The organism is Devosia sp. BK, assembly GCF_032907385.1.
In the GTDB taxonomy this organism is placed as follows: Bacteria; Pseudomonadota; Alphaproteobacteria; order Rhizobiales; family Devosiaceae; genus Devosia.
This window is the reverse complement of the sequence record NZ_JAIMBX010000004.1, coordinates 1-106,022: the sequence shown is the minus strand read 5'-3', so window position 1 is coordinate 106,022 and position 106,022 is coordinate 1. Positions and strand designations below refer to the sequence as shown.

Annotated in this window: 93 protein-coding genes and 1 pseudogene; 66 read left to right on the top strand and 28 right to left on the bottom strand. The window is 61.0% G+C overall.

The window, feature by feature from the left end:
- Nucleotides 1-73 precede the first annotated feature (73 nt).
- On the bottom strand, nt 74-313 hold the full coding sequence (locus tag DevBK_RS19240) for a hypothetical protein (RefSeq protein ID WP_317186633.1): 240 nt from the start codon (nt 311-313) through the stop codon (nt 74-76).
- Between the two features lie 371 nt (nt 314-684).
- Between DevBK_RS19240 and DevBK_RS19235 the strand changes: the two genes are divergently transcribed.
- The 7 genes from DevBK_RS19235 to DevBK_RS19205 all read left to right on the top strand — a co-directional run bounded on the left by DevBK_RS19235 (nt 685) and on the right by DevBK_RS19205 (nt 9,164).
- Nucleotides 685-1,839 carry a Gfo/Idh/MocA family oxidoreductase gene (locus DevBK_RS19235; RefSeq protein WP_317186631.1) on the top strand — a complete coding sequence of 385 codons (1,155 nt, stop codon included), beginning with the start codon at nt 685-687 and terminating at the stop codon, nt 1,837-1,839.
- 13 nt (nt 1,840-1,852) lie between these two features.
- Complete coding sequence (locus DevBK_RS19230) at nt 1,853-2,740, top strand: carbohydrate ABC transporter permease (protein ID WP_061911704.1); 888 nt, start codon at nt 1,853-1,855, stop codon at nt 2,738-2,740.
- A gap of 86 nt (nt 2,741-2,826) precedes the next feature.
- Nucleotides 2,827-3,669 (top strand): carbohydrate ABC transporter permease, encoded by an 843-nt coding sequence (locus tag DevBK_RS19225; RefSeq protein WP_061911791.1) that lies wholly within the window; start codon nt 2,827-2,829, stop codon nt 3,667-3,669.
- A 71-nt stretch (nt 3,670-3,740) separates the two neighbouring features.
- A complete protein-coding gene (locus DevBK_RS19220; protein ID WP_061911705.1) occupies nt 3,741-4,964 on the top strand; it encodes an ABC transporter substrate-binding protein in 1,224 nt (407 codons plus the stop codon).
- A 75-nt stretch (nt 4,965-5,039) separates the two neighbouring features.
- Entirely contained in the window at nt 5,040-6,116 is a 1,077-nt protein-coding gene (locus DevBK_RS19215) for a sn-glycerol-3-phosphate ABC transporter ATP-binding protein UgpC (RefSeq protein ID WP_317186630.1), read from the top strand.
- Nucleotides 6,117-6,144: 28 nt separating this feature from the next.
- Nucleotides 6,145-7,011 (top strand): MurR/RpiR family transcriptional regulator, encoded by an 867-nt coding sequence (locus DevBK_RS19210; protein WP_061911707.1) that lies wholly within the window; start codon nt 6,145-6,147, stop codon nt 7,009-7,011.
- 140 nt (nt 7,012-7,151) lie between these two features.
- On the top strand, nt 7,152-9,164 hold the full coding sequence (locus tag DevBK_RS19205; protein WP_317186629.1) for a beta-N-acetylhexosaminidase: 2,013 nt from the start codon (nt 7,152-7,154) through the stop codon (nt 9,162-9,164).
- Between the two features lie 203 nt (nt 9,165-9,367).
- On the opposite strand, the gene DevBK_RS19200 is transcribed toward DevBK_RS19205, so the two are convergent.
- Nucleotides 9,368-10,825: a M81 family metallopeptidase gene (locus DevBK_RS19200; protein WP_317186628.1), complete on the bottom strand. Its 1,458-nt coding sequence runs from the start codon at nt 10,823-10,825 to the stop codon at nt 9,368-9,370.
- Nucleotides 10,826-11,015: 190 nt separating this feature from the next.
- On the opposite strand from DevBK_RS19200, the gene DevBK_RS19195 reads away from it, so the two are divergent.
- From DevBK_RS19195 to DevBK_RS19140, 12 genes are all read left to right on the top strand, one after another.
- The gene (locus tag DevBK_RS19195) at nt 11,016-11,399 is read left to right on the top strand and encodes a RidA family protein (protein ID WP_317186627.1); all 384 of its coding nucleotides are present in this window, start codon (nt 11,016-11,018) and stop codon (nt 11,397-11,399) included.
- A gap of 186 nt (nt 11,400-11,585) precedes the next feature.
- Nucleotides 11,586-12,362, top strand: a complete 777-nt coding sequence (locus tag DevBK_RS19190; protein WP_317186626.1) for an SDR family oxidoreductase — start codon at nt 11,586-11,588, stop codon at nt 12,360-12,362.
- Nucleotides 12,359-13,420, top strand: a complete 1,062-nt coding sequence (locus DevBK_RS19185; protein ID WP_317186625.1) for a D-TA family PLP-dependent enzyme — start codon at nt 12,359-12,361, stop codon at nt 13,418-13,420. Before DevBK_RS19190 ends, DevBK_RS19185 begins: the two co-directional genes overlap by 4 nt.
- Before the next feature lie 117 nt (nt 13,421-13,537).
- Complete coding sequence (locus DevBK_RS19180; protein ID WP_156351743.1) at nt 13,538-13,744, top strand: hypothetical protein; 207 nt, start codon at nt 13,538-13,540, stop codon at nt 13,742-13,744.
- Nucleotides 13,745-13,864: 120 nt separating this feature from the next.
- Complete coding sequence (locus DevBK_RS19175) at nt 13,865-14,419, top strand: DNA-3-methyladenine glycosylase (RefSeq protein WP_317186624.1); 555 nt, start codon at nt 13,865-13,867, stop codon at nt 14,417-14,419.
- 229 nt (nt 14,420-14,648) lie between these two features.
- On the top strand, nt 14,649-14,963 hold the full coding sequence (locus tag DevBK_RS19170) for a plasmid stabilization protein (protein ID WP_317186623.1): 315 nt from the start codon (nt 14,649-14,651) through the stop codon (nt 14,961-14,963).
- A gap of 43 nt (nt 14,964-15,006) precedes the next feature.
- On the top strand, nt 15,007-15,858 hold the full coding sequence (locus DevBK_RS19165) for an SDR family oxidoreductase (protein WP_317186622.1): 852 nt from the start codon (nt 15,007-15,009) through the stop codon (nt 15,856-15,858).
- A 57-nt stretch (nt 15,859-15,915) separates the two neighbouring features.
- Entirely contained in the window at nt 15,916-16,245 is a 330-nt protein-coding gene (locus DevBK_RS19160; RefSeq protein WP_317186621.1) for a hypothetical protein, read from the top strand.
- A gap of 58 nt (nt 16,246-16,303) precedes the next feature.
- Nucleotides 16,304-18,154: a DNA helicase RecQ gene (recQ, locus tag DevBK_RS19155; protein WP_317186620.1), complete on the top strand. Its 1,851-nt coding sequence runs from the start codon at nt 16,304-16,306 to the stop codon at nt 18,152-18,154.
- A 148-nt stretch (nt 18,155-18,302) separates the two neighbouring features.
- Nucleotides 18,303-19,322, top strand: a complete 1,020-nt coding sequence (locus DevBK_RS19150; RefSeq protein ID WP_317186619.1) for a heparan-alpha-glucosaminide N-acetyltransferase — start codon at nt 18,303-18,305, stop codon at nt 19,320-19,322.
- 241 nt (nt 19,323-19,563) lie between these two features.
- Nucleotides 19,564-20,304 (top strand): sulfite exporter TauE/SafE family protein, encoded by a 741-nt coding sequence (locus tag DevBK_RS19145; RefSeq protein ID WP_062628908.1) that lies wholly within the window; start codon nt 19,564-19,566, stop codon nt 20,302-20,304.
- 84 nt (nt 20,305-20,388) lie between these two features.
- Nucleotides 20,389-21,300: a LysR family transcriptional regulator gene (locus tag DevBK_RS19140; RefSeq protein WP_317186618.1), complete on the top strand. Its 912-nt coding sequence runs from the start codon at nt 20,389-20,391 to the stop codon at nt 21,298-21,300.
- Nucleotides 21,301-21,319: 19 nt separating this feature from the next.
- Here the strand turns inward: DevBK_RS19140 and DevBK_RS19135 are convergent, their stop codons facing one another.
- The 3 genes from DevBK_RS19135 to DevBK_RS19125 all read right to left on the bottom strand — a co-directional run bounded on the left by DevBK_RS19135 (nt 21,320) and on the right by DevBK_RS19125 (nt 24,853).
- A complete protein-coding gene (locus tag DevBK_RS19135; RefSeq protein ID WP_317186617.1) occupies nt 21,320-23,053 on the bottom strand; it encodes a PAS domain S-box protein in 1,734 nt (577 codons plus the stop codon).
- A 10-nt stretch (nt 23,054-23,063) separates the two neighbouring features.
- Nucleotides 23,064-23,900, bottom strand: a complete 837-nt coding sequence (locus DevBK_RS19130; RefSeq protein WP_317186616.1) for a sugar phosphate isomerase/epimerase family protein — start codon at nt 23,898-23,900, stop codon at nt 23,064-23,066.
- Between the two features lie 122 nt (nt 23,901-24,022).
- Nucleotides 24,023-24,853 carry an amidohydrolase gene (locus DevBK_RS19125; RefSeq protein WP_317186615.1) on the bottom strand — a complete coding sequence of 277 codons (831 nt, stop codon included), beginning with the start codon at nt 24,851-24,853 and terminating at the stop codon, nt 24,023-24,025.
- Nucleotides 24,854-24,983: 130 nt separating this feature from the next.
- Between DevBK_RS19125 and DevBK_RS19120 the strand changes: the two genes are divergently transcribed.
- Nucleotides 24,984-25,745, top strand: a complete 762-nt coding sequence (locus DevBK_RS19120; protein ID WP_317186614.1) for an N-formylglutamate amidohydrolase — start codon at nt 24,984-24,986, stop codon at nt 25,743-25,745.
- Between the two features lie 7 nt (nt 25,746-25,752).
- Here DevBK_RS19120 and DevBK_RS19115 read toward each other — a convergent pair whose 3' ends face one another.
- Entirely contained in the window at nt 25,753-27,225 is a 1,473-nt protein-coding gene (locus DevBK_RS19115; protein WP_317186613.1) for a mannitol dehydrogenase family protein, read from the bottom strand.
- 120 nt (nt 27,226-27,345) lie between these two features.
- Between DevBK_RS19115 and DevBK_RS19110 the strand changes: the two genes are divergently transcribed.
- The gene (locus DevBK_RS19110; RefSeq protein ID WP_317186612.1) at nt 27,346-28,257 is read left to right on the top strand and encodes a sugar kinase; all 912 of its coding nucleotides are present in this window, start codon (nt 27,346-27,348) and stop codon (nt 28,255-28,257) included.
- 189 nt (nt 28,258-28,446) lie between these two features.
- On the opposite strand, the gene ppk2 is transcribed toward DevBK_RS19110, so the two are convergent.
- The gene (gene ppk2 / locus DevBK_RS19105) at nt 28,447-29,301 is read right to left on the bottom strand and encodes a polyphosphate kinase 2 (protein WP_317186611.1); all 855 of its coding nucleotides are present in this window, start codon (nt 29,299-29,301) and stop codon (nt 28,447-28,449) included.
- Between the two features lie 87 nt (nt 29,302-29,388).
- On the opposite strand from ppk2, the gene DevBK_RS19100 reads away from it, so the two are divergent.
- Entirely contained in the window at nt 29,389-30,681 is a 1,293-nt protein-coding gene (locus tag DevBK_RS19100; protein ID WP_317186610.1) for a sensor histidine kinase, read from the top strand.
- A gap of 15 nt (nt 30,682-30,696) precedes the next feature.
- Here DevBK_RS19100 and DevBK_RS19095 read toward each other — a convergent pair whose 3' ends face one another.
- Together DevBK_RS19095 and DevBK_RS19090 are read right to left on the bottom strand one after the other, a co-directional pair.
- On the bottom strand, nt 30,697-31,248 hold the full coding sequence (locus DevBK_RS19095) for a gamma carbonic anhydrase family protein (RefSeq protein ID WP_317186609.1): 552 nt from the start codon (nt 31,246-31,248) through the stop codon (nt 30,697-30,699).
- 44 nt (nt 31,249-31,292) lie between these two features.
- The gene (locus DevBK_RS19090) at nt 31,293-32,702 is read right to left on the bottom strand and encodes a protein adenylyltransferase SelO (RefSeq protein ID WP_317186608.1); all 1,410 of its coding nucleotides are present in this window, start codon (nt 32,700-32,702) and stop codon (nt 31,293-31,295) included.
- Between the two features lie 88 nt (nt 32,703-32,790).
- Between DevBK_RS19090 and DevBK_RS19085 the strand changes: the two genes are divergently transcribed.
- A complete protein-coding gene (locus DevBK_RS19085; RefSeq protein WP_061911732.1) occupies nt 32,791-33,459 on the top strand; it encodes an HAD family hydrolase in 669 nt (222 codons plus the stop codon).
- Nucleotides 33,460-33,885: 426 nt separating this feature from the next.
- Nucleotides 33,886-34,728 carry a cell wall hydrolase gene (locus tag DevBK_RS19080; RefSeq protein ID WP_317186607.1) on the top strand — a complete coding sequence of 281 codons (843 nt, stop codon included), beginning with the start codon at nt 33,886-33,888 and terminating at the stop codon, nt 34,726-34,728.
- Between the two features lie 307 nt (nt 34,729-35,035).
- Here the strand turns inward: DevBK_RS19080 and pckA are convergent, their stop codons facing one another.
- The gene (pckA, locus tag DevBK_RS19075) at nt 35,036-36,628 is read right to left on the bottom strand and encodes a phosphoenolpyruvate carboxykinase (ATP) (protein WP_317186606.1); all 1,593 of its coding nucleotides are present in this window, start codon (nt 36,626-36,628) and stop codon (nt 35,036-35,038) included.
- A 237-nt stretch (nt 36,629-36,865) separates the two neighbouring features.
- Here pckA and DevBK_RS19070 point away from each other — a divergent pair, with 237 nt between their 5' ends.
- From DevBK_RS19070 to DevBK_RS19040, 7 genes are all read left to right on the top strand, one after another.
- A complete protein-coding gene (locus DevBK_RS19070; RefSeq protein WP_061911734.1) occupies nt 36,866-37,582 on the top strand; it encodes a response regulator transcription factor in 717 nt (238 codons plus the stop codon).
- Nucleotides 37,583-37,590: 8 nt separating this feature from the next.
- On the top strand, nt 37,591-39,375 hold the full coding sequence (locus DevBK_RS19065) for a stimulus-sensing domain-containing protein (RefSeq protein ID WP_317186605.1): 1,785 nt from the start codon (nt 37,591-37,593) through the stop codon (nt 39,373-39,375).
- Between the two features lie 201 nt (nt 39,376-39,576).
- Nucleotides 39,577-40,044, top strand: coding sequence for an HPr kinase/phosphorylase (locus DevBK_RS19060; RefSeq protein WP_062628920.1), 468 nt, complete (start codon nt 39,577-39,579; stop codon nt 40,042-40,044).
- 139 nt (nt 40,045-40,183) lie between these two features.
- Nucleotides 40,184-40,585, top strand: coding sequence for a PTS sugar transporter subunit IIA (locus tag DevBK_RS19055; protein WP_061911736.1), 402 nt, complete (start codon nt 40,184-40,186; stop codon nt 40,583-40,585).
- Nucleotides 40,586-40,589: 4 nt separating this feature from the next.
- Nucleotides 40,590-40,883: an HPr family phosphocarrier protein gene (locus DevBK_RS19050; RefSeq protein ID WP_061911737.1), complete on the top strand. Its 294-nt coding sequence runs from the start codon at nt 40,590-40,592 to the stop codon at nt 40,881-40,883.
- A 107-nt stretch (nt 40,884-40,990) separates the two neighbouring features.
- Nucleotides 40,991-41,914 carry a VOC family protein gene (locus DevBK_RS19045; RefSeq protein WP_317186604.1) on the top strand — a complete coding sequence of 308 codons (924 nt, stop codon included), beginning with the start codon at nt 40,991-40,993 and terminating at the stop codon, nt 41,912-41,914.
- A 48-nt stretch (nt 41,915-41,962) separates the two neighbouring features.
- Nucleotides 41,963-42,508, top strand: a complete 546-nt coding sequence (locus tag DevBK_RS19040) for a DUF924 family protein (RefSeq protein ID WP_317186603.1) — start codon at nt 41,963-41,965, stop codon at nt 42,506-42,508.
- A 146-nt stretch (nt 42,509-42,654) separates the two neighbouring features.
- On the opposite strand, the gene DevBK_RS19035 is transcribed toward DevBK_RS19040, so the two are convergent.
- The gene (locus tag DevBK_RS19035) at nt 42,655-43,896 is read right to left on the bottom strand and encodes an aminopeptidase (RefSeq protein ID WP_317186602.1); all 1,242 of its coding nucleotides are present in this window, start codon (nt 43,894-43,896) and stop codon (nt 42,655-42,657) included.
- Between the two features lie 743 nt (nt 43,897-44,639).
- Here DevBK_RS19035 and DevBK_RS19030 point away from each other — a divergent pair.
- The gene (locus DevBK_RS19030; protein WP_317186601.1) at nt 44,640-46,436 is read left to right on the top strand and encodes an ABC transporter ATP-binding protein; all 1,797 of its coding nucleotides are present in this window, start codon (nt 44,640-44,642) and stop codon (nt 46,434-46,436) included.
- Between the two features lie 39 nt (nt 46,437-46,475).
- Here DevBK_RS19030 and DevBK_RS19025 read toward each other — a convergent pair whose 3' ends face one another.
- Both DevBK_RS19025 and DevBK_RS19020 read right to left on the bottom strand, forming a co-directional pair.
- A complete protein-coding gene (locus tag DevBK_RS19025) occupies nt 46,476-47,033 on the bottom strand; it encodes a hypothetical protein (RefSeq protein WP_317186600.1) in 558 nt (185 codons plus the stop codon).
- A gap of 72 nt (nt 47,034-47,105) precedes the next feature.
- The gene (locus DevBK_RS19020; RefSeq protein WP_317186599.1) at nt 47,106-47,606 is read right to left on the bottom strand and encodes a cytochrome b; all 501 of its coding nucleotides are present in this window, start codon (nt 47,604-47,606) and stop codon (nt 47,106-47,108) included.
- Nucleotides 47,607-48,232: 626 nt separating this feature from the next.
- Here DevBK_RS19020 and DevBK_RS19015 point away from each other — a divergent pair.
- The 3 genes from DevBK_RS19015 to DevBK_RS19005 all read left to right on the top strand — a co-directional run bounded on the left by DevBK_RS19015 (nt 48,233) and on the right by DevBK_RS19005 (nt 50,264).
- A complete protein-coding gene (locus tag DevBK_RS19015) occupies nt 48,233-48,520 on the top strand; it encodes a hypothetical protein (protein ID WP_317186598.1) in 288 nt (95 codons plus the stop codon).
- A gap of 187 nt (nt 48,521-48,707) precedes the next feature.
- Nucleotides 48,708-49,034 (top strand): GIY-YIG nuclease family protein, encoded by a 327-nt coding sequence (locus DevBK_RS19010; protein ID WP_317186597.1) that lies wholly within the window; start codon nt 48,708-48,710, stop codon nt 49,032-49,034.
- Between the two features lie 189 nt (nt 49,035-49,223).
- Complete coding sequence (locus DevBK_RS19005; protein ID WP_317186596.1) at nt 49,224-50,264, top strand: type I restriction enzyme HsdR N-terminal domain-containing protein; 1,041 nt, start codon at nt 49,224-49,226, stop codon at nt 50,262-50,264.
- Nucleotides 50,265-50,429: 165 nt separating this feature from the next.
- Here DevBK_RS19005 and polA read toward each other — a convergent pair whose 3' ends face one another.
- Nucleotides 50,430-53,345, bottom strand: coding sequence for a DNA polymerase I (polA, locus tag DevBK_RS19000; protein WP_317186595.1), 2,916 nt, complete (start codon nt 53,343-53,345; stop codon nt 50,430-50,432).
- A 155-nt stretch (nt 53,346-53,500) separates the two neighbouring features.
- On the opposite strand from polA, the gene DevBK_RS18995 reads away from it, so the two are divergent.
- Entirely contained in the window at nt 53,501-53,773 is a 273-nt protein-coding gene (locus DevBK_RS18995; RefSeq protein ID WP_062628930.1) for a hypothetical protein, read from the top strand.
- 59 nt (nt 53,774-53,832) lie between these two features.
- Here the strand turns inward: DevBK_RS18995 and DevBK_RS18990 are convergent, their stop codons facing one another.
- Nucleotides 53,833-54,402 (bottom strand): GcrA family cell cycle regulator, encoded by a 570-nt coding sequence (locus DevBK_RS18990; RefSeq protein WP_061911750.1) that lies wholly within the window; start codon nt 54,400-54,402, stop codon nt 53,833-53,835.
- A gap of 362 nt (nt 54,403-54,764) precedes the next feature.
- Between DevBK_RS18990 and DevBK_RS18985 the strand changes: the two genes are divergently transcribed.
- From DevBK_RS18985 to DevBK_RS18920, 14 genes are all read left to right on the top strand, one after another.
- Nucleotides 54,765-55,964, top strand: a complete 1,200-nt coding sequence (locus DevBK_RS18985; RefSeq protein ID WP_317186594.1) for an aspartate aminotransferase family protein — start codon at nt 54,765-54,767, stop codon at nt 55,962-55,964.
- Between the two features lie 179 nt (nt 55,965-56,143).
- On the top strand, nt 56,144-57,076 hold the full coding sequence (gene argF, locus DevBK_RS18980; protein WP_061911752.1) for an ornithine carbamoyltransferase: 933 nt from the start codon (nt 56,144-56,146) through the stop codon (nt 57,074-57,076).
- A gap of 198 nt (nt 57,077-57,274) precedes the next feature.
- Nucleotides 57,275-58,276, top strand: a complete 1,002-nt coding sequence (locus DevBK_RS18975; RefSeq protein ID WP_317186593.1) for an Hsp33 family molecular chaperone — start codon at nt 57,275-57,277, stop codon at nt 58,274-58,276.
- Nucleotides 58,277-58,385: 109 nt separating this feature from the next.
- The gene (locus DevBK_RS18970; RefSeq protein ID WP_317186592.1) at nt 58,386-59,102 is read left to right on the top strand and encodes a LuxR family transcriptional regulator; all 717 of its coding nucleotides are present in this window, start codon (nt 58,386-58,388) and stop codon (nt 59,100-59,102) included.
- Between the two features lie 51 nt (nt 59,103-59,153).
- Entirely contained in the window at nt 59,154-59,840 is a 687-nt protein-coding gene (locus tag DevBK_RS18965) for an acyl-homoserine-lactone synthase (RefSeq protein WP_317186591.1), read from the top strand.
- A gap of 7 nt (nt 59,841-59,847) precedes the next feature.
- Nucleotides 59,848-61,668, top strand: a complete 1,821-nt coding sequence (locus DevBK_RS18960) for a glycosyltransferase family 2 protein (RefSeq protein WP_317186590.1) — start codon at nt 59,848-59,850, stop codon at nt 61,666-61,668.
- Between the two features lie 53 nt (nt 61,669-61,721).
- Complete coding sequence (locus DevBK_RS18955) at nt 61,722-62,228, top strand: DUF2937 family protein (protein WP_317186589.1); 507 nt, start codon at nt 61,722-61,724, stop codon at nt 62,226-62,228.
- Between the two features lie 91 nt (nt 62,229-62,319).
- Entirely contained in the window at nt 62,320-63,720 is a 1,401-nt protein-coding gene (ahcY, locus tag DevBK_RS18950; RefSeq protein WP_061911756.1) for an adenosylhomocysteinase, read from the top strand.
- A gap of 199 nt (nt 63,721-63,919) precedes the next feature.
- Nucleotides 63,920-65,986, top strand: coding sequence for a methyl-accepting chemotaxis protein (locus tag DevBK_RS18945; protein ID WP_317186588.1), 2,067 nt, complete (start codon nt 63,920-63,922; stop codon nt 65,984-65,986).
- 247 nt (nt 65,987-66,233) lie between these two features.
- Entirely contained in the window at nt 66,234-68,261 is a 2,028-nt protein-coding gene (locus DevBK_RS18940) for a methyl-accepting chemotaxis protein (RefSeq protein WP_317186587.1), read from the top strand.
- Between the two features lie 428 nt (nt 68,262-68,689).
- Entirely contained in the window at nt 68,690-71,050 is a 2,361-nt protein-coding gene (locus tag DevBK_RS18935; RefSeq protein ID WP_317186632.1) for a sensor histidine kinase, read from the top strand.
- Complete coding sequence (tsaE, locus tag DevBK_RS18930; protein ID WP_317186586.1) at nt 71,051-71,470, top strand: tRNA (adenosine(37)-N6)-threonylcarbamoyltransferase complex ATPase subunit type 1 TsaE; 420 nt, start codon at nt 71,051-71,053, stop codon at nt 71,468-71,470.
- A 222-nt stretch (nt 71,471-71,692) separates the two neighbouring features.
- Complete coding sequence (locus DevBK_RS18925; RefSeq protein ID WP_317186585.1) at nt 71,693-74,290, top strand: EAL domain-containing protein; 2,598 nt, start codon at nt 71,693-71,695, stop codon at nt 74,288-74,290.
- Nucleotides 74,291-74,388: 98 nt separating this feature from the next.
- Nucleotides 74,389-75,420 carry a Gfo/Idh/MocA family oxidoreductase gene (locus DevBK_RS18920; protein ID WP_317186584.1) on the top strand — a complete coding sequence of 344 codons (1,032 nt, stop codon included), beginning with the start codon at nt 74,389-74,391 and terminating at the stop codon, nt 75,418-75,420.
- A gap of 6 nt (nt 75,421-75,426) precedes the next feature.
- On the opposite strand, the gene DevBK_RS18915 is transcribed toward DevBK_RS18920, so the two are convergent.
- The 6 genes from DevBK_RS18915 to DevBK_RS18890 all read right to left on the bottom strand — a co-directional run bounded on the left by DevBK_RS18915 (nt 75,427) and on the right by DevBK_RS18890 (nt 81,868).
- Nucleotides 75,427-76,440 (bottom strand): YihY/virulence factor BrkB family protein, encoded by a 1,014-nt coding sequence (locus DevBK_RS18915; protein WP_317186583.1) that lies wholly within the window; start codon nt 76,438-76,440, stop codon nt 75,427-75,429.
- 55 nt (nt 76,441-76,495) lie between these two features.
- Nucleotides 76,496-77,326, bottom strand: a complete 831-nt coding sequence (locus DevBK_RS18910) for a dipeptide ABC transporter ATP-binding protein (RefSeq protein ID WP_061911763.1) — start codon at nt 77,324-77,326, stop codon at nt 76,496-76,498.
- Nucleotides 77,326-78,171: an ABC transporter ATP-binding protein gene (locus tag DevBK_RS18905; protein ID WP_061911764.1), complete on the bottom strand. Its 846-nt coding sequence runs from the start codon at nt 78,169-78,171 to the stop codon at nt 77,326-77,328. The genes DevBK_RS18910 and DevBK_RS18905 overlap by 1 nt, the downstream gene beginning before the upstream one ends.
- A 4-nt stretch (nt 78,172-78,175) precedes the next feature.
- On the bottom strand, nt 78,176-79,075 hold the full coding sequence (locus DevBK_RS18900) for an ABC transporter permease subunit (RefSeq protein WP_061911765.1): 900 nt from the start codon (nt 79,073-79,075) through the stop codon (nt 78,176-78,178).
- Between the two features lies 1 nt (nt 79,076).
- Nucleotides 79,077-80,084 (bottom strand): ABC transporter permease subunit, encoded by a 1,008-nt coding sequence (locus tag DevBK_RS18895; protein ID WP_061911795.1) that lies wholly within the window; start codon nt 80,082-80,084, stop codon nt 79,077-79,079.
- A gap of 188 nt (nt 80,085-80,272) precedes the next feature.
- On the bottom strand, nt 80,273-81,868 hold the full coding sequence (locus tag DevBK_RS18890; protein ID WP_317186582.1) for an ABC transporter substrate-binding protein: 1,596 nt from the start codon (nt 81,866-81,868) through the stop codon (nt 80,273-80,275).
- 220 nt (nt 81,869-82,088) lie between these two features.
- Between DevBK_RS18890 and DevBK_RS18885 the strand changes: the two genes are divergently transcribed.
- From DevBK_RS18885 to DevBK_RS18870, 4 genes are all read left to right on the top strand, one after another.
- Nucleotides 82,089-82,481 carry a VOC family protein gene (locus tag DevBK_RS18885; protein ID WP_317186581.1) on the top strand — a complete coding sequence of 131 codons (393 nt, stop codon included), beginning with the start codon at nt 82,089-82,091 and terminating at the stop codon, nt 82,479-82,481.
- The gene (locus DevBK_RS18880; protein ID WP_317186580.1) at nt 82,454-83,014 is read left to right on the top strand and encodes a hypothetical protein; all 561 of its coding nucleotides are present in this window, start codon (nt 82,454-82,456) and stop codon (nt 83,012-83,014) included. The genes DevBK_RS18885 and DevBK_RS18880 overlap by 28 nt, the downstream gene beginning before the upstream one ends.
- The gene (locus DevBK_RS18875) at nt 82,986-83,924 is read left to right on the top strand and encodes an aldo/keto reductase (RefSeq protein ID WP_317186579.1); all 939 of its coding nucleotides are present in this window, start codon (nt 82,986-82,988) and stop codon (nt 83,922-83,924) included. Before DevBK_RS18880 ends, DevBK_RS18875 begins: the two co-directional genes overlap by 29 nt.
- Before the next feature lie 169 nt (nt 83,925-84,093).
- Nucleotides 84,094-85,365: an ROK family transcriptional regulator gene (locus tag DevBK_RS18870; RefSeq protein WP_317186578.1), complete on the top strand. Its 1,272-nt coding sequence runs from the start codon at nt 84,094-84,096 to the stop codon at nt 85,363-85,365.
- Nucleotides 85,366-85,375: 10 nt separating this feature from the next.
- On the opposite strand, the gene DevBK_RS18865 is transcribed toward DevBK_RS18870, so the two are convergent.
- Nucleotides 85,376-85,693, bottom strand: coding sequence for an HU family DNA-binding protein (locus DevBK_RS18865; protein ID WP_082460748.1), 318 nt, complete (start codon nt 85,691-85,693; stop codon nt 85,376-85,378).
- A gap of 191 nt (nt 85,694-85,884) precedes the next feature.
- On the opposite strand from DevBK_RS18865, the gene rirA reads away from it, so the two are divergent.
- Together rirA and DevBK_RS18855 are read left to right on the top strand one after the other, a co-directional pair.
- Nucleotides 85,885-86,376 carry an iron-responsive transcriptional regulator RirA gene (gene rirA, locus DevBK_RS18860; RefSeq protein ID WP_082460750.1) on the top strand — a complete coding sequence of 164 codons (492 nt, stop codon included), beginning with the start codon at nt 85,885-85,887 and terminating at the stop codon, nt 86,374-86,376.
- Nucleotides 86,377-86,657: 281 nt separating this feature from the next.
- Nucleotides 86,658-88,469: an ABC-F family ATP-binding cassette domain-containing protein gene (locus DevBK_RS18855; RefSeq protein ID WP_317186577.1), complete on the top strand. Its 1,812-nt coding sequence runs from the start codon at nt 86,658-86,660 to the stop codon at nt 88,467-88,469.
- Nucleotides 88,470-88,682: 213 nt separating this feature from the next.
- Here DevBK_RS18855 and DevBK_RS18850 read toward each other — a convergent pair whose 3' ends face one another.
- Entirely contained in the window at nt 88,683-89,672 is a 990-nt protein-coding gene (locus DevBK_RS18850) for an aldo/keto reductase (protein ID WP_317186576.1), read from the bottom strand.
- A 120-nt stretch (nt 89,673-89,792) separates the two neighbouring features.
- Between DevBK_RS18850 and DevBK_RS18845 the strand changes: the two genes are divergently transcribed.
- Nucleotides 89,793-90,800 carry a zinc-binding alcohol dehydrogenase family protein gene (locus DevBK_RS18845; protein ID WP_317186575.1) on the top strand — a complete coding sequence of 336 codons (1,008 nt, stop codon included), beginning with the start codon at nt 89,793-89,795 and terminating at the stop codon, nt 90,798-90,800.
- A gap of 130 nt (nt 90,801-90,930) precedes the next feature.
- Here the strand turns inward: DevBK_RS18845 and DevBK_RS18840 are convergent, their stop codons facing one another.
- The gene (locus DevBK_RS18840; protein WP_317186574.1) at nt 90,931-91,623 is read right to left on the bottom strand and encodes a FadR/GntR family transcriptional regulator; all 693 of its coding nucleotides are present in this window, start codon (nt 91,621-91,623) and stop codon (nt 90,931-90,933) included.
- A 174-nt stretch (nt 91,624-91,797) separates the two neighbouring features.
- Between DevBK_RS18840 and DevBK_RS18835 the strand changes: the two genes are divergently transcribed.
- The 6 genes from DevBK_RS18835 (at nt 91,798) to DevBK_RS18810 (ending at nt 98,709) form a co-directional block, all read left to right on the top strand.
- Nucleotides 91,798-93,363 (top strand): sugar ABC transporter ATP-binding protein, encoded by a 1,566-nt coding sequence (locus DevBK_RS18835; RefSeq protein ID WP_317186573.1) that lies wholly within the window; start codon nt 91,798-91,800, stop codon nt 93,361-93,363.
- Nucleotides 93,360-94,355: an ABC transporter permease gene (locus DevBK_RS18830; protein ID WP_061911774.1), complete on the top strand. Its 996-nt coding sequence runs from the start codon at nt 93,360-93,362 to the stop codon at nt 94,353-94,355. Before DevBK_RS18835 ends, DevBK_RS18830 begins: the two co-directional genes overlap by 4 nt.
- Before the next feature lie 49 nt (nt 94,356-94,404).
- Nucleotides 94,405-95,352, top strand: coding sequence for an ABC transporter substrate-binding protein (locus tag DevBK_RS18825; protein ID WP_062628949.1), 948 nt, complete (start codon nt 94,405-94,407; stop codon nt 95,350-95,352).
- A gap of 56 nt (nt 95,353-95,408) precedes the next feature.
- Entirely contained in the window at nt 95,409-96,140 is a 732-nt protein-coding gene (locus tag DevBK_RS18820; protein ID WP_317186572.1) for an SDR family oxidoreductase, read from the top strand.
- A 138-nt stretch (nt 96,141-96,278) separates the two neighbouring features.
- Complete coding sequence (locus DevBK_RS18815) at nt 96,279-97,565, top strand: L-fuconate dehydratase (protein ID WP_317186571.1); 1,287 nt, start codon at nt 96,279-96,281, stop codon at nt 97,563-97,565.
- Nucleotides 97,566-97,662: 97 nt separating this feature from the next.
- Entirely contained in the window at nt 97,663-98,709 is a 1,047-nt protein-coding gene (locus tag DevBK_RS18810) for an HD domain-containing phosphohydrolase (protein WP_317186570.1), read from the top strand.
- Here the strand turns inward: DevBK_RS18810 and DevBK_RS18805 are convergent.
- From DevBK_RS18805 to DevBK_RS18795, 3 genes are read right to left on the bottom strand one after another with little or no spacing between them, the layout of a single operon-like run.
- Nucleotides 98,706-99,530, bottom strand: a complete 825-nt coding sequence (locus DevBK_RS18805; protein WP_317186569.1) for an ABC transporter ATP-binding protein — start codon at nt 99,528-99,530, stop codon at nt 98,706-98,708. The genes DevBK_RS18810 and DevBK_RS18805 overlap by 4 nt on opposite strands.
- Nucleotides 99,523-100,566, bottom strand: coding sequence for an iron ABC transporter permease (locus tag DevBK_RS18800; RefSeq protein ID WP_317186568.1), 1,044 nt, complete (start codon nt 100,564-100,566; stop codon nt 99,523-99,525). Before DevBK_RS18800 ends, DevBK_RS18805 begins: the two co-directional genes overlap by 8 nt.
- Entirely contained in the window at nt 100,563-101,510 is a 948-nt protein-coding gene (locus DevBK_RS18795) for an iron ABC transporter permease (RefSeq protein ID WP_317186567.1), read from the bottom strand. Before DevBK_RS18795 ends, DevBK_RS18800 begins: the two co-directional genes overlap by 4 nt.
- Nucleotides 101,511-101,683: 173 nt before the next feature.
- Here DevBK_RS18795 and DevBK_RS18790 point away from each other — a divergent pair, with 173 nt between their 5' ends.
- Nucleotides 101,684-102,598: an iron-siderophore ABC transporter substrate-binding protein gene (locus DevBK_RS18790; RefSeq protein ID WP_317186566.1), complete on the top strand. Its 915-nt coding sequence runs from the start codon at nt 101,684-101,686 to the stop codon at nt 102,596-102,598.
- 79 nt (nt 102,599-102,677) lie between these two features.
- Here the strand turns inward: DevBK_RS18790 and DevBK_RS18785 are convergent.
- Nucleotides 102,678-102,992: pseudogene (locus DevBK_RS18785) on the bottom strand (transglycosylase SLT domain-containing protein); the annotation flags it as partial.
- A 568-nt stretch (nt 102,993-103,560) separates the two neighbouring features.
- Between DevBK_RS18785 and DevBK_RS18780 the strand changes: the two are divergent.
- Together DevBK_RS18780 and DevBK_RS18775 are read left to right on the top strand one after the other, a co-directional pair.
- Nucleotides 103,561-103,995, top strand: a complete 435-nt coding sequence (locus tag DevBK_RS18780) for a peptidylprolyl isomerase (RefSeq protein ID WP_317186565.1) — start codon at nt 103,561-103,563, stop codon at nt 103,993-103,995.
- 128 nt (nt 103,996-104,123) lie between these two features.
- Complete coding sequence (locus DevBK_RS18775; protein WP_317186564.1) at nt 104,124-105,578, top strand: aldehyde dehydrogenase; 1,455 nt, start codon at nt 104,124-104,126, stop codon at nt 105,576-105,578.
- Nucleotides 105,579-106,022 lie beyond the last annotated feature (444 nt).

Here is a 106,022-nt window from a genome sequence, read left to right as displayed (position 1 = left end):
CGAACTCCCATACGGGCCCGCAGCCTCTGGTGCTGCATCAGAGGCCGGACAGATGGCAGCATCCGACTACGAACTAACCTTCAAAAAACCGCTTGCGTCTTAAGGGGCGTCCACAGATGGGAAAGCTGATGGTCCAGCCGTCGGGATTGTCGTTCCTGTTGCCATTGATGCCCATAAAATCGTCGGCGACGAAATCGTCTTCGACCATGGACCAATCGGCCGCGACATAAGCGGCAATATCGCGTGGGACCAGCATGGTCCAGATGGCCGAGCGGTCGGCGTCGTTGGGAAAAGGGTTATCGGACAGGCTCACTCGGCTTCCCCTGCGCCAGTCACGCCACTATTTAGCGAACGGTTTCCGGCGACTGTATCAGATTTTCAGACATGTCATTCCAAGGGCTAATCCTGAAAGAGGCCACATGGATACCAATTGCATCATGCTGCGATGAAAGCCCGATCTTGTCCACACCCAAAATGCCCGTCTAGCCCCACTAACAGCTTATAAATAAAGCAAAGTGGCGCCAGAAGCGGCAGTGATTTCGGGTGGTTTAAATTGGTATTGTCAGGCGTCCGAATCTATGTTGACATTGTGTCATAGAGCCGCCTAGGCTTGAAAATCGTTTACACAAAATGACAGCGGCCCGAAAAGAGGCTCGCGGTTTATAGGCAGGGAACATCGTCGTCATGCGGGTAGGCATTATCGGCCTCGGCTATCGTCTTGCATATCTGGCGCGCGTCTTTTCCGCGGCGCGCGACGATTTCGAGATCGTTGGCTATGTCGACCCCGCTCCTGCCGGTCTGCCCTATACGCAGGAACATGGCGTTTCCGTCGGCAAGGCCTATGGCTCGCTCGAAGCGCTGATCGACGAAGGCAATCTCGACCTCCTCATGGTGGGTTCGCCCAATCACCTGCATCTCGAGCATATCCGCATCGGGCTCGAGCGCGGCATGAAGATCTTTGCCGAAAAGCCGGTCGTGACCTCGGTCGAAGAAACCATGGCCCTGGCCGAACTTATTGCCCAATATGGTTCGGACAATGTCATGGTCGGCCTCGTGCTGCGCTATGCTCCGCTCTATGTCGATCTGCGCAAGGCGCAGGCCGAAGGCAAGATCGGCGATATCGCCGCCATCGAGGCGTCCGAGACCATTCCGCCCTACCACGGCGCCTTTTTCATGCGCGATTGGCGCCGCTACGCCAAATATGCCGGCGGCTTCATGCTCGAAAAGTGCTGCCACGACCTCGACCTCTACAATGGGGTGATGGGCTGCCGCCCGCATTATGTCTCGAGCTTTGGCGGTCGCCGCAGCTTCGTGCCAAAGAATGCGCCCCAGGGCGCTGGCGCCAATGACCTTGAAGTCTATCACCGCAAGCCATCCGGCTGGGAAAGCACCGAAAACGTCTTTGATAGCGATGGCGATATCATCGATTTTCAGACCGCGATGGTGCAGTACGAAAACGGCGCGGCGCTGACCTTTCACACCAATCTCAACGTGCCCGACGATTTCCGCCGCTTTGCGGTGATCGGCGCCAAGGGCATGGCGGAGGGCGATTTCGTCCGCAATTATTTCAAGGTCACCGATAGCCGCACGTCAGAGCGGCTCGAAGACAAGACCTATCAGGCGAGCGATCTCTCGGCCCATTATGGCGCTGACGAGCAGATGGCCGAAGATATCTTGAAGCACATGATCGAAGGCGCGCCGCTGCCGGTTTCGGTGGTCGATGCACTTGAGGCGGGGCTTCTGGCGCTATCGATGGATGAGGCGATGAAAACGAGGTCCGTCGTCGACATGGCCCCGATCTGGCAGCGCTTCGATGCGGCCTTGGGCCGAGCGAGCTGAGGGAGAAAAGCCGATGACCAGCACCCGTAGCGCAACACTCTTCGCCTTCGCCCTGCTGGCTCCGGCACTCATCTATATCACGGTGATCGTCGCTTATCCGCTTGTGGATACGATCATCCTCTCCTTCACCAATGCCGCGCTGCGTCCGACTTATGATTTCGTCGGCTGGGCCAATTACCAGCGCATCTTTACCGCCGGCAACTTCACCGAGGTCATCATTCGCACCCTGATCTGGACCTTCTTCTCGGTCTCGATCAAGATGATCATCGGCATGTTCGGCGCCGTGCTGCTCAATGCCGCCGTGCCTGGCCAGACTGTGTTCCGCATCCTCACCATGCCGCCCTGGATCGTGCCCATGGCCATCGGCATCTATATGTGGGCCTGGATGTATAACGGCCAGTTCGGCATGATTTCGGGCCTCTTGCAGAATTTTGGGCTGACCAATGGCCCGGTCGCCTTCCTTGCCTATGGCAATACGGCCTTCTGGGCGACGATCATCACCGACGTCTGGATCGGCGTGCCGATGGTCACGATCTATTTCCTTGCTTCCATGCAGTCGATCCCCAAGGATCTGCACGAGGCGGCCTGGACCGATGGCGCAGGCCGCTTTTATCGCTGGCGCCGGATCACCCTGCCGCTGATGCTGCCGGCGATCATCACCATGAGCCTTCTTTCGCTCATCGCCACGTTCAATTCCTTCGACATCATCTACATCCTGACCAATGGCGGTCCGTCTGGCCAGACGACGACGATGATCATCGACACCTACAAGACCGCCATGGGTAGCCGCAAATATGGCGAAGGCGCTGCGCGCGCCGTGGTGATCTGTATCTTCGTGTCGATCTTCTGCCTTGTCTATTTCCGCGCCGTAAGGAAGCTCTCGCAGGGAGAAGCCAAATGAGCGACGTCGCCCGCACCACCGAAATCGCCGCCGTCGATAGTCCCGCTATCGTCAAGCCCAAGGCCCGCCGCCGCACCGCCCGCGCCATGATAGACCGCTATCAGTGGTATGAGGTCGCAGCGATCTATCTCGGTATCGCGGTCTTTTTGTTCTTCGTGCTGGCGCCCTTCATCGAAGGGTTTCTGGTCTCGCTTAAGCCGCTCGCGCAGCTGTTTTCGACGCCCTATAGCTTCATCCCGAAGAATGGCTCGTTCGACGCCTACTTTAACATGTGGACCTCGGTTCCCATGCTGGGCATGCACATCTTCAATTCGTTCTTCATCTCGAGCGTCGTGACGCTGATCGTCGTCGTCATCGTCGTGCCCGCAGCTTACGCCTTTGCCCGGTTCAACTTTGCCGGTGCGGGCATGCTCCTGGGGCTGTTCCTTGCGGTCAACATGTTCTCGGGCGCGGTGCTGCTCATTCCGCTCTTCCGCCTGATGCGTGCCATGGGGCTGCTCAACACCTATTTTGCCATGATCGTACCGGGGGCCGCTTTCCTGATCCCGTCTTCGATCTGGCTTCTGCGCACCTATATGCTGCGCATTCCGCGCGAGCTTGACGAAGCCGCCTGGGTCGATGGTGCAAGCCGGCTCTATACGCTGCGCCGCGTCATCCTGCCGCTTGCCATGCCGGGGATCGTCGTCGTCGCCATCATGACCTTTATCGGGGCCTATGCGCAGCAGTTCATCTTTGCGCTGACCTTCAATTCCAAGACCGAGTTCATGCCGCTGCCGGTCGGCCTTTTTGCCTTCTTCGGCAAGCAGGAAGTGCAGTGGAACGAGCTCATGGCCGCCAGTTTCGTGGGGATTCTGCCGGTCATGATCGTGATCATTTTCCTGCAACGCTATCTCGTGGCAGGCCTGACCGCAGGGGCGGTCAAACAGTAGAATTTCGGGCGGCTCGCAGGGGCCGGACGAGAGGGAAGGCGCCTTCGGGCGTGCAACAAGGGAGACTACAAATGAACAAGACCAAAGGCTTCGTGCTGGCGTCTTTGATTGCCCTGTCGGGCACGACGGGCCTGGCCGGTGTGGCTGTGGCCGAAGATATCAACATCATCCTCTGCGGCGACGTGGTGACCCCGGTCTACACCAAGCTGTTCGAAGAGTGGAACACCAACAATCCCGACTATAAGGTCGTGCCCGAGCTCGTCGGCTGGGGCCAGTGCCAGGACAAGGTGACGACTCTGGCCGTTGCCGGCACCCCGGTCGATATCGCCTATGTTGGTTCGCGCACGCTCAAGCAGTTTGCCCAGAACGACCTTATCGTTCCCGTGCCGATGACGGACGAAGAAAAGGCCGGCTACTACAACTACGTACCCGACACCGTGACCTTCGACGGCACCCAGTGGGGCATCCCGGTCGCCTTCTCGACCAAGGCCTTCTTCTGGAACAAGGACCTCTTCAAGGAAGCCGGTCTTGATCCGGAAACCCCGCCCAAGACCTGGGAAGAAGAGATCGCTTTTGCCAAGCAGATCACCGAAAAGACCGACGCAGCCGGCTTCGGCATGGTCGCAAAAACCTTTGACGGCACCATGCACTGGTTCCTTCATTGGGTTTACACCAACAATGGCCAGGTCATCGATGCCGATGGCAACATCGTCCTCGACTCGCCACAGAACCTGGCTGCCCTGACCGCCTTCAAGGACATCGTTCCTTATTCCGAAGAAGGTCCGACCGCTTACGAACAGAACGAAGTCCGCGCCATCTGGCTCGACGGCGGCCTTGCCATGCTGCACTGCTCGGTGAGCTGCGCCGGCCGTGGCACGGAAGCCGGGATCAACTGGGGCGTTGCCCCGCTCCCGACCGGTCCTGACGCACAGGGTCCAGGCACGCTCCTGATCACCGACTCGCTCGCCGTGTTCAAGGGCACCGGCCAGGAAGACAAGGTCATCGAATTCGGCAAGTTCCTGACCTCGCCGGAAAACCAGCTCGCCTACGAACTGTCCGAAGGTGGCCTGACCCCGCTCCGTCCGTCTGCTGAAGTCGACAAGCTCGTCGCCGACAATCCGTACTGGAAGCCGTTCATCGACGGCATCGAGTTCGGTGGCCCAGAGCCGCTGCTGACCGACTATATCGGCTTCCAGAACGTCATGATCGAAATGGTCCAGTCCGTCGTCACCGGTGCTGCTGAACCCGCCGCTGCCCTGACCAAGGCCGCCGGCGAAATCGAACAGTACAAGTAAGCCAAACCAAGTGCCGCCGCCCGGTTCGGGCGGCGGTTCCCTGACCCAGAACTCGTGCCGGAGCCGCGCAAAAAAATGTCGCAACTGAGCCTCAAGCGCCTCGAAAAGAGCTTCAATGATTCCCGCATCATCAAGGGGATCGACCTTGAGGTGGCCGAAGGCGAATTCGTCGTTTTCGTCGGCCCATCGGGCTGCGGCAAGTCAACTTTGCTGCGCATGATCGCGGGCCTCGAAGACGTGACCGAAGGCCAGATCGAGATCAGCGGCAAGGTCGTCAACGATCTGCCGCCTGTTCAGCGCGGCATCGCCATGGTCTTCCAGTCCTATGCGCTTTATCCGCATATGACCGTTTATGAAAACATCGCCTTTCCCCTGCGCGTCGAAAAACTGCCGCAGGACGAAGTCGATCTCCGCGTCAGCGCTGCCGCCAAGGTGTTGCAGCTTGAGCCGCGCCTAAAGCATCGCCCCGGCCAATTGTCCGGCGGCCAGCGCCAACGCGTCGCCATCGGCCGCGCCATCGTGCGCCAGCCCAAGATTTTCCTTTTCGACGAACCGCTGTCCAACCTCGATGCCGCGCTTCGCTCGGAAATGCGCATCGAACTGATGGAGCTGCACAAGCGGCTCGGTTCGACCATGATCTATGTGACCCACGACCAGATCGAAGCCATGACCATGGCCGACAAGATCGTGGTGCTTAATGCCGGCGAAATCAGCCAGGTCGGCTCACCGCTCGACCTCTACCACAAGCCGGACAATCTCTTCGTCGCTGGCTTTATCGGCTCGCCCAAGATGAACTTCATCAATGGCAAGGTGCGCAGCGCCGATGGCTCGACTGTCACCGTCGATCTCGGCAAGCTCGGCGTTTTGAGCCTGCCGCGCACGAGTACTGCGGTTGCGGGCCAGGACGTCACCGTTGGCATCCGTCCCGAGCACATGCAGCTTGGTTCGGGCGAGTTTACGATCCAGACGACACCCAATATCGTCGAGCACCTCGGCATTCACACGATCAGCTATTCGACGCTGCCGGGCGGGGAAAACTTCATCGGGCTCTTTGAGGGCAATCCGACCATCGAGGACGGCAAGGCGCTCGACATGAGCTTTGCCATTGCCGATGCCCATCTCTTCGATAGCCGGGGGCTCGCCGTCTATTAGCCGCGTCATGCTGTCCGGGGGAGGGGCCATGCTTGATATCGTTGGCCTTTTGCAGACCGAGAAAAATGGGTTCACCCGGTCCGAGCGCGCCCTGACCGACATCGTGCTCGCCGATGTCGACAGTGTTCTCAAGATGAGCATTGTCGACCTTGCGGCGCAGGCCGAGGTGTCGCCGCCGACGGTGACCCGTTTCTGTCGCCGGCTTGGCTGCGGCAGTTATGCCGATTTCAAGGTGCGGCTGGCCCAATCGCGCTTTGTCGGCCAGCGCTATTTCGCACCGGCAGCCGGACCGACCAATGTGCATGAGATCGCGCAGGGCGTCGTCAACGGCATCCAGTCGATCATCTACGAAACCTTCGAGCAGCTTGATTTCAATGCCGTGGAGCGGGCGGCAGAGAGCATCGCCAAGTCGAGCTTTGTGCTGTCCTTCGGCTCGGGCGGCGCCTCCTCGATGATGGCGGGCGAGATCGAGACGCGGCTTTTCCGGCTCGGGCTAAAAGTCGCCTCGACCGATGATCACCAATTGCAATTGATGCGGGTGGCGGCAGCGCCGGCCGGGACCGTCATCATTGCCTTTTCGCTCTCGGGCAATAATGCGCAACTCGCCAAGACGCTGACAGTGGCAGGCGAATATGGGCTGACGCGCGTAGTTGCTACGCGATCGGGATCGCTGGTTTCGGCGCAGTCCGACATTCTCCTGCCGGTCAATTGGCACGAGAACGCCGATATCCTGCGGCCAACGCCGGGCCGCTATGCCTTCCTCGCGACGGTCGATGTGCTGGCCCAGACCATTGCGACCCGCCTCGGCCCTTCGGCCATCGCCAGCATGCGCCGCATAAAGCACCAGCTCGTCGTCAATCGCGACGGCGACGACGGGCAGCCGCTGGGGGATTAGGGCGGCATCGAGGGGCCAGATGCTCCCCGGCGTCATTCCCGCGAAAGCGGGAATCCGCTCTCGCTTCAGCAGGGATTCCCGCTTCCGCGGGAATGACGTTGCTGGAGCCAAGATATTGAAAGATACTAGGAAATAAAAATATGACCACACAATTTTCGCTCGTCACCACCTGGACCCCTGCCTCCGACAGCGAGGCGTTGGGCTATGGCATCGAGTTGACCAATATCGGCGATGAGCCGGTCGGCAATTTTCAGCTGGGGTTTTCGGGACCGGCGCGGGTCGATCCGCATGCGACGCTGGAAAATGGCAAGCTTTTGAAGCGTCTGTCCAACCACACGCTGATCGCGCCGCCCGATGGTTTCGTGCTCGAACCCGGCGCGACCTGGACGGCGACGGCGCAGGGCCTTTCCTATGGCCTAAGGCATTGGAGCGATGGCGCAAATTCGGCCTATGTGGTGCTGGAGAACGGTCAGGTCGTGACCATTCCGACCCAGCCGACCAAGGGCAAGGGACACAATGCGCCACTCTTGAAGGGCGCGGCCAAATTCCCGGTGCCGGCCAAGGCGCCGGTGGCTCATTCGATCATCCCCTGGCCCAAATCGGTCGCAACGACTGGCTCGCGCATCGCGCCGGTCGGCTTTGATCTGAAGCCACAGGGCGAGGCGGCGAACCGCGCGGCGGCGGCCTTTACCGGGCTCGTGCATGATCTCTTCCCGGTGGAAGCGCTGGTGCGGCCGGCCTCGGAAGCCGGCATGCCGGTGACGATCGCCGAAAAGCCGGGCATGGGTTCGGAGGCCTATGAACTCGCATTTAGCGAGAACAGTGTCAGCCTCACAGCGACGACGCGGCAGGGGCTGTTTTATGGCCTCGTAACGCTTGGGCATATGCTGCGCGGCGCAAGGCTCTATCCGCACACGTTCAGCTTCCCGACGGGCGGCACGATCAGCGACGAGCCGGGCTTTGCCTTCCGCGGCAGCCATCTCGACGTGGCGCGGCAGTTCTATACTGGAGCTGAGGTCAGCCAGCTCATCAAGATCATGGCGTGGAACAAGATGAACAAGTTCCACTGGCACCTGACCGAGGACGAGGCCTGGCGCATCGAGATCGACGCCTATCCCGCACTGACCGAAGTTGCCGCCTGGCGTGGTCACGGCAAGGCCTTGCCGCCGTTGCTCGGGTCTGGTCCGCAGCCGACCGGTGGCTTCTATTCCAAGGCCGTCATCCGGCAGGTCGTGGCGCTGGCCGATAGTCTTGGCATCGCCGTGATCCCCGAAGTCGATATGCCCGGCCACTTTTATGCGGCGCTGCAGGCCCTCCCTGAATTGCGCGACCCGGACGAGACCGGCGAATACCAATCGGTCCAGGGCTTTCCGAACAACAGTCTAAATCCGGCGCATGAGCCCGTGTATAAGTTCGTCGAAACGGTGATCGACGAGGTGTTGGACCTGTTCCCGGCGGGCATTTTCCACCTCGGCGCCGACGAAGTACCGCTCGCGGCCTGGTCGGGTTCGCCGCTGGCGCTCGACATGCTCGAGAAGATGGCTGGCCCCGCCATGCGCGAAAAACATGCCAAGCAATTCAACCAGTTGGGCAACCATCACGGCGCCGACGAGATCGAAGGCTCGCCGACGGCGATCCTCCAGGCCGAGTTCATCAAGCGGGTGCATGCCTATATTTCGTCCAAGGGCGCTGTGACCGGCGGCTGGGAAGAAGCGGCGCATGGCGATGCGGTGGACAAGGCAAAATCCTATGTCATCGGCTGGCGCAATTTGGAGATCAACGCGGCGCTGGCCGAGCGCGGTTTTGACATCGTCGTGTCGCCCGGCCAGCGCTACTACCTTGATATGGCCAACGGAATTTCCTGGGCCGAGCCGGGTGCCGGTTGGGCCGGGTGGTCGGGCCCGCAAGAGACTTACGAATTCGAGGCGCGCGAAGGGTTTTCGGAGGAGGGCTTGAAGCATCTCCTTGGGATCCAGAGCTGCATCTGGAGCGAGTCGATGACGGATCGCGCGATCTTCGATCGCCTTGTATTTCCAAGGCTTTCGGCGGTGGCCGAGGCGGGATGGACGCTGCCCGAGCGCAAGAGCTGGGAGCGGTTCAAGGCACTCGTGGGGCTGATGCCGATCATGTATGGGCATTGGTCCGCGGAGTGAAAATAGCCTGAAATGACAAGGGCCGCCGTTGGGAAACGGCGGCCTTTTTGTTAGCATTCCGTTAGCGTTGAGGGGCAGGGAAGACGGAGTTGGTTAGACTTCCGTCATCCGCCGGCTGTCATCCCCGCGCAGGCGGGGAGCCCACTTGAGATTTCAGGATGGGCCCCGGCCTTCGCCGGGGTGACAATCGAGATTGGGACACATCACCCCCACGGATTCTCCACCATAGGCCAGATGGTTTTGGGGGCTTTGCGATAGTCGGTTTCGGCGGGGCGGTTGGGGTAGGGTTTGCCGGCGGAGCAGTAGATGATCTCGGAGGCGATTTTCGAGAACGAGTCGTAGAAGTGGTTCGTCGACTTGATGAGAAGGATCTTTCGCGACGTGGGGTCGATGCCGAGGGCTGAGTAGAGGCTGGGATCAAAACTCTGGGCGCGGGTCGAGTTGAGGATGACATCGATGCCGTCGAAGTGGATCCAGGCGGCGTCGCCGAAGGGGGCGAAACTTTCGCCGAACCGCATCTGGGCGTCGCGGACGAGTTTTCTTACTGTGACGCGCTTGTCGATGGGCTGGCCGGTATGGGGCGCTGATTTGGCGCCGAAGCGGAGCTGGATTTCGGCGCCTTCACCGGCGGCAAAACAGATCTGGACGGCGATCGGGTCCCAGATGGTGCCGACCGCGGCGTCGGTTGCGTTCTGACGGATGAGTTCGGCGAGGAGGACGGTGGCATCGCCCGCCGTGCCGCCGCCGGGATTGTCCCAGACATCGGCGATGACGACCGGGCCCTTGGGCGCGGCGAGGGCGGCGGTGACGGCGGTTTGCTCATCGACCTGGGCGACCATGAAGGTGCCGCGCATGGCAAAGAGTTCGCGGCCGAGGGTTTCGGCGAGTGCTGCACCTTTGGCGGGGGCATTGTTGGTGACGGCCAAAAGTTTGGTGCCCATTTCGGGCACGTCGCCGGCCATGAAGCCGTGGACGACCGAAAGAGACAATAGATCGGGCTCGGATTTTTCGAGTGTAAGCAGCTTGTCGACAAAGCCGCGCATGGGCTGCTTGGAGGTCGGGAAGACGTCGATCATCCGGCAATCGAAGATCGACATCACCGGCTTGATTTCGCCCTTGAGGGTGCGGACGGCGATGTCCCAGAGGTCGCGGGCGCGATCGACGAAGTCGGTATGCGGGAATTCCTTGAAGTAGACGAAAAAGTCTGCGGCCGCCGCGCGCTTGGCGGTGAGATGGCTATGGGGGTCGAGCTCGGCGCAGACCAGCACATCGGGACAGACAATGGCGCGGACGCGGGAGAGAAGATCGCCTTCGCAATCATCATAGCCCTGGGCGACCATGGCGCCGTGAAGGCCGAGGACGACGGCGTCCACGGGTATGGCGGCCTGGAGTTGGCCAAGGATGGCGTCGCGCATGTCTTCATAGGTCTGGCGCGCGACGAGGCCGGCGGGGTCGGCCCAGGAGGCGCTGCCTTCGATGAGGGTCCAGCCTTCGCGAGCACATACCTCGCGGCCGACGGTGATCGGAGCGGTGCAAAGGGTCGGGGTCGCCGGATGTTCGCCGGGGCCGGCATGAAGCGAGGCTTCGAAGGCCCTGATGTCGACGGCGATGGGGGAGAACGTATTGGTCTCGGTGGCGAGGGCCGCGGTGAAGACGCGCACGACAGATTTCCGAAGGCTGGGGACGTGAGGGCGCGAGTGTTCGCGCTGACCGAGCCTAGCACGGTGTTTTCAGTGCTTCACGTAAGAAATTTACATTTTTGCTGCCGAAGTCAGGCGTTTTCAGCTTCAAAGGACCAAAAAATTGGACGAAAAGAGAAACTGAGTTTCATTTTCCTGGAAGGATGCCGCCATGCCGATCAAGCGTTATGGGACTGAAAAGTCCGGTGCCGGTGGCCAGAACCTCCCCTTTGCCCGCGCCGTGGAAGCCGGCGGCTGGCTCTATGTTTCGGGGCAGGTGGCAATGAAGGACGGCGAGATCGTTCGGGGTGGGATCGTCGACGAGACGCACCTGACTATCCAGAACGTGCTCGCGATTTTGAAAGAGGCCGATTACGGGCTCGAGCATGTGGTGCGCGTCGGGGTGTGGCTCGATGATCCCCGGGATTTCTGGAGCTTTAATGGCGTTTATAAGAGCTATTTTGGCGAGCATCCGCCGGCCCGAGCCTGCGTGCAGAGCCGGATGATGGTGGATTGCAAGGTTGAGATAGATTTGGTGGCGTATAAGGGGCCGTGAGGGCTCGCATTCGCTCTCACGTGTGGCCCCCTCACCCGTCTCGCGCTGTGCGCGATCCACCCTCTCCCCGAGAGGGAGAGGAATAAGAGGTGGCCGCCACTCTGTTCTTCTCCCACTCGGGGAGAAGGTGGCGCGTAGCGCCGGATGAGGGGGCGTCATGCCGGCCCCAAATGTATGAGGAATAAGATGACCCAATCCCCCTTCCGCTTCGACGGGAAGACCGTGCTCATTACCGGCGCTGGTGGCGGTATTGGGCGGTCGCTGGTGGCGGTGTTTCGTGAGGCGGGGGCCGAAGTCGTCGGGGCCGATCGTGAGGCTGGCCTGCTTGATGGCTTGCCAATCGTGCGACAAGTGCTTTTCGACCAAGCCGATATGGCGGCGACGCGTGCGGCGATCTCTGCCGATATCGCGGCGCATGGGGTCTATGATGCCGTGGTCGCCAATGTCGGTTTTACCCGCGCTGAGCATCTGGGGATGGTCGATGATGCGGTGTGGGCCGCAGAGCTCAATATCAATCTCAATGGCGCCTATGCGCTGACCGATCCGATCATTGCCGCCATGGCGGAGCGGGGGCTAGGGGCGCTGGTCTTTATCTCTTCGGTCAATGCCATCGCCCATTTTGGCAATCCGGCCTATTCGGCGGCCAAGGCGGGGCTGGTGGCCTATGCCAAGGCGATTGCGGTGGAGCGCGGGGACGAGGGGGTACGGGCCAATGTGGTGGCGCCGGGTTCGGTGCGAACGCCGGCCTGGGATCATCGATTGGCGGCTGATCCGAGCCTGCTCGATAATGTGTTGCCGCATTATCCGCTGGGGCGGATGGTCTGCCCTGTGGAAGTGGCGCATGCGGCGCTGTTTTTGTGTTCCGATGCGGCGTCGGGCATAACCGGCACGGTATTGCCGGTCGATGCCGGGCTGACGGCGGGCAATCTGAGATTTGTGGACGAGGTCTTGAGGGGCAAATGAGCACTATTTCTGAACTAGAAACCCCGGTGGTGCTGGTCGATCTCGACAAGGCCGAAGCCAACCTCAGGAAGGCGCAGGATGCGGCGGATAGAGCGGGGATAAAACTCCGGCCGCATATCAAGACCCACAAGCTGCCGCGCTTTGCCAAGCGCCAGGTGGAATTGGGCGCGGTGGGGATCACGGTGCAGAAGCTGGGCGAAGCCGAGGTTATGGCAGATGCCGGGCTCGACGATCTGCTGCTGACCTTCAATATTGTCGGGGCGAAGAAGCGCGACAGGCTGAAATCGCTGCATGAGCGGGTGACCATTCGCGTCGTGGCCGACAGCACCGAGACGGTGATGGGGCTGGCCGAGACTTTTGGCGATCAAAACCGTCCGCTTGGGGTTTTCGTCGAATGCGATACCGGTATGGGCCGATGCGGCGTGCAATCGCCAGAGGCGGCGCTGTCGCTGGCGCGGCAGATCGCGGTTTTGCCGGGGCTCCAATTTGCGGGGTTGATGACCTATCCGGCGGCGAAGAAATATCGCGAGGCGGCGGATTGGCTGGCCGAGGCCAAGGCGCTGTTCGACAGCGCGGGCATGCCGCTGCCCGAGATCACGACCGGCGGGACGCCCGATATCTGGCACATGGAAGAGGCCGGGGTGGCGACCGAATATCGGCCGGGCACCTATATCTATATGGATCGCAGCCAGGTGGCGGCGGGGGCGGCCAGCTATGACGAGTGCGCGCTGACGGTGCTGGCGACTGTGGTGTCGCGGCCGGCCGAGGGGCGGGCGATTATCGATGCTGGCTCGAAGACGCTGACCAGCGATCTCTTGGGGTTGGAGGGGCATGGATATGTGCTCGATTTCCCCGAGGCGACGATTGTTGGCCTCAGCGAAGAGCATGGCACGGTCGATGTTTCCGCTTGCGCGGTGAAGCCGAAAATCGGCGACACGATCCGCATCGTGCCCAATCATTGCTGCCCGGTGAGCAATCTGTTCGACACGGTGACGCTCGTGCGCGGCGAGGAAGTCGTTGAAACCGTGCATGTTGCAGCGCGCGGTCGCGTCGATTGAGAGGATTTCACGCAAACTTCTGACGTCAAAAGAAAAAATTCTATGTGTAGGAATTATGACGTTGACGCTTAAGGTCTTTTTAACCATGCTGGTCCGATCCAATCCGGGGGGATTGCAATGTCTTGGATCAGGCTGCCATTGGGTCGCGGGACCCTGCGCATCAAGCCTAAGCGGCAGATGCGATCATTCGAAGTCGAGGGCGTCGTGCCCACACTCAATCTTGGCTTCTGCGTCATCTCCTGGTGGAGCAACGCGGCCCAGGAACGCTATATCGGCGGCAAGCCGCTGGTTATCCGGCAGCACGGGCAGCCAAAGGCGTTCTAAACCGGGCGGGTGCGGTTCGGACGGGCTGACCCTTTTACGCGAGCGCGCGTGCGCGGGCGTGCTCGTGGCTGGTCGCAGGCTGAATGGGCGTGGCGCTAGGCCTGCCCACGCGGTGCGCGCTTGAGCGTTTCGAGGGACTTTTTCGATCGGCCAGTGCTTGAGGTCGCGCCGGAACTGATTGGCATGGTGCTGCTGGTCGATGGCGTCGGCGGGCGGATCGTCGAGGTGGAAGCCTATGATGAAGCCGATCCGGCGTCGCATAGTTTCCGCGGGCCGACGCCGCGCAACGCAGCGATGTTCGGGCCGCCGGGCCATGCCTATGTCTACAAAATCTATGGCATCCACTACTGTCTCAACTTCGTTTGCCGGCCGGGCAGTGCCATCCTCATTCGGGCGTTAGAGCCGAATGTCGGGCTCGATATGATGCACGAGCGGCGGGGCGGGGTGGTTGAGAAACAGCTTTGCTCTGGGCCGGGGAAATTGGCGGCGGCTTTGGCGGTGGATCTCAAGCAAAATGGCTTACCGCTCGATGAAGCGCCGTTTGCGCTTTTGCCGGCGGAGGCGGTGAGCGAAGTGGTCACGGGGCCGCGGATCGGCATCACCAAGGGTGTCGAGACGCCGTGGCGGTTTGTCGAGCGCAACTCGCGCTATCTCAGCAAGCCGATGAAGCCTTGAGCTTTTTGCAGGCCGAAAAATCCAGCTGATTAACCTCTGACGCTCTCGGCAACTGCACCGGGGGCATGCCGTTGCCTTCTCGAAGGGAAAGCGCGCGTCAACCGGACGCGGTGGCATGAGGAACGGGCTTGGTTTTTCCGGTTTCCCTGCCCGGCCAACGAATAGGCAGCCGAGCCTCTATCCCACCCGCGCGATCCCTTCATCCCCATTTCCGTCGCAGGAGGCGACCATGCCGCAGGGCGATAAATCCGCCTATACCGATAAGCAGAAGCGCAAGGCCGAGCATATCGAAGAGGGTTATGAGAAAAAGGGCGTGAGCCACGAGGAAGTCGAGCGCCGCGCCTGGGCCAGCGTCAACAAGGACGATGGCGGCGGCAAGAAATCCGGCTCCGGCCGCGGCAAGGACACTGGCCATCCCGCTGCGCATAAAGGCGGCGAAAAGGGTGGCAAGGCATCGGCGAACCGCTCGGCGGCCGATCGGTCAGCTTCGGCGAAGAAGGCTGCCGCGACGCGCAAGCGGAATGCCGAGCAGCACGCCCACTAGTCTTATCGCATCGCGTTTGCCGACCTGCACCCAAGGAACAAAAATGTACGAAGCCATCAACCCGCCGCAGACGCAGGATCATCAGCCTGGGCGCGAGACGGAGATGCATCCACGGCCGCAATATATGCCGAAATTTCCCGGCAATGGGCGGCTCAAGGATAAGGTCGCCATCATCACCGGCGGCGATAGCGGCATCGGGCGGGCTTGCGCGGTGCTGTTTGCGCGCGAGGGGGCGCAGGTGGCGCTGGTCTATCTCGAGGAAACCGAGGACGCCAAGATTACGGCCGACGCCGTCACGGCCGAGGGCAAGGAAGCGCTGCTGCTGCGCGGCGATGTCGGCGACAAGAGTTTTTGCGAAACGGTCGTTGGCAAGGTTATCGAGGAATTCGGCCAGATCGATGTGGTGATCAACAATGCGGCCGAGCAGCATCCGCAGGAGGAGATCACCGATATCTCCGAAGAGCAGTTGCAAAAGACCTTTCGCACCAATCTCTATGGCTATTTTTACATGACGCAGGCGGCGATGCCTTACCTCAAGAACGGCGCGTCGATCGTTAACACGACATCGGTCACGGCCTATCGTGGGTCGCCCGAACTGCTCGACTATTCCTCGACCAAGGGCGCCATCGTCGCCTTTACGCGCTCGCTGTCGGGAAGCCTTGCGGATAAGAATATCCGCGTCAATGCAGTGGCGCCCGGGCCAATCTGGACGCCGCTGATCCCCGCGACATTTACGGCGGAAAAGGTCGCTGAATTTGGCGCGAGCCAGCCGCTCAAACGCCCAGGCCAGCCCAATGAGGTGGCGACGTGCCATCTGTTTTTGGCGTGTGACGAAAGCTCCTACCTGACGGGGCAGGTGCTGCACCCCAATGGCGGCGAGATCGTCGGCGGCTAAAGCTTGCTTGTTTTCCCGCGCGCGTGTCAATTTCCGCGGCAAAGCGGGAGGGGCCATATGGCGCGGGAGATTTTGGTGCGGCTGGGCGGGCTGGCGATCGTCTTGATCGGCTTTGCCTGTCTCTATTTCTTTCTGCTCGTGCCGCTGCAGCAGGTGCAGGCGGGTGTGCCGGAAGTGCATTACGAGCTCAAAGTCTTTGCGCTGGTGCCGCTCTGCTTTGTGTTCGGCGCCATTTTTCTCGTTTTTGGCGATGGCTTTGACTATCGCACGCCTGACCACCAGAACCTGACAGCCAAGGGCTGGATTGCCTTTGCCGTCGTCGCGGTTTTGACCGGGCTGGGCTGGTGGTGGTTCGACAGCCAGTTTGCCGCTCTCGGCTATGTGTAGGGGATAGCGGAGCGCGATGCTCTTGCGGCTCACCCCGCGCTCATGATTCAAGGAACCTGTGCAAGCGCTCGATTCCTATGATCTGTTTTCGCCCCACCGAACCGAGCGGCTGACCCCGCTCGATGTTCTGCGCGAAATATTCGGACACAAGCAGTTTCGCGGCCAGCAGGCCAAGGTGATCGACCAGATCGTCGGCGGTGGCGATGCGGTCGTGCTGTTCCCGACCGGCGCGGGCAAGAGCATGTGTTTCCAGATCCCCGCCATTTGCCGTCCGGGGGTCGGGATTGTCGTTTCCCCGCTGATTGCCCTGATGCGCGATCAGGTCGAGGCGCTCAAGCAGGCGGGCGTCGCGGCGGCGGCGCTCAATTCTTCGCTGTCGCCTGAGGAAGCGAGTACGGTGCGGCGTCAATTGCGCGCGGGGGAACTCGATCTTCTCTATGTGGCGCCGGAGCGCGTGGCGACGCCGGGCTTTGCCAATATGCTGTCTGGCGTCGAGATCGCGCTCTTTGCCATCGACGAAGCCCATTGCGTGAGCCAGTGGGGGCATGATTTCAGGCCAGAATATCGCGAGCTGATCCATCTCGTTGAGCTCTTTCCCGGCGTGCCGCGCATTGCGCTGACGGCGACGGCAGATCCGACGACGCGCGAAGACATTATCGAGCGCCTGGGCCTCGAACAGGCCGAGGTTTTCACGACCTCCTTCGACCGGCCTAACATTTCCTATTCCATCGTCGAGCGGGACAAGGCGCGCGAGCAATTGCTCGATTTTCTGGCCGGCCATAAGGGCGAGAGCGGCATCGTTTATTGCCTCAGCCGCGCCAAGGTCGAGGACATTGCCGATTATCTCAGCGGCAAGGGCATTCGAGCACTGCCCTATCATGCGGGCATGCCGGCCGAGATGCGGAGCGCCAATCAGGACGCTTTCCTCAAGGAGGAGGGGCTGTGTCTTGTCGCAACGGTCGCCTTCGGCATGGGGATCGACAAGCCGGATGTGCGCTATGTCGCGCATATGGATCTGCCGTCTTCCATTGAAGCCTATTATCAGGAAACCGGCCGCGCCGGGCGCGACGGGCAGCCGTCCGATGCCTGGATGAGCTATGGCATGGCCGATGTGGTGCAGCGGCGGCGCATGATCGAGGAGGGCAATGCGCCCGACGAGATCAAGCGGGTCGAGCATGGCAAGCTCAATGCGCTGCTTGGGGTTTGCGAAACCGCGGAATGCCGGCGCAAGGCCATCCTCAACCATTTTGGCGAGGCGCATGACGGCAATTGCGGCAATTGCGATACCTGTCGCTCGCCGGTCGAAAGCTGGGACGGCACGGAGGCAGCCATCAAGGCGCTGGCGGCGATCTATCGCACCGGGCAGCGGTTTGGCGCGGCACATTTGATCGATGTTCTGGTCGGCAAGGAAACCGAGAAGGTCCAGCGCTTTGGTCATCAGAACCAACCCGTCTTCGGGCAGGGGCGTGAGCTCGATGCGAAAGCCTGGCAATCGGTGCTCAGGCAATTGACGGCCATGGGTCTGATTGTCGTCGACCACGCCAATCATGGCGCGCTGACGCTGGGCGAAGGCGCGCGGGCGGTGTTCAAGCACGAGCGCAGCGTTACGCTGCGCAAGGACCGGCCGAAAAAGGCCGTCGAAGTGCGGCGCCAGCTCAGCAAATCGGTGGAAGTGCCCGATTATGCCAAGGGGCTGTTCGAGGCGCTGCGGGCCGAGCGGCTTAAGATTGCCAAGAGTCAGGGCGTGCCGCCCTATGTGATCTTTCATGATGCGACGCTCAAAGCCATGGCGATGGCGAGGCCGACGCACCCGCATGGTATGCTGAACCTGCCTGGGGTTGGGCAGGGGAAGCTCGATCGCTATGGCGATGCGTTTTTGGCGGTTGTGGTGGGGTATTCTGGGGATTGAGGGCAAGTTTGAAGGCCCCCTCACCCGAACTGCCTTGCAGTTCGACCTCTCCCCCAGAGGGAGAGGTGTCGCTCCGCGACTTTGGCAAGAACCACCTCTCCCTCTGGGGGAGAGGTCGGCCCAAAGGGCCGGGTGAGGGGGCCTTACTATGTCTGCTGAACTGAAGGTCAAAAAACCACGCCTCCCCGTCATCGACATCGCGCGGGGCGTGGCCATTTTGTTCATGGCTTTTTACCACCTCTGCTGGGACCTTTGGTATTTCGGGTTTATCGGCGCCGATGTGGGGTTCGATCCTCGTTGGGTGTTTTTTGCCCGCTCGATCCTCGCGAGTTTTCTGTTTCTCGTCGGTGTCGGCCTCGTGCTTGGGCATGGGAATGGCATTCGCTGGAAGAGTTTTTGGCGGCGCTGGCTGTTCGTGGCGCTCGGGGCGCTGGCGATTACGCTTGGGACCTATTTCACCTTCCCAGATGCCTTCGTTTATTTCGGCGTGCTGCATGCCATTGCGCTTTTCATGCTGATGGGGCTGCCCTTCCTCTTCGTGCCGATCTGGGCGGTGGGGGGTGTGGCGCTCTTGTTCATCGTGCCGCATTTTGTCTTTGCCGATCCGCTTTTTAACGAGAAGATTTTTTCCTGGCTTGGCTTCTGGGTGACGCCGCCGGTGACGAACGATCTCGTGCCGGTGTTTCCCTGGTTCGGGGCGGTGCTGGTCGGGATTTTGGCAACGCGGCTCGCCAAGGCGCGGGTTTTGCCCAAACTGTCTGAGGTGCAGCCGCAGGGGAAAGTGGCGCGGGCCTTGGGCTGGTTGGGACGCTGGAGCTTGCCGTTTTACCTGATCCATCAGCCGGTGCTGCTCGCAGCGATCGTGCCGCTTTCCATGCTGCTTGGCACGCAGGATGCGCTGCGCGAGGCGGATTTTCTAAAAACCTGCCAGGCGACGTGCGAGACGGGCGGGACGAGTGCCAAGATGTGCACGACCTATTGCCAGTGCGGCATGGAGGGTCTCACGCGTGATAATCTGTGGGACCCGGTCTATTCCGGCGTGCTGACGGCCGATGAGCAGGCCAAGCTCGACGAGAATAATCGCCAGTGTTCGGCGGTGATTTATCCGGAATTGCTGGATTCTGCGCCTGGACACGGTGCAACTGTCGATGCGCCTCCCGCGCCTTGAGGAAGCCGGACAGCCTATTCCACAATCTCGGCGTCATTCCCGCGAAAGCGGGAATCTCATTGATCCGAAGAAGAGATCCCCGCTTTCGCGGGGATGACGCGGTGTATGGGACGGTCTTCTCAGCCGAGCAATCGAGGTTCCTAGGGACGCTAGCGGCCGTTCCCTCAAATCCAAAAAAGCAGCATGACCCCATGCCCAAAGCCGGCTGGATTGCCGGGGGCGGCTCAGTCATCTTGTTGTCATGTCGCCCCTGATCCTTTTTGCCCTCGCTCTCGCTACTTTTTGTACCTCGGTGCTATCGGGGATTTTTGGCATGGCGGGGGGAATGATCCTTCTGGCGGCATTGATGACACTGCTGCCGGTGGCCACGGCGATTGCCGTGCAGGGTGTTATCCAATTGATCGCCAATGGCTCGCGAGCGATCTTTTCGCGCGAATTTATCGAGTGGCGGATTTTGGGGACGATCCTGCTCGGGCTGCTGACAGCGGCGGCCCTGTTGTTCATCGTCCGCTACACGCCCGATTTCGTCACCGTCTGTATCGTCGTGGGATTGATGCCGATCCTGGTCTGGATCCCGAAAGGGTGGCTGGCGCTCGACGCCAGTAAGCCGCTTCATGGTTTTCTCTGCGGCTTTTTCGGCTCGGGGCTCAATCTTGCGGTGGGTGTTGCCGGGCCGACGATCGATATCTTTTTTATTCGCACCGAAATGGATCGGCGTACTGTCATTGCTACCAAGGCGGCGGCGCAGGTGCTCTCGCATGGGGCCAAGATCGTCTTTTATGGCGCCATGGCTTCGGCAATGGCGCCGGGGGACTGGATCATCGCCCTGGTCGCAGCGCCCTTTGCCATTCTGGGTACCAATGTGGGCTATCGCGTGTTGCAGCGGCTTTCGGACGAGAATTTCCGCAAGTGGACGCGCTGGATCGTCACGGGGATCGGGCTGTTTTACCTCGTGCGCGGGCTGATGGCGCTGGCGGGATAGCTTACGCACAGCAATTGGTCCAATGTTCTGCGATGGGTTTTGACCTCGGCCGATCCGCCTTTATGGTGGCGGCGAGGAAACGACATGGCACCATTCGACAGCGTCACCGCGCGGCTTATTCTGCTTTTGGCTGAAACCGGCTCGATTGGCCGGGCGGCCGAGCGCGAAGGTATCGCTTCGTCCGCTGTCAGCCGACGCGTGTCCGATCTTGAAGCGCGGCTCGGGGTCGTATTGTTCGATCGCTCTGCGCAGGGGGTCAAGCTGACCGCGGCGGGTGAAGCCTATGCCGAAGGGTGCCGGACGGTTCTCCGTTCCATTGCCGATCTCGATGCCGTCATGGCCGAATTTGGGTCTGGGCAGCGCGGGAGCCTGAGGCTTGCCTGCACCGGATCGGCGCTGACGGGGCGCCTGCCGGAACTGCTGGCCCGGTTTGCGAAGAAATTTCCGGGGATCGAGCTCTCCATCGCCGAGATGGGCGCAGCGAAGGCGCTGCTGGCGCTCGACGAGGGGCGGGCGGATGTCGCCATCGTCTCGGACAATTATGATTTTGCGCGTTTCGATATCCGGCCCTTCGAGGACGAGCGCATCTGGGTTCTGGCGCCGCCCGATCATCCGCTGGCGAGCAAGATCGAGCCGCGCAAATCGATCTCGTTCGACACGGTACGGGATCACACCATTGTCGGGGTGCATCATTCCGGCTCGCTCGATCGGCTCTTGGCCGAGGCCGCGCAGGCCAAGGGGCAGGCGCTCAACGAGACGCTGCGGGTCGAAAGTTTTCCCGCGCTCGTGCGCATGGTCGAGGCCGGGTTCGGCATCGGGTTCCTCCGCTCGACGAGCCTTCATCTGCTGGCGGGAACGGACCTCGTTTGCGCGCCGCTGGCTGAAAGCTGGGCCATGCGGCAATTGCTGGTGGCGCGGCGCAAGTCGAGCCCGCAATCGGCGGGGATGAAGAGTTTCGTGGCGCTGTGTGCGGAAACCTATTCGCCCTCGGCTTAAGCGAAAGCGAGTCGCGCTTTCAGGCGCCCCCAGCGATATCGGGATAGGCAACGACGCAGCCGCGCCCCTGGGCCTTGGCGGCATAGCAGGCGGCATCGGCCTCGCTGAGGCAATCGGCAGGGGATTTGGCATCAGGCGTAATGGCGGCGACGCCGACACTGGCGCCAATGCGATAATCGCGCCCATTCCAGGAAAAGATCAGCGAGCCGATGGCGCGGACGATCTTCTGGCCGACGAGCTTGCCATTGGGCATCGGGCAGTCTTCGAGCAGCACCGCGAACTCGTCGCCACCGAGGCGGGCCGCAAGATCGTGGCCCCGGCAGGCGCCGCGGATGGTTTCGGCCACCTGTTTGAGGAGAGCGTCGCCGGCGGCGTGTCCGGCCGTGTCGTTGACAGGCTTGAAGCGATCGAGGTCGATATAAAGGAGACAATGCCGTCGATTGCTGCCCTCGGCGGAGGCGAGCGCGAGATTGAGCGCGCGATCGAAGGCGACGCGATTGGGGAGGCCCGTTAGCGGATCGTGATTGGCGGAGTGAGCCAGTTCGCGCTGCAGCGCGCGGCTCTGGCTGATGTCCTGGAACACGAGGACCGCGCCGGTGACCTTGCCATCGGGCATGACGACGGGCGAGGCGGAACAGCGGATATCGCGCGCCTGACCATCGCGCGAGACGAGGATGACCTCGTCTGAAACTTCGAACGGGCTGCCATGGGTGAGGCAGGTGATGGCGGGGCAGTGGGCTGCTTCGTGGCTATGGGCGAGGCGAAGCGGGAAGACGTTTTCGGCGAATTTGCCGATCGCTTCGCTCTGGGAAAAGCCGGTGAATCGCTCGGCCGCCGGGTTCATGAAGGTAACGCGGCCCTGGCTATCGGTGCCGATCATGCCATCGGCGACAGCTTCGAGCGTCACGCGGAGACGCTCTTTTTCGGCGGCCAGTTCCTGTTCGATGGTCTTGAGATAGGTAATGTCGGTGTCGGTGCCGATGGTGCGAAGGGCATTGCCGTTTTCGTCCCATTCGACCGGGCGGCCACGGCTCATGATCCAGATATAATTGCCATCGCGCGTTCGCTCGCGATATTCAAGCGCGTCGAAATTGTCGTCGCCGCTATCTTGCTTGTGGATGTCGTTCATCACCCGGCCCACATCGTCCGGATGAAGGCGCGAGGCCCACTGCTCCTGATGATCCTTGCCGATGACTTCATCATCGGGGATACCGCGCATCCGCCGCCACATGCGCGAATAGAACATGGCATCGGTGCGGATATCATGGTCCCAGACGCCCTGGCGGGCGCCTTCAAGCGCAAAATTCCAGCGGTTTTCCGAATGGGCGAGGGCTTCTTCGGCGCGCTTTTGCAGCTCGATGCTGGTGACCTGGAGCATGATGCAATCGGGCTGGCCTTCGGCATCGCGCGCGAGGGCGGCGGCGAGCATGACCCAGACAGGCTGGCCATCGGCATGGCGCATACGATGCTCGCCGCGATAAAGTTCGGCCTCGCCGCGCGCCAGCCGGGCGATATGTTGTCGCCCGGCATTGGCATCGGTTTCGTGCAGCAGATCGAAGCCGAAAAACGGCTGCTCGGTATCGAGCTGATAGCCGAGGAGCCGCGTGAAAGCCGGGTTGAGATAACGCGCTGCACCGTCGAGCCCGGTGACGAGCATGCCGACGGGCGCAACTTCAGCCAAACGCGACAGGACGGGCACTGCGCGCTGGCTACTTCTCGATCGGACTACACGCCGCTGGACGGCACGCGCCATGCTCATCCTGTCAGCCCTGATCGAGGCGCGAGAGGATGAAGTCGCGCTCTTCGGCAAGGCCCGTCCATTCGTGGGGATGGTCGGCATCGAAGATCAACGTATAGGGACCCTTATAGCCGGCGCCTTCGGCGGCCGAGAGGCAGGCGGCATAATCGGCCTCGTCGAGCTGGCCATCGGCGAAGGTTGCCTTGGCGTGGCAGAGTTCGGCGCGCGGGAAGATCGAGGCGAGGTCCTGGTATTTGGTCGGGCCCGACCAATTGCCGAAATCGCCCAAGAGGCCAATGCGGCCTTCGAGCCGGTCAAGCACTTCATGGACGACAGAAGGCGAGGACAGCAGATCGAACCAGTTTTCGGTGACGAGGCGGAGGGGCGAACCGGCATTGGCGTCGGCCAATTGGCGGAGGGTGGCGATGGAGCGCTCGATGTTTTCGGGCGTCGGCTGCTGCTTGCCGGCAATGATGCGGGCGTTTTCAGCACCGAGCTCATTGGCGACCTCAACCCAACCGGCGATCCAGGCGGTGTCGCGAGCGCCATTGACCGGGTCGGTGATGTCACCGGCATCGATGAGGAGGGTCTGTAGCGTGACGCCAGCGATGCGCAACTGCTCGCGCAGTTCGGCGAGATAGATGGAATCGCGGCTGCGCATGTGGAAGGAGACGATTTCGAGGCGCTTGTAGCCATGATTGGCGAGCACCGAAGGCAGGCCGAGCAGGGACTCGCTGCCCTCGCCATAGGTGTCTTCACCAGGGCCGATGGCCGTTGTCGTCAGGTCATGTGCATAGGTCGTGCCCAAAAGGCGATGCAACGACCAGGTGGAGACCGCGATGCGGTCAGCACTCTGCGCCATAAGTATTCTCCCCATTCCTCGGAATCAGAATCTCACGCGTAAAGGCGTCGTGCAATTCAATTTGATTGCCCATCAGAACTTAACGCGTGCCCGCGCGTCTGCGCAGGCTTGCGTATAATGCCCTAGGTGAGGCGATAGATCCGCTCGGCATTGATCGCAAAGAGTCTTTGCTGGTTCGCTGCGGTCTCGTCCGAGACGATCTCGGAAAGAGCCTCGACCCAGCGCGTCAGGGTGCCGGTTTTGGTGACGACGGGATAATCGGAGCCGAAAACGACGCGGTCCCAGCCAAAGCTTTCGATGACATGCTCGACATAGGGGCGGAGGGTTTCGGTGGTCCAATCGGGGTCGCAGTGATTGACGATGCCCGAGACCTTGCCATGGACATTGGAGAGAGCAGCAATCGACTTAAGGTCGCGACGCCAGGGGTCGAGGCCAATGCCGTTGATATCCGGATTGCCGCAGTGATCGAGGATGAACGTCACCTCGGGCAGCTTTTGCGCTAGCGCCACGCCGAGATGAAGCTGATCGGCCCGGAGGCATAGATCGAAGGTCAGGTTGTGTTCGGCAAGGAGCCGGAGATTGTCAGCGAAAAGCTGGGGCTGGCTGACGCTATCGTCGATCTCGTGGAGGATGCGGCGCAGGCCCTTGATGCGGGTGCCGCCGATGGCGAGCAGCCGATCGAGCTGGGCCGGAAAATCGGCGTGCTCGGGGCGGCAGGCGGCGATCGCGCCGACAATGCCGGAAAGCCCGAGGACGAAACCGGTCTCTTTTTCGATGTCGCTTTCCGTGACATCGACTTCCATGTGCAGGGCCTGCTCGACGCCGAGGGGCTTGGCTTCGGCCCAATAGGTTTCGGCCGACCAGGGCTTGTTGATCGCTGGTGCGCCTGAGAGCCACGGGTAGGTGAGCCGATCGGGGTAAATAAGATGCAGATGGGTATCGATGATGCGCATGGGTCCTCCGGTCGAGAGACTAGCAGAAGACAGCGCGGATTGAACGCGCTAGAGCCTGCCATTCGATTGATAGGGACGGGCTCCTTTTTGCCGCCCGGACGTTATTGAGGGCGGAAAACGTCGAGGCGATATGGATAGAGAGGCGCGAAATCCGGTTCTGGTGACGCATGCGCGGGGCAATTCGCCCTTCGTGATCGTGTGCGATCATGCCTCGAACCGCATCCCCGAACGCTATGGCGATCTTGGTCTTTCGCCGAGCGAAAGGCTGAGCCACATTGCTTGGGACCCCGGTGCGCTGGCGGTAAGCCGCTATCTCTCGGAAAGCCTTAATGCGCCATTGATCGAATCGACCGTGTCGCGGCTGATCATCGACTGCAATCGCGCGCTCACGGCGCCCGATCTGATCTGGACGCTTTCGGAGCGGACGCCGATCGTCGCCAATGAAAATCTCAGTGACGAAGAGCGTCAATTCCGGATCAACAATTATCATCGGCCCTTTCATGGGGCGATCGAGATGCTGCTCGAAGCGCGGCGCAATGCAGGCAGGGAGACCATCCTTGTCTGCATGCATTCGTTCACCCCGGTCTATCTCGGCGTGGCGCGACCCTGGCCCATCGGGGTGCTGCATGGACGCGACAGCCGCTTTACTCAAAGGCTGCGCGACGCCATGGCCGAAGAACAACCGGACCTCAATATCGGTTGGAACGAACCCTATGCGGCGCTGACGGGGGTTACCCTGACGCTTGAAAAGCATGGGGACGGGCGCGGCATCGAATCGACGATGATCGAATTGCGCAATGACGAGATCCTGTCGCCCGAAGGCGCTCGGCGATGGGCGGGTCTTTTGGCGCGCAGCCTTGAAGTTGCGCGCCTCAAGGGCGGACGAGGATAGACTGTTCTCAGCCGGCGACGGTTTTAGCGGTCGCCTTTGCGCCTTCGTCGAACAGGCTTTCGAGATGGCCGACCACGGTCTCGCGGAAGATCGCATTGCCGGCGAGATCGGTACCAAAGATTTCGGTGAGCGCGGAGAGGCCGTCGTAAAGCGCTTCGGCGTCATCCCCGGCATCGGCTGAGATGGCCATCATCTTGAGGGCATGGGGGTCGCGCACGTCGATTTCACTGCCGTCTTCGGCGACGCCGGTGACATAGCGCATCCAGGCGGCAACGCCGAGCGCGAGCCGGGTGATCGGCTGATCGGCCTTGAGGCGATCGCGAATGGTGCCGAGGAGCCGCTGGGGGAGCTTTTGTGATCCGTCCATGGCGATCTGCCAGGTGCGGTGCTTTAGGGCCGGATTGCGGAAGCGCTCGAGCAGTCGATCGCGGTAAGCGCCGAGATCGGTGCCGGGCATATCGAGCGTCGGCATGGCCTCTTCGGTCATCAGGCCATGGATGAGTTTGACATAGGCCGGATCGCCCATGACTTCGGCGATATATTGGTAGCCGCCGAGATAGCCGAGATAGGCCATGGTCGAATGCGAACCGTTGAGCATGCGGAGCTTCATCAGCTCGAACGGCTCGACATCTTTCACCAGTTGCGCGCCGACCTTTTCGAAGGCGGGGCGGCCGGCGGGGAAATGATCCTCGATCACCCATTGGGTAAAGGGCTCGGTCATGATCGGCCAGGCATCTTCCGCGCCGATGAGGTCGGCGACCTCGGTGCGATCAGCGTCCGTGGTGGACGGCACGATGCGATCGATCATGGTGGAGGGGAAAGCGACGGCTTCGACCCATGTGCCGAGATCGGCATCGCGGAGGGCGGCAAAGCGGGTGACGATGCGCTTGGCGGTTTCACCATTGGAGGGGAGATTGTCGCAGCTCATCACCGTGAAGGGCGCAACACCGGCAGCCTTGCGGCGGGCGAGCGCTTCGACCAGCATGCCGGGCGCCGATTTCGGCGCGGCGGGATTGGCAAGATCGTGGACGATGTCCGGATGCTTCTGGTCGAGTTCGCCGGTTGCCGGATCGTGGCAATAGCCCTTTTCGGTGACGGTCAGGGAGATGATGCGGATGTCGGCGGAGGCCATCAGCGCAAGGAGTTCTTCGCGCTGCGTGTTCGCATCCATCACCGAGAGGATCGAGCCGATGACGCGCGGATGCGTGCCCGCCGCATCGCGCACAGCGATGGTATAGAGCCCGCCTTGGGGTTCAAGCGCGTCTTTGGTATCGGGGCGGCGGAGGCTGGCGCCGACAATGCCCCAGCTCGGGTCTTGGGCAAGGAGATCATCGACATAGACGGCCATATGGGCGCGGTGGAAGGCGCCGATGCCGAGATGCACGATGCCCGGGGTGACCTTGGCCCGATCATAGTTCGGCACGCCGATGCCCGCTTTGAGAGAGCCGAGGGTTTTGGGGCTGAGGCGTGGGTTGGTCATGTCGGCTCCGGAATGAAATCGGGCGCAGCATAGTGGCTTCCAATCTTGTATGGAAGGGTGGGCTTGCGGCAAGATTTTGCGCCCGGCATAAGCGTTAGTAGAACTGAGGAGGAAAGCGTCATGGCCGGCAAGCGGATCGTCAGCATCGGGGAATGCATGATCGAAATGAGCGGCGGCGAGGACCGGAATTATCGCCTCGGCTATGCCGGCGACACCCTCAACACCGCCTGGTATCTGCGCGCCCTGCTCGGCAAGGATTGGGGCGTCGATTATGTGACGGCGCTCGGTAAGGACCGCTACTCCGACGACATAAGGGCTTTTCTCAAGACCAACGATATCGGCACCGACCATATCGGCACAGTGCCGGAGCGGCGGCCGGGGCTCTATATGATCCATCAGGATAAGGGTGACCGGCACTTTACCTATTGGCGCGATCAGTCGGCGGCGAAGCTCTTGGCGGACGACAAGGCGGCGCTCGACAAGGCTGTTGCGGGCGCGAGCTTGGTTTACTTTTCGGGCATCACGCTCGCAATCCTCGCGCCTCGGGCGCGCGGACGGTTGCTCGGGGCGATCGTCAAGGCACGGGATAATGGCGCAAAAATCGCCTTCGATACCAATCTGCGGCCGGCGCTGTGGTCGAGCCAAAGGGTGATGGCTTCGGTGCTGACGGCAGCGGCGAGCCTTTGCGATATCGTCTTGCCCACGCACTCGGACGAAGCACCGCTCTTTGGCGACAAGACGGTGGAAGACACCGCCGAGCGCTATCTCGAACTGGGGGTGGAAGAGGTGGTGGTCAAGGACGGGGCGAAGGAAGCGTTTATCGCGACGGCAACGGAGCGGGTCAGCATTTCGCCCAAGCCGGTGGAGAAGGTTGTCGATGCGACGGGGGCCGGGGATAGTTTTAACGGCGGCTATCTGTCAGCGCGGCTTGAAGGCAAATCGATCCGCGAGGCGGCGGAAGAGGCGCACCGAGTGGCCGGGGTGGTGATCGGGCACAAGGGGGCTTTGGTGGAGAAGGAATTTTTGAAGTAATTGCCGGCTTTTAATCACTTGGGAATCGAGGCTCCCGCACCCCCGCCCAACCTCCCCCGTCAAGGGGGAGGTGCCGCATCCCGTTTGGGGCAATAGTTGTTCGCAGCCACCAGTCTAGCACCCTCCCCCTTGCGGGGAGGGTTGGGGAGGGGGAGGTGAGCCCGAATAAAAGCTTCTAGTGAAAATTCCTCACTCCCCATCCATCTTCAAAAATTCCTCGCCCGACAGAATGATCTTGTCGTCAATCTTGCCGATCGCCTTGGGGTTCTTGCCATCGAATTCGAAGCCATCGAGCAGGGTGCGGATGACGTTGAGCCGCAACCGGCGTTTGTCGTTGGCGCGGACGACGGTCCAGGGGGCGTGCTTGCTGTCGGTACGCTCGAGCATGCGGTCGCGCGCCTTGGAATAATCGTCCCATTTGCTGAGCGCTTCGAGATCGATCGGGGAGAGCTTCCAGGTTTTTAGAGGGTCATGGCGGCGATCGTGGAAGCGCTTCAATTGCATTTCGCGGCCGATCGAGAGCCAGAATTTGAAGAGTTTTATACCGTCGCGCGTCAGGCGCTTTTCAAATTCGGGGGCTTCTTCGAGGAAGAGTTCGGTTTCTTGCGGGGTGCAAAAGCCCATGACAGGTTCGACGCCGGCGCGATTGTACCAGGAGCGATCGAACAGCACCATTTCGCCCGCGGCCGGGAGCCAATCGATATAGCGCTGAAAATACCACTGTGTGCGCTCGCGATCATTGGGCTTGGGCAGCGCTGCAATGACATTGTAGCGCGGATTGAGGTTTTCCATGATCATCTTGATCGTGCCGCCCTTGCCCGCGGCATCGCGGCCTTCGAAGACGACGACGATGCGCTCGCCGGCCTTGGCCATATGCGCCTGGAGCAGCACAAGCTGCTTTTGCAGGGCATAAAGCTGCATGTCATACTCGGTGCGGTCGAGCTTCTTGTCATAGGGAAAACCGCCCGATTTGAGGGCTGCCTTATCGATGGCATGGGGCAGTTCGGGATTGTCGATGTCAAAGCTCAAAAAGGGATCGCTCACGCTGTCGCTCCGTTGTTACATGCACCGTGCTAAAAACGGGGGTCCCGCGCAAGAGGCGGGAGCAAGCGATTGATTCGGCGGCCCAAAATGGACGATTCCCAATCGGCCCAAACTCTTTATGGCGCGCAGCCCCTGCTGTCCCGTCTTGTGCACTATGCCGGGCTGCTCATCGGTCTTGCCGGTCTCTTTGTCGCGCTCGTGGCTTTTGGCAATCTGCGGCCTGATCTGGCCATCCTGGCCTATGGGTTCGTCGTCGGCTTCGTCGCCTTCCTGCCGCTGCCCGTGCGCGAGGTGATGCGGATCGTCGAAGCCCCCGCGCCGGTGCTCGAGGCGCCGGATAATACCGATACCGTCATGGCCGCCTTTGCCGAGGCCTTGGGCGAAGCCTGTCTCGTGCTCGACCAGCGCGGAGCCGTCGCCTATCGCAACCGGGCCGCGCTCCGGCAATATCCCAATGTGCAGCCGGGCAAGGTTCTGACCCTTGTCATGCGCAATCCCGACCTCGTCTCGGCGGTGGATGCGACGCTGCGCACCGGCATGCCGCATAGTTTCGAACTGCATGAAACCCTGCCCAGCGAAACCTGGGACCGGGTAACCGTGGCGCCCATTCGCCAACCCGATAGCGATTGGCTGAGCGAAGGCGGGCGGCACCTGCTCGTCACTTTCCAGAGCCTCACTGAACTCAAGCGCGTCGATGCCATGCGCACCGATTTCATCGCCAATGCCAGCCACGAATTGCGCACGCCACTGGCCTCGCTGCTTGGCTTTATCGATACGCTTCTGGGGCCCGCGGCACGCGATGCGGTGGCGCGCGAAAAGTTCCTCGGCATCATGCGCGGCCAGGCCGATCGCATGAGCCGGCTGATCGATGATCTCTTGAGCCTCTCGCGCATCGAAATGTATCAGCATGTGCGACCGACGGGCTCGGTCGACCTCGCCGCACTGTTGCGCGAAGTGCGCGAAGGGCTGCAGACGCAGGCCAAGGCTGCTGAACTCGATGTTGTGCTCACCCTGCCCGAAGGCGCTGTGATGGTGACCGGTGATCGCAACCAGCTCTATGAGGTTTTTGAAAACCTCATCGACAATGCCATCAAATATGGCGCGGACGGCAAGACGGTCGATGTCTCGCTCGTCCCCATCGAGCGCGGCGGGTTCAAGCACCTCGTGAGCGTTATCGACCATGGGCCCGGCGTCGAGCCCGAGCATGTGCCGCGCATGACCGAACGGTTCTATCGCATCGATGCCGAGACGAGCCGCAAGAAGAAGGGCACGGGGCTGGGGCTCGCCATCGTCAAGCACATCGTCCAGCGGCACCGCGGCAATATTTCCATCAAGAGCCGGCCCGGCGAAGGGCTGCGCGTGGATGTTATGCTGCCATAAGATGCCAGTGGTGCTTCAGGCCGGATCGAAATCCGCCAGGCGATGCACTTCCACCAACCCACTCGCAAAGCGCTTGGCATTTTCGACATAGCGATCGGCCGATGCGGTCAATGCAGCAATGGCCGCTTTATCGAGCGTGCGGATCACTTTGCCGGGCGCGCCGACGACGAGGGAATTGTCGGGGATCTCCTTGCCCTCGGTAACAAGCGCATTGGCGCCGATGAGGCAGTTTTTTCCGATTTTCGCGCCATTGAGCACGGTGGCGCCCATGCCGATCAGCGTGTTGTCGCCTATGGTGCAGCCATGGATGATGGCGCTGTGGCCGATGGTGCAGTTTTCCCCGATGGTGAGGGGAAAGCCCCTGTCGGTATGAAGAACGCAGTTTTCCTGGATGTTCGAGCGCGCGCCCACGCGGATCGGCTCGATATCGCCGCGGAGAACCACGCCGAACCAGATGCCGACCTCGGGGCCGAGATGGCAATCGCCAATGATTGTCGCGGACGGGGCGAGGTAGCCGATCTCGGGGGAAATGTCCGGGTGGATGCCGTCGAGGGCGTAGATGGGCATAAGGTCCTCCGGGGATAGTGTGGCGGCATAGTAGTTGAGTGGCGTTAGATCTTCACCCCATAGGCTTCGCGCATTTCGCCGATCTCTCGCAAGGTCTGATGGAATAACGACCAGTCGTCATTCTCGGCGATCGGCGCCCAGATGGCTTCGACGTCGTCGATTAGCATGGTGCGCGGATTTGATCGGGCGAAATAGGGATGAGCGAGATTGACGGTTGCAGTGGGCGCGAAAGCTTCGAGTGCGTTGGCGACGGGGCGGAAGGCATCGCTGGCGTAAAATTCGGTGGAGGGGCTTTGGGCGGCGCGTTGGGCGCTGAGGGCGCCGCCGCGCCAGTCGAAGAAGAATTGTTCGTAAGGCGCCTTGCTGGCGGTGAGGAAACCGAAAAGAGCGGTGACGAAGGCATTGTTGTCGTCCTCGCTGCGGGGTTCGAGTCCGAGACGGGCGAGCATGGCGAGAGGGAGGGCGGTGCGGAAGGTGGGCCAGACGGTGTTGAGTGCGGGCTCAAGCGCTTCGATGCTCGACAGCGGTACCAGGCATTCGGCGAGGCGCGTCAGGTTCCAGGCTAGGGTGTCGGGCTGGCGGCCGAAGCTATAAAGGCCCGTTTCATCGAAATAGGCGGCGGTGAAATCGGGGTCATAGACCGGCAGGAACCGCCAGGGGCCGTAATCGAAACTCTCGCCGGTGATGTTGATATTGTCGGTGTTGAGAACGCCATGGACGAAACCGGCGGCGATCCATTGTGCGCCAAGGTTTGCGACTTTTTCAACGACGGCTTCGAGGAGGGCTGCGGCGGGATCGGATGCGCCGGCGAGATGCGGATAATAGTTGGCGATGGAATAATCGACGAGGCGGCGGAGGTTTTCGGTGTCCTCGAGATAGGCCAGGCGCTGGAAGGTGCCGATGCGGATGTGACTATGGCTGAGCCGGGTCAGGACGGCGGAGCGGGTGGGCGAGGGTTCGTCGCCACGATAAAGCGCTTCGCCGGTTTCAACGAGCGAGAAGCTCTTAGATGTGTAGACGCCCAAGGCTTCGAGCATTTCGGTGGCGAGCACTTCGCGTACGCCGCCCTTGAGCGTCAGTCGTCCGTCGCCCCCGCGCGACCACGGGGTTTTGCCTGTTCCCTTGGTGCCGAAATCGAGCAGGCGGCCGTCAATTGGGTCGACGCATTGGGCAAACAAAAATCCGCGGCCATCGCCGAGATCGGAATTGTAGCTGCGAAACTGGTGGCCGTGATAGCGGAGCGCCAGGGGCTGAGGGAGCGAACCGGGCAGCGGCGCGAAACGGCCGAAATGATTGAGCCATTCGGCCTCGCTGAGCTCGCTAAGCCCGATGCGCTCGGCCCAGCGCTGATCGCGATGGCGCAAAACAGTCTGCGGGAAATCTGCGGGGCGGACGGGATCGAAGAAATCGGGGCCGAGTTCGGCGTGGCGGCGCGCGGGGATGAAAGTGGTCATGGCGCTCTCCGTATCGCATCCGGCATGCAAGGCTCCGATGCAGGCGCCTCTATGGCGCGGTCAATCAAATCGGCCTATATCATGCGGGATGATACAGCTTGCTCCTTTTCAAGCCGCCATCTTCGATATGGACGGCACCTTGCTCGACACCGAAGCGGTGTTCAAGACCATCGTCTTCGAAGTCTGCGCCGATCTCGGTTTTGAAATGACCGACGATGTGCATCGTTCCATGGTCGGTGGCAGCCATGAGCGCACCAATCAATTGCTGCTCGAAGCCTATGGCGTGAGCTTCCCCTATGCGCTGTTCGACGAAAAATGCCGCGTCAGCATGCGCGAGCGCTCGCATGGCGGCGTGCCGGTCAAGGCCGGTGTGCGCGACTTTATCGCGGCGCTCCATGCCAACAATATCCGCACGGCGGTAGCGACCTCGTCGCGCAATCCCCATGCCCAGCATCACCTTTCAGCGGCCGGGTTGCTCGATCTCTTCGAAACGATCGTGACGCGGGATGATGTGACTCACCCCAAGCCGCATCCCGAGCCATACCTGACGGCGGCGCGGCGGCTCGATGTGGCACCCAAGGATTGCCTCGCGCTCGAAGACAGCTATGCCGGGGTGCACGCGGCGCATGCGGCCGGGATGCAGACCATCATGGTCCCCGACCTCGTCCATCCAAGCGAAGAAATCCTCGCTTTGGGGATCGCCGTGATGGAAAGCCTGACCCATGTTCATGCGGCCGCCTTCCCGGTTCGCCGTTAGGTCTTCTTGTCTTTTTGTCTCCTTGAAGCGCCCGCGAAAGCGGGCGTTGGCTTTTGCGCATCCGCATCAGCCCTCGGGTCCACATTAAGATTTGATCGCGTCCAAAAGCGCATAAAATTCTAACAATCCCCGAAAGTCTTTGCTGAGCATGCGGCAAGTCCATGAATTTCATGGGTTTTCTTTCGCGGCTTTGCCCATTAACCCTACCTTAAGAAGCTAAGGCGTATGGTTAACCCAGCGTAAATTTCGGCTTCCATCTCACTGCGGGCTTGGCTAGTGTGCAGCCCACAATGAAGGGGTCTCAAGACTCCACCAGAAGGCTCACCGGAGGTACCGGCTGAGCTCAGGGGCAAGGACGGGGCATTGACTGCATCTTGGCGGGCTAGGTTTGTGCGTGCCGCTTCCAAGGCGGCGGTGGTGGGTGCGATGGCACTCGTCGCAGGGCTCATCGCTTCTCCGCTTGTGGTTCGTGCCAACGAAAAAGCCGATTTCGTTCTCCCGCTCGCCATTCCCGCGCCGATCGCGCAATTGCGCTCGCAGCCCGCGCTTGGTGCGACCGATCTGCCGTTGGCACCGGGCCAGCAGAAACTGACTGCCGCACTTCTCACCAATTACGTTGCCCGTCAGCAGCAGCTACGCGCCGTCGACGTGACCGAAGCCGGCATCCAGTTGCCGCTCTCCAATGAAATGCTGATGGGCTATATCGCTCGCGGTTCGCTTGCCGGCGGCAATACCGCGCTTTCCGCCATCGACAGTTTTATGAAGCCGGTTTCAGAGCACAAGCCGACCGTGACCCCGGAACTGCTCGATGCCTATATCGCCTCGGGCTATGAGCCGATGGCCAAGCGCGTCGAGGTGGCGAATGCCGAGCGCGATTGCCTCGCGCAGGCGATCTATCACGAAGCCCGCGGCGAGAGCCAAGCCGGCCAATTGGCCGTAGCCAATGTCATCGTCAACCGCGCGCGTTCCGACAAATATCCGTCTTCGCTTTGCGGTGTGATCTATCAGGGCGCCAAGAACGGCCGCTATCGCTGCCAGTTCACCTTTGCCTGCGACGGCAACAATGACGCGCCGAGCGAGCGCCAGGCCTGGGCCCGTTCAACCGCACTCGCCAAGGATGTCTACGCAGAATATGCGATGGGCGACGAAATCGGCGCCGTGCCGGATTCGGCTTTGTTCTATCACACGACCAATGTGCGTCCGTCGTGGTCGTATACCTATAGCCGCGTGGCTGAGGTCGGGGCGCATATCTTTTACGCGCCGAACTGATTGGCGGTTGTTGAGAGTGAGTTGTTGGATCCCCGCGTGAGCGGGGATTTTTGTTTGCGTTGGGTGCGAATCCCCAGTGGCACCTGTTGCCTCATGCTCGTGAGCACCCCCTCCCAACCTCCCCCGTCAAGGGGGCGGTGCCGTATCCAGTGTGGGTGGGGTCTATTCAAGATCGCGGTCCTTCACCCTCCCCCTGGCGGGGAGGGTTGGCGAGGGGGGCGGGCGCCCCGATTGCATCTCACTGCGAAAGTTCAGACACACAAAAAGGGGCGCCGGAGCGCCCCTTGTCGTTCGGTCATGAAACCGCTCACTCCGCTGCTTGCGCCAGTTGCGGGCCGGCATCGGCGTCGGCGGTGGGGCCGAATTTGGCGAAATTCTTGCGGAAGAGGTCGACGAGTTTGGTGGCCTGAAGGTCATAGGCGTCGGTATCGGCCCAGCATTGACGCGGATCGAGGAGGCGGGGGGCGACGCCTTCGACCGAGAGCGGGACGTCGAAGCCGAAGAGCGGATCGGTGCGGGTCGGGGCGTTGTCGAGCGTGCCGTCGAGCGCTGCAGTGAGGAGGCGCCGGGTCGAGGCGATGTCGATCCGCTTGCCGGTGCCATAGGCGCCGCCGGTCCAGCCGGTATTGAGGAGCCAGACCTGCGCGCCGCTCTGTTCGAGGCGCTCGGCGAGCATCTCGCCATAGACTGTGGGGTGGAGCGGCATGAAGGGCGCGCCAAAACAGGCCGAGAAAGTGGCTTGCGGCTCGGTGACGCCGCGCTCGGTGCCGGCAACCTTGGCGGTGTAACCCGAGAGGAAGTGGTAGACGGCCTGATCCGGCGTTAGCTTGGCGAGCGGAGGCAGCACGCCAAAGGCGTCGGCGGTGAGGAAGACGACGGTCTTTGGCGTGCCGCCGACACTGCCCTTGGCGATGGATGGGAGGACATGCAGCGGATAGGCGGCGCGGGTGTTTTCGGTCAGCGATACGTCGTCGAATTCAGGAACATGCGCGTCGTCGAGAATGACATTTTCGAGCACCGTGCCGAAGCTGCGGGTGGCGGCAAAGATTTCGGGCTCTGCTTCGGCGCTGAGTTTGACGGTTTTCGCATAGCACCCGCCTTCGAGGTTGAAGACCCCATCTGCACTCCAGCCGTGTTCGTCGTCGCCGATCAGCGGACGGTGCGGGTCGTTGGAAAGGGTCGTCTTGCCGGTGCCCGAGAGGCCGAAGAAGAGCGCAGCTTCGCCATCGGGGCCGAGATTAGCCGAGCAGTGCATGGGCAGGACGTCATTGGCCGGGGCGTGGAAATTGAAAAGCGAGAAGACGCTCTTCTTGATTTCGCCGGCATAGAGCGTACCGCCGACAAGGACGATGTTGCGCGCCATATCGAGGGCTATGACGGTTTCGGTGCGCGTGCCGTGGCGGGCCGGGTCGGCCGTGAAAAGCGGAGCGTGGATGATGGTCACGGGCATGGCGTCTGGCGCCGCGTCGATCCCTTCGCCGGGGCGGATAAGGAGATTGCGGATGAACAGCGCATGCCAGGCACTGGGGGTAAGGACGGTAACGCCATATTGGTGGCGCGGATCGGCGCCTGCGATCAGGTCCTGGCGGTGGAGGGCCTGGCCGGCAAGGTGGGCCTTGATGTCAGCGAGCAGCAGATCGAACTGGGCCGGGGTCAACGCACCGGCATTGTCCCACCAGACGGTGTTTTCAGTTGCGGCATCGCGGACGATGAACTTGTCCTTGGGCGAGCGGCCGGTAAAGGCGCCGGTTTCGACCGAGACTGCGCCATGGGCGGTGAGTTTGGCGCCGTTCCCGGCAAGCGCCGCAGCAACCAGAGCCGGCGCGATGGCGTTTTCGCTCACCGAAAGGGCCGACTCGGCGATATCTCGACGCAGGCTGGCATGGTCCTCGACGCGCATATTCTGTCTCCATCAGGGGCCGGATACGGCGCCGTTGAAGACAAAATAGGCCGCGCTATCCCAGTCGGACCATCTGGAAATCGGTCGTAAGACGGAAGTCGAACCGAGGCTTTTCGAGATGGGTCATCTGGCGTTAGACTTGGCCACGCCTTATTTAACACGTAATTGTCGCCTGCAACGTCGCGCTCGGCTTAACTCGCCAAAAGAATATAAGCGTCGCTAAAAGAAAGGCAGAATATGCCCAAAATCGCCCTGGTGGACGACGATCGGAACATTCTCACCTCCGTCTCCCTCACCCTTGAAGCCGAAGGCTATCAGGTGGCAACCTATACCGACGGTGCCTCTGGCCTTGAAGGCTTGACCAGCGATCGGCCCGATCTCGCCATTCTCGATATCAAAATGCCGCGCATGGATGGCATGGAACTGCTGCGGCGCCTGCGCCAGAAGTCCGATGTGCCGGTGATCTTCCTCACCTCCAAGGATGAAGAGATCGACGAGCTCTTTGGGCTCAAGATGGGCGCGGATGATTTCATCACCAAGCCGTTTAGCCAGCGTCTCCTCGTCGAGCGCGTCAAGGCGATCCTGCGGCGTTCCGCGCCGCGCGATCCTTCGGCTGCGCCAGGTACGGTGGGTGAACCGGTGCCGAGCAAGGCGCTGATCGAGCGCGGCTCGCTGGTGATGGACGAAGAACGCCACACCTGCACCTGGAAGGGCCAGCGCGTGACGCTGACTGTCACCGAGTTTCTTATTCTCCAGGCGCTGGCGCTGCGGCCAGGCGTCGTCAAGTCGCGCAATGCGCTGATGGATGCGGCTTACGACGATCAGGTCTATGTCGATGACCGGACCATCGACAGCCACATCAAGCGCCTGCGCAAGAAGTTCAAGGCGACCGACGACGATTTTGAAATGATCGAGACGCTCTATGGTGTCGGCTATCGCTTCAAGGAGCAATAGGACCCGACGTGGCCACGATCGATCCTGAACTCGATGAGCCGCTCGGCAAGGCCGAGGGGAAAGAGGCGCCTGCCGACAAGCATTCGCGGCGGGCGCTGCGCCTGGCGCTGATGCCGCTTGGCAAACTGATCGTCGGCTTCCGGCGCTTCATCGATTTCACGATCTTTTCGAGCCTGACGCGCCGGATCATCGTCCTGAATCTTGCGGGCCTTCTGGTCCTCGTCGTCGGCATTCTCTATCTCAACCAATGGCGCGCGGGCCTGATCGACGCTCGCGTGCAATCTCTCCGCGTGCAGGGCGAAATTATCGCTGCCGCCATCGCCGCCTCGGCGACGGTCGATAGCGATGTGATTTCGGTCAATCCCGATCGTCTGGTCGAACTGCAGCAGGGCAATGTTTCCCCGCTGTCCTATTTCGACCCGACGCTGGAATTTCCGATCAGTCCGGAACGGGTCGCACCGCTGCTGCGGAACCTGATCACCCCGACGCGGACGCGGGCGCGCATCTATGACCAGCAGGGTCTGCTGATCCTTGATAGCGATAATATCTATGCGCGCGGCGAGGTGATCCGGCAGCAGATCGATACGTCGCGCACGCAGGATTTCTTCCTCGCAGATTGGTGGAACGCCATCATTTCCTGGGCGCCGGGCGATACGTTCTCAAAGTACCAGGAATATGGGGCCGACGAGGGCACGCGCTATCCCGAAGTGGCTTCGGCGCTCCAAGGCGCGCCGGCAGATTTCGTGCGTGTCGATGGACAGAACCAGCTTGTGGTTTCGGTCGCCGTGCCGGTACAGCGCATGCGCGCGGTGGTCGGGGCAATCCTCCTCTCGACCGCGCCGGGCGATATCGACTCCGTCGTGGCGCAGGAGCGCTGGAGCATTTTGCGCATCGCGCTCATTGCGGCGGCGGTGCAGATTGCTCTCTCGTTGCTTTTGGCCGGCACGATCGCTGGTCCGATGCGACGGCTTTCTGCGGCGGCCGAGCGGGTGCAGACTGCCGGCAATGCGCGCGCGGAAATTCCCGACCTGACCGATCGGCCCGATGAAATCGGGCATCTGTCCGGCGCGCTGCGGCGCATGACGGACGCGCTTTACAATCGCATCGAAGCCATCGAACGCTTTGCGGCCGACGTGGCGCATGAGCTCAAGAACCCGCTGACCTCATTGCGTTCGGCGGTCGAAACGCTGCCGCTAGCGAAAAAGCCGGAAGATCGCGCGCGGCTCAACGAAATCATCCAGCATGACGTCAAACGCCTCGACCGGCTGATTACCGACATTTCGAGTGCAAGCCGGCTCGATGCGGAACTGGCGCGCGAAAGCGCCGAGCAGGTCGATATCGAAAAGCTCACCGAAGCCATGGTGGGTATCCAGAAGGATGTGGCGGCGGGCCGCGGGGTCAATGTGGTGATGGGCAAGCGGCTTGGCCGCGGCTCGACCGTGATCAGTGGGCACGAAAGCCGCCTGGCGCAGGTGCTCGCCAATCTGATCGACAATGCGGTGTCGTTCTCGCCGCCCGATGGCACGGTGACAGTTGCTGTCTCGACCGAGACCGATATGATTGTCGCGAGGGTGACAGACGAGGGACCCGGGATCACCGGCGATGTCGGCCGCATCTTCCAGCGGTTTTATACCGATCGGCCGGAGGGCGACGGCTTCGGCAATCATTCGGGGCTGGGTCTGTCGATTTCCAAGCAGATCGTCGATGCGCACAAGGGGACGATCAGGGCACATAACCGGACGGATCGGTCGGGCGCGGTGTTTACGGTGTCGTTGCCGAAGGCGCGGCGGTAATTCTCTCGTGGTCTGTGGCTCTCGACACCCCCTCCCATCCTCCTCTCCTCAAATCGCTCCACTGGAGCGATTTGCCCTTCGGTACGGCTCGGAGCCCATCAAGGGGGAGGTGAAGGGACTGTGTTTCAGGTGGGATCGTGCCACGCACTCGATGCGGCACCTCCCCCTTGATGGGGGAGGTTGGGAGGGGGGGATCTCTCCATGAATCAGCGAGAAAACATTCACGCCACTGCCATTACCATCGATAGCCACGGCATTCTCATCCGAGGCGTCTCGGGCTCAGGCAAGTCGCTGCTCGCGCTTTATCTGCTCGATCTTTATGGCGCCCGAGGGCGCGAGGTCGCCCTCGTTGCCGATGATCGGGTCGATCTCGAGCACCATGACGATCACGTCATCCTGTCCCCGCCCAAAACCATTGCCGGGCTGATTGAACTGCGCGGCCGCGGCATTATTAGGCGGCCCTCTGTGGAGGCCGTGCATCTGGCGCTGGTTGTTGATCTCGTCCCCGAATTGATCCGCATGCCCGACGATACGGCGTTTTCGACCAGCATTTTCGGCATTCCAGTGCCACGTTGCCCCGTGCCTCAGGCGGGAATCATTGCGCTGGAGCACCAGCGCCTCTTGATCGAAGCGGCGCTCGACGCAATCTCTTTGGGCTCGGGAGCGTGACAATTTATCGCTTGCCTTCCAAGGCTTCGGGGGCAAGACTGGCGCCCGCTCCCGAACGCGCCCGGTGCGGGGAGCGGGGGCTAATGGACTGGGATGGCACCGAGCGCCAGAAGGCGCAGCCATCGTCTGGGGAGATTGCATGATCGGGTTGGTTCTGGTGACGCATGGCGCGCTGGCGGACGAATTCAAGCTGGCGTTCGAGCATGTGGTGGGCCCCCAAGAGCAGTGCGAGACCATCGCTATTGGTCCCGAGGACAATGCCGAGACACGGCGCGAGGATATCCTTGCCGCCATCGATCGCGCCGATAGTGGCGACGGCGTCATCATCCTGACCGATATGTTCGGTGGCACGCCCTCCAACCTTGCCATTTCGGTGATGCAGAACCGGCATGTGGAAGTGATTGCCGGCGTCAATCTGCCGATGCTGGTGAAACTCGGCCGCGTGCGGGGCGATATGGCGCTGCCCGAAGCCGTAGCACTGGCGCAGGAAGCGGGCCGCAAATATATCACCGTCGCCAATTCGATCCTCGGCGGAGCCTGAGAAAATGGACGGTGATCGCGCCGTTGCCCAGCAACTGACCATCGTCAATCGCAAGGGTCTTCACGCCCGCGCGTCGGCACGCTTCGTCCGCACCGCCGAGTGTTTCGATGCCAATCTGCAGGTCATCAAGGATGGGCAATCGGTCAACGGCAATTCCATCATGGGCCTGATGATGCTGGGGGCTGGGCCCGGCTCGACCATTCTGGTGCAAGCGACAGGCAAGCAGGCGCGCGAAGCTCTCGAAGCCATCGTCGAGCTGGTCAATAATGGCTTTGACGAAGACAATGAAGGCATCTGATTAGCTAGAGTTCTGCGAACGAAGCCTTCGCCTTCGGTCTTATAGAAGCGCAGCCGCGTGAGGCCTAGATTATGGGCAACACCGAAATTGCTTCAGGGAGGTCGATCATGATCGACACATCCGTTCAGACCGTCGTCAAATCCAAACCCATCCTGCCGCTCAGCACCACGCTGGGGCCCGTGCATCTCGCCGTGACCGATCGCGCCAAGGCGCTCGCCATCTGGCAGGATGTCGTCGGGCTCGACCTGATCGCCGAGCGCGGCAATGCGCTTTCCCTCGGCGCCGGCGGCACCGTGCTCATCGTACTTGAAACCGGCGCCATCCGCCCGGTCGTGCCGCGCAGCATCGGCCTTTATCACGTCGCCATTCATGTGCCGAAGCGCGTCGATCTTGCGCAAATGGCCGTGCGTGCGCTGCAGCGCAATGTCCGCATTTCGCCCACCGACCATCTTGTCAGCGAAGCCATCTATCTCTGGGATTTTGATGGCAATGGCATCGAGATCACTTTCGAGACGCCCTGGCGCGGGACGCTGGGCGATCCGGAAAAGGGCGAGACCTATGCTATCGCGGCCGATGGCAAGCCGCATTCGGGCCGCGAGGCGATTGATCTCGACGATTTGCTGGGTGAGCTGGGGCCAAGCCCGGTCCTCGCGCCACGCATGCCGGCCGGCACGCGCATCGGGCACATCCATCTGCACGTCAACGATCTCGGTATCGCCATGACGTTCTATCGCGATGTCATCGGCTTTGCCGGCTTCCTCTTGATCAACTCCTTCGGAATGGGCGATGTCGGCCTCGACTACATGCCCCATACCGTGGCGTTCAACATCTGGTCCGGACCCAACGCGGCACTGCCGTCGGCCGGATCGGCTGGCCTCCGGTGGTTTACGCTCTCCTTGCCCGATGAGGCGACGCGCGACGACTTGCTTGAGAGGCTCGAAAAGGCGGGAGCGCCGATCGAGCAGCTCGATGGCAGCATGGAGACGCAGGATCCGTTCGGCAATCGCCTCCGCTTGACACTCGCAAACTAAACCGCAACTGGCGCGTTTCTGCCCCGAGGGTTTTCATTGGGGGCAGGAATGCGCAGTTCACACGATGTTCTAACCTTCTGGTTCGTGGCGCACGGACCAGAGGATTGGTTTGCCGGCAAGCCTGAATTCGACGCCAAGATCGCTGAGCGGTTCAGTACTACCCATGCCCATGTCGCCAAAGGCGAAGCCTGGGAGTGGCGCGCGGGGGCACGCGGACGGCTCGCCGAAATCATCGTTCTCGATCAGTTTTCACGGCAATTGTTCCGCAACCGGCCCGAAGCCTTTGCGCAGGACAAGATGGCGCTGGTGCTGGCCCAGGAAATGGTGGGGCAAGGGCTCGATATGCAATTCGAGCAGCCGCAGCGCGGCTTTATCTATCTGCCCTTCATGCACGCAGAGTCGGCAGCGATCCAATCGGCTTCGGTGCGGCTTTATGAGGCGCTGGGAGATGAAGATCAGCTGAATTTTGCGCTAGAGCACCGAAAGGTCATCGAGCGTTTCGGGCGGTTTCCATTCCGCAACGCCGCGCTTGGCAGGGAGAGTACGCCGGAGGAGCGCGACTATATGGCTGAGCAGGGCGAACGGTCGTTCTGAGCGTACCGTCACCCCCTCCCAACCTCCCCCATCAAGGGGGAGGTGCCGTTCTGTGGGCTGGGCACCATGGAGCAAAAGACGCTGTCCCTTCACCTCCCCCTTGATGGGGGAGGTCGGGAGGGGGTGGCGGTGATAAAGAGGGCGGCTCAGAACGCCCATTCACCCTTGCGCATGACGGGCTCGCTCGTGCCGTCTTCATGTACGCCATCGATGTCGATCTTGTCCGAGCCGATCATCCAGTCGATGTGAATGAGGCTCTTGTTGCCGCCCTGGGCAAAGATCTGGTCTTGCGAGAGCTCCTTGCCGCCCTCGAAACAATCGGCGTAGCACTGGCCCATGGCGATGTGGCACGAGGCGTTTTCGTCGTAGAGCGTGTTGTAAAAGAGAATGCCCGAGGCCGAGATCGGCGAGGAATGGGGCACGAGAGCCACTTCGCCGAGACGACGCGCGCCTTCGTCGGTATCGAGCACCTTGTTAAAGACGTCCTGACCCTTGGTCGCCTTGAGTTCAACCAGGACGCCACCTTCGAAGCGCGCCTGGATGTTTTCGATCAGCGTGCCATTGTGCGAGAGCGGTTTGGTGGCGGCCACGGTGCCTTCGACGCGGAGGCGATGCGGGGTCGTGAACACTTCCTCGGTCGGGATATTGGGATTGCAGGTGACCCCGTTCTTGGCTTCCGAGGCGCCGCCCTTCCAGCGGTGACCATCGGCTAGGCCAATGGTGAGGTCGGTGCCGGGGCCGGTATATTTGAACGACGAAAATTTCTTGCCGTTGAGCCAGGTCCAGCGCGCCTTGAGATTGGCATTGTGCTCCTTCCAGGCGGCGATCGGATCGGCTTGATCGACACGTGACGCCTTGAAGATGGCGTCGGCGAGTTTGGCGATCGCGACCTCTTCGGCATCGTTCGGGAAGACGAGCTTGGCCCAAGCTGGAGTTGGGTACGAAACGATATTCCAGTTGATGTCGAAGCCGGTGATCAGTTCGAGCGCCGGGCGATAGGCGGCCGAATTGGCGCGATTGGCGCGGGAGACTTTTTCCGGATCCTGGCCGGAGAGCATCATCGGATTGTCGCCGGAAATGGCGAGGCGCGCGGCGTTGTTCTTGTAGGCCTCGGCCATGCCGGAATAGAGCCAGCCGGCGGCGCGATCAAAGCTCTTGTCATTGGCATATTTGTAGCGCGCGAGCGTCGCTTCCTCGTCTGAATAGATGGTGGTGACGAGACCGGCGCCGGCCTTATAGGCGTGTTCGGTGATGCGGCGAACGAGCGGGGCAGACACCATCGGCGCGGTGATGATGAGATCCTGACCCTCGGCCAGTTGCAGGCCGACCTTGATCGCCACTTCGCCGAGCTTGTCGAGTTTCGTCGGATCGATTGCGGGAGTGCTCATTCTGGAATGGCCTTGTTTTTGTTGAATCGGTTGGCGCGAGCCTATCCGGCCAATTGTGGCGACGCCACCCGGCGAAATCGGAAATTCGCTTGACCTGGATCAAGGTTTTACGCGGCGGCGAGGCGCAAGACAGAGCCAGCACATCAGGAGGCTCTCATGATCGTTCTTCTTACTGCAGTCTTTGGTATTTTCGGCGCTTTTGCTGTGGGGATGGCCTATGCGCAGATCCAAGCACACGGGATCGTTGCGCCGGGCGCGCGGCGGCCGGAGTGAACCCCCACCCAGCCTCCCCTGGTAGGGGAGGGATCCGCCGGTGGCTCTCCGGCCCCGAACTTCACTCGATGCATACCTCCTCTTAGTAGGGGGAGGTTAGGTGGGGGAGCTGCACCCGCCCACTGTGTCTCTTGGGCACCACCTCTCACATTCACTTGTATTAACCTATTGGCAAAGGCGAACGGTTTGGGTATCAACCGTTCGCCGCTTCATTTTTCAGCAACAGGGAGGCGATGCATGCCAGCATTTTCATTCGCTTCCCCGTGGGCCAGCCGCCGACCTTAGGCTGATCCCATTCGCGGCCCGCCTCGGGCACTGATCCGAGGACAAGCCGCCCGCGGTTTCTCTTTCCTTCGCTTTTGCAGAGCTGACTGATCCCAACGGGGTCATTGTCTCTAAAAGTCCGTTCTGCGCCTTTTTCATATCCTTTTGAGGAGCCGGTTGCCGGAGAACGGGACCGGACTGCCAGAATGAGTCGCAAGAAACTCGATTTTCGTGCCGACGCCTTCAGACAGGTGCTCGGATTTACCTTCCGCCACTGGGCCCATCAGCCCAAGCGCATCGCGCTGATTGCCGGGCTCGTGATGATCTCGACGCTCGCCGAGGTGCTGGTGCCGATGTTTTCGGGCCGCATCGTCGACGCCATTTCCGGCGGCGGCGAAAACGCGCTGAGCGGCGCGTTGTCGGCATTCGCTACGGTTGCGGCGCTTGGCCTGACGAGCGTTGTGCTGCGCTATTTCGTCTTCAACGGCATCATCAAGCTGACGCTGAAAATGATGGCTGAGGTTGTCAATGACGGCTTCTATAAAGTGCAGCGGTTTTCAACCGATTGGCATGCCAATAGCTTTGCAGGCTCGACGGTCCGCAAGGTGACGCGCGGTATGTGGGCGCTGGATTCGCTCAACGACATCCTCCTCATCGCGCTTCTGCCCAGCATCGTCATGTTGGTCGGCGCCTCGATCCTGCTCGGCTCCTATTGGCCGGTGATGGGGCTCGTCGTGGCTTTGGGTTCGGTGATCTACATTACCTTCACCGTCTTGATGTCGGTGGGCTATGTCGCGCCGGCCGCCAGCCTTGCCAATGCTTGGGATACGCGCCTAGGCGGTTCCCTCGCGGATGCGGTGAGCTGCAACTCGGTGGTAAAGGCTTTTGGCGCGGAGCATCGCGAGGAGGAGCGGCTTAAGCACGTGCTCTCCAAGTGGGACACACGCACGCGGCGGACATGGAAGCGCGGGACGCTTAACGGCACCATCCAGGGTTTCCTCATGACCCTGATGCAGGCCGGTATTTTGGGCACGGGCCTTTACATGTGGACGCAGGGGCTGGCTTCGGCTGGCGATATCACCTTCGTCCTCGCCATGTTCTTCGTGCTGCAGGGGTATCTGCGCGATGTCGGCATGCACATCAGAAACCTCCAGCGCTCGGTCAACGACATGGAGGAGCTGGTGGCGCTCAACGGCATGCGGCTCGGTGTCGAGGACAAGGCAGGGGCCAAGCCAATTGCGATCAAGGACGGCGCGATCAGGTTCGACCACGTCACCTTCCGCTACGGCAGCCACGCGACCCCGCTGTATCGTGACTTTTCGGTTGCCATAAAGCCGGGCGAGCGTGTGGGTCTCGTGGGGCATTCTGGCTCGGGCAAGACGACGTTCGTCAAGCTGATCCAGCGGCTCTATGACATCAACGAGGGTGCGATAACCATTGATGGTCAGAACATCGCCGAGCACCAACAGGCGAGCCTGCGCAATCAGATCGCCATCGTGCAGCAGGAGCCGATCCTCTTTCACCGAACGCTGGCCGAGAACATCGCCTATGGACGACTGGAGGCGAGCCGGGCTGAAATCATCGAGGCGGCCACTCAGGCCAATGCGCATGATTTTATCATGAGCCTGCCCAAGAAGTATGAAACGCTGGTGGGTGAGCGCGGCGTAAAACTGTCGGGTGGCGAGCGGCAGCGTGTTGCCATTGCCCGGGCGTTTCTTGCCGATGCGCCGGTGCTGATCCTGGATGAAGCGACCTCGAGCTTGGATAGCGAGAGCGAGGTGATGATCCAGGAGGCGATGGAGCGGCTGATGGAAGGCCGGACGACGCTGGTGATCGCGCATCGTCTCTCGACGGTCCGTGCACTCGACCGGTTGCTGGTTTTCGACAAGGGCAAAATTGTCGAAGAGGGCAATCACGAGGCGCTGATCCGGCTCCAGGGCGGGATCTATCGCCGGCTCTTCGAGCGGCAGGCGCTCGAACTGACCAAGGGCCTCGTGGCCTAGTGACCAAAAGAACCCGCGGAGCGATCCGCGGGTTTTTCTTTAAGCGAGTTCGCTGACGGAAATGCCGGTGAGCGGATCGCGGTGAACGTTCATGCGCTTGTAGAAAGCGCCACCGGGCTTGCGGCGCGGATCCTGCGGATCGATCAGTTCGATGCGGCGGCGATCGGGGCCGAAATAACGCTCGCTCCTGACATAGAGGATATCCTGGCAGAGCTGTTCGGTCAGTCTGCGCCGCAGATCGGGCAGTTGATCGCCGAGGAACAGCACTTCGTCGAACCCCATCTGCACGAGCGGCACGATCTGGTGGCGCGGACCTTTGGGCACGACGCAGATGATCGGCGCATAGCGGCGGAGCTGGTGCTCGGAGGCACGAAGGCCGCGGAGTACGCGCTGCTTGCCGGCATCGGGCAGGAGCGCGTGGACGATGTAAAAGACCAGCCGCTCGCTCGGCAGTTCAAGCTCTGGCGTATAGGCGGCGACGGCGCCGAAGCCGAGACGTTTGGCCAGATCGCCCAGCGCTGCCGTTTCGACAGCGCTCGGCCCGAATGTAACTGCCATGCAGCCGACAAGTATAGTCTTGGTGCCCGGTTCTACCATTCTCTTCCCCCAAAGAGGCTGGTTCTATTTGGGGAGGACTATGCTCAGGCTTTGATAATCTTGTGTTAAAGCTCAGCTTTCTGGCTTCATCATGCGCAGAAGGATGCCGCTGCGCAGAACGAATTGCTGCACGAGCGCGGCGGCGATGTGAATGAGGACGAGCGCGATGAGCGCAAGGCGCAGCGGGCCGCCATGGACATCGGCCGCGTTTTCGACGCCGCCAAACCAGGCAACGAGGCCGGAAATCGGCAGCGCGAACAGCAGTACATAGATCAGGCCATGAACAATATTGGCGAGAACGCCGAAAATGGCGGGCTGGCCGGCGGGATGTGGCGGCGCGCCATGGCGTAGGCGGATGATGAGGCGAATGGCGGCAAGGATCAGGATGGCGCTGCCGACAATGATATGGGGCAGGGGATTGGCGCCCTCGGCAGGGCCGCCTTCCATGCGCGCGTCCCAGGCCATTTCCATGCTTTCATGGACGAGGAGCTGGAAGAGAATGAGGGCCGCAATGACCCAATGGAGAATGATCTGGGCGCGGGAATAACCCGCAGATGGAGTGGAAACGGACATGGCGACGCTTTCCTGTGGGGCCGCGGCGCGACAGACGCCGCTTGAGGAGAATTGGCCAGTCGCATTGCGGTTGCAAGTGAATGTTTGGACAGGCTGAAGCCCCGGCCAGCCCTCTGGCTTCCGGTGATTGAGCGGACCCCGGAGCAGCAATCGCCTCGGATGAGATTTTGTTGATGAAGCGACAGCCGCTCCGGAGGCCGGATTTTTGGACAGAGACCACAGCGCCCAGTTGATCGCTCGTCGCAGGGCGGCCGACTCCAGAACCCATGGGAAGGCGACCTCCCACGACCGGCTCCCCCCGCCACTGATCGCCTGCAGGCCGCTCCCGCGGGGTGGATGGGGGAAGAATAGAGGAAATTTTGGGAGCGGGGATAAGCGGGATAGTTTCGTGGCTCACCACACCCCCTCCCAACCTCCCCCATCAAGGGGGAGGTGCCGGGCTGGCGGTCTTGACTGATAGCAAGTCTCGAACGCGATGCTACACCTCCCCCTTGATGGGGGAGGTCGGGAGGGGGTGAGCGCCGCAGCTCGTGCTCGCCCTTAACCCTTCATTCACCATAAAACCAAGCGCTCGGAGCCCGGATCGCGAGAACGCATTGTATTTGTATCAAATACGAGGCAGCCCCATGGCTTATTCCGATCCAATGCCCGACGCCTATGTCGCCGAGTTTCTAGACCTCGCGCGCTCGGCCAATGTCACCTTCGATATCACCGAAGACCGCCTGCATATGCGGATGGTCAGGCCCAACTGGTCCATGTGGACGCCGATCCGGCATCTGCTCGATGAGATTGGGCATGAACGGATCGAAGCGTTCGTGCGGCGGGAGGCGGCTGCGCGACAGGCGGTGGAGAGCTGGAATGAGGCGAGTGTGGAGCGGCTCAAGGGCGCGGCGGAGGTGATGCGGGGCCTGTAACGCCCGCCGTCTTTCCCAACACACTCGATGTCACCCCGGCGAAGGCCGGGGGCCATCCTGAGATGTTTCTGCCAAAGCCGATTGCTCGCGACTCACAACTCCCGGGGGATGGGCCCCGGCTTTCGCCGGGGTGACAGCTGGTGGGTTGGGTGTCACTGTGCATCGCAGAAGTATCGCGAGGGGGCTCATGTACTTCGTTTACATCATGGCCAACCGCAAACGTGGCACACTCTATACTGGTGTGACCAACGACCTTATCCGTCGTGTTTCCGAACATCGCGAAGGACTGGTGCCGGGCTTCACCAAGACGCATGGCTGCAAGGTGCTTGTCTGGTTCGAGGTGCACGAGGACATCGAGGTCGCCATCACCCGAGAGAAGCTGATCAAGAAGTGGCGTCGCGATTGGAAAGAGGAGCTGATCGAAGCGCAAAATCCCGAATGGCGTGATCTGTGGTGGGAGATCATCGGGCCGCAAGCGTCCGCTGAGAGCACGCCATATAGAAGCGATACCTGATCGTCTTGGCCGCTTCACCAACCACTGGCTGTCACCCCGGCGAAGGCCGACGCCCATCCTGAGGTTGTTTAAACCTTCCAGGCCCTCACGCTTAGATGCCACCCCACTTTTCGGAGGCCCCACAGAAAAAGCAGTAGTTTACAGAAGTTTAAACTCCAATTACTTTTCGATTATTGGGGGAGATTTCGCATGTCATTCAAAGAAGATGTTGCTGATCTGGCGAAGCGGGCGATTAGTGCGCAGGCTGTGGCTCAGACGGAGGAAGCAACCAAGAACGCTATCGTGATGCCATTCTTGCGAGTGCTTGGCTTCGATGTATTCGATCCAACCCAGATCATTCCAGAATACGTCGCGGATGTCGGGCTGAAGAAAGGAGAGAAAATCGATTACGCCTGCAAGATAGGCGATCGCATTGAATACCTAGTCGAAGCAAAGTCCGTATCTACCAACCTGCGTGATGCACAGTACAGTCAGCTTTTCCGTTACTTCCACACCTCAGATGCCAACATTGGCATTCTCACCAATGGGTTACACATCTGGTTCTTTACGGACTTAGAAGCGCCCAACAAGATGGATGCCACTCCCTTTTTCAAGTTTGACCTCCTTTCCTACGACGATAACGACCTCAAGGAACTGGAGAAATTCCACAAGTCAAATTTCAAAATCGAGACGATCCAAGCCGCTGCGTCATCCCTGAAATATCTGCGCGGAGCAATGAACTTCATCGAAGGTCAATGGTCTGATCCCGATGAGGAGTTCGTGCGCATGGTCGCGCGTGGTTTTTACGAGGGCAAACTTACAGGTGCGGTAGTGAATGAGCTAAAGCCCATCGTGCGCCGAGCATTTGATGACCTGTTCCGCCAAAGGGCGAAGCATAAGATCGATGTGGCTTTCGATGGCGGACTTGATGAGGCAATTCCCACTGTCGATGACAAGAAAATCGAAACCACCGCTGAAGAAATGCAGGGCTTCATGATCGTCCGAGCTATCGCGGCCGAGGTGGCGCCAGTTTCTCGCATTGCTCTGCGGGACGCCCAATCGTATTGCGCGATCTTGTTTGACGACAACAATCGCAAGCCTATCGTGCGTCTTCATTTCAACGGAAAGTCAAAATTCTTAACGGTGTTTGGCGCGGAGAAAGAAGGAAGCCGCTACGACATTGAGCAGGTGGAGGACATCTACCGCAGCGCTGGCGCGATCAAGGACGCGGTGAGAGCCTACGCTGAATAGCGGCAGCCAACCACGGGGTGTCACCCCGGCGAAAGCCGGGGCCCATCTTGAGATGGTTGAGTACTGATAGTGCTTATCGAGGCGGGCTGGCGTCTGGAGATGGGCCCCGGGTCAAGCCCGGGGTGACAGCCGGTGGGTGGGACGAGTTAGAATATAACCTCGTACTTAGTGCGCCTCATCCCAATTCTTGGCCGCATGCGCGTCCACCTGGATCGGCACTGACAACCGCACCGCTGGCTCGGCCGCGTTTTCCATCACGCGCTTGATCACCGGGATCGCCACGTCTTCCGTCCCCTCCGGCACCTCAAAGATCAGTTCGTCGTGGACCTGCAGCAGCATGTCGGCGTCGATTTTGGCTTTTTTCAATTCCGGCTCCATGCGGATCATGGCGCGGCGGATGATGTCGGCGGCAGAGCCCTGGATGGGGGCGTTGATGCTGGCGCGTTCGACAAAACTGCGTTCGCTTGGATTGCCGGAATTGGCGTTGGGGAACTGGATCTTGCGGCCAAAGATGGTGGTGACGAAGCCGTCGGCTTTCACCTTCACCTTTTGCTCGTCCATGTAGTCGCGAATGCCGGGGAAGCGTTCGAAGTAGGTTTTGATGTAGTCGCCGGCTTCGCCGCGGGGGATGGAGAGCTGGTTGGCAAGGCCGAAGGCGGAAATGCCGTAGATAATGCCGAAATTGATGGCCTTGGCGCGGCGGCGGACTTCGCTCGGCATGCCTTCGACGGGCACGTTGAACATTTCCGAAGCCGTCATGGCGTGGATGTCGAGGCCTTCCTCGAATGCGTCCTTGAGGGCCTGGATATCGGCGATATGGGCGAGGACGCGCAGCTCGATCTGGGAATAATCGGCCGAGATCAGCACCTTTCCGGGCGCGGCGACGAAGGCGGTGCGGATCTTGCGGCCATCGGCGGTGCGGACGGGAATGTTTTGAAGGTTCGGATCGTTGGAGGAGAGGCGGCCGGTGAGGACGGAAGCCTGCGAATAGGACGTGTGCACGCGGCCGGTGCGCGGGTTCATATAGGTGGGGAGGGCATCGGTATAGGTGCCCTTGAGCTTGGTGAGCTGACGCCAATCGACGATGGTGCGGGCAAGCGGCACGCCTTTGAGGGCGAGGTCTTCGAGCACATCGGCGCCCGTCGACCAGGCGCCGGTCTTGGTCTTGGTGCCGCCCTCGATCTGCATCTTGTCGAAAAGGATTTCGCCGAGCTGCTTGGGCGAGCCGAGATTGAAACTCTGGCCGGCAAGCTCGTAGGCTTCGGCCTCGAAGGCGGCGGCGCGCTGGGAGAAATCGCCGGAAAGGCGCGCCAGGATCTGCCGATCGACGGTGATGCCGCGGGCTTCCATGCGCGCCAGGACCGGGGCGAGCGGGCGTTCGAGGGTTTCGTAGAGCGTCGTGGCATTTTCCGCGGCGAGGCGCGGTTTCAGCACATGCCAAAGGCGGAGAGTGACGTCGGCATCCTCGGCGGCGTAGCGGGCGGCAGCAGCGATGTCGAGCTGGTCGAAGGTTTTTTGCGCCTTTCCGGTGCCGGCGAGCTCGGTGAAGGTGATGGTCTTGTGGCCGAGCCAATGGTCGGCGAGGACGTCCATGCCATTATAGCGTGGGCCATCGAGCGCATAGGAGATGAGCATGGTGTCGTCGATGGGCGCGAGGTTGATGCCGTAGCGCCAAAAGATCTCCATGTCGTATTTGATGTTTTGCCCGATTTTGAGGATCGAGGGCGCCTCGATGACCGGTTTCAGGGCTTCGAGCACATCACGAATGGGCAATTGGCCCTCGACGAGGCCGCCGCCCGAAAGGAGATCGCCGGCAAGGACATGGCCCACCGGGATATAGCAGCCTTCGCCGATCTGGGTGGAGAGGCAGATGCCGACGAGATCGGCCTGTTGCGGATCGAGCCCGGTGGTTTCGGTGTCGATCGAGACGTAGCCGACATCCCAGATTTTCTGGACCCAGGCGGCGAGGCGCTCGGGCTTGGTGACGGTTTCGTAGGCGTCGTAATCGACGGGAATGGCCTTGATGCGCGCATGCTCTTCGGCGGCGAATTTCGCGGGGCCGGAACCGGGCACGACATTGGCGGCGATTTTCGCCTTGGCGACGGAGAGCGAGGTGGATTTGAGCGAGGCCGGAGCTTCGGCGCCACCGGCGCGGAGATCGGGATCGGCCTCGAAATCATCGGGATTAGCGTCGAGCAGGGTCGCCATGCGCTTGGTGATGGTCGCGAATTCCATGGCCTTGAGGAAGGGGAACAGCACCGAAGGCGCCATGGGCTGGCGGATGAGGCCATCGAGGTCGATTTCGACGGGGACCTTTTGCTCGAGGGTGACGAGTGTCTTGGAGATGCGCGCGAGATCGGCATTGGCGATCAGCTTTTCGCGGCGGGCGTTCTGCTTGATCTCGGTGGCGCGCTCTAAGAGGGTTTCGAGATTGCCATAGGTATTGATGAGCTCGGCCGCGGTCTTGACGCCGATGCCGGGCACACCGGGGACGTTGTCGACGCTATCGCCACAGAGCGCCTGGACGTCGATGACCTTGTCGGGGGTAACGCCAAACTTGGTGAAAACCTCTTCGGGCCCGATCCAGCGCAGGGGCGGCTGGCCGGGGCGGGGGATGGTGTCGAGGAGGCGAATGGAGCCATCGGGCTCGACGAGCTGCATCAGGTCCTTGTCGGACGAAGCGATGGTCACCTTCATGCCGGCGGCGCGGGCCATGCAGGCGTAGGTGGCCATGATGTCATCGGCCTCCCAGCCTTCCATTTCGATGGAGGGAATGGAAAAGGCGCGGGTGGCCGAGCGGGTCAGCGGGAATTGCGGGACCAGTTCTTCGGGCGCAGGCGGGCGCTGGGCCTTATATTGGGGATAGAGATCGTCGCGAAAAGTTTTGCCCTTGGCGTCGAAGATGACGGCCATGTGGGTGGGCGGCTCATCGATATCCATGTCCTGCGTGAGCTTGAACAGCATGTTGCAGAACCCCTGCACGCAGCCGACGGGCAGGCCATCGGACTTGCGATTGAGCGGCGGCAGGGCGTGGAAGGCGCGGAAGATGTAACCCGAGCCATCGACGAGCAGCAGATGCATGAGACGATTCCCTTTCAGTCCGGGCGCAACTTTAAAGGCTCGTGAACAAAAGCGGTACCCGGATTTTGCACGAAGCCGCCGGAGGTTGCCGCCGCAACCAGAGCGCATATGGCGCGTTTGGACGCAATCGGGGGATCTTTGCGGCGGAGGGTTGAATGAGTATTTCTGGAAAACTGGACCGGATCACCTGGGCGCAGCTGACGCTGGCCGAACGCATGGCGATGGTCTCGATGACGGCGGGCGCGCAGGGCCATATCGAATGGTCGATCCAGCGGGCGCTGTGCTACCACAAATTGGCGCGGCTGACGCCCGGTGGGCTGGTGCTCACGCGCGACGGGCGCTTCGTCATTGCCGCGCGCCATGGCCTGCCGGTCGTGGTGGGCAAGGATAATCCCGCAGGTCCCTTGCGCTCGAGCAATCTCGGCTAACGCGGTTTGCTTTTAGGCAAATAAAAAGGGCGCTCGCGGCGCCCTTTATTTTTAGCTGATCAGCGCTTTTTCTTGTCGAGCTGGTGATAGGCCCGGCGCGAGTGGAAATCGCAATAGGGGCCGGTCTCGAGGCTGTGCTGGCCGCAGAAATAAAAATCCTTCGAGAGCGGATCGCCGATCGGCCACTTGCAGGTGTGCTCGTTGAGCTGGAGGAGGCTCAGGCGCTTGTCCTCGGGAATGAAGATTTCCTGGCTCGCGGGAGCGACGTAAAGCTCCTGCTCCATATCGGGCGACATGGCGAGAGCGGTGGCGCCCATGACCTGCGGACGCGGCATCGACGGGCGCGGCTTGGCCGCAGCGGCCATGCTCGGCGCGCTGGTCGAGACACTGGGACCGGCAGGCCGGCGCGGCGCGGGACGTGGCGCCGGGCGGGTGCGTGGTGCGGTATTGGTGGGCTTGGCACGAGCCGAAAGCTTCAAGCGATGAACCTTGCCGATCACCGCATTGCGGGTCACGCCTTCGCCGAGCTCGCCGGCGATCTGGCTGGCGCTCAGGCCTTCCATCCAAAGTTTCTTGAGAAGTTCGACGCGATCGTCGGTCCAGCCATTCGATTGCGCTCCGGTAACCATCGTCAACTTAGAATCCTTTTCTCCGCCGCCAAAGTGACTTGGCAGCCTTTCGACTCTACGGCTCGTATGCTGAGTGGGTCCGCCACACGAGATATCGTGTCCCCAATGCCTATGACCTTACGACATCGGCGGAATCGGGATCAAGAGTCGGGGCTGTTTTTCCCCCCGAATTCAGTGGTTAATTTTTCGCTAACAATCATTGAGTCAAATCAGGCACTTGCCTGCGAGAGCGTTGACTTGGCAGCCAAAACCCGCCTAATTCTCCCCGTCCAAGGCGCTGCCAGTGAGCAGCGTTTTTGATTTGTGTGGCACCTTTGCCACGGTTTTTCGCATCCCGCCTAAGAAGAAAAGGGGAGCCTTCCATGTCTGCGCTCTATGCCACATATGCCCGTTCCGAAGTTTCGTTCGAGCGCGGCGAAGGCATGCGCCTTTTCGACCAGCATGGACGCGAATATCTGGACTTTCATTCCGGCGTTGCGGTGAATGCGCTTGGCCATGGCGACCCGCATCTTGTCAGCGCGCTCAAGGCTGCAGCGGACAAGGTCTGGCACACGGCCAACACCTTTACTATTCCCGAGCAAGAACGCCTCGGCCAACGGCTCGTCGAAGCAACCTTTGCCGATGCCGTCTTCTTCACCAATTCGGGCGCCGAAGCGATCGAATGCGCCATCAAGACCGCGCGGCACTATTTCTGGGCCAAGGGTCAAGAAGAGCGCTTCGAGGTTATCGCCTTTAGCGGCTCCTTCCACGGCCGGACGCTCGGCACGATCGCGGCTGGCGGCAATCCCGATTACCTCCAGGGCTTTGGACCTGCCGCGCCCGGCTTCAAGCACGCCAAGCCCGGCGATATCGAGAGCGTCAAGGCGCTGATCACGCCCCAGACCTGCGCCATTCTCATCGAGCCTGTGCAGGGCGAGGGCGGCGTGACCGCCATGACCAATGAATTCATGCAGGGTCTCCGCGCGCTCTGCGACGAACACGACATGCTGCTCATTCTCGATGAAGTGCAGTGTGGCTTTGGCCGCACCGGACGCTTTTTTGCGCATGAATGGAGTGGGATCACGCCCGATATCGTCGCGGTCGCCAAGGCGATCGGCGGCGGTTTTCCGCTCGGCGCGTGCCTCGCCAAGGGCGATGTCGCAGCATCCATGGTCCCGGGCACACATGGCTCGACCTATGGCGGCAATCCGCTGGCGACGGCGGTGGGCAATGCCGTGCTCGATCGTGTCCTGGCGCCCGGCTTTATCGACAACGTCAATGTCATGGGCCAGCGTCTCGCCTGGCACCTGCAGCAATTGGCGCAAAAATATCCCGACTATGTGCTGGAGCTACGCGGCAAGGGGCTGCTCGCTGGCATCAAGATTTCGACGCCGGTGCGCGACATGGTCACGCGCCTCCGCGACGATCACCAATTGCTCACGATCGGGGCAGGGGACAATGTGCTGCGTCTCTTGCCGCCGCTGATCGTTTCGGAAGCCGATATCGAAGAAGCCGTGGGCAAGATTGCCGCTGCTTTCGACGCTATCGAAGCTGAAACGCAGGCCGCGCCGATAGCGAGCTGAGATCATGCTGACGTTTTATCATTTTGGGCGTCGCCGACGCGGCTTGTTTCCTCCGCCTCTCTGAGCAGCGGTCTCCCGAGAACCTGAATCTTCTTTCGGGAGACCCGCCTCTAGGGCAGAGTGATTAACCGTGGCTCCGGCCGCTCCAACATTTTATGCGTCATGAAAGAACCCGGCCCATGTCTTCGACCGGTACCCCGAACCATTTTCTCTCTATCGACGATTTCTCCTATGCCGAATTGCGCGGCATGCTTGACCAGGCTGGTGCGCTCAAGGCGCGCCTGAAGGATGGCGATCGGCCTCAGCTCCTCAAGGACAAGGTGCTGGCGATGATCTTCGAGCGCCAGTCGACCCGCACACGCGTCTCCTTCGACGTCGGCATGCGCCAGCTTGGCGGCGAGACCATCATGCTCTCCGGCCAGGAAATGCAGCTTTCGCGCGAGGAAACGCTGTCCGACACCGCCAAGGTCATGAGCCGTTATGTCGACGCCATCATGATCCGCATTCTCTCCCATGCCGATCTGCTCGAGCTCGCCGAAGGTGCGACAGTGCCGGTGATCAACGGCCTGACGCGCCGGGCGCATCCATGCCAGATCATGGCCGACCTCATGACTTTTGAAGAGCATCGTGGCTCTATCAAGGGCGCCAAGGTTGCCTGGGTGGGTGACAGCAACAACGTGCTGCACTCCTGGGTCAACGCTGCCGAACTCTTTGAATGCGAACTGACTATCGCCGTTCCGGACGAATATAGCCCGGAAAAGGACTTGATGCAGGACATCACTAGGGCGGGCAAATATGCAAGGCTGATCGAGGACCCGCGCGAGGCGGTTGAGGGCGCCGATCTCGTCATCGCCGATACCTGGGTGTCCATGGGCGACGTCGATGCCGCCGAGCGCCGCCGGGTCTTGAAACCCTATCAGGTGAATACCAATTTGATGGGCTTGGCGAACAAAGACGCCCTTTTCATGCACTGCCTTCCTGCCCATCGTGGCGACGAGGTGACCGACGAAGTGATCGACGGTCCCCAGTCGGTGGTGTTCGACGAGGCTGAAAATCGCCTCCATGCCCAGAAAGCCATTTTGTGCTGGGCCTTCGGGGTTGAAACGAACTAGGCGCGATTTTTCTTTTCGCGCCGCCGCTTCGATCGCCCACAGCGTTATCCCCGCGAAAGCGGGGATATTCTTTTGAGAAGAATGGGATTCCCGCTTTCGCGGGAATGACGCCGTGGTTGATTTCGAATGTGGCGCGTTTTGCTCCTGAGGCGTAGCCTTATCTGAAAGCCTGATTGAATGACCACGGAACCGACGACAATGACCGACAGCTTCCTTTCTGCCATGGGCCTTGATCGCCCCGAGACTGGCGACGATGCCGTGGTGCCGTTCACGCTTGAAAAGCTCGATACCCGCGGGCGCATCCTGCACCTGGGGCCTTCGCTCGACGCGATCCTGACCCGGCATAATTATCCCGCTCCCGTAGCGCGCCTTCTCGGCGAGGCTGTCGTTCTGACCGCGCTTATCGGCTCGTCGCTCAAGTTCGAAGGCAAGCTGATCCTGCAGACGCAGACCGATGGTCCGGTGAACCTGATCGTCGTCGATTTCGACGCGCCCGACGGGATGCGCGGCTATGCCCGCTTTGATCATGACATGGTGGTCAAGTGGGCAGAAGAAGGGCGAACCAGCCCCGCCGATATGCTCGGCAAGGGTCATCTCGCCATGACCATCGACCAGGGCGCGCATACCGAGCGTTATCAGGGCATCGTCGCGCTCGATGGCAATGGGTTGGAAGAAGTGGCCCATACCTATTTCCTGCAATCGGAACAGATCCCGACCCAGGTCCGGCTCGCCGTAGCGCAGATGTCGATGCGCGGCGATCATCGTCCGCGCTGGCGCGCCGGCGGCATTCTGATCCAGCACTTGCCGGAAAACGGCATGGCGCGCATGGCCGATCTGCCGGGCGATGGCAATTTCGATAATCCGGACACCAGCGATACGGCTTTCGAAGAGGCCAATGGCTGGGCCGAGGCTCGCTCGATGCTGGCAACGGTTGCCGATGTCGAGCTGGCTGATCCCGAAGTCTCGCCTGAGCGCCTGTTGTTCCGGCTTTATCATGAAACCGGCGCGCGGGTGTTCCCGGCAATGCCGCTTGTTGAGCGCTGCACCTGTTCGGCCGATCGGATCGAAGATATGCTGGCCACCAATTTCACCGATGAAGAACGCGGCGATATGGCGGTGAATGGCGAGATCGAGGTCGTCTGCGAGTTCTGCTCGACCGCTTACCGCTTCAATCCCAATCAGTTTAACCTCAAACACTAAATCTCTGGGGCGACGGAAATAATTTCCTCTCTTGCCGTCGCCCAGCTTGCTATTTCTGCGGCCCATGTCAAAATTGACACTACGGAGCAATTGGAGGGGCCGCTTCCAAGTGAACGCCGATCTGATGAACAGGATCGAGTTGCTGCAGCGTCAGGAGGACGCTGACGGCATCCACAAAGTGGTGTCCGACACGATCGGGCACTATGGCTTTGAGCGCTTCATCATCTCTGGGCTTCCGGATCGCGGCGTCGATGTCCGGCCGTTTGTCCTGCTCTCGGGCTGGGATGATGAGTGGTATAAGCGCTATACCAATCTCGGCTATGTCCACCTCGACCCGGTGGCGCGCAATTGCTTTGCCACAACCCTCCCATTCGACTGGTCGGATGCGCCCTATGATCGCGCAGGCGATCCTCAGGCCCGGCGCGTCATGGACGAGGCGCATGACTTCGGCATGAATGAGGGGCTTTGCGTGCCCGTTCATCTCGAAGGCGGCATGCAGGGGGTTGTCTCGCTCGTTGGCCGCACCGATTGGCTGAGCGAGCAGCAGCGGCTCGAACTGCATATGCTGGCGCTCTATGCCCATGGCCGGCTGCGGTTCCTCAACACGGTGCAGACCGATCGGCGACGCCGGGCCATCAGCCCGCGCGAGGCGGAAGTGTTGAAATGGGTGGCGAGCGGCAAGACCGCTGCCGATATTGCCGAGATTACTGGGCTCAGCGCACGCACCGTCAACCAGCACTGCGAAAACGCGCAGCGCCGGTTGGGCACCAATAATCGCCTCCATACCGTGGTCGAAGCCATCCGGCATAAGCTGATCGCGCTCTAGTGCCGGCGCTTGGGCATTGGGAAAACTGACAATTTTCGGCTCTGCCACTTCGTGACTATTCTCGCCGTGCAGGTGAAGTGGGGCAGGGGCATGCAGGTGCACATCGTGCGCGGACCGGTCAGCGACAGGCATGCCGCTCTTCTCGAAGACAATTACCGCCTGCGTCACAGGATTTTCGTCGAGCAACAGGGTTGGCAAGCCCTACGCCGGTCCGATGGCCGCGATGTCGATGCCTTCGACAATGCGGATGCGACCCATATTCTGCTCACCAAGAGCGATCAATTGGTGGGCGGCTCCCGCGTGACGCCGCTCGATCGACCGAACTTGCTGCAGACAGTTTTTAGCGGGCTCGTGCAAGACGATCTCCCCGCCGACCCATCGCTTGGGGCCGATTGGACGCGCTTTTATGTGCGGCCCGATCGACGCGAGGGCCGGCGGCGCACACCCGAGTCTGCAGCTCTTTTCTGCGCGACGATGGAATATGCCCTCATTGAGGGCTTCACCTTCATCACCTTCGTTTCCTCCCTCTCCATGGTGGAGCATGGCAATGCCGTGGGATGGAGGATTACCCCGCTCGGTGAACCCGCTCTGGTCGATGGCAAGGCCACTGTCGCCGCCTGGATCGAGGTTTCCGAGCATGCCCTCGACAATGTGCGGCGGGCCACCGGGATGAGACGCGCGCTCATCCCGGCCTCCCCGCCCACACGCGGGCCGTCCATCCCGCTTTACGCGCACTGAGGCCATCATGCCCCGGGCCCTCGCACTCATGCGTGCAATCATCGGGCCGGAGGAGAGCGCGCACACGGCGCAGCGGCTTCTGGAAGAAGCCATGCTGGTTGAGGTCGATCCGCTGCTTCATGCCGCCTTCTCGCTCCATCTCGACGTCAACACGGCGCTGGAGCGTGGCGCCAAGCATATCGGGGTTGCTTATTTCGAGACCATTCCGGTCGGCAGCGATCTATCCGTGCCCTTGCGCACCGAGCGTCTCGCCGAAATCCATATGGTGCGGGTCACGACGCTCGACCGTGATATCGCCTATACCGCGCCCGACTTCCGCGGCTTGATGGCGCTTAAGTCCTTGACCGAAGCAGACCCGGCTTTGACGCGCCGCGTCTGTGTCGTGCCGGCAGCGGCGATGCGCCAATATCTGGCCGGGGTTGCGGCACCAGATCTCATCGACAGCGCGCGGCAGACGCTGGCGCGGAACTGGCCCCGCGCCGCCGCAAGCCTTGAACTGACATTTGGCGTCCGCATGGCTTTTGCGGCTTCTGTCGTTGCCATCATCGCCGTGCTGGTGCTGACGCCCTATCTGGCGCCGGCCTGGATCATGCCGCTCTGGGCGCTGATCATCCTGCTGCCCGCGCTCATGCGTTTGGCGGCGCTGCTGTCGCCGAGGGCGGCGCCGGTGGTCGAGAAGAGAATCGAAAACGATGCTTTGCCGGTCTATTCCGTCCTGGTGCCACTGCGGGACGAGGCCGACATGGTCGACCAGCTTTGCCGCGAATTCCTCAAACTCGACTATCCCGCCCATCTCCTCGACATCATTTTCGTCGTCGAGCAGCGCTCGCCGGAAACGGTGGCGGCCGTGCAGCGGCACTTGCCCAAGGGGCGGTTCAGCTTGGTCGAGGTGCCGCATGCCTTGCCGCTGACCAAGCCCAAGGCGCTCGACTTTGCGCTGCCCTTTTGCCGGGGCGAGTTCGTCGTTGTCTTCGATGCCGAGGATCGGCCCGAGCCGCAGCAATTGCGCCAGATCGTCGGTCATTTCCGCCGCGCGCCGCATCTCCATTGTATCCAAGCCCGGCTCGTCATCGCCAATGGCGCGCGGGGCTGGTTGCCTGCGCTTTTTGCCGGGGAATATGCCGGGCTCTTTTCGGTCTTTTTGCCCGCGCTTGGCGGCTGGGGCGCCGTCATTCCGCTTGGGGGTACGTCCAACCATTTCCGTCTCGCGAGCCTGAGGGCCGTGGGTGGCTGGGACGCTTATAATGTCACCGAAGATGCCGATCTCGGCGTGCGCCTCGCGCGGCGGCGGCTCAATTGCGGCACCAGTAGCGCCGTGACCTACGAGGACGCGCCGGAAAGCCTGACCATCTGGATGGGCCAGCGCCGGCGCTGGATGAAGGGCTGGATGCAGACCTTCCTCGTCCACAATCGCCAGCCCCGGCAATTGCTGAAAGACCTTGGCCTGCCGCGGTTTCTCGTTTTCGAGATCATGGTGCTCGGGATGATCCTCTCGCCGCTCCTTCACACCGGTTTTACGCTGAGCTGCATTCTCGCCCTTCTCTTGGGGCGGTTCGAGCCGTTCCGGCTCGATCTATGGTCGGTTTCCTTCCTCGCCGTCTTCGCCATTGGCTATGGCATTGCCTTTTCAAAGCAGATCGCCGGGTTGTTGCGGTCAGGGCAGAAGGATATTCTCGGCTGGCAATTATTCCTGCCGATCTATTGGATCGCCATTGCCTGGGCGACGGTGCGGGCGCTCATCGATCTCACCATGCGCCCCTTCCATTGGATCAAAACCGCGCATCGCCCCGTTTCTGACATGAGGCCAAGACAGGTTCCGGCCGAGTAAACCTTGCCGGTTGCGAAAGCGTCTGACAGGGTCTGTGTGAGGGAGGGCAATCGATGCGACGCATGTTGGCCGGTATCGGTGGGGTCGGGCTGGCGGTGATGCTCAGCCAGTTTCCCGAATATGCCCAGCAATATACCCAGCGCCTCGGCGGCGCAGTGGATGAATTGCGCATCATGACGGAAGACTTCGATCGCTCGGCGGGCGAAGCCGGGCTTGATCGGGTGGGGGCTCTCAGCCGCTACCAGGCTTCGACCGATACATTTCTCGCCGATCGCGGGCGCAGCATGGAGCGCACCTTTGGCCGCTATGCCGAGCTAAACGCGACGCTGCAACGCATCGCCGGAGCCGATCCGCTGGAGCGCCTTCGCAACCTGCCCGCCTATCTAGACACCGATATCGGTCGCCGGACGCTCGAAAACTATAAGCCCGCCATGCCGGTGACGGCTGAGGGCCTTCTCTATGCGGGCACCGGTTTTGCGCTCGGCTATATCATTCTTTCGGCGCTGATCCGGTTCTGCAGCCTGCCGTTTCGCCGCCGGCGCGTCGTCTATCGTTCATAGGATATAAACATTCCTTTATATGTGCGGTTGAACGCGGGGGCCCGCTTGCGTATAGGAAAGGCAACGCAAAAAAACCTTCCGGAGACCGAGCATGACGCTCCAATCGACCGACTATGCGGTCAAGGACATTTCGCTGGCCGATTTCGGCCGCAAGGAACTCACGATCGCCGAGATCGAAATGCCGGGTCTGATGTCGATCCGCGAAGAATATGCGGCAGCCCAGCCGCTGCGTGGCGCCCGCATTGCCGGCTCGCTCCACATGACCGTCCAGACGGCCGTTCTCATCGAGACGCTGGTGGCTCTTGGCGCCGAAGTGCGCTGGGTGTCGTGCAACATCTTTTCGACCCAGGACCATGCTGCAGCCGCCATTGCCGCCGCCGGCATTCCGGTCTTTGCCCATAAGGGCGAAACGCTCGAAGAATACTGGGATTTCACCGATCGCATGATGGATTGGCCGGGTTCGACCCCGAACATGATCCTCGACGATGGCGGCGACGCCACCATGTATATTCTCACCGGCGCCAAGGCCGAGAAGGACATTTCCGTCCTCGACAAGCCAGGCAGCGAAGAAGAGGAAGTGTTCTTCGCCACCATCAAGCGCCGCCTCGCCAAATCGCCGGGCTTCTTCACCAAGATCCGCGATGCGATCCGTGGCGTTTCGGAAGAAACCACCACAGGCGTGATGCGCCTCTATCAGCTCCACGCCAAGGGCGAACTGCCGTTCCCGGCAATCAACGTCAACGACTCGGTCACCAAGTCCAAGTTCGACAACAAGTATGGCACGCGTGAATCGCTCGTCGACGCGATCCGTCGCGGCACGGACGTGATGCTAGCCGGCAAGGTCGCCATCGTTTGCGGCTATGGCGATGTGGGCAAGGGTTCGGCTGAATCGCTCCGGGGCGCGGGCGCCCGCGTGCTCGTCACCGAAGTCGATCCGATCTGCGCCCTGCAGGCCGCCATGGAAGGCTTTGAAGTCGTCACCCTCGAGGATGCAGCGCACCGCGCCGATATCGTCGTCACTGCCACGGGCAACCGTGACGTGCTGATGGTCGACGATATGCGCAACCTCAAGGACATGGCCATTGTCTGCAATATCGGCCACTTCGACAACGAGATCGACGTTCTGGGCCTTCGCAACTTCAAGTGGACCAACGTCAAGCCGCAGGTCGACCTGATCGAGCAGCCCAATGGTAAGCGCCTGATCCTTCTCTCCGAAGGGCGCCTGGTGAACCTCGGCAATGCGACGGGTCACCCGAGCTTTGTCATGTCGGCATCCTTTGCGAACCAGACGCTGGCTCAGATCGAACTCTGGACGCAGGGTGATAAGCTCGAAAAGAAGGTGCATGTTCTGCCCAAGCACCTCGACGAAAAGGTCGCCGAACTGCACCTCGCCAAACTCGGCGCCAAGCTGACCAAGCTCTCGAAGACCCAGGCCGACTACATCGGCGTCAGCGAAAACGGCCCGTTCAAGTCGAACGAATATCGCTACTGATCTCTTCGATCATGAGCAAAAGCTGAGCCCGCTTCGGCGGGCTTTTCTATTTGCTATTGTTTTTCAAAGATTTGGCTTCGGGTTGCGCTAAGCACTTGTCATTACGGAAATCTCACAAGGCCAGCGGCCTTCGTTAACCTTCCTTGCCTATCTTGCGGTTGGGAGGACGACAACACAAGCAAACAGGGCACCCCACGCCATGCGCGGAGCGACCAAATCCTTCTTCCACAGCATCAAGCTGACCACCTCCATTTCCGCTCTGGTGATCGGCGCCATATTCATCGCCATCATCGCCGTAGTCTGCGCTGTCTATGCGAGCCTAGCGAGCGATGCCCACAGGACGGCTGAAGAATCGCTGCGTGAAGGCATCCGCCTGACATCGACCCTGTTCCGCGCCGAATTCCCTCAAACAGAAATTTCCTGGAATACTGACGGCACGATCGGCGCCATCACCGTTCCGGCCATGCCCGCCATCGCGAGCCACGACCTGATCGACAGCATTGTCCGCGTCACCGGCAACAAGGCAACGATCTTCGCGCTCGATCCCGCGACGGGCGAATTCATCCGGCAATCGACCAATATTCTTTTGGCCAGTGGCGAACGCGCCATCGGTACGCCGCTCGATCCCAAAGGGTTGGTGTTCCCCGTCGTTTCCAGCGGTACTGCCTATGGCGGGACGGCCGACGTGCTGGGCGTGCCCAATTACGTGCGCTATCAGCCGATCGTCGACACCGCAGGCAAGGTTGTGGGCATTCTTTACGTCGGCATTGAACAGGCCAAGATCAATGGCGTGATCGGGAGTACGTTGCGGCTTCTCGCGATCATCGGCGGCCTGACCATGCTGGTCATTGGCGGTCTTTCACTGCTGATGGCGCGCCTTTTCGTCCGCCCGGTGCTCAAGCTCTCGCAGGCAACGACCAGCATCGGTCAGGGCGCGCTCGAAACCGAAGTACCCTATACCCATCGCAACAATGAAGTCGGAGCCATGGCCAAGGCCGTGGAAATCTTCCGCGAGAACGGCCTCAAGATCGCGCAGATGACCGAGGCGGAAGCCGCCCGCATCATCCGCGACGAGGAGGCCAGGCGCGAGATGATGGTCGAGCTGCAGCGCGCCTTCGGCGATGTGGTGGACTCCGCCATCGATGGCGATTTCACCAAGCGCGTCCCCGCGACCTTCCCCGATGCCGAACTGAATGGACTTGCCACCTCGGTCAACGATCTGGTCGATAGCGTCGACAAGGGGCTGAGCGAGACGGGTACCGTGCTCAGCGCACTTGCCAATACCGACCTGACCTGCCGCATGGATGGCCAGCATCGCGGCGCCTTTGCCAAGCTCAAAGCCGACGTCAACCAGGTCGCCGACCGCCTGACCCATATTGTCGGTCAGTTGCGCGGCACCTCGGGCACGCTGAAATCGGCGACGAGCGAAATTCTCTCTGGCGCCAATGATCTTTCCGAGCGCACTACCCGTCAGGCAGCGACGATCGAAGAGACATCTGCCTCAATGGAGCAGCTTGCCCTGACCGTCACCGAAAACGCCAAGAAGGCGTCGGATGCGAGCCAAAAGGCCAGCGTGGTTTCGCGCTCGGCTGAAGAAGGCGGCGCGGTGATGGATCAGGCTAATTCGGCGATGGAGCGGATCACGCAGTCTTCGTCAAAGATTTCCAATATCATCGGCATGATCGACGATATCGCCTTCCAGACCAACCTGCTTGCCTTGAACGCTTCGGTGGAAGCGGCGCGGGCTGGAGAAGCAGGCAAGGGCTTTGCTGTGGTCGCAGTCGAAGTTCGGCGTCTGGCGCAGTCGGCCGCGCAGGCCTCTTCCGAGGTGAAGGTTCTGATCGAGCAGAGCGCCAAGGAAGTCGGCTCCGGCTCCAAGCTCGTGGCGGACGCATCGGGCAAACTCAACGCCATGATGGAAGGGCTGCGCGCCAATACAGCACTGCTTGACGATATCGCCCATGCAAGCCGCGAACAGGCTTCGGCCATCGACGAGGTCAATACTGCCGTTCGTCAGATGGACGAGATGACCCAGCACAATGCGGCGCTGGTCGAGGAAGTGAACGCCGCGATCGAGCAGACGGAAAACCAGGCGAGCGAACTCGACCGGATCGTCGATGTCTTCACCATCGAAACAAGCCTTCAGCGCCCGTCCCAGACACGCCCGGCGCCGGCCGCTAAAACCGCTCCGCGCGTCAAGGCGGCAGCCTCGGCTTACCTGACCAATGGCAATGCGGCGCTCAAGGACGATTGGTCCGAATTTTGAAGTGTTTCCGCTGTCACAAATCAGCAATTAAGGGCCCTGCGGGGCCCTTTTCCTTGGGCGGTGTAGCGAAGTCTTTACCGTGTTTCGCGTAACTTAAGTTTAGGAGAAGTGGAGCAGAAGCCACGACCCCAAAGTGCGGGGGCACAACGAAGGATAGTGTGGCGCGGTGCCCAACTGCGCCCCATTGAACCGGTTTGCCTCGTTGCCGCGGTCCCCCGCGGTGTCCAGAAGGATTAGGAAGGCAACAGTGTTCAAACTCAAGATTGTAGGCCGCATCTATTTGCTTGTGGCCCTGGCGATCGTCTCCTTGACGATCATGGGCGTGACCGGCGTTCAACAGATCAACGCCACGCGCGAAGAAGCCCGTCGCGGCGAATTGCAGGCGCTGATCGAAGCAGCCGACGCGATTTCCAATGGCCAATATCAGCGCGCCCAAAAGGGCGAAATCAGCGAGGATCAAGCCAAGGCCACCGCGCTCGCAGCGCTGCAGGACCTGCGCTATCGCGGCACCGAATATATGTTCGTGCTGAACACCGATGGCGTGATGATCATGCACCCCATCCGCGCCGACCTCGTCAATGTCAGCCAGCTCGAAGCGACCGACACCAACGGCAAGTTCATCTTCCGCGAAATGGTCGACGTGGCCAAGGCCAATGGCCAGGGCTTTGTCGATTATCATTGGAAACGAACGGCCGACACCGAAGGCGTCGCCAAGCTCTCCTATATCAAGCTCTTCCAGCCCTGGGGTTGGGTGATCGGCACCGGCGTTTATACCGACGATCTTGCCGCCGCCGCCAGCAGCAGCTATGTCGAGATGGGGATCATCGGCCTTATTGTGGCGCTGGTGGTTTCGGCCGTGGCCTTCCTTCTGGCGCGCACCATTACCAACCCCATCGTTCGCCTCACCGGCATCATGGATAAGGTCGCCGACGGCAAGTTCGAGACCGAGGTGATCGGGACCGATCGCACGGACGAAATCGGGGCCATGGCACGGGCCGTCGAAGTCTTCCGCGAGAATGGCATGAAGGTGTCGCAGATGACCGAGGCAGAAGCAGCCCGCATCATCCGGGATCAGGAATCGCGCCAGGACATGATGATGGAGCTGCAGCAAGCCTTCGGCAATGTCGTCGACTCTGCGCTCGATGGTGATTTTTCGAAGCGCGTCCCCGCGACTTTCCCGGACGCCGAACTCAATGGCCTCGCAACCTCGGTCAATGATCTCGTCGACAGCGTCGATCGCGGCCTGACCGAAACCGGCACTGTGCTGAGCGCCATGGCGCAGGCCGACCTGACCCAGCGCATGCATGGCGAACATCGCGGCGCTTTCGGCAAGCTCAAGACCGACGTCAACCTCGTAGCCGACAAGCTCAGCGATGTGATCCACCAGTTGCGCGGGACCTCGGGCACGCTGAAATCGGCAACGAGCGAAATTCTTTCGGGCGCCAATGATCTTTCCGAGCGCACAACGCGTCAGGCAGCGACCATCGAAGAGACCTCGGCCTCGATGGAGCAGCTTGCCCAGACCGTGACCGAGAACGCCAAGAAGGCGTCGGATGCGAGCCAGAAGGCGAGCGTCGTGTCACGTTCAGCCGAAGAGGGTGGCGCGGTGATGGATCAGGCCAATTCGGCGATGGAGCGGATTACCCAGTCTTCCTCGAAGATCTCCAACATCATCGGCATGATCGACGATATCGCCTTCCAGACTAACCTGCTTGCGCTCAACGCTTCTGTGGAAGCGGCACGCGCTGGCGAAGCGGGCAAGGGCTTTGCGGTGGTTGCCGTCGAAGTCCGCCGTCTGGCTCAGTCCGCCGCTCAGGCGTCGTCCGAGGTGAAGGCGCTGATCGAGCAGAGCGCGCAGGAGGTCGGCTCGGGCTCGAAGCTCGTGGCCGATGCCGCTGGCAAGCTCAATGCCATGATGGACGGGCTCCGCGCCAATACAGCGCTGCTCGACGATATCGCGCGCGCCAGCCGCGAACAGGCTTCCGCGATCGACGAGGTCAACACCGCCGTCCGCCAGATGGACGAAATGACCCAGCACAATGCGGCGCTGGTTGAAGAGGTGAACGCCGCGATCGAGCAGACTGAGAACCAGGCGAGCGAACTCGACCGGATTGTCGATGTCTTCCACATCGAAGGGGTGCAGCAACGCAGCCCCGTCAGCCGAGCCCGGCCAGCACCGGTCGCGGCGAAGGCCGCACCAAAGGTGAAGGCGGCGGCTTCTGCCTATCTCACCAGCGGCAATACCGCACTCAAGGATGATTGGTCTGAGTTCTAGACCGATTAGAGCGGGCCGGAGCGTATCCGGCCCGCATTGTTTCTGCTTTGGCGCGAATGGTTAACAAAACGTTTCTAGTTCGTTCTCCGTCAAGCGCTTCCTTAGCGCTTTGCCCGCAAAGCACAGCCATGAAGACTCTTTTTCGCGATTCATACCCTCGTTATGTTAGGGCGATTCGGTCGCGGGGGACACGTTACCGGCTCGGGGGCACCTTGGAATCCCAGTAGGGATCTTTCCGCGTTCAGGCGCCAGTTTCAGTGCACGCGTACCGGCCGCATAGGCCGGACTTGCAACAATAAAAGAAGCGAGGGCAGTCTATGGCGCCGGATCGATTCCGGAAGCATTGGGGATTCGCAAGTTTTGCGTCCGTCCCCTTAACTCTGACAATGGCAGTCCCAGCCTTCGCGCAGAGTGCTTCAGTGGCAAATATGGGCGGCATTGTACCCGTCGCCGTGGCCATTGGTGCAGGTGGCTTCGCCCTTGTCGCCGTGACCCTGTTGCGCACGCTGTTGCGCGACGGCAAGCTGGCTCAAGGCAAGGCCCGCGCCCAAATCGCCGATTTGCGCGCCTTGGTCGACGATTATGAAAATCTCATCGGTGGCAGCCGCGAGCTGACCGTCGTCTGGCCCGAGCAGGCTGGCGTCGCGCCGCGGCTTCTGGGGCAGCCTGCAGCGGTCTTGCCGCCCGGCCGCCGCGCCGAAAGCGTTCTCAATTTCGATACGTGGCTCAGTGGCAGCGAGGCAGAGCGCCTCTCCATTCTCGTCGAGCGCCTGCGCGTCGACGGCCATAGTTTTTCGGCCAGCATCAAGTCGCTCGACGGACGCATTGTCCGCGCGACCGGCTGGCTTGCCGGCGGTGGCGCCGCTCTTCGTCTGCGCCCGGCCTTTTCGCAAGCGCAGAATGACGCCGAAGACCGTCTGGCCGCCGAAGGCGCCGATCGCGGCAGCGTGCTTGCAGTCCTCAAATTGCTTTCGACGCCCGCATTCTTGCGCGATGTGTCCGGCCGCCTGGTCTTTGCCAACCCCGCTTATCTCGAACTGTGCGCGGGTTTGGGCAAAACAGGCTCGGCCGAAGCCCCTGCCGAAATCTTGGATGGTCGCGATCTCGACGCGCATCTGGCGGCCTGCCGCAACAATAGCGAACCGCTGCGCCAGCGCATCTCGCTTGGCAAGGCGGGAAATTTTGAGCTGATCGATATTCCGGTTGCCGATGGCCGCGCGGGTTACCTGCGCCGGTTGTCGGGCACCGAACCAGTCCCGGCGGAAATGGCGGGCGAGCCAAGCCTTGCTCATATCGCAGGCATCATCGATGCCCTCGCGACGCCCATCGCCATTTTCAACGCGCGGCGCGAACTGGTGCAGTTCAATCCTGCCTATGCCGCGATCTGGAATCTCGATCGTAAATTTTTGGCTCTTGGCCTCGATGAGCGGGCCATTCTCGACAAGCTCCGCACCGAGGGCATGCTGCCCAATCAGGTCGATTATCACACCTGGCGGACCAAGCACCTCGACTCCTACAATCGCAAGGAGCCCTTCGAGGCTGAGCCCTGGCACCTTCCGGACGGCCGCACGATCAAGGTTATTTCCGCGCCGGCCGGTGCCCAGGGCGGCGTGATCTATGTCTTTGAAGACATTACCGAACGCCTCAAACTCGAATCGGCCAATAAGGCCATGACCAATGTGCAGCGCGAAACCATCAATGCGCTCTCCGAGGCTGTGGCGGTGTTCGGCACCAATGGTCGCCTCGCCCTGTCCAATCCACGGCTGTCGGCGCTCTTCAAGCTGCCGATGAACATCCTCGACGCCAATCCGCATATCGACCAATTGGCCGATGCGTCGGGCAAGGTGCTGCAGGATGGCGCCAAGATCTGGCACGATCTCAAACGCAATATCATCGACCTTAATCCGACCAGAACCGATAAGGCCGGGCGCATCGAGCGCGCCGATGGGCGTCTGCTGGACTATGCCATCACGCGCCTGCCCGATGGCCAGACGATGATGACCTTTCTCGATGTCACCGAAAGCGCGAGCTACTCCAAAGTGCTCAAGGAGCGCAATGATGCGCTCGTCACTGCAGATCGCCTTAAGGACGCCTTCGTCGAAAACGTGTCCTACGAGTTGCGAAGCCCGCTGACCAATATCATTGGCTTTGCCGATCTCCTCGCGGGGACCGAGGGCGACACGCTCAATGAACGCCAGAAGGCCTATATCGAATATATCCGGGCCTCGTCGGTCACGCTGGGCGTGCTTATCGACAATATTCTCGATCTTGCTTCGGTTGATGCCGGGATTGCTGAGCTTAATCCCGAAACGCTCAGCGTTCCGCAACTGATCGATAAGGCCAAGGCCGGCCTTTCCGCGACTTTTCCGGAAATTACCGGCAATGGCACCAATCTCGTTGTCTATGTCGAGCCTGACCTGCCCGAATTCATCGCCGATGGGACGCGCATCGTGCAGGTGCTGTATAATCTCCTCTCCAATGCTGCGCGGTTCTCGCCGCCCAATGGCGAGATCCGGCTTTCGGTATCGCATCGCGCCGACCGCATGCTCTTCATCATCGAAGACGAGGGTCCGGGCCTGACCGACGAATTGCGGTCGGCCATTCTGACCCGTCTCGATTCTCCCGGGGCAGGCGGGCGCATGCGGGGGGCCGGACTCGGTCTTTCCATCGTGCGGACATTCGTCAATCTTCATGGGGGGACGATCTCGGCCGAGCAGCGCGAACCGCGTGGTAGCCGCATCGTCGTCAACTTTCCCCGTGACAGCGCCCTTGCTGGCGTAGCCGAATAAATGCAGCGTTTCCTCGCCGACGACGACGCAACCTCAGCCTTTGGCCAGGAGCTGGCCGGGATGCTGCGGCCAGGCGACATCGTTAGCATTGAAGGTGAATTGGGTGCCGGTAAATCGGCGCTGGCGCGGGCGACGATCAGGGCCCTGGCGAAGGATGCCGATCTGGAAGTGCCGTCGCCCACGTTTGCTCTCGTGCAGCCCTATGAAACGCCGGCCGGGCCTGTTCTGCATGCCGATCTTTACCGCCTCGGCGATGCTGCGGAAGCCGACGAGCTCGGTCTCCTCGATACCGATAATGGCGTGGTCTTTGTCGAATGGGCGGAAAAAGCGCCTCATGTCCAAGACGCGGCAACAATCATCATTACGCTTGCCATTCCTCCGGGTGGCGAAGGCCGGGCGCTGAGCTTGCGACGCCAGTAAAGCCTGATTGAATTTTCAGCGCTCACGGTAGCTTACGGCTGCCGATTTCTTTGCCAGCCGTTTACCACGCCTCGATTTGGTCACGGTTCGTAACGATCTGATCAAGAGCTGGCACGCTAATCTGAGTTAAGGCCGAAATCCGGCCATAACTTTTAGGGCGTCATGGTCGGAACAGTCCTTCGGCAGAACCTGTGGAATTGGCGACGAACGGGCACTTTGCCCATGCTGATCGCCATCATCGTGGTCATCATTGCCGGGATTGTTGTCGACAAGCAGGCAACGACCATCAGCCAGGAACGCATGCGTTCAGAGGTGCTGAGCCAGATTTCAGTGATCCGGGCCAAGCTTGAAGGCCAGGTCTCGAGCAATATCCAGTTGATGCGCGGACTTGTGTCCGTGATTGCCACCGAGCCGGATATGGATCAGGCGCGGTTTGATGAACTGGTCAAGAACCTGTTCGTCGGCACGGGCCAATTGCGCTCCGTTGCAGCCGCGCCTGATCTCGTCATTCGCATGACCTATCCCCGCATTGCCAACCAAAAGGCGATCGGGCTCGATTATCGCAAAGTTCCCGATCAATGGGCGGCAATCGAGCGCGTGCTTGAAACTGGCGAACTGGTCCTGGCCGGGCCGGTCAATCTTGTTCAGGGCGGCCGCGGCTTTGTCGGACGGTTTCCCGTCTTTGTGGGGGAAGGCGAGGGGCGCCGATTCTGGGGCGTCGTTTCAGCCGTGGTCGATGTCGATCGCCTCTATGGCGATAGCGGCGTCTATTCGGCCGCCAAGGACCTCGAAATCTCGATCATTGGACAAGACGGGCAAGGCAAGGCGGGCCTGCCGTTCTTTGGGACGAATGTGTCGGCACTCAATCCGGTGGTTGCCGATGTCACCCTGCCGTCCGGTAGCTGGCAGATTCAGGCGGTGCCGCGCGGCGGATGGCAACAGTCTACGCCGATGCAGCTTTTTATGCGCGGCGGTATCATTCTCGCCGGTATTCTCATTCTCTTCCCATTCTGGATTACCGGCAGGCTGATGGCCCAGCGCCAGGAGCATATCGGCCAGCTCAAGGATCGCGAACTGGCGCTGACCCAATTGACCCAGCGGCTCAACCTGGCGCTCGAAACCTCCAAGGTTGGGCTTTGGGAGCTCGACATGGCCACGGGAGACGAAGTCTGGGACGCGCGAACTAACGAAATCTATGGCATGCCGCCCGATAGTACCGGCCGCACCCACGACCATTGGCAAAAGGTCGTCCATCCCGAGGACCAGGCGCGAGCCGAGCGGGAATTCCAGGATTCGATCGCCAATGGCCGTTATGAATCGGTCTATCGCGTGCTCTTGCCCGATGGCACGCTTCGCCACATCCGCTCCATCGCCATTACGCTCAAGGAAGGGGACGGGGAAAAGGTCATGGGCGTCAATTGGGACGTCACGGCCGAGGTCCTGCGCAATGAAGACCTGCGGAGCGCCAATGCGCTGACCGAAGCACGCAATGCCGAGCTCGAAGCGGTCCGCGTGCGCATCGAATACAATGCGCTGCACGATAGCCTGACGGGCCTGCCCAATCGGCGCTTTCTCGACGAAACCCTGCGCCGCCATGCCGAGCTTGGCTACCGGGATAGCGGCACAATCGCGCTTCTGCACATCGATCTCGACCGGTTCAAGCAGATCAACGATACACTTGGCCACGCGGCCGGCGACGCCATGCTCGTGCATGCGAGCGCCGTCTTGCGCGACTCCTGCCGTGAGGATGACTTCGTTGCGCGCATCGGTGGCGACGAGTTCGTGGTGCTTTCGAGCAACCGGCATGGCGAGGAAAGCCTGGCCCGTCTTGCGGCGCGCATCGTCGAAGCCATGCGCAAGCCGCTTTATCACGAGGGCCATGAATGCCGCTGTGGGGTCAGCGTCGGTATCGCCACGGCCATGGTGCCCGACATCGATATCGAGCAACTGCTGATCAATGCCGATATCGCGCTCTATCGGGCGAAAGGCCGGGGCCGTAACCGCTTCGAATTCTTCTCCGCCGAACTGCAGGCCGAGGTGGTCAAGACCAAGCGTGTGGCGGACGAAATCCTGACCAGTCTCGAAAGGCAGGATTTCATTCCCTATTACCAGCCGCAATTCTGCGCGAAGACGCTCGATGTCGTTGGCGTGGAGGCCCTCGCGCGCTGGCAGCACCCGACCAAGGGTCTACGTGCGCCGGACAGTTTTATGGCTGTTGCGGAGGAGTTGAGCGTCGTCGCTGCGATCGACCACGCTATTTTGCGCCAGTCGTTGGACGATCTCGCCCGTTGGGACAAGCTCGGATTGGGTGTGCCCCGCGTGTCGGTCAACGTCTCGCAGCGGCGGCTCCATGACGAGGGGCTGGTGTCGACCTTAAGGGATATGGACATTCCGCCCGATCGCGTTGCATTCGAGTTGGTGGAATCGATCTATCTCGATGAGAGCGACGGCATCGTCGCGTGGAATATCGACCAGATCAAAGCGCTTGGGATCGATGTGGAGATCGACGATTTCGGCACCGGATATGCATCCATCGTTTCGCTGCAAAAACTGCGGCCACGCCGATTGAAGATCGATCGGCTTCTGGTCGATCCGATCACCACGGAAGCCAGTCAGCGGCGGCTCGTCGCCTCCATCGTCGATATCGGGAAGTCTATGGATATCGAGATTGTCGCAGAGGGCGTCGAAAGCATGGAGCATGCGCGCATCCTCCGCGACCTCGGCTGCGACATCTTGCAGGGTTATGCCTTCGCCAAGCCAATGTCCCGCGAAGCCTTCGAGGAATTCCTCGGCCGGAACGCTTGGCGGCATGCTGGGTAATCCGGCGGTATAGCTGCGTCACAAGAGGGCGCGACAACGGCAGCGAAATTGGCTATTGCGATTTCTACGATCTTGTATGGAACGCAAAGGGGCCGGCCATGGCGCAATCGAAAAAGTTTGGACTGGGCGTGGTGGGCGCCGGCATGGCTGCGAAACCGCATGCGCAGGCGCTCGATGCGCTCCGTGACAGCATCGAGGTGCGGGGCGTTTGGCGGCGCGATGCGGCAGCGTTAAAGCAGTTTTGCGAGACCTATGACTTTGCCGCGGCCGAGAGCTATGAGGCGATGTTGGCCGATCCCGATGTCAACGCCATCCTGATCCTGACCCCGCCCAATGCGCGCGAAGCGTTGGTAGAAGCGGCGGCGAAGGCCGGCAAGCATATCCTGATGGAAAAGCCCGTCGAGCGGACGACGGATGCTGCCGCGCGGATCGTCGCGATCTGTGAAAAGGCGGACGTGACGCTTGGGATCATCTTCCAGCATCGTTTTCGCGCGGCTTCGAAAGCTTTAGCGGCCAAGGTTGCGAGCGGTGAGCTTGGCGCGCTGTTTTCGGCCCATCTCGTCGTGCCGTGGTGGCGCCCGCAGGTTGGGTATTATGACAAGCCCGGCCGGGGGACCTTTGCTCAGGATGGCGGTGGGGTGCTGATCACCCAGGCCATTCACTCGCTCGACTTGATGCTGAGCCTGACGGGACCGGCCAAAGCCGTCACGGCCCTTGCCGCGACCACTGGCTTTCATCAAATGGAAACCGAAGATTTCGTCGCTGGCGGCATCGAATTTGCCAATGGTGCGGTGGGCGCGCTGATGGCGACGACGGCAAATTATCCGGGCGGGGCAGAAAGCCTGGTGCTCAACTTTGAGAAAGCCAGCGCGACGCTGACCGGCGGCAATCTCACCCTGCGCTGGTTCGATGGTCGGGAAGAGGTCATAGGCGAAGCGAGCAGCAGTGGCGGTGGAGCAGACCCCATGGCCTTCCCCTTCGATTGGCACATGGATCAGATCGCCGAATTTGCCGACGCGGTGCAGTCGGGCCGCCAGCCGGTCTCAACCGGGGCGACGGCGCTGCGGGTCCATCGGCTTATTGACGCGTTGATCGCGTCCTCGCGAGAGGGTAAGCGCGTTACACTCTGAGGCGTTTCAGGCGGGGGACGGACTGCCGCCTTTGCCCTCGCTCTCCGGCCATGTCTCGCCAAGGGTATCGGCGACATAGGCGCCGCGCGCACCGAGGGGCGCCGGCTCGCCGGTCGTCGAGTCGATCGCAGTTTGATGTTCGAGCTCGGAATTGAGGGCCCCGCCCAGAATGGCGATCGTCACCGAGAACCAGATCCAGGTGAGCAGACCGATCAGTGCGCCGAGCGAACCATAGGTCGCATTGTAGTTTGAAAAATTGGCCGCATACCATGAAAAGCCGGCCGACATCACCATGATGCCAAAGGTCGCAAAGAGGCTCCCCGGCGTGACCCAACGCCACTGCGCCTCCTGCCGGCTCGGCCCCCAGCGATAGATGGCTGAGAGGGCAATGACGAGCGTTGTGAGCATGATGGCATAGGAGCCGGCGCGCACCAGCCATTCGAACCGGCCAAGCGCCAGATAGTGCAGCAGCACCGGCATGACGAGCACGGCGCCAAGGACGACCACCAGCAACAGCAGGGCACCGAGAACAAAGCAGAGCGCCAGCAGGTTGATGCGAATGAAACTGCGCTTTTCGCGCTCGCCATAGACGATGTTCATCGCCTCGAAAAACGCCTTGATACCGGCGCTGGCGCCCCAAAGGGCAAGACCGAGGGAGATCAGCAGCGCAAAGCCAAGCGAGGCATTGGTTTCGCTCGTCAGCCGGACCAATTGCTCGCGGATGATTTCGAGCCCATCGCCGGGGACCAGACCCTCGAGCAAGTTGAGCTGTTCGATCACGCCCGCTGGATCGTTGAGAAGCCCGTAGCTCGAGACGAAAAGACTGAGCGAGGGCACGAGCGCAAAGAGTAGAAAGAAGGTGACTCCCGCGGCCGTCAGCAGAATCCGGTTGTCGTTGAAGCCGACGAAAAGCCGATAAATTATATCGCGCCAGCCGCGCCACGGAATGGCGATCGGCGTTCTGGCGCGGCGGCCGCGATCACGGCGTTTAGGGCGAGATTTTTTCGACGCAATAGACATGTTCGCACAACGCGGCGCGAAGCGCTTGGCTCCGCGCCGTATCGGCAATCATGCATTATGCGGTCAATGCTTTCTTACGGGCGATGCGGGCGCGGATGTGCTCGACATCGGCCTTGGGCGTCGCGGCAAAAAGCGTCTTGGTATATTCGTGCTGTGGCGCCGCAAAAACCGCCTCGCGGGTGCCGTGTTCGACGACGTCGCCAAAGTACATGACCATGACTTCATCGGCGATGTAGCGCACGACCGAAAGGTCGTGGCTGATGAACACATAGGTGAGGCCAAACTCGTCCTGCAGATCCTTCAAAAGATTGAGAATCTGGGCCTGTACGGAGAGATCGAGCGCGGAAACCGGCTCGTCGAGAACCAGGAAACTCGGGTTGAGCATCAGCGCGCGCGCAATGGCGATGCGCTGACGCTGGCCGCCCGAGAACATGTGCGGATAGCGGTTGTAGTGCTCTGGTTGCAGGCCGACCTTGATCAGCATGGCCATGGCTTTTTCACGCCGTTCGGCGGCCGACATGTCGGTGTTCAGTAGAAGCGGTTCGGCCAGCACGTCGCCGATCTTCTGGCGCGGATTGAGTGAGCCATAAGGATTTTGAAAGACGATCTGGACCTTTTGGCGCAGTTCCTTGGTGACATGCGCAGCGCTTGCCGGAATGCCGTCGATCAGGATCTCGCCAGACGTCTGTGGATCGATCAGGGTGATCATGCGGGCAAGGGTCGACTTGCCACAACCGCTTTCGCCCACGACGGCGAGGGTTTTGCCCTTTTCGAGGGTGAAGCTGACGCCTTTGACGGCATGCAGAACCTTCGCCGGGCGTAAAAAACCCTGGGAGGTGATGTAGTCGCGCTTGAGGTCGCGGACTTCGAGAACCGGTGTCGTCATCAGCGTGCTCCGGGCGCAGCTTGGAACAGCATGTCGGAGACCGTCGGCAGGCGATCGCCGACAGCGTTTTCCGGCAGCGCCGAAAGCAGCGCCTGCGTGTAGTTCGATTGCGGATTTTCAAAGAGGGAGAGCACGTCGGCTTCTTCCATCTTGCGACCCTTATATTGGACGATCACGCGGTCGGCCGTCTCGGCCACGACGCCCATGTCATGGGTGATCATGATCAGCGCCATGCCGGTCTGTTCCTGGAGGCGGACCAGGAGATCGAGGATCTGCTTCTGGATGGTCACGTCGAGCGCTGTGGTCGGCTCGTCAGCGATCAGCAGCGTCGGATTGCAGGCGATGGCCATGGCAATCATGATGCGCTGGCACTGGCCGCCCGACATCTGGTGCGGGAAGGCCTTGAGCTTATCGGCAGCATCGCGAATGCCGACTTGACGCAGCAGTTCGAGCGCGCGGTCATGCGCCGCACGGCCACGGAGGCCTAGATGTTTTTCGAGCACTTCGCCGATCTGGAAGCCAACGGTGAAGCATGGATTGAGGCTTGCAATGGGCTCCTGGAAGATCATGGCAATGTCCTTGCCGATGATCTTGCGCCGTTCGGCTTCGGGCATCTTGAGAAGGTCGCGGCCATTGAAGGTCATGACATCGGCCGTCACGGTCGCGGTCGAGGGCAGGAGGCCCATGGTCGCGAGCATGGCCACAGATTTGCCCGAGCCGCTTTCGCCGACGATGGCGAGAACTTCGCGGGCATCGACGGAGATATCAATGCCATCGACGGCCTTGAAGAGGCCGGCCGAGGTGTCGAAGGCGACGGTAAGATTCTTGATTTCGAGAAGGGACATGGTCTCAGCTCCTCTTCAGCTTTGGGTCGAGCGCGTCGCGCAGGCCGTCGCCGATAAGGTTGATGGCGAGAACGGTTATGAGAATGGCAAGGCCGGGGAAGGTGACAACCCATGGCGCCTTGAGGATGAACTCGCGCGCCGATGCCAGCATCGTACCCCATTCCGGCGTTGGCGGCTGGGCGCCCATGCCGAGGAAGCCGAGGGCGGCAGCCTCGAGGATGGCGTTGGAAAAGCTCAGCGTGGCCTGGACGATCAAGGGCCCGAGGCAATTGGGGAGGATAGTAATTAGCATCAGGCGGAAGTGGCCGGCACCGGACAGTTTGGCGGCGGTGACATATTCCCGGTTCTTCTCGGCCATGACCGCGGCGCGCACGAGGCGGGCAAAGTGCGGCTGCAGGACGAGCGCAATGGCGATCATCGCGTTGAAGAGGCCGGGGCCAAGGATGGCGACGAGAACAAGCGCCAGCAGCAAGGGCGGGAAGGCAAGGATGATATCCATGATGCGCATGATCAGCGCATCGACCCAGCCGCGGAAATAACCCGCGAGCACGCCGAGGAGGACGCCAACGACCAGCGCGCCGATGACGACGAAAAAGCCGATGAACAACGAATAGCGCGCGCCGTGAATGAGACGCGAGAGGATGTCGCGGCCGACGGGATCGGTGCCGAGGATGAAGCGCGGATCCGAATTTGCGTCCCAGATCGGTGGCTTGAGCAGGGCATCGCGATATTGCGCGTCAGGCAGATGCGGAGCGATCAGCGGCGCGAAGATCGCGACGAAGAGCAGGATCGTGAAAACAGTGAGGCCGATGACGGCGCCGCGATTGACCGAGAAATAGAACCAGAATTCGCGGAGGCCGGAGACAGGCTTGGTGGTGCCAACGGTAGGAGTCGTGGTTGCCATGTTACTGCACCCGGATGCGCGGATTGATCAGCGCGTAGAGAAGGTCGACGATCAGGTTCACCGCCATGACGATGAGCGCGATGATCAGGAGGCCGGACTGCACGACGACATAGTCGCGTTTGGAAATGGAATCGATCATCCACTTGCCGATACCGGGCCAGGTGAAAATGGTTTCGGTCAGGATCGCGCCGCCGAGGAGCAGACCAACCTGAAGACCGATCGTCGTGACGACAGGGATCAGCGCGTTGCGCAGGGCATGTACGTTGACGACGCGATTGGGGGACATGCCCTTGGCCTTGGCCGTGCGGACATAATCCTCGCCGAGCACTTCGAGCATGGCCGAACGGGTCTGGCGCGCAATGACGGCGAGCGGAATGGTGCCAAGAACGATGGCGGGAAGGATCAGGTGCCGGAGGGCCGAAACGAAGGCGGGCCAATTGCCGTAGAGCAGCGTGTCGATCAGCATGAAGCCGGTGATCGGCCGCAGGAAGAAGGTTAGGGCGATACGGCCCGAAACCGGGGTCCAGCCGAGATAGCCGGAAAAGAAGATGATGAGGAGAAGGCCCCACCAGAAGATCGGCATGGAATAGCCGGTCAACGCCACGCCCATGGTGAACTGATCGAACCACGAGCCGCGCTTGACCGCTGCAAAGATGCCGGCGGGAATGCCGATGATGACGGCAAGGAACATGGCGGAAAGCGCCAGCTCGATCGTTGCCGGGAAGAGCGTCATGAATTCGGTCAGGACTGGGCGCTTGGTCGCGAGCGAAATCCCGAAATCGCCCTGCATCACGCTCCAGAGATAATTGAAATATTGCTGCCAGATCGGCAGGTTGTAGCCGAACTGCTCGCGCAGGATTTCGTAGCGCTCGGGCGTCACGCCATGTTGCCCCGCCATGGCGAGGATCGGATCGCCCGGAAGCACGCGGACAAAGGCGAAGGCGCAGATGGAAATGCCGATAATGGTCGGCACCAGGAGCGCAACGCGGCGCAGGATGTAGTTCAGCATGTTGGGCCTTGCCCTTGGGGTGCCAGCCCACCGCTGAGCGGCGAGCTGGCTTAGTCCCGTTTCCTGTTTCGGCTGATCCTTGAAGCGGCCGTTATCGGCCTGCCTGGCTCAGCTCTTGCTCTTAAAAGCGGAGCCCCGCTCCGGTTTTTAGCCGGATCGAGGCTCCTGTTTGCTTGCGGCGTTAAGCCTTACTCAGCAACGTCCACATACTTGAAGCTGTGGGTGCCGAGCGGGCTCAGCGTGTAGTTGAGAACGCGCTTGTTCATCGGCATGAAGACCTTGGAGTGCGCGATGGTCAGTGCGGGTTCCTCACCTTTGAAGACTTCCTGAGCGGTGGTGTAGAGCTTGATGCGCTCTTCCTGGTCGCTGGTGGTCTTGGCAGCCTGGATCGCAGCCTCGAAGTCGTCATTGCACCAGCTCGAATAGTTCGAGACGCCGATGGCCGAGCACGAGAAGAGGGTTGCGAAGAAGTTGTCCGGATCACCATTGTCGCCGGTCCAACCGATCATGAACGGACCCTTGCGGTCGGCCTGCTTGCCGCGCTCGCGATATTCGGTCCATTCATAGGTCACGATATTGGCGGTAACGCCAACCTTGGCCCAGTCGGACTGGATCAGTTCAGCCATACGCTGGCCGTTCGGGTTGTAGGGGCGCGAAACCGGGATTGCCCAGAGATCGGTGGTCAGGTTGGTGACGCCGGCAGCTTCCAGCATCTCCTTGGCCTTTTCCGGATCATAGACGTCGGCAGCGGTTGCCTCGTCGTAGGACCACATGGTGGGTGGGATCAGGTTCTTGGCGTCCTGGCCGGCACCCTGGTAGACAGCGTCGATGATGGCCTGCTTGTCGATGGCCATGGTCAGCGCCTTGCGGACGTCCGGATTGTCGAACGGCGCTTCAGTCGTGTTGTAGGCGAGGTAGCCGATATTGAGGCCTTCGCCTTCCTGAACGGTCAGCTTCTCGTCGGCCTGGAGCGTTTCGAGATCGGCGGGAGCCGGGTAGGGCATGATATCGCATTCACCGGCGAGCAGGCGCTGTGCGCGCACCGAAGCGTCGGTGGTGATAGCGAAGATCAGGTCGTCGATCGGCTGCTTGCCTTCCCAATAGTCGGGGAATGCAGCGTAGCGGATGACGGTGTCGAGCTGGTAGTCGACGAACTGGAAGGGACCGGTGCCGACAGGCTGGGTCGAGAAGGCAGCCAGATCACCCGAAGCTTCGAGCTGATCGGCATATTCCTTCGAAACGATGGCAGCGAAGTCCATCGCAAGGTTTGCCAGCATCGGCGCGTTCGGTTCGGTCAGCGTCAGCTTGACGGTGAGATCATCGACCGCTTCGATGGATTCGATGTACTTGGGCATGTCCATGCCCTGGAAATAGTCCCAGGTCATGCCTTCGAGATAGTTGAACCACGGGCTCTCTTCATCCATCTGGCGCATGAACGAGAAGACGACGTCGTCAGCGGTCAGGTCGCGGGTCGGGGTGAAGTAGGGCTGGGTGTGGAATTTCACGCCCGGACGGAGCTTGAAGGTGTAGACCTTGCCGTCTTCGGAGATTTCCCAGCTCTCGGCGAGGGCCGGAACGACTTCGGTCGTGCCTGGCTTGAAATCGACGAGGCGGTTATAGATCGTGTGCGAGGAAGCGTCGAAGTCGTTACCACCGGTCAGCGGTCCGGGGTCGAAGTGGGCCGGAGAGGCTTCCGAGCAATAAACCAGCTGCTTGGCCTGTGCGGCGCCGGCGGCAAGAGCCACCATTGCAGTCGCGGCCAGAAGGGTTTTCATCAATTTCATTATTGGTGTCTCCCGAAGATTATGCGCGCTCCGGCGTTCCCGTCCAGAGGCTTGGCGACACAAAAGCCTAGTTTTTTCGGATGCGCAATGGGGGAAGTTGACCATTTGGTCAATCGTGTGGCGGTCAAAAGCCTTTCCACAGGATTGGACGGAAGATTCGAAATCCGTTCGGCCCATGATGGCGCTTGACCGCGCCCTTGCCAAGATGATCGATTGCCTTATGACCCAGAAAATCGCGACACTGTCTCTGCTTGTGGCGGACTATGACGAAGCCATCGCCTTTTATTGCGAGAAGCTCGGCTTCACTCTTGTGGCCGATCAGGCTCTGGGGCCTGACAAGCGCTGGGTGCTCGTGGCGCCGGCTGGCGGAAGTGGAGCACAGCTTCTGCTCGCCAAGGCGGATGGAGCTGAACAAAGCGCAGCCATCGGTAATCAGGCGGGCGGCCGCGTCGCGCTCTTTCTTGAAACCGACGATTTCGCGCGCGACTTTGCGGCCATGAGCGAGAAGGGTGTCACCTTTCTCGAAGCGCCGCGCCACGAAGCCTATGGCTCGGTCGCCGTCTTTGAGGATCTTTACGGAAACAAATGGGATCTCATCGAGCCGCGGCGCTGATCGCGCTTCTCGCCCTTTCGACGCCTGCCTTGGCCGAAACGCCGGGCTGGGGCTTTTCGCCTCTGCCGGGCGAAGGCGATCGCGCCGCTATGGGTTGCGACCGCGATGCGACGCCGGCGCAATATACTTGTCTCGTCGTGCGCTGCGAAAATGACTTTTCGACCGGACTTTATATTCACACCAACCGCTTTGGTGGTGGGCCGGGCATGTGGACCATGACGCTCGATCGTGAAGACATGCGCTTTATGGCCGAAGCGTCCACGGGGCCCTATGGCGGCAAGATCACGGAAAACGCCGAAACCCTGCTCGATCGCCTGCGGAACGGCACCTTCGTTTATCTCCGGCATGGCGAGGATGAATACGCCCCTTTTGCCTTCATCAGCCTTGCCGGTTCGATGACCGCAATCAACGAAGCGCTTTATTGGTGCGCGCCGCGCGTGCCGCCCGTCGAACAAAATCCGGCCGCGAGCGTTGATTCCGACTTACCCGAAAAGGAGAAGCCCAATGAACCGTCGCCCACTCGGCCGCAGTGAACTTGTCATCGAACCGCTCGTCCTGGGCGGCAATGTCTTCGGCTGGACCGTCGACGAAACGCTCGGCTTTTCCATTCTCGATGCCTATGTCGATGAAGGCTTTACCGCCATCGATACCGCGGAAGGCTATCCCAACTGGGTGCCCGGCAACCCGCCCGGCATGAGCGAAACCATTATCGGCAAGTGGCTCAAGGCGCGCGGCAACCGCGAAAGCGTACATATTTTCACCAAGGTCAATTCCGGCCGCGACCCCAAGGGGCTTTCGGCTGAAGCCATCAAGACCGCTGTCGAAGCCTCGCTCAAGCGCCTCCAGACCGATTATATCGATCTCTATTTCAGCCATTGGCCCGCGGATCAGAACACCCACGAAGAAACACTCGCTGCCTATGATGTGCTGGTTCGTTCCGGCAAGGTGCGGGTCATCGGCGCCTCCAATTTTTCGCCCGAGGCGATGAAGGAAGCGCAGGACACATCCATCGTGAAATCCCTGCCACGCTATGAGGTGACCCAGCCTCTCTATAATCTCTATGACCGGTCCGAGTTCGAGGCTCTGCGTCCGTTCCTTCTCGAGAATGAGGTTGGAGCCATTACCTATTTCAGCCTCGCCGCAGGCTTCCTGACGGGCAAATATCGCTCGAAGGCCGATTTCAGCAAAAGCCCGCGCGGTGGCGGCGCCGAAAAGTATCTCAACGACAAGGGCTTCAAGATTCTTGAGGCGCTCGATGCCGTCAGCAAGGAACTTGATGCCGCGCCATCCGAAGTGGCACTCGCTTGGCTCATCGCGCAACCTGGCGTCAGCGCGCCGATCGCTTCGGCCACTTCGGTCGAGCAGGTCAAGAGCCTGTCGCGCGGTGTGCGTATCGAACTGAGCGAAGACGCCAACAAGCGCCTGACCGAGGCCGGTGCATAAATTTAGATAACAATCGATATAATACGAAAGGCGATTGCCGCTTGGCGTCGCCTTTCGGCTTTGACATTATGGATTTAAGCAAGGCTGGGGAATCGCCGGCCAGTATGTGCCCAGCCTGAAATCGGGGCGGATACCGCAATTTTCCTATGTCAAAAACGGATAGACCAGGGTGAATGACTCCGCGGCCCCCACGATCGATCTTTTTAATCTGGGATCGAGGGGCCTCCAACACCACGGCTTGAGACGCGCCAACGAGCGCGCCGTGCTCACTGTTGTCGGTTTTAATCCTGGTCTCTCCAATGCCGAAATTGCACGGATGTCGGGCCTTGCGCCACAGACCGTGTCCGCCATTCTCAACGATATCGAGGCGGTGGGCCTCATCGTGCGCGGCGAAGTGCTGCGCGGCCGGAGGGGTCAGCCAGCGACGCCCATTTTTCTACGTGCCGAAGGATCGTTCGGCATCGGTGTCGAACTAAGCTGGGGCCACGCCGATATCGTTGCGATCAATCTCCACGCCAAACCCCTCGCGCATCGGCATCTTTGTTACGAAGAACCAGACTTCGCCGCTCTACCGCGCAAAATAGCTGATGCGATCGCGGAGATGGTGCGCGATTGGCCCGCAGCACAGCGCGAGCGCTTGACCGATATCGGCATTGGCCTGCCTTCTACCATCGACGAAAACCGCGTTCCGGAAGACGATAATGTTCCTTCCGCCTTGCGTGTCGCCTTTGCGGCTGAACTCGAACAACTGACGGGTCTTCCGGTCATGCTGTTCAATGACGGCAATGCCGCCTGCTGGGCTGAACTCGTGGCGCGCCCGGCGCCGCGTCCGGAAACTTTCATCTACCTCCTCGTCTCGACATTTCTCGGTGCCGGGTTGATCGGCGAGGGGCGTCTTTGGCAGGGCCCGTCGGGATATTCGGCCGATCTCGGCGCCATGCTGGTGGCGCAGCCAGATGGCATTCCCATGCCCGCCAATGCCTTCGCCTCGGTCACGTCGCTGGTGGAGCGCGCGCAAGAGGCTGGTATTACCCTCAAGGCTGGCGACAATGCCGATTGGGATTGGGATGCGCTTGAGCCGGTGCTTAAAGCCTGGCTGCGCCAAAGCGCCAAGGTGCTGGCCCTTGTGATCTACAATGCCAATGCGGTGGTCGAAGGGCGTTTGGCCGTGATCGATACGATCTTGCCGCCTCAAATCACTGAGCGACTGTCGCGGATGGTGCTTGAAGAATTCGCACTGCTGCCGCAGCGGCGCAGCGTCGAAATCGTTCCTGGAACGATTGGCCGGCTGGCGCCCGCTCTCGGAGCAGCAGAGCTGCCGCTCTATCACCGCTACTTCTCGCGCAATCTCTTTGAGAAAAACCAGATTCGTAGCGATATGCCGCAGAAGAAAAGCAAGAAGCCCTATACCGGTGAAGAGCGTCGAAAAACCAAGCGCTGACGCTGTTTGGTTATTCAGCAGCCTTCAGCTTGGTCTTGCTCAATGTGTCGAGCCCGGTCCGCAGCTTGGCGCTTGGGGTAAAGATCACCGTGTGACGGGATGTGATCTTGTGCTCGGTGCCTGTGCGTGGATTGCGACCGACGCGCTCGGCGCGCGAACGGACTTCAAGCGTACCGAAGCCTGTGAGCTTGACCGTTTCGCCTGCTTTGAGCGCGTCCCCGATCAATTCGAACATCCGCTGCCCAATGGCAGTCACATCGGCTTTGGCTAGACCGGTCGTCTCGCACGCTGCGGTCGTAACAATGGCTCTGGTCACAGTGGCGGGCACGTCGAGGTCTCCTTAATTAACTTCATATTGCGAAGTTAAGATTCTGTCCAGACGCCTTTTAGGGCCTTTAAACCTGACGTGATCGTTCAGGATATGGTTGACTTATTTTAGAATGGTTTTAAATTGCGACCCCATGCCATGACGCTTCGAGGTCCTGGCCGGACCGCTGAAACGCGAAGGATCGACCACTCGTGAGACTGACCCGCCAATCCAACTATGCTATCCGCACTCTGGTCTATTGCGCGGTCAACGATCCTGATCTCAGCCGCGTTGCCGAGGTGGCGCGGGCCTATGGCATTTCCGAGTTGTTCCTGTTCAAGCTGATCAAGCCACTGGTCGAAAATGGCCTGCTGCAGACGGTGCGCGGCCGGCATGGTGGTATCAAGCTGGGCAAGCCTGCCGACCAAATCACGCTGCTCGAAACCATTCGCCTCACCGAAGAGAACTTCGCTCTTGCCGAATGTTTCGAGGAAGGGGCCGATTGCCCGCTGATTGGCGAATGCGATCTCAATGGCGCGCTGCGTGAAGCGCTTGGCGCATTCTTTGAGGTTCTGGCGGGCTATACGATTGCCGATCTGGCGGCCAAGAAGCGCTCGATCCGTGAGCGCCTGGGCCTCTCGACCACTGAAGCCGTCAATGCCAATGCGCAGGGCGACATCGTCAACGAAATTGCAGCGGCGTAAAATCTGACTGCCAAACTCAAATATGAGTTTGACAATCAAGTTTATCCATGGTTGATAGAGGCCATGGTGCAGCGGCCCCGTGGGGCCTGTGGGCTGCAGCGCCTAAATGACGACGGGGCTTGCTGCTGCCGTCTTCCCCGGGCCGATCAGGATCCTCAACGTCCTGATCGGCCTCTTTCATTTCACTGCCATCAAAGCGGGTCCCAGTTCGGGATAAGGACTGGCACATTGATCTGTGCCCGTGCCTATGCTCTACCCGCGGCACATTTTCGGATTATCGTATGGCCGCGCCCCCGCTTCTTTCTCTGCAGAATATTCAGCTCACCTTTGGCGGCACCCAGCTGCTCGAAGCCGCCGAACTCATCGTCTCGCCGGGCCAGCGCATTGCGCTTGTCGGCCGCAACGGGTCGGGCAAATCGACGCTCCTCAAGATCGCGGCGGGCATGGTGCAGCAGGACGGCGGCAAGCGCTTTGCCGAACCGAGCGCCACAATCCGCTATCTGCCGCAAGAACCCGACCTCTCGGAATTTGCAACGACGCTCGCCTATGTCGAAGCCGGCATGACTTCGGGCGACGATGAATATCGCGCGCAATACCTGCTTGAGGCCCTCGGCCTCAAGGGGACGGAAGATCCCAAGACCCTCTCGGGTGGCGAAGGACGCCGCGCCGCTCTAGCGCGCGTGCTTGCGCCGCAGCCGGACGTGCTCCTCCTCGACGAGCCGACCAACCATCTTGATCTGCCCGTCATCGAATGGCTGCAGCAGGAACTCGATTCCATGCGCTCGGCCATGGTCATCATCAGCCACGATCGTCGCTTCCTCACAGATCTTTCGCGCTCGACTGTCTGGCTCGACCGGGGCCTCACCCGCCGCATCGAAAAGGGCTTTGGCGCCTTCGAAGGCTGGCGTGACGAAGTGTTGGAGCAGGAAGAAAAAGACCGCCACAAGCTCGATCGCCAGATCGTGCGCGAAGAACACTGGCTGCGCTATGGCGTGACCGCCCGCCGCAAGCGCAATGTCGGTCGCCTCGAACGCCTTGCCGGCCTCCGCCAGGATCGCCGCGACCAGCGGCGCGTTACCGGCGCGGTCAATATGCAGGTCACCGAGGGGCGCACGTCTGGTGCACTCGTTGTCGAAGCCGAGAACATCTCGAAGACCTATGGTACGCGTACCATCGTCAATGACTTTTCGACCCGCGTGCTTCGTGGTGATCGCGTGGGACTCGTTGGGCCGAACGGCGCGGGCAAGACCACGCTGATCAAGATGCTCAATGGCCTTCTCGAGCCCGATAGCGGCACCATCAAGCTCGGCTCGGCCATTGAACTGGCTATGCTCGATCAGGGCCGCGCGCGCCTCGATCCCGAAACGCGCCTCAAGGACGCGCTGACCGGCGGCGGTAGCGATACGCTCAAAATCAACGGCGAGAACAAGCACGTCGTCGGCTATATGAAGGACTTTTTGTTCACTCCCGAACAGGCCAATACGCCCATCGGCAAACTCTCCGGCGGCGAACGCGCCCGCGTCGCCTTGGCGCGCGCCTTGGCCCTGCCATCAAACGTGTTGGTGCTCGACGAACCGACCAACGACCTTGACCTCGAAACCCTCGATCTCTTGGAAGAGATGGTGTCCGACTATGCCGGCACGGTCATCGTCGTCAGCCACGATCGTGATTTCCTCGACCGCGTTGCCACCTCGATCATCATGGCAGAAGGGAATGGCAACTGGCTGGAATATGCCGGTGGCTACTCCGACATGGTCGCCCAGCGCGGGGCTGGGGTCTCGGCTCGCGTCGTCGAAAAAGCAGCATCTGCCAAGAGCAAGGCGGGTAATCCCGCCGTCGCTTCGTCGTCCAAGCGCAAACTGAGTTTCAAGGAAAAGCATGCCCTCGAAACGCTGCCCAAGGACATTGCAAAGCTCGATGACCTAATGGTCATCATCAACCGCAAGCTTGCCCAGCCGAACTACTACACCCGTGATCCGCAGGGCTTTGCCAAGGATTCCGCCGCGCTGAGCGAAGCGGCGACCAAGAAGGCCAAGGCGGAAGAACAGTGGCTGGAACTGGAAATGCTGCGGGAAGAGATAGAGGGCTCCTGAGCCAACCCGTAGGGCAAATCGCTCCAGTGGAGCGATTTGAGGCGAAGGAGGCCATGAGAGCTATGCTCGAATGGCGGGCCGCTTCACCCCCTCCCATCCTCCCCCATCAAGGGGGAGGTGCCTATCGAGTGTGTGGCGCGATCTGGTCAAAGTCACCTCTACACCTCCGCCTTGATGGGGAGGCCAGGAGGGGGCGTCGGCAGTCAGTGAAGTTTAAGCGCGTACTGGCCCCTGACCAGCGCCCGTCGCCTCAACCGCCTTCGCGATCACCTCAAGATCCTCCGCGTCGAGCTCCAGGCTCGCCGCATCGATCCAGCCGTCGACCTGCGCAGGCGACCGCGCCCCGACGATTGTCGCCGTCAGCCCCGGCCAGGCATGGCACCAGGCCAGCGCCACGCTCGACACGCTCGTGCCGTGCTTTTCTGCGATTGTCTTCAATGCCTCGGCGAGTTTGAGGTTCGCCGTCAGTTTCTCGCCCTGAAATTCGGGGCTGTCCTTGCGCCAGTCATTGGCTGGCATGGCCGCGACACGCTCAGCCGTCATCGTACCGGTGAGAAGCCCCGCCTGCATAGGCGAATAGCAGATCACGCCCGTGCCATGCGCCGCGCACCACGGCAGGATTTTTGCCGCCGTATCGCGGCGGATCATCGAAAACGGTGGCTGCAATGTTTCGACATGGCCTATCGCTTCGGCCCGTGCCAACTGCGCCTCGTCGTGATTGGAAAGCCCGACATGGCGCACCTTGCCTTCCTTCTTCAGCTCCAGAAGCGTTGCCCAATAGTCTTCGAGCGGCACGTCGTCCGATGGCCAATGCATCTGATAAAGATCGATCACATCGACCTTGAGCCGCTTGAGCGAATTGTCCAGCTCCTGGCGCAGGTGATTGCGCTCGCCGATCCGGCGCGGGTTTTGCCCGTTCTCGTCGCGCACGATGCCGCCCTTGGTGAACACCAGCGGTCGCTGGTCGGCGGGAAGATCGGCAAGCGCTTCGCCGATGACGGCTTCCGAATGCCCATTGCCATAGACGGCGGCCGTATCGATCCAGTTGATGCCGCTGTCGATAGCGTGTCGAATGGCCGCCATGGAGTCAGCATCGTCCTGCGGCCCCCACATATTGCCGCCCATGGCCCAGGCGCCGATGCCAAGTTTGGTGATCTGCATTCCCGTTTGGCCAAAGGCTCGTGTCGGCAGATGCGTTTTCATCGCGTGTCCTCTCAAACTATCGGGCTTCGCGCCCTGTGTAGCCCGCGCGGGTCGCTATTGTCACCCGACATGTATGGCAGATATAAGCACTAACATGTTACGGTGATGAAAGGCCGGAAGATGCAAGCGCTGACTATCCTGCGTCCAAATGAGGCCACTCTCACCGACAAGCCAGACCCGCAGCCGGGGGTCGGGGAAGTCGCCATCGACATCGCTTTTGTCGGCTATTGCGGCTCGGACCTCACTTCCTATCGGGGCCTTAATCCGCTCGTGAGCTACCCTCGCGTACCCGGCCACGAAATCTCCGGCACCATTGCCGAATTAGGCGCTGGGGTGAAGGCCATGACCATCGGCACGCCTGTAACCGTGCTGCCCTATTTCAATTGCGGCACGTGCAGGGCCTGTCGTTCCGGCCGCCCCAATGCCTGCCCCAATAACCAGACCATGGGCGTGCAGCGCGAAGGCGCCATGACCTCGCGCATCGTCGTCCCCGCCGAAAAGGTGATCCCCGTCACCGGCCTTTCCCAGCGCGATCTGGCACTGGTCGAACCCTGCGCCGTCGGCTTCCACGCCGTGCACCGGGCCGAGCTTACGGCGGGCGAAACCGTCGTCGTCCTCGGCTGCGGCATGATTGGCCTTGGCGTTATTTTGGGCGCGTTGCGCCAAGGCGCAAAGGTGATCGCTGTCGATCTAAGCGACGCCAAGCTCGACGTCGCCAAGAAGCTTGGCGCCCACGAAGTCATCAATGCATCGGGTGACGTAAAGGCCCGCGTCGCGGAACTGACGGGAGAGGGGCCCGATGTCGTCGTCGAAGCCGTCGGCGCCGAAGCAACCTTCCTGCAGGCCGTCGATCTCATCGCGACGGCCGGCCGCGTCGTCTATATCGGCTACGCCAAGGCGCCTATCGCCTATGACACGAAGTATTTCATCACCAAGGAACTCGACATCCGCGGCTCCCGCAATGCGCTGCGGTCCGATTTCGATGATGTCATCGACGAATTGCGCAAGCGGCCCGAGGCAGGGGATCTCATTGTTACGCGAACTGCCACATTGGCCGAAGCGCCGGAAGCGCTGGCGACCTGGCATGAGCGGCCGGGGGATTTTACCAAGATTTTGGTACGGTTTTAACGCTGCACTTATCATCTGCTCGAATGTCACCCGGGCTTCAGGCCGGGGCCCATCCTGAGATCTCAAGATGGATCCCGGCCTACGCCGGGATGACAGCAAGCGGGTTGGATGGCAGCCTAGGACGAATAACTCAATCCCAAGCCTTCAACATCGCCGCCGTCACGAAATCCAGATGCGCCGCCATGGCGTCCCGCGCCGCTTCCGCATTGCCTGCAACGATCGCCCCGACGATCTTGCCGTGATCGTCCATGATGTGCTCACGCACTTCCGGCATTGCCGCGAGGTGTTCGTGAAAGCGGGTATCGACTTCCTCGGAGCGCGAGCTCCATAAAATGTCGAGCACTTCGCGCAGCATCGAATTGCCCGAGGCCTCGGCGATCGTCATGTGCAGCATGCGATCGCTCTCGGAGGACCAGCCGCCCTTGGCCGCTTCGGCCTGCATGGAGCGCATGGTTTCTCCCAGACGCAACGTGCCTTCCGGCGAAATTGTCTGGCTCGCCAAGGCTGCAGCCTCCGGCTCCAAGAGCCGCCTCACCTGCATGATCTCGATGGGCGAATGTCCTTCATCGGGCAGCGGTACGCCGCCGCGCGATTGATCGCGCACAAAGGCGCCGACACCGACCCGCACCTCGACAAATCCGGCAACCTCGAGCGCAATCAGCGCCTCGCGCACCGTCGGTCTCGACACTCCGAGGCTGACCGCCAGATCCCGCTCCGACGGCAATTGCTGCCCGCCATCGACCGCGCCGGCCAGGATCTGGTGGCGGATCTGGTCGGCGATCTGGATATAGAGTTTCCGGTTCGAAACGGCCTGAAGTTTCATAGTCCCCCCGGCGTCCGCTTTGCGCGGCTCATCCGCTGAAATCATTACCGCTGCCGCCAACATATGTCCACTGGTCTGACCACTTGACAGCCTGATCAATTTCGCCTTGATTGTCGCCATTGCCGGGCGGTTCGGGAGGAAACGCAACCGCTCAAGGCAATGGGAGGACGTCACATGGCTGCGCCAATCGCGCCGGCATCCGCTTCGGGTGCTGCGGTGCCGCTGGTCGAAATGACCGACATCGACAAGTCGTTTCCCGGCGTCCGTGCGCTGGCCAAGGCGCGTTTCGAACTGCTGCCTGGCGAAGTTCACGCCCTGATGGGAGAAAACGGCGCTGGCAAATCGACGCTGATGAAAATCCTGTCCGGCGTCTACACCCGCGATGCCGGCACCGTTCTGCTCAATGGCCAATCCGTGGACATCACTTCGCCTCGCCAGGCGCAGGATCTTGGCGTCGGCATCATCCATCAGGAACTGGCGCTGATGCGCGACCTGACGGCGGCGCAAAACATCTTCATCGGCCGCGAACCGCGCCGCTTTGGCATTCTGGACGAGCGCCAGCTCAATCGTGACGCGGCCGCCATCTTTGCCTCAATGAATCTCAAACTCGAGCCAACCGTGCGCGTCGAAACGCTCACCATTGCCAAGCAGCAGATGGTCGAGATCGCCAAGGCGCTGTCCTATCGCTCGCGCGTCCTCATCATGGATGAGCCGACCGCGGCGCTCAACGACGCCGAGATCGCCGAACTCTTTGCCATCATCAATCGCCTCAAGGCCGAGGGTGTGGGCATTGTTTACATCTCGCACAAGATGGACGAGATCAAACGCATCTCCGATCGCGTCACCATCATGCGCGATGGCGAATACGTCGGCACGGTCCCCGGCGCCGATACGCCGATCGAAACCATCATTTCGATGATGGTGGGCCGCACGCTGAGCAGCGATACCCTCGTCATTCCCAATACGGCCGACGCCCCCATCGCGCTCGAGGTGAAAAACCTCAATCGCGGCCGCGAAATCCGCGATGTCAGCTTTTCCGTCCGCAAGGGCGAAATACTCGGCTTTGCCGGGCTCATGGGCGCCGGGCGCACCGAAGTCGCCCGCGCCATTTTCGGAGCCGATCGGCGCGAAAGCGGCGATATCTGGGTTCATGGCAAACGCGTCGGCATCTCGTCACCCAAGGACGCGGTGGAAGCCGGCATCGGGTATCTCTCGGAAGACCGCAAGCATTTCGGCCTCGCGACCGGGCTTGATGTGCGGAACAATATCGCGCTCGCCAGCCTCCAGCGCTTCACCGGCCCCGCCGGCGTGCTCGATGAAGCCGGCATGCAGAAGGAAGCGGTGGGCTATATCCGCCAGCTCGCCATCAAGACTCCGAGCGATACCCAGGAAGCCCGGCTCCTCTCTGGCGGCAACCAGCAGAAGGTCGTCATCGCCAAGTGGCTGCTGCGCGATTGCGATATCCTGATCTTCGACGAACCGACGCGCGGCATCGATGTCGGCGCCAAGTCCGAGATTTACAAACTCCTCAACGCGCTTGCAGCCGAGGGTAAGGCGATCATCGTGATCTCCTCCGAGCTGCCTGAAGTCCTGCGCCTCTCGCATCGTATCGCCGTCATGTGCGAGGGCCGGCTCACCGGCATTCTGCCGGGTGGGGCGAGCCAGGAAGAAATCATGCGACTGGCCACCTTGCGCCAAAGCAGCGTCATTGAGAGCGCACCACAAAGGAAGACGGCATGACCGATACCGCAGCTCCCGCCGTCAAGACCGGCCCGCGCATTTCCGGTGCGTTTCATCGGCTCCTGGCTTTTTCCGGTCTCATCGCTCTGGTCGTCGCCTTTTCGCTCGCATCGCCCAACTTCATGCAGACCCAGAATATCCTCGCCATCCTACAGGCGACCTCGGTCAATGGCGTGCTGGCGATTGCGGCAACGCTGGTCATCATCACCGGCGGCATCGATCTTTCCGTTGGCACGCTGATGACCTTCTGCGCCGTCATTGCCGGCGTGATCCTCACCTATTGGGGATTGCCTCTTCCCGTCGGCATTGTCGGTGCCATCCTGGCGGGCACAGCATGCGGCCTCGTTTCCGGGACGATCATCGCCAAGATGAAAGTGCCGCCTTTCATCGCGACGCTTGGCATGATGCTGATCCTCAAAGGCCTGTCGCTGGTCATTTCCGGCACAAAGCCGATCTATTTCAACGACACGCCGGGCTTTAACCAGATCGCCCTGGGTTCGGCCGTCGGCAGCGTGTTCCCCGCCGTGCCGCTGCCCAATGGCGTGTTGGTGCTTTTCGCCGTCGCCCTTGTCGCTGCCTTCGTGCTCTCAAAGACCGCCCTTGGCCGCTACACGTTTGCCCTCGGTTCGAACGAAGAGGCTGTGCGTCTGTCAGGCGTCAATATCGATCGCTGGAAGATCGCGGTCTATGCCGTCACCGGCGCCATCTGCGGCGTCGCTGGCCTCCTGATCGCCAGCCGCCTCAACTCGGCGCAGCCTGCGCTCGGCCAAGGCTATGAGCTAGACGCCATCGCAGCCGTCGTCATCGGCGGCACCTCGCTTTCGGGCGGTCGCGGCACCGTGGTCGGCACCTTGATCGGGGCGCTCATCATCTCCGTGCTGGCCAATGGCCTGCGCATCCTATCCGTACCCCAGGAATGGCAGACGGTCGTCACCGGCACCATCATCATCCTGGCGGTCTACGCCGATATTCTCCGCCGCCGCGCTCTCTGAGACGGTGTCGGGAATGATAAAAGCTTCAAAAGCATGTGGGAGGAAAACCATGCTCAATCGCCGCACTCTTCTGGGGGCTTTCAGTGCCCTGGCCATGTTGGCCGCTGCTCACGGCCCCGCCGTGGCGCAGGAGAACTACGATATCGCGCTGATCTCGAAGGGCTTCCAGCATCAGTTCTGGCAGGCCGTGAAGGCCGGCGCCGATAAGGCCGCTGCCGAATTCGGCGTCACCGTGACCTTCGAAGGTCCGGAAACCGAAACCCAGGTCGATCGTCAGATGGACATGCTGGCCGCCGCCCTGTCGCGCAAGCCCAGTGCCATCGGCTTCGCCGCGCTCGACAGCCAGGCCGCCAGCCCGCTGCTGCAGCAGGCCAAAGATGCCGGCATTCCCGTCATCGCATTCGACTCCGGCGTCGATAGCGACATCCCGCTTACCACCGTCACCACCGACAACGTCGCCGCAGCCGCACTCGCTGCCGACAAGATGGCCGAACTCATCGGCGGCGAAGGCAAGGTTGCCGTTGTTGCTCACGACCAGACGAGCCGCACCGGCATCGACCGTGTCGATGGCTTCGTCAACCGCATCAAGGAAGCCTATCCCAAGATCGAAGTGGTCTCGGTTCAGTACGGTGGCGGCGACCAGCTGCAGTCGACCGAAATCACCAAATCGATCCTCCTCGCCAACCCAGACCTCAAGGGCATTTTCGGTGCCAATGAAGGTTCGGCGATCGGTGTCGTCAACGGCAAGACCGAGCTCAACAGCAATATCGTCGTCATCGGCTTCGACTCCGGCGCTGCCCAGAAGGGCTTTATCGAATCTGGCGCGATGGCCGGCGCCATCACCCAGAACCCGGTGGGCATCGGCTACGAAACCGTCAAGGCCGCCATCGGCGCGCTCAAGGGCGAAACCCTGCCCAAGATCATCGACTCGGGCTTCAACTGGTACGACAAGACCAACATGGCAGATCCGGCAATCGCTGCCGTGCTCTACGACTGATCTCTTTTCCCGGGCGGTGCTTTTGTGCCGCCCGGCTTCTCTATCGGGAATAAAATATGGCCGACCTCACTGGAAAGATCGTTCTCATCACTGCCGCCGCGCAGGGCATCGGCGAAGCTTCGGCTCGCGCTTTCGCCAAGGCCGGCGCCAAGGTGATCGCGACCGATATCAATGCCGAAAAGCTGAGAAGTCTCGACGGCATCGAGAACATCGCGACGCGCGTGCTCGACGTTCTTTCCAATGAGGCCGTCGCCAAGGCCGTCAGCGAAATCGGCCTTATCGACGTGCTCTTCAATTGCGCCGGTGTCGTCCACTCCGGCGCGCTACTTGAGATGAGCGACGGCGATCTCGATTTCGCACTTGATCTCAATGTCCGCGCGCAGATCCGCACGATCAAGGCGATCCTGCCGCAGATGCTTGAGCGGAAAGATGGCGCCATCATCAACATGGCGACGGTCGCCTCCTCGATCAAAGGCGTGCCCAACCGCGCGGCCTATACGATTTCCAAGGCCGCCGTCGTCGGCCTCACCAAATCCATCGCGGCCGATTACACCACCAGCAATATCCGCGTGAACGCCATCTGCCCCGGCACGGTCGATTCCCCCAGCCTTCACGAGCGCTGGACCGCCACCGGCGATTTCGAGGGCGCCAGGAAAGCCTTCATCGCCCGCCAACCCATTGGCCGCATCGCCCGCCCGGAAGAGGTCGCGGATCTGGCGGTGTATCTCGCTGGCGCGACTTATACGACGGGGCAAGTGCACATCATCGATGGTGGCTGGACGGCCTGACCCCTCATCCGGCGCTGCGCGCCACCTTCTCCCACAAGGGGAGAAGGGAGAACCGAGACCTAGATAGCCACGATGCCCCCCTCTCCCCTTGTGGAGAGGGTGCCCGAAGGGCGGGTGAGGGGTATCCCGGAGCAACAGATGAAGATCACCACCCTCACCACCCACGACCTCCGCTTCCCCACCTCGGCCTCGCTCGACGGTTCCGACGCGATGAACCCGGACCCCGATTACTCGGCCGCCTATGTCGTCCTCGGCACCGATGGCGATCTCGAAGGCCATGGGCTCACCTTCACGATTGGCCGCGGCAATGAAGTCGTCTGCGCCGCTATCGCTGCGCTCACCGATCGCGTCAGCAATCTTGATCTTGACTGGATCGAGGAAAATCCCGGCCGCTTCTGGCGCCATATGACCGGTGACAGCCAGTTGCGCTGGATCGGCCCCGACAAGGGCGCGATGCATCTGGCGACCGGCGCTGTCGTCAACGCGGTCTGGGATCTCCTCGCCAAGCGCGTCGGCAAACCTGTCTGGCTCTACGTCGCCGAAATGAGCCCCGAACAGCTCGTTTCCATCATCGATTTCCGCTACCTCACCGACGCCATCACGCCCGAAGAAGCCCTCGCCATCTTCAAAGCGGCCGAGCCCGGCAAGGCCGAACGCATCGCCACGCTGCGCGCCGAGGGCTATGCCTGCTACACGACCTCGGCCGGCTGGCTCGGCTATTCCAACGAAAAGCTGACGCGTCTCGCGACCGAAGCCGTCGCCGAAGGCTTTACCCATATCAAGATGAAGGTCGGCCGCGATCTCGCTGACGATATCCGGCGCCTCGAAATCGTCCGCTCCATCATGGGGCCCGATCGCTATCTGATGATCGACGCCAACCAGGTCTGGGAAGTCGATCAGGCCATCACCTGGGTCAACGAACTCAAGCGGTTTAATCCGTATTTCATCGAAGAGCCGACGAGCCCCGACGACATCGAAGGCCACCGAAAAATCCGCGAGGCCATCGCCCCGGTTAAAGTCGCCACCGGCGAAATGTGCCAGAACCGCATCCTCTTCAAACAGTTCATCACCCGCGATGCCATCGACGTGGTGCAGATCGATGCCTGCCGCATCGGCGGCCTCAACGAAGTTCTTTCCGTTCTGCTGATGGCCGCAAAATACAAAAAGGCCGTCTGGCCCCATGCCGGTGGTGTGGGACTCTGCGAATATGTCCAGCATCTTTCGATGATCGACTATCTGGTCGTTTCCGGCACCAAGGATGGGCGCGTGATCGAATATGTCGATCACCTCCACGAGCATTTCCTCGATCCCTGCGTGATCCAGCATGCCGCCTATATGCCGCCGGAGCGTCCGGGTTTCTCGATCGAGATGAAACCGTCTTCGATAACTGAGAACAAATTTATTGCTGCTGGAAAGTCCCAGTAAACCATGCCCCTGTTCGGTCGGTTTCTGCCGCAAATATTAAGCTCTGAATAAGGGGAGCTTCATAGGATCGGTCCGTTATTGCCGGGGGGCGTCTACCGTGCACGTGCTGATCGTTGATGATAGCCGATCGAGCCTTGCCTTATTGGGTTCGATCGTTCGGGAAGTGGCAGGGGACAATATCGACCTCTGCCTCAATCCGCTTGAGGCGCTGGATCGGTGCGACCTCTATCAATACGATATTGTTCTCGTCGATCACATCATGCCGGAAATGGACGGCATTGCCTTCACCCAGGCCCTGCGCGCCTGCACGCGGTATCGCACAGTGCCCATCATCATGGTCACCTCCGATATCGATAAGGCCATTCGCATCGAAGCAATCGGCGCTGGCGCAAATGACTTTTTGACCAAGCCTTTTGACGCGACCGAGTTGAAAGCCCGCGTCGGCAATCTCCTTGCGCTTCGCATGGCGCAGGTCGAGCTGGCCGATCAAGCAAAACACCTTGCGCGCGAAGTCGAAAAGGCGACGGCTCATCTCCTGGCTCGCGAGGAAGAAATCATCTGGCGTCTCGCCCGCGCCATCGAATATCGCGATGGCGATACCGGTGAGCACGTCTCGCGGGTTGCGACCATCTGCCAGATCATCGGCGAAGGCCTTGGCCTCACTGCAGACCAATGCCGGATGATCTATCTCGCAGCGCCTTTGCACGATGTCGGCAAAATCGCCATTGCCGACGCTATCCTCTCAAAACCAGGGAAACTGAGTCCCGAAGAACTCGCGCGTATGCGCGAACACGTCACGATCGGCGCGAATATTCTGGGCAATGGCGATTCCGAGTTGATCCAGACTGCCGAACTCATCGCGCTCCGCCATCATGAAAAGTGGGACGGCTCAGGCTATCCCGATGGTCTGTCGGGCGAAGCCATTCCGCTTGAAGCGCGCATCGTTGCCTTGGCGGACGTTTTCGACGCGCTTTGCTCCGAGCGTCCCTATAAGCGGGCCTGGTCCCTCGACGAAGCCTATGCCGAAATCGTCCGCTGCTCAGGCATGCATTTCGACCCTTGCTGCGTCGTCGCGTTTCAGAACCGTTGGTGCGAAATTCGCGATCTCATGACGCAGCCAGAGCCAATGGCCATTAGCGCCTAGGCGACTTCCCGCACGCTTTTCACTTTGGCGCGTCCGCGCGGGATGCAGATCGGCCGCCCGTGCACCGGGTCGGTCATGATTGCTGCGTCCACCTCGAAGACCTCGGCCAGAAGTTCCGGCATCATCAGCTCTTCCGGCTTGCCGAGTGCCCGCACCCGTCCTTCATGCACGAACACCAATTGGTCGGCATAGCGCGCGGCAAGGTTGAGATCGTGGAGGACGAGCACGATGGTTCGGCCATTTTCGCGATTGAGTTTGGCGACGAGGTCGAGGCAATCGAGTTGGTGCGCCATGTCGAGGTGATTGACCGGCTCATCGAGGCAGATGACGTCAGTTTCTTGCGCGAGCACCATCGCGATCCAGGCGCGTTGCAATTGCCCACCGGAAAGCGACCCAATCCGGCGATGCCGAAGATTGTCGACGCCCGTGCCTTCCATGGCGCGATTGACGGCCGCGCCATCCTTCTCGCTCCAGGGCTGCAACATGGCCTGGTGCGGATAGCGGCCGAGACGCACCAGTTCCTCGACGCTCATATCCGGCGGTGCCGAAGGACTTTGCGCCAGAAGCCCGATTTGCCGGGCAAGATCCTTGGCACCGAGCGAACCAATATCGACGCCATCGAGCAGAATTTGCCCGCGTTGGCCCAGATGCAGCCGGCGAATGGCGCGCAGCAATGTCGATTTCCCGCAGCCATTCGGACCGGCCAAAACCGTTACCTTGCCCGCCGGAATGGGTAGGCTCAGCGCGTCGAGCACGGTGTCGTGCCCATACATCAGCGTCAGGTCGCGCACTTCAATGCGGCTTGGGGCGAGCTCAGCCATTGGTCTTATCCTTGCGCATCAGAAGAAAGAGAAAATAGGGCGCGCCAACAATGGCGGTCACGGTTCCAGCCGGCACTTCGGTCGGCGCAAAGGCGACGCGCACCAGAAGATCGGCGCCCACCAACATCATCGCGCCCAGCATCATCGACGTGACAATACCGGCAAAACGCGCCCGCCCGACCAGCAACCGCGCCAGATGCGGCGCGATCAGTCCGATAAATCCGACCCCACCGACAAAGGCGACGGCGATGGCGGTGAGCAGCGCTGCAACCGCAAACACCGCCACGCGATAGACCGGCAGATTGAGCCCGATACTGCGCGAAGACACATCGTCGAGATCGGCCGGCGGCAATTCTCGCGCCAGAAGTCCGCCAATGACAACGACCGGCAGCAGCGCCCAAGCCATGATCTGGATTTCGCCCCAGCCGATGGCATTGACCGATCCAGCGAGCCAACGCGTTGCCTGTGCCGCCTGATAGATCGGCCCGATCAGCATGAAGATCGTCGTCAAGGCCTTGGCGACAGCCGCCACGGCAATGCCGAAGAGAATGAGGCGAATGGCCGAAGACGCCTGTCGTCCCGAGAGAATGAAAACGAGCGTGATTGCGGCCAGCGCGCCGATCGCCGCCGCGAGCGGCTGCCAGGCAACAGGCACGGTCAGTGCGTTTGATTCATTGGAATAGAGGGCCAAGAACAGCACGACACCGAGCGCTGCGCCATCGACCACGCCCAAGACGCCGGGCGATGCCAATTCATTGCGGGTAATGCGCTGGAGGAGATAGCCAGAAAAGGCAATCGCGGCCCCGGCAATGGCGGCCGCCATGACGCGCGGCATGCGCAATTGCAGCACGACGAGCCGCTCGGACCTTTCGCCGCCGCCGAAGATGACATGCACAACTTTATCGAGCGAAATCCAGGTGGAGCCAAATCCGATGCCAGCCAAGCCGAGCAGCACGAAAAGCGCGAAAACGATGAGCACGATTGCGCCAATCCCGAGGCCGCGTTGCGCGCTGGTTCTATCCATCACCAGGCTCATGCCGCCCTCCGCGCCAGAAGGACGAGCAGGACCACAGCGCCAACTACCGCCGTGATCGCACCGACCGGCGCCTCAACTGGAAAAATCACAAAGCGCGCTGCGACATCGGCGAGCGTCGTATAGACCGCCCCGAACAGGGCCGCCGCGGGAAGCTGGTGGATATGCCGAAGCCCCACAAGCCGCCGCGCCGCATGCGGCACGACGAGGCCGACAAAGGCCACCGGTCCAGCCATCGATACAGCCGCACCCGTCAGTAGCGCCACGGCCAGAAAGGCTAATCCACGCACAGCCGCCAGCGGTACGCCCAGTCCCGCGGCCGTCGAGTCATCCGCTTGGAGCGCATCGAGCGCCCGCGACAGACCAATCCCCAAAACGGCGCCAACCAGCACCACCGGCAATCCATTGTAAAAGAGACTGATCGGCCGATCGACAAAGGCGCCTGAAAGCCAGAATAGCAATTGCTGAAGCTGCGCCTCATTGCTTGTCAGGATCACTTCCACCAGCGCATGCGAAAGGCTTGCAAAGGTCACGCCCACCAGCACGATCTTGAGCGGCGACAAGCCGCCCGCGCTTGCCGCGACGCCAAAAACGATGATGCTGGTGATAAAGGCCCCAAACGCCGCAGCCAGCGACAGTCCAGCGAGCGACTGCACCCCGAAGACGACGCTTCCTACGACGACCGCCAGCGACGCACCTCCATTCAACCCCAGCGTATCGGGCGACGCGATGCGATTGCGCGACAGCGTCTGCACCATGACCCCCGCCATCCCGAGCGCTGCCCCGGTCAATGGCGCGATCAACGCGCGCGGCAGCCGCAATCCGGCGATGACGACGGCGGTCTCGGACCCATCATGGGCAAAGAGCGCACCAAAAACCTGGTCGAGCGAATAGATTTTGTAGCCCAATGTCAGGCTCATCAGCATGGAGAGGGCCAAAAGCCCCATCAGCCCCGCATAGACTGTCGCTTTCGAGGCCCCCAGTCGGGACCGCCTGTTCGGAAGCGCCATTGTGGAAGCCAAGCCTGCCTCGTAATGCTGATATTGACAGTCATATTGAATTCTGACTGTTTGCACCCATCCAATTTCTGATGCTTGATGTCAAGAATAGAAGGGCAGCCATGAAGTCTCTCTCCGCCATTCTCGCGCCACTGGCCCTGGTGGCTCTTTCCGGTGGCCCGATCGCCGCGCGCGAAATCACCCACTCGATGGGCGTGACGGATGTGCCGGATAATCCGCAGCGCATCGTTGTCCTGACCAATGAAGGCACCGAAGCCCTGCTCGCCGTCGGCATCAAGCCGGTTGGCGCCGTCAAATCCTGGCTCGGCGATCCGTGGTATGATCACATCGCGGCCGATATGACCGATGTCGTGGTTCTCGGCGAAGAGTCCGCCGTCAATCTCGAAGTACTGGTCTCTCTCGAGCCCGATCTGATCCTTGGAACCAAGCTGCGCCATGAGGCGATCTACGATCAGCTCTCAGCCATTGCCCCCACCGTGATCTCCGAACGTCTTCGCGGCGATTGGAAGGTCAATATGGCGCTCTACACCGACGCTGCCGGCAAGGGCGAAGAAGGCAAGGCCGCGCTCGCCAAGTTCGATGCGCGCGTCGCCGCGCTGCATGATGAGCTCGGCGCGTCACTCGACGAAAAAATTTCCATCGCCCGCTTCATGTCCGGCCAGACCCGCATCATGTTCAAGGATAGCTTTTCGGGCCTGATCCTGTCAGAACTCGGCTTCCAGCGCCCTGCAAGCCAGGACAAGGACGAGTTTGCCGAAGAGATCACCAAGGAGCGCATTCCCGAATTCGAAGGCGATCGTCTGATCACCTTCACCTATGAAACCGGCAATGGCGAAGGCGCGACCCAGGCGACCGATTGGACGGCCGACCCGCTCTGGCAGAACCTCGCCGTCGTCAAGGCCGGCAAGGTGCACGAGGTTTCGGACGCCGTCTGGAACACGGCCGGCGGCATTATCGCTGCCAATCTGCTGCTCGACGATATCGAAAAGATCTACGGCGTCCCCAGCACCCGCTGAGCCGGGTTACAAAAAGAAACGGCCCCCTGACGGGGGCCGAAATCTGGCTCTAAGCAATATGGCTGCGGCACCTTTAGCGGAGGCCTGCCTCTTCCAAGAGGCCCTGACGCTTGGCGTCGTAATAATAGCCACTGGCATAAAGCTGCATGGCGCGCGATTCATTGCCACCCGCAGTTACGTAGGCACCGGCCAGATACCGCACTGCAAAACGCAGATTGGTCTCGGCATCGAGAAGGCCGGCAGCTTCGCCACCAAATCCCATGCCGCGCGCCGTCGCGTGGCTGATCTGCATCAGGCCATAATAGGGGCCATTGCGGGCGCCGGCATTAAAACCGCTTTCCTTGGCGATGACACGACGGACGAGGGATTCCGGCACTTTATAGGCGCTCGCGTAATGGGCGATCATGCCGTCCATCGGACCACGCTCGCTTTCGGCAAAGCCAAGCAGCATGTTCGGCGCGGCGCGCGGAACGGCTGCAGCCTTGGGCATGTAGCCAGCCGGCGTATCGCCGGGCGAAGCGGGCGCCAGGGACGCGATGGCGGCAGTGGCAGATTTGTTGCCAGGCAGTGGCTTGATACCGGCCATGGAGCAGGCCGAAACAAGCACGGCTAGCGTAATCGTTCCTGCCAGGGGCAAGACGCGTGCCGTCATTGATCTGTCCTTTATTGTCTCTGTCATGCAGCTCCTAAGGCGTAATCGCGGCGTCTTGATGGCGAATAGATGATTCAGCGTCAAGCGAAGGTAAACGTGATCGAAGTCTCTGCTATCTGGCCTATCACGGTTTACATCTGCAGTTTGGCACCTACATTACCCGCTATCGCCGTCGTGCGCATCCGGTGCGTTCTTCGTCTTGAAGACGCGCTGCCAAAGCTTCGCGAGCTGCCCTTCGGCTATTCTCGCGAAGGCGTGCGGCAGACTCAAACGGGCCAAGAAAGCCCCAATCTCCCGAAAGGTTTGAGCCATGACCAAGGCCAAGACCGGCGACATCGTCTCCATCAATTATTCCGGCCGTCTCACCGACGGCACCCCGTTCGACTCCTCCGAGGGCCGCGCGCCGCTCGAGTTCAAGCTGGGGCAGGGCCAGGTCATCAAGGGCCTCGAAGCCCATGTCGCTGGCATGGAAGTAGGTGAGAAGAGCACTGTCACTATTCCGTGCGACGAGGCCTATGGCCAGCGTCGTGAAGAAGCGGTGCAGCAACTCGACCGCAGCAAGATTCCGTCCGGCATGGAATTGGCGGTCGGTAGCCAGCTTCAGGCGCGCACCTCCGATGGTGGCCTTTTGCCCATCGTCGTCGTTGGCCTCGACGAGCAGAGCGTCACGGTTGACGCTAATCATCCCCTTGCCGGCCAGGACCTCGTCTTCGACCTCGAGGTCGTCGACGTCAAAGCGGCCTGATCGCAAGCGTTCGGCCCTGTCTCCCCGCCCGGAGGCGGGGCCGCTTTATAGAGAGCGTCAATAAAGCCTCTTGACCGAACGCCTCGCGCTTTCTCTCTTGGCGCCATATTCGGCTTCGGGAGACCAAGATGACCGCGATCGGCCTACTCATCGACAACCAGAGCGCTGATGCCAGCAATGGCGCACGCTTTGACCGCCGCAATCCGATGACCGGCGAGGTCGTCACCAGTGCCGCCGCTGCCACGGTCGAAGACGCCATCCGCGCCGCCGATGCGGCAAAAGCGGCTTTCCCCGAATGGAGCCGCAGCGTCCCAGCCTACCGCCGCAAGATTCTGCTTGCCGCTGCCGATCGCCTCTCTGCTCGCGCCCCCGATTTCATCGCGGCCATGGCCGAAGAAACTGGCGCAACTTCTGGCTGGGCCGGTTTCAATGTCATGCTCGCTTCCGAAATCCTGCGCGAAGCCGCTGGCCTGACGACGCAAATCACCGGCGAGATCATCCCGGCCAATCGCCCGGGCTCGACCGCCTACGGTGTTCGACAGGCTGCTGGCGTCGTTCTCTCCATGGCGCCGTGGAATGCACCGGTCATTCTCGGCATCCGCGCGCTGGCGACGCCGCTCGCCTGCGGCAACACCGTGGTCTTCAAATCGAGCGAGATTTCGCCGCGCACCCATCGCCTCCTTGCCGAAGTGCTGATCAAAGCGGGGCTCCCCAAGGGCGTCCTCAACGTCATCTCGCATGCGGCCGATGACGCTCCCTCTATAGTAGAGGCGCTCATCGCCCATCCTGCCATCCGCCGCATCAACTTCACCGGCTCGACCAATGTCGGCCGCAAAATCGCGGAGCTGGCCGCGCGCAATCTCAAACCCGCGCTGCTCGAACTCGGTGGCAAGGCGCCCATGATCGTGCTCGACGATGCCGATCTCGACGACGCCGTCGCTGCTGCCGCGTTCGGCGCCTATATGAATCAGGGCCAGATCTGCATGTCGACCGAACGCATTGTTGTCGATGCCAAGGTCGCCGGTGATTTCGTCGCCAAGCTCGGCGCCAAGGCAAAAAGCCTCAAGGCCGGAGATCCGCGCGACAACAATACCCCGCTCGGCTGCCTCGTTGATCCGCAAGCCGCCACGCGCAATGGCGCGCTGATCGCCGACGCTGTGTCTAAAGGCGCGACCCTTGTTGCGGGTGGCGGGATAGAAGGCGCCATCATGGAAGCGACCGTCCTTGATGGCGTCACGAGCGACATGCGCATCTATCACGAGGAATCCTTCGGCCCCGTCGTCGCCGTCACACGGGTAGCGGACATTGAAGAGGCGGTGCAGGTCGCCAACGATACCGAATACGGTTTGGCGTCATCCGTCTTTGGTCGGGATGTGACCCGCGCCATGGCGATCGCGTCCCAAATCGAATCCGGCATCTGCCACATCAATGGCCCGACCGTGCATGACGAGGCGCAAATGCCATTTGGTGGCGTAAAGGCCTCTGGCTATGGTCGCTTCGGTGGCAAGGCTGGGATCGCCGAGTTCACCGATTTGCGCTGGATAACGGTGCAAAGCGCTGAACACATCCATTATCCGTTCTGAACATCACTGGAACCAAATAGGGCGCTGAACATTCACCGCTCGGTGAACAGAAGTGCGAAATCGGCGCTTAGCCCTTGTTTTCTAGGGCTTTCATCCGACATTTCCACAGCACACCCCCTCCCAAGGCGACAGAAATGTCATCGAGTTTGGAAAAGGGGGTTTACAGCCCCGAACGACCTCCCTATAACCCGCCTCACCGCTGCAGAGCGAGCCGCCAAACGGCGAAACGAACTGTAGCAAGCCACTGAAAAGAAAGAGCAATCTGACTTAGCGGTGGTTTCGAAATTCTCCTCGGTGAGTTCAAACGAACCGAAAAGAAAATCGAAAAAAGCGATTGACAGTGAAAAAGAACTTCACTAGAAACCGCGACGCTGACGACGCGAATGACTTTAGTTGTTCCCACTGATTAGCGCAATCTGACAGGGCAGGCTGGCTGCCGGGCAA

Excerpts from the sequence above, each read along its gene's own strand:
- DevBK_RS18895 (WP_061911795.1), bottom strand. The coding sequence starts at position 80,084 with ATGCTGAACTACATCCTGCGCCGCGTTGCGCTCCTGGTGCCGACCATT.
- DevBK_RS18985 (WP_317186594.1), top strand. The coding sequence starts at position 54,765 with ATGTCTGCGCTCTATGCCACATATGCCCGTTCCGAAGTTTCGTTCGAG.
- DevBK_RS19085 (WP_061911732.1), top strand. The coding sequence starts at position 32,791 with ATGATACAGCTTGCTCCTTTTCAAGCCGCCATCTTCGATATGGACGGC.
- DevBK_RS18975 (WP_317186593.1), top strand. The coding sequence starts at position 57,275 with ATGACCGACAGCTTCCTTTCTGCCATGGGCCTTGATCGCCCCGAGACT.
- DevBK_RS19030 (WP_317186601.1), top strand. The coding sequence starts at position 44,640 with ATGAGTCGCAAGAAACTCGATTTTCGTGCCGACGCCTTCAGACAGGTG.
- DevBK_RS18835 (WP_317186573.1), top strand. The coding sequence starts at position 91,798 with ATGGCTGCGCCAATCGCGCCGGCATCCGCTTCGGGTGCTGCGGTGCCG.
- DevBK_RS19220 (WP_061911705.1), top strand. The coding sequence starts at position 3,741 with ATGAACAAGACCAAAGGCTTCGTGCTGGCGTCTTTGATTGCCCTGTCG.
- DevBK_RS19210 (WP_061911707.1), top strand. The coding sequence starts at position 6,145 with ATGCTTGATATCGTTGGCCTTTTGCAGACCGAGAAAAATGGGTTCACC.
- argF (WP_061911752.1), top strand. The coding sequence starts at position 56,144 with ATGTCTTCGACCGGTACCCCGAACCATTTTCTCTCTATCGACGATTTC.
- DevBK_RS18995 (WP_062628930.1), top strand. The coding sequence starts at position 53,501 with ATGAGTATTTCTGGAAAACTGGACCGGATCACCTGGGCGCAGCTGACG.
- DevBK_RS19090 (WP_317186608.1), bottom strand. The coding sequence starts at position 32,702 with ATGACCACTTTCATCCCCGCGCGCCGCCACGCCGAACTCGGCCCCGAT.
- DevBK_RS19150 (WP_317186619.1), top strand. The coding sequence starts at position 18,303 with ATGTCTGCTGAACTGAAGGTCAAAAAACCACGCCTCCCCGTCATCGAC.
- DevBK_RS19115 (WP_317186613.1), bottom strand. The coding sequence starts at position 27,225 with ATGACCAACCCACGCCTCAGCCCCAAAACCCTCGGCTCTCTCAAAGCG.
- DevBK_RS18915 (WP_317186583.1), bottom strand. The coding sequence starts at position 76,440 with ATGTCTATTGCGTCGAAAAAATCTCGCCCTAAACGCCGTGATCGCGGC.
- DevBK_RS18925 (WP_317186585.1), top strand. The coding sequence starts at position 71,693 with ATGCTGATCGCCATCATCGTGGTCATCATTGCCGGGATTGTTGTCGAC.
- DevBK_RS19170 (WP_317186623.1), top strand. The coding sequence starts at position 14,649 with ATGCCGCAGGGCGATAAATCCGCCTATACCGATAAGCAGAAGCGCAAG.
- DevBK_RS19060 (WP_062628920.1), top strand. The coding sequence starts at position 39,577 with ATGAATCAGCGAGAAAACATTCACGCCACTGCCATTACCATCGATAGC.
- DevBK_RS18920 (WP_317186584.1), top strand. The coding sequence starts at position 74,389 with ATGGCGCAATCGAAAAAGTTTGGACTGGGCGTGGTGGGCGCCGGCATG.
- polA (WP_317186595.1), bottom strand. The coding sequence starts at position 53,345 with ATGCATCTGCTGCTCGTCGATGGCTCGGGTTACATCTTCCGCGCCTTC.
- DevBK_RS19015 (WP_317186598.1), top strand. The coding sequence starts at position 48,233 with ATGGCTTATTCCGATCCAATGCCCGACGCCTATGTCGCCGAGTTTCTA.
- DevBK_RS19035 (WP_317186602.1), bottom strand. The coding sequence starts at position 43,896 with ATGAGCACTCCCGCAATCGATCCGACGAAACTCGACAAGCTCGGCGAA.
- DevBK_RS19140 (WP_317186618.1), top strand. The coding sequence starts at position 20,389 with ATGGCACCATTCGACAGCGTCACCGCGCGGCTTATTCTGCTTTTGGCT.
- DevBK_RS19010 (WP_317186597.1), top strand. The coding sequence starts at position 48,708 with ATGTACTTCGTTTACATCATGGCCAACCGCAAACGTGGCACACTCTAT.
- pckA (WP_317186606.1), bottom strand. The coding sequence starts at position 36,628 with ATGCGCGTCGAGGACCATGCCAGCCTGCGTCGAGATATCGCCGAGTCG.
- DevBK_RS18805 (WP_317186569.1), bottom strand. The coding sequence starts at position 99,530 with ATGGCTGAGCTCGCCCCAAGCCGCATTGAAGTGCGCGACCTGACGCTG.
- DevBK_RS19100 (WP_317186610.1), top strand. The coding sequence starts at position 29,389 with ATGGACGATTCCCAATCGGCCCAAACTCTTTATGGCGCGCAGCCCCTG.
- DevBK_RS18910 (WP_061911763.1), bottom strand. The coding sequence starts at position 77,326 with ATGACGACACCGGTTCTCGAAGTCCGCGACCTCAAGCGCGACTACATC.
- DevBK_RS19235 (WP_317186631.1), top strand. The coding sequence starts at position 685 with ATGCGGGTAGGCATTATCGGCCTCGGCTATCGTCTTGCATATCTGGCG.
- DevBK_RS19045 (WP_317186604.1), top strand. The coding sequence starts at position 40,991 with ATGATCGACACATCCGTTCAGACCGTCGTCAAATCCAAACCCATCCTG.
- DevBK_RS18790 (WP_317186566.1), top strand. The coding sequence starts at position 101,684 with ATGAAGTCTCTCTCCGCCATTCTCGCGCCACTGGCCCTGGTGGCTCTT.
- DevBK_RS18795 (WP_317186567.1), bottom strand. The coding sequence starts at position 101,510 with ATGGGGCTTTTGGCCCTCTCCATGCTGATGAGCCTGACATTGGGCTAC.
- DevBK_RS18855 (WP_317186577.1), top strand. The coding sequence starts at position 86,658 with ATGGCCGCGCCCCCGCTTCTTTCTCTGCAGAATATTCAGCTCACCTTT.
- DevBK_RS19225 (WP_061911791.1), top strand. The coding sequence starts at position 2,827 with ATGATAGACCGCTATCAGTGGTATGAGGTCGCAGCGATCTATCTCGGT.
- DevBK_RS18955 (WP_317186589.1), top strand. The coding sequence starts at position 61,722 with ATGCGACGCATGTTGGCCGGTATCGGTGGGGTCGGGCTGGCGGTGATG.
- DevBK_RS19110 (WP_317186612.1), top strand. The coding sequence starts at position 27,346 with ATGGCCGGCAAGCGGATCGTCAGCATCGGGGAATGCATGATCGAAATG.
- DevBK_RS18800 (WP_317186568.1), bottom strand. The coding sequence starts at position 100,566 with ATGAGCCTGGTGATGGATAGAACCAGCGCGCAACGCGGCCTCGGGATT.
- DevBK_RS19230 (WP_061911704.1), top strand. The coding sequence starts at position 1,853 with ATGACCAGCACCCGTAGCGCAACACTCTTCGCCTTCGCCCTGCTGGCT.
- DevBK_RS19080 (WP_317186607.1), top strand. The coding sequence starts at position 33,886 with ATGGCACTCGTCGCAGGGCTCATCGCTTCTCCGCTTGTGGTTCGTGCC.
- DevBK_RS18885 (WP_317186581.1), top strand. The coding sequence starts at position 82,089 with ATGACCCAGAAAATCGCGACACTGTCTCTGCTTGTGGCGGACTATGAC.
- DevBK_RS18845 (WP_317186575.1), top strand. The coding sequence starts at position 89,793 with ATGCAAGCGCTGACTATCCTGCGTCCAAATGAGGCCACTCTCACCGAC.
- DevBK_RS19120 (WP_317186614.1), top strand. The coding sequence starts at position 24,984 with ATGGATAGAGAGGCGCGAAATCCGGTTCTGGTGACGCATGCGCGGGGC.
- DevBK_RS19130 (WP_317186616.1), bottom strand. The coding sequence starts at position 23,900 with ATGGCGCAGAGTGCTGACCGCATCGCGGTCTCCACCTGGTCGTTGCAT.
- DevBK_RS19165 (WP_317186622.1), top strand. The coding sequence starts at position 15,007 with ATGTACGAAGCCATCAACCCGCCGCAGACGCAGGATCATCAGCCTGGG.
- DevBK_RS19215 (WP_317186630.1), top strand. The coding sequence starts at position 5,040 with ATGTCGCAACTGAGCCTCAAGCGCCTCGAAAAGAGCTTCAATGATTCC.
- DevBK_RS18850 (WP_317186576.1), bottom strand. The coding sequence starts at position 89,672 with ATGAAAACGCATCTGCCGACACGAGCCTTTGGCCAAACGGGAATGCAG.
- DevBK_RS18990 (WP_061911750.1), bottom strand. The coding sequence starts at position 54,402 with ATGGTTACCGGAGCGCAATCGAATGGCTGGACCGACGATCGCGTCGAA.
- DevBK_RS19160 (WP_317186621.1), top strand. The coding sequence starts at position 15,916 with ATGGCGCGGGAGATTTTGGTGCGGCTGGGCGGGCTGGCGATCGTCTTG.
- DevBK_RS19005 (WP_317186596.1), top strand. The coding sequence starts at position 49,224 with ATGTCATTCAAAGAAGATGTTGCTGATCTGGCGAAGCGGGCGATTAGT.
- DevBK_RS19040 (WP_317186603.1), top strand. The coding sequence starts at position 41,963 with ATGCGCAGTTCACACGATGTTCTAACCTTCTGGTTCGTGGCGCACGGA.
- DevBK_RS18815 (WP_317186571.1), top strand. The coding sequence starts at position 96,279 with ATGAAGATCACCACCCTCACCACCCACGACCTCCGCTTCCCCACCTCG.
- DevBK_RS19185 (WP_317186625.1), top strand. The coding sequence starts at position 12,359 with ATGAGCACTATTTCTGAACTAGAAACCCCGGTGGTGCTGGTCGATCTC.
- DevBK_RS19095 (WP_317186609.1), bottom strand. The coding sequence starts at position 31,248 with ATGCCCATCTACGCCCTCGACGGCATCCACCCGGACATTTCCCCCGAG.
- DevBK_RS19020 (WP_317186599.1), bottom strand. The coding sequence starts at position 47,606 with ATGTCCGTTTCCACTCCATCTGCGGGTTATTCCCGCGCCCAGATCATT.
- DevBK_RS19050 (WP_061911737.1), top strand. The coding sequence starts at position 40,590 with ATGGACGGTGATCGCGCCGTTGCCCAGCAACTGACCATCGTCAATCGC.
- DevBK_RS19195 (WP_317186627.1), top strand. The coding sequence starts at position 11,016 with ATGCCGATCAAGCGTTATGGGACTGAAAAGTCCGGTGCCGGTGGCCAG.
- DevBK_RS19055 (WP_061911736.1), top strand. The coding sequence starts at position 40,184 with ATGATCGGGTTGGTTCTGGTGACGCATGGCGCGCTGGCGGACGAATTC.
- DevBK_RS18825 (WP_062628949.1), top strand. The coding sequence starts at position 94,405 with ATGCTCAATCGCCGCACTCTTCTGGGGGCTTTCAGTGCCCTGGCCATG.
- DevBK_RS19025 (WP_317186600.1), bottom strand. The coding sequence starts at position 47,033 with ATGGTAGAACCGGGCACCAAGACTATACTTGTCGGCTGCATGGCAGTT.
- DevBK_RS18945 (WP_317186588.1), top strand. The coding sequence starts at position 63,920 with ATGCGCGGAGCGACCAAATCCTTCTTCCACAGCATCAAGCTGACCACC.
- DevBK_RS18960 (WP_317186590.1), top strand. The coding sequence starts at position 59,848 with ATGCCCCGGGCCCTCGCACTCATGCGTGCAATCATCGGGCCGGAGGAG.
- DevBK_RS19190 (WP_317186626.1), top strand. The coding sequence starts at position 11,586 with ATGACCCAATCCCCCTTCCGCTTCGACGGGAAGACCGTGCTCATTACC.
- DevBK_RS18820 (WP_317186572.1), top strand. The coding sequence starts at position 95,409 with ATGGCCGACCTCACTGGAAAGATCGTTCTCATCACTGCCGCCGCGCAG.
- DevBK_RS18875 (WP_317186579.1), top strand. The coding sequence starts at position 82,986 with ATGAACCGTCGCCCACTCGGCCGCAGTGAACTTGTCATCGAACCGCTC.
- ahcY (WP_061911756.1), top strand. The coding sequence starts at position 62,320 with ATGACGCTCCAATCGACCGACTATGCGGTCAAGGACATTTCGCTGGCC.
- DevBK_RS19135 (WP_317186617.1), bottom strand. The coding sequence starts at position 23,053 with ATGGCGCGTGCCGTCCAGCGGCGTGTAGTCCGATCGAGAAGTAGCCAG.
- DevBK_RS18900 (WP_061911765.1), bottom strand. The coding sequence starts at position 79,075 with ATGGCAACCACGACTCCTACCGTTGGCACCACCAAGCCTGTCTCCGGC.
- DevBK_RS19180 (WP_156351743.1), top strand. The coding sequence starts at position 13,538 with ATGTCTTGGATCAGGCTGCCATTGGGTCGCGGGACCCTGCGCATCAAG.
- DevBK_RS18905 (WP_061911764.1), bottom strand. The coding sequence starts at position 78,171 with ATGTCCCTTCTCGAAATCAAGAATCTTACCGTCGCCTTCGACACCTCG.
- DevBK_RS18935 (WP_317186632.1), top strand. The coding sequence starts at position 68,690 with ATGGGCGGCATTGTACCCGTCGCCGTGGCCATTGGTGCAGGTGGCTTC.
- tsaE (WP_317186586.1), top strand. The coding sequence starts at position 71,051 with ATGCAGCGTTTCCTCGCCGACGACGACGCAACCTCAGCCTTTGGCCAG.
- DevBK_RS19145 (WP_062628908.1), top strand. The coding sequence starts at position 19,564 with ATGTCGCCCCTGATCCTTTTTGCCCTCGCTCTCGCTACTTTTTGTACC.
- DevBK_RS18780 (WP_317186565.1), top strand. The coding sequence starts at position 103,561 with ATGACCAAGGCCAAGACCGGCGACATCGTCTCCATCAATTATTCCGGC.
- DevBK_RS19070 (WP_061911734.1), top strand. The coding sequence starts at position 36,866 with ATGCCCAAAATCGCCCTGGTGGACGACGATCGGAACATTCTCACCTCC.
- DevBK_RS18775 (WP_317186564.1), top strand. The coding sequence starts at position 104,124 with ATGACCGCGATCGGCCTACTCATCGACAACCAGAGCGCTGATGCCAGC.
- DevBK_RS18830 (WP_061911774.1), top strand. The coding sequence starts at position 93,360 with ATGACCGATACCGCAGCTCCCGCCGTCAAGACCGGCCCGCGCATTTCC.
- DevBK_RS19125 (WP_317186615.1), bottom strand. The coding sequence starts at position 24,853 with ATGCGCATCATCGATACCCATCTGCATCTTATTTACCCCGATCGGCTC.
- DevBK_RS18880 (WP_317186580.1), top strand. The coding sequence starts at position 82,454 with ATGGGATCTCATCGAGCCGCGGCGCTGATCGCGCTTCTCGCCCTTTCG.
- DevBK_RS18890 (WP_317186582.1), bottom strand. The coding sequence starts at position 81,868 with ATGAAATTGATGAAAACCCTTCTGGCCGCGACTGCAATGGTGGCTCTT.
- DevBK_RS19205 (WP_317186629.1), top strand. The coding sequence starts at position 7,152 with ATGACCACACAATTTTCGCTCGTCACCACCTGGACCCCTGCCTCCGAC.
- DevBK_RS18840 (WP_317186574.1), bottom strand. The coding sequence starts at position 91,623 with ATGAAACTTCAGGCCGTTTCGAACCGGAAACTCTATATCCAGATCGCC.